This window comes from Flavobacterium sp. KACC 22761, from assembly GCF_034058155.1.
In the GTDB taxonomy this organism is placed as follows: Bacteria; Bacteroidota; Bacteroidia; order Flavobacteriales; family Flavobacteriaceae; genus Flavobacterium.
In genome coordinates, this window is sequence record NZ_CP139148.1 from 1,268,773 (window position 1) to 1,384,115 (window position 115,343).

General features: G+C 34.8%; 84 protein-coding genes (1 of these 84 running past the window's edge). 34 read left to right on the forward strand and 50 right to left on the reverse strand.

What is annotated here, in order from left to right:
* The 3 genes from SCB73_RS05655 to SCB73_RS05665 form a co-directional block, all read left to right on the forward strand.
* Window positions 1-22 carry the 3' portion of a TonB-dependent receptor gene (locus tag SCB73_RS05655; protein ID WP_320569119.1) on the forward strand. The gene continues 2,741 nt to the left of window position 1, outside the view, so the window shows 22 of its 2,763 coding nt (coding positions 2,742-2,763); the start codon falls outside the window, past its left edge; its stop codon occupies window positions 20-22.
* A gap of 105 nt (window positions 23-127) precedes the next feature.
* The gene (locus tag SCB73_RS05660; RefSeq protein ID WP_320569120.1) at window positions 128-550 is read left to right on the forward strand and encodes a hypothetical protein; all 423 of its coding nucleotides are present in this window, start codon (window positions 128-130) and stop codon (window positions 548-550) included.
* An 84-nt stretch (window positions 551-634) separates the two neighbouring features.
* Window positions 635-1,117 carry a septal ring lytic transglycosylase RlpA family protein gene (locus SCB73_RS05665; RefSeq protein ID WP_320569121.1) on the forward strand — a complete coding sequence of 161 codons (483 nt, stop codon included), beginning with the start codon at window positions 635-637 and terminating at the stop codon, window positions 1,115-1,117.
* Between the two features lie 28 nt (window positions 1,118-1,145).
* On the opposite strand, the gene SCB73_RS05670 is transcribed toward SCB73_RS05665, so the two are convergent.
* A complete protein-coding gene (locus SCB73_RS05670) occupies window positions 1,146-1,601 on the reverse strand; it encodes a DinB family protein (protein WP_320569122.1) in 456 nt (151 codons plus the stop codon).
* Window positions 1,602-1,682: 81 nt separating this feature from the next.
* On the opposite strand from SCB73_RS05670, the gene SCB73_RS05675 reads away from it, so the two are divergent.
* The 5 genes from SCB73_RS05675 (at window position 1,683) to nadD (ending at window position 4,844) form a co-directional block, all read left to right on the forward strand.
* Entirely contained in the window at window positions 1,683-2,030 is a 348-nt protein-coding gene (locus tag SCB73_RS05675) for an arsenate reductase family protein (protein WP_320569123.1), read from the forward strand.
* A gap of 293 nt (window positions 2,031-2,323) precedes the next feature.
* Entirely contained in the window at window positions 2,324-3,184 is an 861-nt protein-coding gene (locus SCB73_RS05680; protein WP_320569124.1) for a YicC/YloC family endoribonuclease, read from the forward strand.
* A 72-nt stretch (window positions 3,185-3,256) separates the two neighbouring features.
* Window positions 3,257-3,829: a guanylate kinase gene (gmk, locus tag SCB73_RS05685; protein WP_320569125.1), complete on the forward strand. Its 573-nt coding sequence runs from the start codon at window positions 3,257-3,259 to the stop codon at window positions 3,827-3,829.
* A 35-nt stretch (window positions 3,830-3,864) separates the two neighbouring features.
* The gene (locus SCB73_RS05690; protein WP_320569126.1) at window positions 3,865-4,230 is read left to right on the forward strand and encodes a four helix bundle protein; all 366 of its coding nucleotides are present in this window, start codon (window positions 3,865-3,867) and stop codon (window positions 4,228-4,230) included.
* A gap of 32 nt (window positions 4,231-4,262) precedes the next feature.
* On the forward strand, window positions 4,263-4,844 hold the full coding sequence (gene nadD / locus SCB73_RS05695) for a nicotinate (nicotinamide) nucleotide adenylyltransferase (RefSeq protein ID WP_320569127.1): 582 nt from the start codon (window positions 4,263-4,265) through the stop codon (window positions 4,842-4,844).
* 257 nt (window positions 4,845-5,101) lie between these two features.
* Here nadD and tnpA read toward each other — a convergent pair whose 3' ends face one another.
* The 3 genes from tnpA to SCB73_RS05710 form a co-directional block, all read right to left on the reverse strand.
* The gene (gene tnpA, locus SCB73_RS05700) at window positions 5,102-5,539 is read right to left on the reverse strand and encodes an IS200/IS605 family transposase (protein ID WP_320566631.1); all 438 of its coding nucleotides are present in this window, start codon (window positions 5,537-5,539) and stop codon (window positions 5,102-5,104) included.
* 120 nt (window positions 5,540-5,659) lie between these two features.
* The gene (locus SCB73_RS05705; RefSeq protein WP_320569128.1) at window positions 5,660-5,986 is read right to left on the reverse strand and encodes a PKD domain-containing protein; all 327 of its coding nucleotides are present in this window, start codon (window positions 5,984-5,986) and stop codon (window positions 5,660-5,662) included.
* Between the two features lie 144 nt (window positions 5,987-6,130).
* Window positions 6,131-7,036: a LysR family transcriptional regulator gene (locus SCB73_RS05710; protein ID WP_320569129.1), complete on the reverse strand. Its 906-nt coding sequence runs from the start codon at window positions 7,034-7,036 to the stop codon at window positions 6,131-6,133.
* Between the two features lie 85 nt (window positions 7,037-7,121).
* On the opposite strand from SCB73_RS05710, the gene SCB73_RS05715 reads away from it, so the two are divergent.
* From SCB73_RS05715 to SCB73_RS05725, 3 genes are all read left to right on the forward strand, one after another.
* The gene (locus SCB73_RS05715) at window positions 7,122-7,883 is read left to right on the forward strand and encodes a type 1 glutamine amidotransferase domain-containing protein (protein ID WP_320569130.1); all 762 of its coding nucleotides are present in this window, start codon (window positions 7,122-7,124) and stop codon (window positions 7,881-7,883) included.
* Between the two features lie 165 nt (window positions 7,884-8,048).
* Window positions 8,049-9,206 carry an iron-containing alcohol dehydrogenase gene (locus SCB73_RS05720; RefSeq protein ID WP_320569131.1) on the forward strand — a complete coding sequence of 386 codons (1,158 nt, stop codon included), beginning with the start codon at window positions 8,049-8,051 and terminating at the stop codon, window positions 9,204-9,206.
* A 353-nt stretch (window positions 9,207-9,559) separates the two neighbouring features.
* A complete protein-coding gene (locus SCB73_RS05725; RefSeq protein WP_320569132.1) occupies window positions 9,560-10,555 on the forward strand; it encodes an NAD(P)H-dependent glycerol-3-phosphate dehydrogenase in 996 nt (331 codons plus the stop codon).
* Window positions 10,556-10,747: 192 nt separating this feature from the next.
* Here the strand turns inward: SCB73_RS05725 and SCB73_RS05730 are convergent, their stop codons facing one another.
* The 3 genes from SCB73_RS05730 to SCB73_RS05740 form a co-directional block, all read right to left on the reverse strand.
* Complete coding sequence (locus tag SCB73_RS05730) at window positions 10,748-11,155, reverse strand: hypothetical protein (RefSeq protein ID WP_111287353.1); 408 nt, start codon at window positions 11,153-11,155, stop codon at window positions 10,748-10,750.
* A gap of 80 nt (window positions 11,156-11,235) precedes the next feature.
* The gene (gene pheS, locus SCB73_RS05735) at window positions 11,236-12,255 is read right to left on the reverse strand and encodes a phenylalanine--tRNA ligase subunit alpha (protein ID WP_320569133.1); all 1,020 of its coding nucleotides are present in this window, start codon (window positions 12,253-12,255) and stop codon (window positions 11,236-11,238) included.
* A gap of 121 nt (window positions 12,256-12,376) precedes the next feature.
* Window positions 12,377-12,733 carry a hypothetical protein gene (locus tag SCB73_RS05740; RefSeq protein WP_320569134.1) on the reverse strand — a complete coding sequence of 119 codons (357 nt, stop codon included), beginning with the start codon at window positions 12,731-12,733 and terminating at the stop codon, window positions 12,377-12,379.
* 204 nt (window positions 12,734-12,937) lie between these two features.
* On the opposite strand from SCB73_RS05740, the gene SCB73_RS05745 reads away from it, so the two are divergent.
* Window positions 12,938-13,480, forward strand: a complete 543-nt coding sequence (locus tag SCB73_RS05745) for a CvpA family protein (protein ID WP_320569135.1) — start codon at window positions 12,938-12,940, stop codon at window positions 13,478-13,480.
* A gap of 97 nt (window positions 13,481-13,577) precedes the next feature.
* On the opposite strand, the gene SCB73_RS05750 is transcribed toward SCB73_RS05745, so the two are convergent.
* From SCB73_RS05750 to SCB73_RS05770, 5 genes are all read right to left on the reverse strand, one after another.
* On the reverse strand, window positions 13,578-15,986 hold the full coding sequence (locus tag SCB73_RS05750) for a glycoside hydrolase family 95 protein (protein ID WP_320569136.1): 2,409 nt from the start codon (window positions 15,984-15,986) through the stop codon (window positions 13,578-13,580).
* Between the two features lie 204 nt (window positions 15,987-16,190).
* A complete protein-coding gene (locus SCB73_RS05755; protein WP_320569137.1) occupies window positions 16,191-18,137 on the reverse strand; it encodes a sialate O-acetylesterase in 1,947 nt (648 codons plus the stop codon).
* A gap of 113 nt (window positions 18,138-18,250) precedes the next feature.
* Window positions 18,251-20,488 carry a glycoside hydrolase family 3 C-terminal domain-containing protein gene (locus SCB73_RS05760; protein WP_320569138.1) on the reverse strand — a complete coding sequence of 746 codons (2,238 nt, stop codon included), beginning with the start codon at window positions 20,486-20,488 and terminating at the stop codon, window positions 18,251-18,253.
* Window positions 20,489-20,604: 116 nt separating this feature from the next.
* Entirely contained in the window at window positions 20,605-22,611 is a 2,007-nt protein-coding gene (locus SCB73_RS05765) for a glycoside hydrolase family 97 protein (protein ID WP_320569139.1), read from the reverse strand.
* Between the two features lie 98 nt (window positions 22,612-22,709).
* Window positions 22,710-25,157, reverse strand: coding sequence for a glycoside hydrolase family 2 TIM barrel-domain containing protein (locus SCB73_RS05770; RefSeq protein WP_413927828.1), 2,448 nt, complete (start codon window positions 25,155-25,157; stop codon window positions 22,710-22,712).
* A gap of 638 nt (window positions 25,158-25,795) precedes the next feature.
* Here SCB73_RS05770 and SCB73_RS05775 point away from each other — a divergent pair.
* The 4 genes from SCB73_RS05775 to SCB73_RS05790 all read left to right on the forward strand — a co-directional run bounded on the left by SCB73_RS05775 (window position 25,796) and on the right by SCB73_RS05790 (window position 30,385).
* On the forward strand, window positions 25,796-26,479 hold the full coding sequence (locus SCB73_RS05775) for an NUDIX hydrolase (protein WP_320569141.1): 684 nt from the start codon (window positions 25,796-25,798) through the stop codon (window positions 26,477-26,479).
* A gap of 163 nt (window positions 26,480-26,642) precedes the next feature.
* A complete protein-coding gene (lepA, locus tag SCB73_RS05780) occupies window positions 26,643-28,439 on the forward strand; it encodes a translation elongation factor 4 (protein ID WP_026728216.1) in 1,797 nt (598 codons plus the stop codon).
* Window positions 28,440-28,700: 261 nt separating this feature from the next.
* A complete protein-coding gene (locus tag SCB73_RS05785; protein ID WP_320569142.1) occupies window positions 28,701-29,318 on the forward strand; it encodes an outer membrane beta-barrel protein in 618 nt (205 codons plus the stop codon).
* A gap of 107 nt (window positions 29,319-29,425) precedes the next feature.
* Window positions 29,426-30,385: a helix-turn-helix transcriptional regulator gene (locus SCB73_RS05790; protein WP_320569143.1), complete on the forward strand. Its 960-nt coding sequence runs from the start codon at window positions 29,426-29,428 to the stop codon at window positions 30,383-30,385.
* A 48-nt stretch (window positions 30,386-30,433) separates the two neighbouring features.
* Here SCB73_RS05790 and SCB73_RS05795 read toward each other — a convergent pair whose 3' ends face one another.
* Both SCB73_RS05795 and SCB73_RS05800 read right to left on the reverse strand, forming a co-directional pair.
* Window positions 30,434-30,934: a DinB family protein gene (locus tag SCB73_RS05795; RefSeq protein WP_320569144.1), complete on the reverse strand. Its 501-nt coding sequence runs from the start codon at window positions 30,932-30,934 to the stop codon at window positions 30,434-30,436.
* Window positions 30,935-30,979: 45 nt separating this feature from the next.
* Window positions 30,980-31,462 (reverse strand): DinB family protein, encoded by a 483-nt coding sequence (locus SCB73_RS05800; protein WP_320569145.1) that lies wholly within the window; start codon window positions 31,460-31,462, stop codon window positions 30,980-30,982.
* 401 nt (window positions 31,463-31,863) lie between these two features.
* On the opposite strand from SCB73_RS05800, the gene thiL reads away from it, so the two are divergent.
* Window positions 31,864-32,910 (forward strand): thiamine-phosphate kinase, encoded by a 1,047-nt coding sequence (gene thiL, locus SCB73_RS05805; protein ID WP_320569146.1) that lies wholly within the window; start codon window positions 31,864-31,866, stop codon window positions 32,908-32,910.
* Between the two features lie 89 nt (window positions 32,911-32,999).
* Here thiL and SCB73_RS05810 read toward each other — a convergent pair whose 3' ends face one another.
* The 5 genes from SCB73_RS05810 to SCB73_RS05830 all read right to left on the reverse strand — a co-directional run bounded on the left by SCB73_RS05810 (window position 33,000) and on the right by SCB73_RS05830 (window position 38,957).
* Window positions 33,000-33,698: a response regulator gene (locus tag SCB73_RS05810; RefSeq protein ID WP_320569147.1), complete on the reverse strand. Its 699-nt coding sequence runs from the start codon at window positions 33,696-33,698 to the stop codon at window positions 33,000-33,002.
* Complete coding sequence (locus SCB73_RS05815; RefSeq protein WP_320569148.1) at window positions 33,688-35,745, reverse strand: tetratricopeptide repeat-containing sensor histidine kinase; 2,058 nt, start codon at window positions 35,743-35,745, stop codon at window positions 33,688-33,690. Before SCB73_RS05815 ends, SCB73_RS05810 begins: the two co-directional genes overlap by 11 nt.
* 99 nt (window positions 35,746-35,844) lie before the next feature.
* Entirely contained in the window at window positions 35,845-36,078 is a 234-nt protein-coding gene (locus SCB73_RS05820) for a hypothetical protein (protein ID WP_320569149.1), read from the reverse strand.
* A 177-nt stretch (window positions 36,079-36,255) separates the two neighbouring features.
* Window positions 36,256-37,152: a LytR/AlgR family response regulator transcription factor gene (locus SCB73_RS05825; RefSeq protein WP_320569150.1), complete on the reverse strand. Its 897-nt coding sequence runs from the start codon at window positions 37,150-37,152 to the stop codon at window positions 36,256-36,258.
* A gap of 263 nt (window positions 37,153-37,415) precedes the next feature.
* On the reverse strand, window positions 37,416-38,957 hold the full coding sequence (locus tag SCB73_RS05830) for a glycine--tRNA ligase (RefSeq protein WP_320569151.1): 1,542 nt from the start codon (window positions 38,955-38,957) through the stop codon (window positions 37,416-37,418).
* 203 nt (window positions 38,958-39,160) lie between these two features.
* Here SCB73_RS05830 and SCB73_RS05835 point away from each other — a divergent pair, with 203 nt between their 5' ends.
* Entirely contained in the window at window positions 39,161-39,739 is a 579-nt protein-coding gene (locus SCB73_RS05835) for a ComF family protein (protein WP_320569152.1), read from the forward strand.
* A gap of 193 nt (window positions 39,740-39,932) precedes the next feature.
* Here SCB73_RS05835 and SCB73_RS05840 read toward each other — a convergent pair whose 3' ends face one another.
* Window positions 39,933-42,608, reverse strand: a complete 2,676-nt coding sequence (locus SCB73_RS05840; RefSeq protein WP_320569154.1) for a zinc-dependent metalloprotease — start codon at window positions 42,606-42,608, stop codon at window positions 39,933-39,935.
* Window positions 42,609-42,803: 195 nt separating this feature from the next.
* On the opposite strand from SCB73_RS05840, the gene SCB73_RS05845 reads away from it, so the two are divergent.
* The 4 genes from SCB73_RS05845 to SCB73_RS05860 all read left to right on the forward strand — a co-directional run bounded on the left by SCB73_RS05845 (window position 42,804) and on the right by SCB73_RS05860 (window position 46,891).
* Window positions 42,804-43,742: a bifunctional riboflavin kinase/FAD synthetase gene (locus SCB73_RS05845; RefSeq protein WP_320569155.1), complete on the forward strand. Its 939-nt coding sequence runs from the start codon at window positions 42,804-42,806 to the stop codon at window positions 43,740-43,742.
* A gap of 500 nt (window positions 43,743-44,242) precedes the next feature.
* Entirely contained in the window at window positions 44,243-44,680 is a 438-nt protein-coding gene (locus SCB73_RS05850; RefSeq protein ID WP_320569156.1) for a hypothetical protein, read from the forward strand.
* A gap of 174 nt (window positions 44,681-44,854) precedes the next feature.
* On the forward strand, window positions 44,855-45,943 hold the full coding sequence (gene bioB / locus SCB73_RS05855; protein WP_320569157.1) for a biotin synthase BioB: 1,089 nt from the start codon (window positions 44,855-44,857) through the stop codon (window positions 45,941-45,943).
* 81 nt (window positions 45,944-46,024) lie between these two features.
* Window positions 46,025-46,891, forward strand: coding sequence for a cupin-like domain-containing protein (locus SCB73_RS05860; protein ID WP_320569158.1), 867 nt, complete (start codon window positions 46,025-46,027; stop codon window positions 46,889-46,891).
* Between the two features lie 70 nt (window positions 46,892-46,961).
* Here the strand turns inward: SCB73_RS05860 and SCB73_RS05865 are convergent, their stop codons facing one another.
* The 3 genes from SCB73_RS05865 to SCB73_RS05875 all read right to left on the reverse strand — a co-directional run bounded on the left by SCB73_RS05865 (window position 46,962) and on the right by SCB73_RS05875 (window position 61,467).
* On the reverse strand, window positions 46,962-50,711 hold the full coding sequence (locus SCB73_RS05865) for a T9SS sorting signal type C domain-containing protein (protein WP_320569159.1): 3,750 nt from the start codon (window positions 50,709-50,711) through the stop codon (window positions 46,962-46,964).
* A 509-nt stretch (window positions 50,712-51,220) separates the two neighbouring features.
* Complete coding sequence (locus SCB73_RS05870; protein WP_320569160.1) at window positions 51,221-55,069, reverse strand: T9SS sorting signal type C domain-containing protein; 3,849 nt, start codon at window positions 55,067-55,069, stop codon at window positions 51,221-51,223.
* Window positions 55,070-55,227: 158 nt separating this feature from the next.
* Window positions 55,228-61,467, reverse strand: coding sequence for a T9SS sorting signal type C domain-containing protein (locus tag SCB73_RS05875; RefSeq protein ID WP_320569161.1), 6,240 nt, complete (start codon window positions 61,465-61,467; stop codon window positions 55,228-55,230).
* A gap of 287 nt (window positions 61,468-61,754) precedes the next feature.
* Between SCB73_RS05875 and SCB73_RS05880 the strand changes: the two genes are divergently transcribed.
* Together SCB73_RS05880 and SCB73_RS05885 are read left to right on the forward strand one after the other, a co-directional pair.
* Entirely contained in the window at window positions 61,755-62,225 is a 471-nt protein-coding gene (locus SCB73_RS05880) for a regulatory protein RecX (protein WP_320569162.1), read from the forward strand.
* Between the two features lie 473 nt (window positions 62,226-62,698).
* Window positions 62,699-67,084 carry a T9SS sorting signal type C domain-containing protein gene (locus tag SCB73_RS05885; protein WP_320569163.1) on the forward strand — a complete coding sequence of 1,462 codons (4,386 nt, stop codon included), beginning with the start codon at window positions 62,699-62,701 and terminating at the stop codon, window positions 67,082-67,084.
* Window positions 67,085-67,152: 68 nt separating this feature from the next.
* Here the strand turns inward: SCB73_RS05885 and SCB73_RS05890 are convergent, their stop codons facing one another.
* From SCB73_RS05890 to SCB73_RS05995, 22 genes are all read right to left on the reverse strand, one after another.
* Window positions 67,153-68,322, reverse strand: coding sequence for a beta-ketoacyl synthase N-terminal-like domain-containing protein (locus tag SCB73_RS05890; protein WP_320569164.1), 1,170 nt, complete (start codon window positions 68,320-68,322; stop codon window positions 67,153-67,155).
* A gap of 168 nt (window positions 68,323-68,490) precedes the next feature.
* Complete coding sequence (gene bioA, locus SCB73_RS05895; RefSeq protein WP_320569165.1) at window positions 68,491-69,762, reverse strand: adenosylmethionine--8-amino-7-oxononanoate transaminase; 1,272 nt, start codon at window positions 69,760-69,762, stop codon at window positions 68,491-68,493.
* Window positions 69,763-69,862: 100 nt separating this feature from the next.
* Complete coding sequence (gene bioD / locus SCB73_RS05900) at window positions 69,863-70,480, reverse strand: dethiobiotin synthase (RefSeq protein ID WP_320569166.1); 618 nt, start codon at window positions 70,478-70,480, stop codon at window positions 69,863-69,865.
* A gap of 174 nt (window positions 70,481-70,654) precedes the next feature.
* Window positions 70,655-71,272: a hypothetical protein gene (locus SCB73_RS05905; protein ID WP_320569167.1), complete on the reverse strand. Its 618-nt coding sequence runs from the start codon at window positions 71,270-71,272 to the stop codon at window positions 70,655-70,657.
* Window positions 71,262-71,765 (reverse strand): RNA polymerase sigma factor, encoded by a 504-nt coding sequence (locus SCB73_RS05910; protein ID WP_026727493.1) that lies wholly within the window; start codon window positions 71,763-71,765, stop codon window positions 71,262-71,264. The genes SCB73_RS05905 and SCB73_RS05910 overlap by 11 nt, the downstream gene beginning before the upstream one ends.
* Window positions 71,766-71,772: 7 nt before the next feature.
* Window positions 71,773-72,636, reverse strand: a complete 864-nt coding sequence (locus tag SCB73_RS05915) for a TraB/GumN family protein (RefSeq protein WP_320569168.1) — start codon at window positions 72,634-72,636, stop codon at window positions 71,773-71,775.
* 91 nt (window positions 72,637-72,727) lie between these two features.
* Window positions 72,728-72,922: a hypothetical protein gene (locus SCB73_RS05920; RefSeq protein WP_320569169.1), complete on the reverse strand. Its 195-nt coding sequence runs from the start codon at window positions 72,920-72,922 to the stop codon at window positions 72,728-72,730.
* A 70-nt stretch (window positions 72,923-72,992) separates the two neighbouring features.
* Window positions 72,993-73,190, reverse strand: coding sequence for a hypothetical protein (locus SCB73_RS05925; protein ID WP_320569170.1), 198 nt, complete (start codon window positions 73,188-73,190; stop codon window positions 72,993-72,995).
* 211 nt (window positions 73,191-73,401) lie between these two features.
* Window positions 73,402-74,556 carry an aminotransferase class I/II-fold pyridoxal phosphate-dependent enzyme gene (locus tag SCB73_RS05930; RefSeq protein WP_320569171.1) on the reverse strand — a complete coding sequence of 385 codons (1,155 nt, stop codon included), beginning with the start codon at window positions 74,554-74,556 and terminating at the stop codon, window positions 73,402-73,404.
* Between the two features lie 73 nt (window positions 74,557-74,629).
* On the reverse strand, window positions 74,630-75,271 hold the full coding sequence (locus tag SCB73_RS05935) for an NAD(P)-dependent oxidoreductase (RefSeq protein WP_320569172.1): 642 nt from the start codon (window positions 75,269-75,271) through the stop codon (window positions 74,630-74,632).
* 168 nt (window positions 75,272-75,439) lie between these two features.
* Window positions 75,440-75,958, reverse strand: a complete 519-nt coding sequence (locus tag SCB73_RS05940; protein WP_320569173.1) for a hypothetical protein — start codon at window positions 75,956-75,958, stop codon at window positions 75,440-75,442.
* A gap of 64 nt (window positions 75,959-76,022) precedes the next feature.
* A complete protein-coding gene (locus tag SCB73_RS05945; RefSeq protein WP_026727487.1) occupies window positions 76,023-76,304 on the reverse strand; it encodes a F0F1 ATP synthase subunit delta/epsilon in 282 nt (93 codons plus the stop codon).
* Window positions 76,305-76,396: 92 nt separating this feature from the next.
* Window positions 76,397-77,908 carry a F0F1 ATP synthase subunit beta gene (gene atpD / locus SCB73_RS05950; protein ID WP_320569174.1) on the reverse strand — a complete coding sequence of 504 codons (1,512 nt, stop codon included), beginning with the start codon at window positions 77,906-77,908 and terminating at the stop codon, window positions 76,397-76,399.
* 234 nt (window positions 77,909-78,142) lie between these two features.
* Window positions 78,143-79,612: an SGNH/GDSL hydrolase family protein gene (locus SCB73_RS05955; protein WP_320569175.1), complete on the reverse strand. Its 1,470-nt coding sequence runs from the start codon at window positions 79,610-79,612 to the stop codon at window positions 78,143-78,145.
* Between the two features lie 89 nt (window positions 79,613-79,701).
* On the reverse strand, window positions 79,702-82,491 hold the full coding sequence (locus tag SCB73_RS05960; protein WP_320569176.1) for a TonB-dependent receptor domain-containing protein: 2,790 nt from the start codon (window positions 82,489-82,491) through the stop codon (window positions 79,702-79,704).
* A 471-nt stretch (window positions 82,492-82,962) separates the two neighbouring features.
* A complete protein-coding gene (locus SCB73_RS05965) occupies window positions 82,963-83,571 on the reverse strand; it encodes a hypothetical protein (RefSeq protein WP_320569177.1) in 609 nt (202 codons plus the stop codon).
* A gap of 15 nt (window positions 83,572-83,586) precedes the next feature.
* Window positions 83,587-84,087, reverse strand: coding sequence for a hypothetical protein (locus SCB73_RS05970; RefSeq protein WP_320569178.1), 501 nt, complete (start codon window positions 84,085-84,087; stop codon window positions 83,587-83,589).
* Window positions 84,081-91,388, reverse strand: coding sequence for a polymorphic toxin type 23 domain-containing protein (locus tag SCB73_RS05975; protein WP_320569179.1), 7,308 nt, complete (start codon window positions 91,386-91,388; stop codon window positions 84,081-84,083). Before SCB73_RS05975 ends, SCB73_RS05970 begins: the two co-directional genes overlap by 7 nt.
* Window positions 91,389-91,394: 6 nt before the next feature.
* Window positions 91,395-91,718, reverse strand: a complete 324-nt coding sequence (locus SCB73_RS05980) for a T9SS type A sorting domain-containing protein (RefSeq protein WP_320569180.1) — start codon at window positions 91,716-91,718, stop codon at window positions 91,395-91,397.
* Window positions 91,719-91,980: 262 nt separating this feature from the next.
* The gene (gene glmS, locus SCB73_RS05985) at window positions 91,981-93,831 is read right to left on the reverse strand and encodes a glutamine--fructose-6-phosphate transaminase (isomerizing) (protein ID WP_320569181.1); all 1,851 of its coding nucleotides are present in this window, start codon (window positions 93,829-93,831) and stop codon (window positions 91,981-91,983) included.
* A 9-nt stretch (window positions 93,832-93,840) separates the two neighbouring features.
* Window positions 93,841-95,538, reverse strand: coding sequence for a DUF4270 domain-containing protein (locus SCB73_RS05990; RefSeq protein WP_320569182.1), 1,698 nt, complete (start codon window positions 95,536-95,538; stop codon window positions 93,841-93,843).
* Window positions 95,539-95,556: 18 nt separating this feature from the next.
* A complete protein-coding gene (locus SCB73_RS05995) occupies window positions 95,557-96,363 on the reverse strand; it encodes a glycogen/starch synthase (protein WP_132987792.1) in 807 nt (268 codons plus the stop codon).
* A 78-nt stretch (window positions 96,364-96,441) separates the two neighbouring features.
* On the opposite strand from SCB73_RS05995, the gene panC reads away from it, so the two are divergent.
* The 5 genes from panC (at window position 96,442) to SCB73_RS06020 (ending at window position 102,382) form a co-directional block, all read left to right on the forward strand.
* On the forward strand, window positions 96,442-97,320 hold the full coding sequence (panC, locus tag SCB73_RS06000; protein ID WP_320569183.1) for a pantoate--beta-alanine ligase: 879 nt from the start codon (window positions 96,442-96,444) through the stop codon (window positions 97,318-97,320).
* 14 nt (window positions 97,321-97,334) lie between these two features.
* Window positions 97,335-97,685 carry an aspartate 1-decarboxylase gene (gene panD, locus SCB73_RS06005; protein ID WP_008465481.1) on the forward strand — a complete coding sequence of 117 codons (351 nt, stop codon included), beginning with the start codon at window positions 97,335-97,337 and terminating at the stop codon, window positions 97,683-97,685.
* Window positions 97,686-97,881: 196 nt separating this feature from the next.
* The gene (locus tag SCB73_RS06010) at window positions 97,882-99,036 is read left to right on the forward strand and encodes an alpha/beta hydrolase (protein WP_320569184.1); all 1,155 of its coding nucleotides are present in this window, start codon (window positions 97,882-97,884) and stop codon (window positions 99,034-99,036) included.
* A complete protein-coding gene (gene radA / locus SCB73_RS06015) occupies window positions 99,036-100,397 on the forward strand; it encodes a DNA repair protein RadA (protein WP_132987795.1) in 1,362 nt (453 codons plus the stop codon). The genes SCB73_RS06010 and radA overlap by 1 nt, the downstream gene beginning before the upstream one ends.
* A 20-nt stretch (window positions 100,398-100,417) precedes the next feature.
* The gene (locus SCB73_RS06020) at window positions 100,418-102,382 is read left to right on the forward strand and encodes a transglycosylase domain-containing protein (protein WP_320569185.1); all 1,965 of its coding nucleotides are present in this window, start codon (window positions 100,418-100,420) and stop codon (window positions 102,380-102,382) included.
* Window positions 102,383-102,685: 303 nt separating this feature from the next.
* Here SCB73_RS06020 and SCB73_RS06025 read toward each other — a convergent pair whose 3' ends face one another.
* The gene (locus tag SCB73_RS06025; RefSeq protein ID WP_320569186.1) at window positions 102,686-103,432 is read right to left on the reverse strand and encodes a LytR/AlgR family response regulator transcription factor; all 747 of its coding nucleotides are present in this window, start codon (window positions 103,430-103,432) and stop codon (window positions 102,686-102,688) included.
* Entirely contained in the window at window positions 103,429-105,159 is a 1,731-nt protein-coding gene (locus SCB73_RS06030) for a tetratricopeptide repeat-containing sensor histidine kinase (protein ID WP_320569187.1), read from the reverse strand. The genes SCB73_RS06025 and SCB73_RS06030 overlap by 4 nt, the downstream gene beginning before the upstream one ends.
* A gap of 238 nt (window positions 105,160-105,397) precedes the next feature.
* Here SCB73_RS06030 and SCB73_RS06035 point away from each other — a divergent pair, with 238 nt between their 5' ends.
* The 4 genes from SCB73_RS06035 (at window position 105,398) to SCB73_RS06050 (ending at window position 110,093) form a co-directional block, all read left to right on the forward strand.
* Window positions 105,398-106,360 (forward strand): SIMPL domain-containing protein, encoded by a 963-nt coding sequence (locus SCB73_RS06035; RefSeq protein WP_320569188.1) that lies wholly within the window; start codon window positions 105,398-105,400, stop codon window positions 106,358-106,360.
* Between the two features lie 243 nt (window positions 106,361-106,603).
* Complete coding sequence (locus tag SCB73_RS06040) at window positions 106,604-107,758, forward strand: vWA domain-containing protein (protein ID WP_320569189.1); 1,155 nt, start codon at window positions 106,604-106,606, stop codon at window positions 107,756-107,758.
* An 8-nt stretch (window positions 107,759-107,766) separates the two neighbouring features.
* Complete coding sequence (locus SCB73_RS06045) at window positions 107,767-108,390, forward strand: murein L,D-transpeptidase catalytic domain-containing protein (protein WP_320569190.1); 624 nt, start codon at window positions 107,767-107,769, stop codon at window positions 108,388-108,390.
* 65 nt (window positions 108,391-108,455) lie between these two features.
* Window positions 108,456-110,093, forward strand: a complete 1,638-nt coding sequence (locus tag SCB73_RS06050; RefSeq protein WP_320569191.1) for a DUF4139 domain-containing protein — start codon at window positions 108,456-108,458, stop codon at window positions 110,091-110,093.
* A 228-nt stretch (window positions 110,094-110,321) separates the two neighbouring features.
* Here SCB73_RS06050 and SCB73_RS06055 read toward each other — a convergent pair whose 3' ends face one another.
* From SCB73_RS06055 to SCB73_RS06065, 3 genes are all read right to left on the reverse strand, one after another.
* Complete coding sequence (locus SCB73_RS06055) at window positions 110,322-111,359, reverse strand: aldo/keto reductase (protein WP_320569192.1); 1,038 nt, start codon at window positions 111,357-111,359, stop codon at window positions 110,322-110,324.
* 218 nt (window positions 111,360-111,577) lie between these two features.
* A complete protein-coding gene (locus tag SCB73_RS06060; RefSeq protein ID WP_320569193.1) occupies window positions 111,578-112,522 on the reverse strand; it encodes an OmpA family protein in 945 nt (314 codons plus the stop codon).
* Window positions 112,523-112,643: 121 nt separating this feature from the next.
* Window positions 112,644-113,405 (reverse strand): exodeoxyribonuclease III, encoded by a 762-nt coding sequence (locus tag SCB73_RS06065; protein WP_320569194.1) that lies wholly within the window; start codon window positions 113,403-113,405, stop codon window positions 112,644-112,646.
* 120 nt (window positions 113,406-113,525) lie between these two features.
* Here SCB73_RS06065 and SCB73_RS06070 point away from each other — a divergent pair, with 120 nt between their 5' ends.
* A complete protein-coding gene (locus SCB73_RS06070; RefSeq protein WP_132987802.1) occupies window positions 113,526-115,328 on the forward strand; it encodes a GNAT family N-acyltransferase in 1,803 nt (600 codons plus the stop codon).
* The last annotated feature ends 15 nt before the right edge of the window (window positions 115,329-115,343 follow it).

Below are 115,343 nucleotides of genomic sequence, written 5' to 3' on the forward strand. Positions count from 1 at the left end.
TACTTTCCGTTATGAATTCTAAAATTTAGAATCTTAATAAATAATAAAAACGGCATTGACTTTTAGTTTAATGCCGTTTTTTTATACCCTTTTTTGTTATATTTGTTTTAAACAAAAAACACAATTTATGTATCATTTTCTACAAAAATTTCATTCTGGCTGGGCTTATTTGGCTTTATTGCTTCTGTTAGTTGCAGTTATAAATGCTTTGATAGGATTAAACGCTAAAAAAGAATTTACAGCCAAAGACCGCAAAATTTCATTATTTGCTCTTATTGGAACCCACACGCAATTATTAGTTGGCCTTATTCTTTATTTTGTCTCTCCGCTTGGGAAAGCTGCTTTTGGAGAAATGACTAACGCTGAGTTGAGACTTACCTCTCTTGAGCATCCACTAATCAACATCATTGCAATCACTTTAATCACTATTGGTTGGTCTAAACATAAAAAATTAGTAAACAACGAAGCAAAATTTAAAACCTTTGCTATTTTTTACGGTTTAGGATTATTGCTTATTTTAAGCAGAATTCCTTGGAACTTATGGTTCTAAAACAAAAAAGTCCTAATTTTGTAGGACTTTTTTTATAATGGCATATTATTTGTACAAACTCCCCAAGTCTGAAAAAAATAACCCATGAGAAACAAAAAAAACTTTATACTCACAATGCTTACGGCAATGTTTATATGTTGCTTTACCTACGTTATAAGCCAAACAAAGCCCGTTATTGAGCCAAAAACTCAAGACACTATAACAAAAACTGCAATAATCCCTTTACCAACAGACTCCGTCTTTACTGATAAAGGATTAAAATTAAAAGTTTACAAAAAAAACGCTCACGCCTCCTACTACGCTGATCGTTTTAATGGAAAAAAAACTGCCGACGGAAGTCGTTTCAGCAATAGCAAATATACCGCTGCTCACAAAAAACTTCCTTTTGGAACACGTGTCAAAGTAACCAATGAAGCTAACGGAAAATTTGTAATTGTAAAAATCACCGACCGTGGTCCATTTGTAAAAACTCGCGAAATAGATCTTTCTAAAAGAGCTTTTATGGAAATTACCAAAAGCAAAGGCGCCGGCGCCATGAAAGTGACAATCGAGACTATCATAGAATAAAAAAATCCCGCTTGAAGCGGGATTTTGTTTAAACAAACTTTCTAATGCTCATCACAATTCCGGTATGAATTCCTTCGTGGTAATTATTGAAATCCAAAGCGCCTTGTATATTTTTCAAGGTAAAACCTAAACTGGTTGTGTACTCATTGTAATTGACGAAAATATTTGCTTCAAAATCTTTCTCAACTTGCAATAATGTCGATGAAAGCAAACTTCTGATTTCATCAACTTCGGCTTGCGAGACGTCTCCTTCAGGCTTTGTTCCTTTTCTATATTTTGCAATAAACTCTTCTGAAACCAATGTTGGCAAGCCCGATAATTTGTAAATCAAAACTTGTTGTGACGACACACAATGCGCGATATTCCAAATCAAATTATTGCTAAATCCTTCTGGAATTTTATTCAATTGTTCTAATGAATGATTGTCTAAAACCTTCAAAAGAATCTCCCTAATGGTTTTTTGTACTTCAAAAACTGAATTCATATTTCTATTTTTTTTTCTAAAATTAGGCAATTTTAAGGTTCAAATGAATTTTCTTTGTATTCTAAACAAAATAGACAAAAAATGAACAAAATATATTATTTAGCTTCTTGTGACACTTGCCGCAAAATCATTAAAAGTTTGCCTGAAAACAATTTGGTTTTTCAAGATATTAGACAAAATCCGATAACGGAAGCAGAACTTGAAGAAATGCACCAACTTTCTGGAAGCTACGAAGCGCTATTCAGCAAAAAAGCACAATTGTACAAGTCAATGGATTTAAAAAACAAAAATCTGACAGAAGCTGAATTTAAAAAATACATCTTGGAACATTATACCTTCTTGAGTCGTCCGGTTTTTATTATTGACGGCAAAATTTACATTGGCAACAGTCAAAAAAATGTAGCGGAAGTAATAAAGGTTTTGAGCTAATTACGAAATTTTCTTAATACGACTGCTCGCGTGAGGGATAGAAGGAATCCGCCGCGGCGGAGCGGATAGCCCGGTCCCGATAAGATAAGTGGGCTAATCTTCTTTGCATATATGTACCCACTTATCTTATCGGGATCACGCCCAAATTATCTTTTACAACCAAGCAACTTCTTTTATAATTGAGAAATTCGCCAAAAAAAAGCATTAAAGAGCTTTTAAACATCACAGAATAGTATTTTACGTCATAAACAGAGCAAACTTTTAATTATCTTTGCGCCTTTATACTCAATTATATGATACATTCTATGACAGGGTTTGGCAAAGCTTCTTTGCAATTGCCTACAAAAAAAATTACGGTTGAAGTAAAATCTCTAAACAGCAAAGGCCTTGACTTGAATGTGCGAATGCCTTCTGTTTATCGCGAAATGGAATTAGGCTTAAGGACTTTGATTTCGACGAAACTTGAAAGAGGGAAAATTGATTTCGGCATTTATATTGAAAGTACTGCTGAACAGACTTCGACTAAAGTAAATGTTCCTGTCGTAAAAAACTATATCGCGCAATTAAGAGAAGTCTATGCCGACGCTGACGAAACTGAATTAATGAAAATGGCTGTTCGTATGCCAGATACCTTAAAAACAGAACGCGAGGAAATTGATGAAAATGACTGGGATCAAATTCAGATTACGATTGACGAAGCCTTGCAAAACATCTTAAGTTTTAGAAAAGATGAAGGCGAAGCTCTTGAAAAAGAATTCAATCTTCGAATTGCAAACATTCGCCAATACATGAACGATACTTTGGCATTGGATTCAGAACGTATTCAAGCAATAAAAGACCGTTTGCAAACGGCTATTTCAGAATTGCAGGTAAATGTTGATGAAAATCGTTTCGAGCAAGAATTAATCTATTATTTAGAGAAATTAGATATTACCGAAGAAAAAGTGCGTTTAACGAATCATTTGGACTATTTCCTGGAAACTTTAAACGGAACTGAAGCTAATGGACGTAAACTTGGTTTCATTACTCAGGAAATGGGCCGTGAAATCAATACAATGGGTTCAAAATCAAATCATGCTCAAATGCAGAAATTGGTTGTGATGATGAAGGATGAATTGGAGAAGATTAAGGAGCAGGTATTGAATGTTCTTTAAAAAGCTTTAAGCAAGAAAAACATAAAATCAGAGAGCTTAAAGCGTAATGCTTAAAGCCTAAAGCATACCACAATGAACAAAGGAAAATTAATTGTTTTTTCGGCACCTTCGGGATCAGGAAAAACAACTATCGTAAAACATTTATTAGGGAAAGAAGATTTAAACTTAGAATTTTCAATCTCTGCAGCTTCTCGTGCCCCACGCGGAGAAGAAGTCCACGGAAAAGATTACTATTTTATTTCGCTGGAACAATTCAAAAAACATATTAAAGCCGAAGAATTTTTAGAATGGGAAGAAGTGTATCGCGATAACTTCTACGGAACTTTAAAAACAGAAATTGAACGAATTTGGGCAATGGGGAAAAATGTCATTTTTGACATTGATGTTGCCGGCGGTCTTCGTATTAAACATAAATTTCCAGAACAAACTTTAGCGGTTTTTGTAAAACCACCAAGTGTTGACGAATTGAAACGCCGCCTAAAACAGCGTTCTACAGAAAGTGACGATAAAATTAATATGCGTATTGCAAAAGCTTCGGTTGAATTGGCAACTGCTCCTCAGTTTGATACTATTATTAAAAACTACGATTTAGACACTGCTAAAGAAGAGGCGTATCAATTAGTTAAAGAATTTGTTTCTAAATAGTGATTAGTCAAGAGTAATTAGTAAATAGCGCAAAAATGAGTGAAATAAGATCTTATAAAGATTTATTGATTTGGCAAAAAGGAATTAAAATTGTCTCTCTAATTTATCAATTAGTAAAATCATTCCCTCAAGAAGAATTATTTGCTTTAACTAGCCAGTTAAAAAGAGCTTCTGTTTCTATTCCTTCAAATATTGCAGAGGGCTATGGTAGAAATACGGATAAGTCTTTTAGCCATTTTTTAAACATTTCAAGAGGCTCATTATTCGAAATAGAAACTCAATTACTAATTGCAAATGATCTTGGTTTTATAACCAGTCAAACTCTTTACAAAGAAATTTTAAATCAAATTGAAGAAGAATCGAAAATGATTAATGCTTTTTCTAAAACGCTAAAAGACTAATCACTTTTTACTAATTACTAGTTACTTCAATTATGAAAATAGGTCTTTACTTCGGAACATATAACCCTATACACGTTGGTCATTTGATCATTGCCAATCACATGGCCGAGTTTGCAGATTTAGATCAGATTTGGATGGTCGTTACGCCTCATAATCCGTTGAAAAAGAAGGCAACTTTATTAGACGATCAACAGCGCCTTCAAATGGTTTTTCTGGCAACAGAAGATTATCCGAAAATAAAACCGTCGGATATTGAGTTTAAATTGCCTCAACCGAGTTATACCGTTATTACACTCGCACATTTACAAGAGAAATATCCAAATCATGAGTTTTCTTTAATTATGGGCGAAGACAATCTGAAAACGTTTCATAAATGGAGAAATTATGAAGTGATTCTCGAAAATCATGATATTTATGTTTATCCTAGAATTTCTGATGAACCGGAAAATGTCGAATTAAAATCGCATCCAAAAATTCATGTAATCGATGCGCCTATTGTGGAGATTTCTTCAACTTTTATTCGAAAAAGCATTAAGGAAGGAAAAAATATTCAGCCTTTGTTGCCACCGAAAGTTTGGGAATATATTGATCACAATAATTTTTATAAGAAATAAGATTATCAAATTTGAATTGCCTCCAGTTTTAACTGGAGGTTTTTTGTTTTTAAACCAAAATGGCTTTAGCCAAACATCGAATTTTGGCTAAAGCCGATTAAGACTTTCCTTTTCTCACCTCCAGTTAAAACTGGAGGCAATTCATTTCAAAAAAAAACCTTTGTGAAAGTTTTAGGACGAGACAAATTCACTAAACCACTCTGCACTGAAAGTGCAGAGGTTTGTTTGACGAGGGACTGAAAGTCCCTTTTTCTATTTCATTCAAGAATGAAATTTGAATCATCATCATTATCTTTCCTTCTATGATGCTCCAGATATTCATTTACCATTTCATCAGTTATATTTCCTGTACTCCAAACTCCATAACCACTTGCCCAAAAATGTTGTCCCCAGTAACGTGCGTGAAGTTCTGGAAACTCCATTTGCAATTTCCTTGAAGTACGACCTTTGAAACTTTTTAAAATTGAACTTACATTTTGCTTTGGCGCATACTCAATATGCATGTGAACGTGATCTGCGCTCACAACTCCTTTCAAAATTTCTATCCCTTCCGCTTCGCATATTTGTATCAAAAGTTCACGACAGCGCTTTTGGATATCACCTTTCAAAACCTTAAACCTATATTTCGTAACCCAAACAACATGACATGTTAATCTGCTTACTGTGTGCGAACCTTTTCTTAATTCTGTAGCCATAAATTAAAGATAAAGATTTTTTCGCATTACTAAAGTACTGCAATAAATTGCAGGGTTTTTAACCCAAATCTGAGACCAATAAAAAAGCCTGAATTAAAAATTCAGGCTTTATATTTTATGCTAATTCACAGTGACACTTTTCTTAGGACTTACAGTACAACTTCCTCCTCCTTTTGAAAGTGTTACATCGGCTTTTACTTCAAAAGTTCCTGCAGCAGTATAAGTATGTGATACCGCTCCGTTTGCGCTGGTTACAGTTTGAACTGGAGTTCCGTCACCAAAAGTCCATTTTACAGAAGTTACGGTATTGCTTCCGCTATATTGTATCGAGTAATTAATTATCTTAGAATTAGTTCCATCTGCTGAATGTTTTAGTTCAGTTAAAATCGAATCACCAAAACAATTTACTATTGCCTCATCTTCACTCTTACTACACGAATTGATCATAAAAAACATTATAGCAAACATCAAAACAGCTGTGATCTTTTTCGTAATTGGAAATTTTAGCGGTTTATACTATCAAAAATATTCATTTAAGAAACATAGTCAAAACAAAAGACAAGAATTTTCAGACTTTTTAATTCATTTGCTCTACAATCTATTCCCGAAAAACAATTTCAACTCTTTCTCAATTATATCAAAAATCGACTTTACACTATTGTTTTTTGGCGCTAATAAATACACAAATTCTTCAGGCACATGAAAGCTGTTCCAAACCAATTGTAGTTTATCTTCTTTAATCAATTTTCGCGCGTTACAATTCCATGTTGCAGCTATTCCTTCGTGTTTCGATAAAAGTCGAAGCATTTCAGACTCTGAAGGAATAATATAATTCGGAATCATCGATGGCCTCTTTTTATTAAAAGCATGAAGCCAAAATAATTTTATATGCGGAATACGAGCATCATGACTGTACCATTTCTGAGCATTCAGCCATTGTTCGATTTCGGCAAAATTGTCTGTTTTTAATCGGTGACGGAATTCTGTGATATCCAAACTTGTCGGTGCAACCAATATCAGTTTTATTTTACCAACAATTTCGTAAACGGTATCAAATGTGTCAAACCTTTTTGTTGTAATGGCAAAATCAAGTTTTTTAGCATCTACTAATGCAAAAAGCTCGTCGTTTTCGGCAAATGTAAAATCAATTAGATCAAATTTCGAAATCAAAAGATCGCCAACACAATCAAAAAGATGCTTTGAAATTCCAACTGATATTAATCTATTGGCATCTTCAGCTTTTGTCCGGAAGCTAGTTTCCACATTTTCAAGACGTTCAAGAGCGTCTATAATCAAATTATTCAGTAACTTAGCATATTCTGTTGGTTCAACGCCTTTTGACTTCCTGATAAACAATTTATTTCCAACATGAGCTTCAAGCATAGAAATTTGCTGACTAACGGCAGGCTGGCTCATAAATAACTCTTTAGCGGCGACTGAAAAATTTCCGTTTTTATAAACCGCTTTAAATGTTCTGTACCATTCTAAATTGACCATGACATAAATTTATTTATAACAAACATAGTTTATTTTATTTTTACTGATATCATCTAAGCCGTAAATTTGTCAAAAATTTAATCTTATGAAGAAAATAGCATTACTCGCAATAATTGCATTTATAGCTGTAAGCACATCGGCTTTCGCTCAAAAATCAAATAAAAAAAGTATGAAAAAAGTATTATTTGTTGTGACCAGCAATGATAAACTGGGCAACACAGGAGAAAAAACAGGATTCTGGTCTGAAGAATTTGCCGCACCATATTACGAATTATTAGATCAAGGCGTTGAAATTACAATCGCATCTCCGCTTGGAGGACAGCCGCCAATTGATCCAAAAAGTGCTGATCCATCATCAGCAACAGAAGACACTAAACGTTTTGACGCCGACAAAGTATTACAAGAAAAATTAAAACACACGTTGAAGCTTTCGACCGTTAATCAAAAAGATTACGATGCAGTATTTTATCCTGGCGGACACGGCCCACTTTGGGATTTAGTTCAGGATCAAAATTCAATCGCATTGATTGAATCATTTTACACGCATAACAAACCTGTAGCTTTTGTTTGTCATGCTCCTGCAGTTTTGAAAAACGTAAAAGTAAACGGTCAATATTTAGTGAAAGGCAAAAAAATCACAGGTTTTACTAATGAAGAAGAAGAAGCTGTTGGCTTGACAAAAGTAGTTCCGTTTTTATTGGAAGATGCTTTAGCTTCAAACGGAGGAATTTTTTCTAAAGGACCAAATTGGCAACCTTATGCCGTTGAAGACGGACTTTTGATTACAGGACAAAATCCAGCATCTTCTAAATTAGTGGCTGGAAAATTATTACAGAAATTGAATTAAAAGATGCTAAGTTGCTAAGATTCTAAGGGACTAAGCCTTTCTTTTAGCAACTTAAATTTTATCAAATAATTGAAAAAATAAAATTAACTCGATGCTGGGATCCTGAGAATGCAAAGCAAAAAACTTAGCCCCTTAGAATCTTAGCATCTTAGAACCTTAAAAAAAATGCTAAACTTTGAATTATACAATCCGACGAATTTAATCTTCGGAAAAGGACAAATTGAAAAACTTTCGACTTTAGTGCCAAAAGATGCTAAAATTCTATTGGCTTACGGAGGTGGAAGTATTTTTAAAAACGGAATTTACGATCAAGTTATCCAAAATTTAAAAGGTTTTGAAATCGTAGAATTTGGTGGAATTGAGCCAAATCCAAGATTTGAAACTTTGATGAAAGCCGTTGATGTGATCAAAGCAGAAAAAATTGACTTTATTCTTGCTGTTGGCGGAGGTTCTGTTATTGACGGAGTGAAATTTATTTCAGCAGCAGTAAATTTTGAAGGAAACCCAATTGATATTCTTCAAAAAAGAATTTTAATTAAAGAAAATGCAATGCCATTTGGAACTGTTTTAACTTTACCAGCAACGGGAAGCGAAATGAATTCTGGATACGTTGTAACGATTGAAGCAACTCAAGAAAAATTAGCTTCTGGCGGAAGTGCTTTATTTCCAAAATTCTCTATTTGCGATCCAACTGTAATTGCTTCTTTACCAAAAAGACAAATTCAAAATGGTGTTGTAGATGCATACACCCATGTAATGGAGCAATATTTGACTTATCCGCACGAAGGTTTTCTTCAAGATAGAATTGCCGAAGGTATTTTACAAACACTAATTCAAGTTGGTCCAGGCGTTGTAGAAAACCCAACCGATTATACTTTGGCTTCTAATTTTATGTGGAGCTGTACTATGGCCTTAAACGGATTAATCCAAAAAGGTGTTCCTAGCGACTGGGCAACGCACATGATTGGCCACGAATTGACAGCGCTTTATGAAATTGACCACGCAAGAACTCTTGCTATTATTGGCCCAAGCTTATACAAAGTTATGTTTGAAACCAAAAAAGGAAAACTAGCGCAATACGGAAGAAGAATCTTCAACTTAACCGGTTCAGATGACGAAGTGGCGAAAGAAGCCATCAACAAAACAGTTGAATTTTTCCACACAATGGGAATGGATACCAAACTTTCGCAATACACAAACGACTATTCAAACACAGCAGATTTCATTGTAAATCGTTTTGAAGAAAGAGGCTGGAAAGGTCTAGGCGAAAATCAATTGGTAACTCTAGACAAAGTAAAATCAATTGTTGAACTGAGTTATTAATATATAAATTCCAAAACAAAAAAATCCAAATTCCAATGGGCTCAAGACTGGAATTTGGATTTTTTTATTGGAATTTTATAAAAAAGGCGTTCTTAAAATCTTAGGAACGCCTTTTCACAATACTAAAACAAAACTAACTAACTCAATTTTTATTAAATTCATTAAAATTCTAATTTATAATCACTTACAACGTAAGGCTTGTTATTTTATTGTGTGCAATGCAAAATATTTTTTTATTTCTTTTTCTAACTTCCTGAAAACCGCTGTTTTTAAGGGAGTTTTGCAAATTTCTTAAATGAGGTTTTGCTTTATTAGCACATTATTAAGTACTTTTGTTTTAAATTATTAAAATAATGAGCGAAAATTTGAAATTTGCAGTAATTGGAGGAGGAAGCTGGGCAACGGCAATTGCAAAAATGTTGTGCGTTAATCAATCTGAAATTGCGTGGTATATGCGTAATGACGCTGCAATAGAGCACATTCAGAAATACAAACACAACCCAAACTATTTAAGTTCAGTCGAATTTGACACCAAAAAACTTAAATTGACCAACAATATCAACGAAGCAATTGAATATGCCGATTATTTGATCTTCGCTATCCCGTCTGCTTTTTTAGATGCCGAAATGAAAAACATGACCGTTTCTTTGTCAGACAAAATTATTTTCTCGGCAATCAAAGGAATCGTTCCCGAAACTAGCTTAATTGTTGGAGAGCATTTCCACATTCAATACGATATTCCTTATTACAATATTGGCGTAATTACAGGACCTTGTCATGCTGAAGAAGTAGCAATGGAAAGGCTTTCTTACTTAACAATTGCTTGTGGCGATCCAGAAAAAGCTTGCAATGTTGCCAAATCTCTTTCTGGAAACTACATCAAAGCAAAAATCTCAGACGATATTATCGGAACTGAATATGCGGCAATGCTGAAAAACATTTACTCTATTGCTGCCGGAATTGCTCATGGTTTAGGTTATGGAGACAACTTCCAGTCGGTTTTAATGAGTAATGCGATTCGTGAAATGAAGAAATTCATCAGAAAAGTGCATAAAATGAAACGTAACATCAATGATTCGGCTTATTTGGGCGATTTATTAGTTACTGGATATTCCGTTTTCTCAAGAAACAGAATGTTCGGAAATATGATTGGAAAAGGATATACAGTAAAAAGCGCCATGATGGAAATGAGCATGGTTGCCGAAGGATATTACGCAACAAAAAGTGCTTACAAACTAAATCAGGGTTACGGTGCAAAAACGCCAATTATCGATGCTGTTTATGCTGTTTTGTACGAAGGCAAAGACGCGAAAACGGTTTTCAAGAAATTGACGGAGTCTTTGGATTAGATCAAGTAAGTATTAAGAACGAAGTATTAAGAACGAAGTATTAAGAACGAAGTATTAAGTATTAAGAACGCACTTTATATAAATAAAAAGAGTCAAGACAATTAATATTCTTGACTCTTTTTTTTCGCGACAAACTCAAGTCTTAATACTTAATTCTTTTGTCTTAATTCTTTTGTCTTAATTCTATTTTCTTTACTTCACCATAATCCCTTCAACAAACAAAATCGGCACTTCTTCCGTTTTGTTTTCGTCAAGCGAATTGGCTTTAAAAATAAACTTCTTATCATACAAAGTATTTCCGATGAAGAAAGTCACCATAAACTCATTATTAAGCGCCAAAAGGCTTTTTTCAACCAATTCTATCTTTACAACAGAAACCGAAGGAACTTCAACAAAAGCATGACGCAGGATTGAAGTTTTTTTCATTTCGCCATCAATCGTTCCAAACGCTTTTGAAACCACCATTACGCTGTCTAAGTTAAAATCGCTGTCATTAACTAAATAAGCGTACCACACTTTTTCCATAAAATCGTCACTCCATTCCTGCACAGCCGCAAGAAATACGTTTTCAACTTCTGGAATTATTATATCTTTTTTCATAATCTTAGTGATTAGTAAAAAGTAAATAGTGATTAGAAAGAAAGCTCTTTACTAATCACTATTTACTATGTAACTTTTTTTTAAATATTTGATTTAAACTGCTCTAAGAAACGAACATCGTTTTCATAAAACATTCTGATATCGCCAATTTGGTATAAAAGCATTGCAATACGCTCTACTCCCATTCCGAAAGCGAATCCGTTGTATTCATCTGGATTGATATCGCAATTTTTAAGAACATTAGGATCTACCATGCCGCAACCTCCAATTTCCAGCCAGCCAGTTCCTTTTGTAATTCTATAATCCGTTTCTGTTTTTAATCCCCAATAAATATCAATCTCAGCACTTGGTTCTGTAAATGGGAAATAAGATGGACGAAGACGAATCTTAGATTTTCCGAACATTTCTTTTGTAAAATAAAGCAATGTTTGTTTTAAATCGGCGAAGGAAACATCTTTGTCAATGTATAATCCTTCCACTTGATGGAAAATACAGTGCGAACGAGAAGAAATCGCTTCATTACGGAAAACACGTCCCGGAGAAATCGTACGAATTGGCGGTTTGTGATTTTCCATATAACGCACCTGAACTGATGATGTATGCGTACGCAACAACACGTCAGGATTCGTTTGAATGAAAAATGTATCCTGCATATCACGCGCCGGATGATATTCTGGCAAATTCAATGCAGTAAAGTTATGCCAATCGTCTTCAATTTCTGGACCTTCAGAAACATTGAATCCGATATTAGCAAAAATATCTATAATCTGATTTTTAACAATCGAAATTGGGTGACGAGATCCCACAATTACTGGCTCTGCAGCGCGAGTCAAATCACCAAAAGCACCTTTAACCTCTTCTTTGCTTTCAAGCTCTTCCTGAATAACTCTAACTTTTTCTTCAGCAACAGCTTTTAAAGTATTGATTACTTGCCCAAAATCCTTTTTCTGGTCGTTTGGAATATTTTTAAATTCAGTAAAAAGTTCTTTTAATAACCCCTTACTTCCTAAATATTTAATTCGGAATTGTTCTAAAGATTCTTTGTTTTTGTCATTAAAGGCTTTGGCTTCCTCTATGTGTTGTTTTATCTTATCTATCATTTTCCTTCAATAATTGAGAATACAAATTTAGCATTTTTAGTTTAAAGTGTGCAGTCACGCTAGTAGTTTTCGATTTTCTGCTAAATAATTCCATAAACTGCAATTAAAACTTCAAATAATGCTATTCAATCAGCTTTCTTTCTAAAAAATAACTTACAATTGCTTCTTTCATCAACACAGATTGCTCTCCCGCTTTTAACGGTGGTAGTTGTTCTTTTACTTTGTAATGAGGCCATCCTTCTTCGTCAAAATATTCGAATTCGTAAAATCCGTATGGCTCTAACAATCGGCAGATTGCAATATGCATTAAGTTCAGTTTTTCGTCTTTTTTGTATTGTCGGTGCACTTTTCCATATTCCTGAACTCCAATAAGGTAAATTATGGCATCTAAATCCAAATCTTCGCCTTGCGAAAATTGATTTGAAAGTATATCTACGAGCTTTTCCCATCGCTCTTTTAGTTGTGTATCTCTGGACATTTTAATTTATGATTTTAGATTTTAGATTTTAGATTGCTGATTTAAAAATCTAAAATTAGAGTTGCAAAGATACGTACTTCAAAATCAATGCGCTTAAAAAATGAGTTCTCAAAACATAAAAAACCTTTGAGCCTTTGCAACTATGTCACTTTGAACCTTGAAAAAAGATATATCTTTGCGCCTCATTTAACACAAAACCAAAACATGAGTTTTTTTGATATTATTGTTGGCGCGCTTTTAGGATATAGTTTGTATAAAGGAATTAAAAACGGACTTTTTGTAGAAGTTGCTTCTTTTGTTTCTTTGTTATTGGGAATTTATCTGGCGATTAAATTTTCGTCGTTTATGACGGGAATGATATCAAAACATGTTTCTTGGAATCCCACAAATATTCAGATTACGGCTTTTATTCTGACTTTTATTCTAGTTGTAATTGGTGTTTATTTTTTAGCTAAAATCTTGACCGGAATCGCTGATTTTGCGATGTTGGGTTGGATGAATAAACTTGGTGGCGGTTTTTTCAGAGTTTTAAAAACCATTTTGATCTTGAGCATTTTTATTGCTTTGTTCGAAAAAATAAACTTCAACAATACTTTCGCAAAACAAGAAACTTTAGACAAATCGATTTTCTACAATCCAGTAAAAAAAGTTGCGGCTTTTGTATATCCGTCGATTGAAAAATGGTACGATTCTTTCAAAAAAGATCAAGCAAAAAAGCCTGAAAATTCAGAAACTGAAAAAGAATAATATCGTTGTCAGGCTGAGCGAAGTTGAAGCCTCTTAACATAGATAGAGCCTTCGACTACGCTCAGGATGACAATCGTTTTCAAAACAACATTTTTAATTACCAGTTTATTTGTTTGCTTTCACCCTTTTTCAAAACAATTTCTTGTTTTTTATCTCCAAAAATCAAAGTTGTTTTTCCTCCAATTTTAGAAGAAACTATTAGTTTTTGAATGATTTTATTGCTCCAAGTCATTTCGATTTCAAATCCTCCTCTTGCGCAAATTCCTTTTACAGAGCCTTCTTCCCAAGCATCTGGCAAAGCAGGAAGCAAACGAATTTCATTTTCATCAGATTGAACTAACATTTCGGCAACTGCAGCTGTACCACCAAAATTTCCGTCAATTTGAAATGGCGGATGCGCATCGAATAAATTAGGATATGTTCCTCCTCCTCTTCTTGGTTTCTCATTTTTCTTTTTGTCTGGATCAACGTAGCGCAATAATTCGCGATACATTTTATACGCACGATTTCCGTCCCAAAGTCTTGCCCAAAGATTGATTCTCCAGCCTTTTGACCAACCTGTTGTTTCGTCACCTTTTATTTCCAGTGTTTTTCTTGAAGCTTCGGCTAAATCTGGTGTTTTTAATGGCGTAATATGATTTCCTGGAAAAAGTCCGAATAAATGCGATTGATGACGGTGTTTTGGTTCGTTGTCATCCCAATCAAAATACCATTCTTGAAGATTTCCTTTTTTCCCAATTTGATAGGGATGAAATTTCTCAAGCGCTTTTTCTAATTTTTCTCTAAAAGCAGCATCTGTATTCAACACTTTTGAAGCTTTTATGGTTTTGTCAAAACATTCACGAATCATGGCCAAATCGGCAGTTCCTCCATATAAAGTAGCACCGACAAAACCATCTGCCAATTTATATTGATTTTCGGGCGAAGTGGATGGCGATGTTATTAAATTTCCGTTTTTATCGGTTACCAGCCAGCCCAAGCAAAATTCTGCCGCGCCTTTCATCAAAGGATAGCCTTCTTTTTTTAAATAATCTTTGTCTTGCGTAAATGTATAATGCTCCCAAATATGCGTACTCAGCCAAGCGCCCGCAATTGGCCAGCATGCCCACATTGGTTCTTCTTTTCCAAATTGCCCAACCGGATTGGTCATTGCCCAAATATCTGAGTTATGAGCAGCCGCCCAGCCTTGATTTATTCCATAAAAAGTCTTTGCCGTCACTTTTCCGGTTACCGAAAGATTTTTTATAAAACTTAAAAGAGGCAAATGCATTTCTGAAAGATTGGTGTTTTCGGCCAACCAATAGTTTTCCTCCAAATTGATATTCATCGTATAATTACTACTCCAAGGCGGATTCAGATACGGATTCCAAAGTCCTTGAAGATTTGCCGGAACGCCAATTGTTCGAGAAGAACTGATCAATAAATAACGCCCAAAATTGAAATACAGAATTTCTAGATTTTTATCTTCTTTCCCATCAGCGTAGCGCAATAAACGTTCGTCTGTTGGCAAATCTGGCGCTGTTGTTTTTCCAAGATCTAAATCGACACGATTGAAGAATTTTTGATAATCGCCAATATGAGATTCCTTTAATTTGTCGAATGATTTTGCATACGCTTTATTCAAATTTTGCAATGCATTTGTAATATCGTCTAAACCTTCGGTTGCCGGATTTTTGTCAAAACCATTAAAACTAGTTGCAACAGAAACAAAAATAATAGCTTCTGTAGCATCTTTTAAAGTCAAAGCTTCTCTGGAACTTGTAATTTTTCCGTCTGTTTTTTTGATTTGGACCAAAGTCGTAAATTTTGTTCCTCTTTCTTTTATGTTTAGATATTTTGGCAAAACAGTATATCCCTTATTTTCGTGAATTGGCGCAGCACCTGTCATTACCAAAATATTGCCTTTCGCTTCAACATTTGATTGCAAAAGGCTTTTTAAATTAACATCAAAATTCAAAGCGCCTTTTTGATCGGCCGTTAATTTGATGATCATAATTTGGTCTGGCGATGAGACAAAATATTCACGTGTATATTTTATGCCGGCCATTTCGTAGCTAACTTTTGAAATTGCATTAGAAAGATCGAGTTCACGATGGTAATTTACTGCTTTTCCTTTTTCTGAATTATTGATTTCTAAAGTTCCTAAAGGCGCATACGATTCAGAGTTTTTACCTTGAACTTTTTTATTTAATTCTTCTGCGAGTTTATAGTTTTCATTTTTTAAAGCTTCGCGAATTGCCGGTATGTTTTTATAAGCTTCTGGACTCATATTGGCATTTACAGGTTCGCCTGACCAAAGTGTAATGTCATTCAAATCAATTTTATCTGAATTTGCGCCACCATAAATTGTCGCACCCATTTTTCCGTTTCCTAAAACCAAACTTTCTTCAAAAAATTCGGCGGGTTGATTATACCATAAAACATGTTTCGATTGTGCCGAAATATTTATCCCGTAAAACATGAGAAGTAAAATGAAAACTATTTTTTTTATGAAGTCTGAATTCATGATTCGCATTTTGGTTTTAAGTGTAGTTTATACAATATTAATCATTCCTGAGGAATTATCATTTGTATTTATAGACATTTTATGCGCGTGAGGGATAGGTGCTGTCCGCCGCGGCGGAGCGGATAGCCCGACGCTATTTACGAAAGGCGCGCAATAAGCGGTTTGTTAAATAGCGCCTTTTGTAAATAGGGTCACGCCCAAATATTATTTACTCACTTTATATATTTCGTTTGCCGAAATCAGTTCCCAATTATCAGTTCTAAATGGTGATGCTGGGAATTTTTCTTTATTGAAAAGATTGATCTGTGAGTCGTCGTCGGCCCAGCCGTAATGAACTGCAACTGGATTTTGAACTTGATCGCTTGAAACCATTATTTTATTGTCTTTGATAGTCGCTTTTGCGGAATGAAAAACCTTATCAGCGCCGGCAATTTCGAAACCTTTTAATTCATCGTTATTTGGCGTTGATAATCCGCTACCGATGTTATCAAAAGTCAAGATGATTTGGTTGCCTTTTATTTCCTTAGATTTATAAGTTGGTCCGCTAAAAACTTGTTTTTTGCCATAAACATTATTCAATGCTATTGCTGCCAAACGCAAACCAACATCTTGTTTATTTGTTGGGTGAATGTCTTTTGCATTTCCGATATCTGTAGTTACAGCCATTCCTGTATTTTTCAGTTTTAAGGTTTCAGATTGTGCTTCGCGAAGTTCTGCCCAACGACTTCCTTTTTTGCTGTTTCCTCCATATTCATCAAAAGTTGATAATTGAACGAAATAAAAAGGAAAATCGCCTTGTTTGAATTTTGCTCGCCAATCAGTAATCATTAATGGAAATGCTTTTTTGTATTGCTTTGCTCGCCAAACATTGGTTTCTCCTTGATACCATAAAACTCCTTCGATCGCATAAGGAACCAGCGGATTTACCATTGCGTTGTACAATAATGATGGATAGCTATTTGGAGATAAAGCCGTTTTTACTGCGATAACTCTAAATTTCCATTTTCCGTCAAGCGGAATAACTTTGCTACCAATAATCAATTTTAAATCTTCAGATTCTCCGTAGATGCCTCCGCCTCCTCCGTTATCGACAATTCTCACGGCAATAACATTTTTTCCTTCTTTTAAAACATTTTCGGGTATTTGATAAATACGTCTAGCATCATATTGGAAATTTTTTCCAACTTCAATTCCGTTTACATAAGTAACATCTTCGTCGTCGATTTTTGCCAAACTTAATGTTGCTTTATTTTTAATATCTTCTGCCGAAAGTGTGATTGTTTTTCGCATCCAAACGATGCCGTCTAAATCGCCGAGATGCTGACTTTCCCAGATACTTGGCGTGTTTAATCCGCCCCAAGAACTATCATCAAAAGAAAGTTCTTTAAAAGTATTTTCATTTGCTGCACTTACTGGTTTTCCTTGAATTTTTTCGATTCTTTCGTTCATTCGCTTGGCATACAATTTTGAAATAGAATCTACATTCATTACCGGAACATCGGAAATCATGTTTTTAAATTCATCGCTTTTCTCAAATGCTTCACGGCTTGTCCAGGTTTCGATATTGGTTCCGCCCCAAGATGTATTTATGATTCCGATTGGGATTTTTAATTCGGCATATAATTTTCTAGCGAAATAAAATCCGACAGCGGTAAAATTACCAACTGTTTCTTTACTTGAAACTTCCCATTTTCCTGCTTTTAAATCGTCTTTTGGTTTTCCGCTAAAATCGCGCTCGACACCAAAATGGCGAATCATCGGATAATTGGCATTGTTCATTTCGTTTTCAGCATTGATGGTTTTTGCAACCTGAAATTCCATATTTGATTGTCCACTACAAATCCAAACTTCGCCAATCAAAACATTTTTAATTGTGATTTTATTTTTTCCAATTATTTCTAATTCAAAAGGTCCGCCGGCTTTTTCAGCATCTAAATTGACAGTCCATCTTCCATTTTTATCGGCTTGTGTTTTCTTGATTTGTTTGTTGAAATGAATTTCTACTTTTTCATTGGCGTCGGCAAAACCCCAAACTGGAATTGCTTTATTGCGTTGCAATACCATTCCGTCTGAAAACAAAAGAGGCATTTTGACATTGGCATTTGCAATCATGCCACAAATAAGTAAAAGAAAGACTGTGATTTTTTTCATTTTTTCTATTATAAAATTAAAACCATATAAGGAATATGAATGATTTTAAGCTAGCAATGAGGCTGAACTTAATTCACTCATATTCCTTATATGGTAAATTTACTGTTTTCTTCTTACTGAATTGTTATAGCAATCTCAGTTTTGATATCTCTAGATGAATTTCCGATTTTCAGCGTATATTTTCCTGGTTCAACTGTCCATTTTTTTGCTGAAACATCATAATAAGCTAATTCTTTTACCGGAATTTGAATTGTCACAGTTTCTGAGCCTCCAGATTTCACTAATACTTTTTTGAAACCTTTTAATTCTTTTGAAGCTCGAGCTACTTTTGAATCTGCTTTAGAAGAATATACTTGAACAACTTCTTTTCCGTCAACTTTTCCTGTGTTTTTTACTTCAGCAGAAACAGAAATGATGTCGTTTTCAGCATAAGAATTTTTATCTGTTTTAGCATTTTCGATAGCAAAACTGGTATAAGACAATCCGTAACCAAAAGGAAACAATGGCGCAATATTTTTGGTATCAAACCAACGGTATCCTATCAAAAGTCCTTCGGCATAATTAACCGCTTTTCCTCCAGGGAAACTTTTTGTCGCATGCGCAGGCGAATCCATAATATTTTTTGGCATTGTCCAAGGCAATTTTCCTGACGGATTTACTTTTCCTAAAATGACATCGGCCAAAGCATTTCCTCCTTCAGAACCATTAAACCAACTCCAAACTACCGCAGGTGATTTTTGAGTGATTTCGCCAATATCAAATGGAGCTCCGGCAACAAAAACTACTATTGTTCTCGGATTTACGGCCAAAACTTTTTTGATTAATTCTTCTTGTCCAAAAGGCAAATGCAAATCTCTTCGGTCAGAAGCTTCTGTTTCGTAATCACGGTTTGAACCTGCAAAAATTACCGCAACATCTGATTTTTTTGCTGCTTCAACTGCTTCTTGAACCTTTGCAGGATCTAATTCGTCAATTGTGACAGGACCATTTAATGTAATGTCCCCTAATTTTCCTTTACTCTTTTTGTCGTAACGTTCCAAATAACCTTCAGCGTAATTAATTTTTATAGAAGAAGGCAATCTGTTTTTTAAACCTTCAAGCGGTGTAACTTCTCTTTTTGTTTTAACTCCGGCACCAAAACCGCCAAGAGAATTTTTCTTCATTGCATTATTTCCGATAACTGCAATCGACTTAACGCCGTCTAGTTTTAATGGCAAAGCATTATTTTCGTTTTTCAGTAAAACAATATCTTCCGCTGCAATTTTGTAGGCATCTTGATAATGTGCTTCGGTAGCAATACTTCCCTTTGCACGCTCGCCTCCGCCCATTGCTTTTACTTGGAACAAAACTCTTAAAATACGTTTTACATGCAGATCAATTTCTGTTTCTGAAATTTCTCCTGCTTTTACTGCAGCAATTAATTTATCGGCCAAGAAAAATTCATTGAAGGGTTTTGGCGTTCCCATTTCGATATCCAAACCACTTTTTAGGGATTTTACAGTTGAATGAACCGCCGCCCAATCTGAAACTACAACACCTTTAAATCCCCATTCGTCGCGAAGAATTTTATTCAGCATATAATCGTTTTCACATAAGTATTCGCCTCTGAATTTATTGTAAGCACCCATTATCGCATACGATTTTGCTTCTCTTACCGAGGCTTCAAATGCCGGAAGATAAATTTCTCGCAATGTTCTTTCATCAATTTGAACATCTACAAAATCACGATTCGTTTCCTGATTGTTTGCCGCATAATGTTTTACGCACGCCATTACATCTTTTTCTTGTAAACCAACAATCAAAGGCACAGCGATTTTTTTATTCAAAAATGGGTCTTCAGACATGTATTCGTATGTTCTTCCTCCAAGCGGTGTTCTCACCATATTAATCGCTGGCGAAAGCAACATGTCTTTATCTCTAGCGCGTAGTTCTTCTCCCAAACTATTTCCGAAAGTATGCGCCATATCGGCATTCCAAGTTGCTGCTAAACCTCCGCCCGCAGGGTAATAAGTTGCAAAATCATTTGTCAATCCGGCTGGCGCCCAGCTGTCACGCGAGATTTCTTCGCGAACTCCAAGCGGGCCATCTGCCATTTTTAATTCCGGAATTCCCAAACGTTCTACAGCGCCTGTACTAAACATGCTGTTCCCGTGAAGCATTCCGATTTTTTCCTCAAGTGTCATTTGAGAAACTAATTTGTCGATTTCTGCATCGTGTTCAGAACCAATTTCTTTTCCTCTATATTCTTCGGTTTGTACATTTTCTGAAGCATTTGTTTTTGCGTCATTTTTGCAAGATGCAAAAAACACAAAAACCAATGCTGCCGACAGGTATATCATTTTGTTTTTCATAGATAGTTAGGTGTTTTTTTAGATTTAAAGATTTTGTTCCTCACACAGCTTCTCTAAATGCTGTTAATATTATGTTTGTGGTTTTTATTTGTATTAATTTACTACGATTACAATAATTAAAGTTTTTTAAATCTTACTGCTCCACCGCCAGCACCGCCAAGTTTCAATTGCAATTTATCTGAAGATTTTACTGTTTTCTTAGTAATCGCAACTGCTTCTGGATTATGTGTCTGATCTGTTCCTTCGGCATCAACATAAATTTGTGCTTCATAAGTCGCATTTGGATCTAAGAATGATAGTGAAACTTCTACATTTCTAGGTTTTTCATTTGTTAAAGTTCCTAAATACCAGTCGGCACTGTTTCTATCTTTTCTTGCGGTTGTGATGTATTCGCCAATTTTTCCTTCTAAGATTTTTGTGTCTTCCCAATCTGTCGGCACATCTTTTAAGAATTGTAATGCTGGTTTTCCTTCATAATTTTCTGGAAGATCGGCCAACATTTGAATTGGAGAATAAATCGTTACATACAATGCCAATTGCTGCCCGACTGTTCCCTGAATTCTTTTTCCCGGATAACCTTGTTTTACCTCAACATCAAAAATTCCAGGCGTGAAATCCATTGGTCCAGAAAGTAATCTTGTAAACGGAATAATCGTTAAATGATTGGGCGGATTTCCTTCGCTCCATGCATTATATTCCTGTCCGCGCGCTGCTTCTCTTGAAACCATGTTTGGATATGTTCTTCGTTCGCCCGTATCTTTTATTGATTCGTGGTATAAAACGGCTAAATCATATTGCGCCGCTTTTTCTAAAATGTATCTGAAATAATTTACTCCAAACTGCCCAAAATGCATTTGTTTCATATTCAATTTAGAACCTACGTGACCAATTTTCACCGTATGAATTCCGAGTTTTTTATATAATTCAAAACCGTCATCAACTTGTTTTAAATAATTAATTAAGTTGGAACCTGTTTCGTGATAACCAATTAATTCAATGTTGTTTTTCTTTCCATATTCTACTACTTTTTCTAAGTCGAAATTGTCAGCCGTTTTAGTGAAACTGAACTTATGCATGCGGTTTTCATACCAGCCCGGCGTCCAGCCTTTGTTCCATCCTTCGATCAATAAATGATGAAAATCTTCTTTGGCAGTAAAATCAATATATTCTTCGGCATGTTTGGTTGTTGCGCCTTGTTTATCGCTTTCCCAAAAAGTATATTTTCCAATGTGCATTCCCCACCAAATTCCTAAATATTTATAGGGTTTGAAATAGCTGTTTGTATTCTTTAATTTGTTTGGTTCGTTTAGGTTTAAAACCAAATAAGAAGTAATCAATTCTCCCGGATTTTCTCCAATTTGAATGGTTCTCCAAGAAGAAGTAAACGAATCTTTTACACGAACTTTTACACCATCAGCCCAAGGCACCAAATCCGATTTTAATTCTGTTCCTTTATTATTTACTAAAGTCATGCTAGCGAAATCAACCAAATTTGCTTCGTGAAAACTCAAAGCTAATCCGCTTTTGCTTTCGATTGTTAGCGGAGTCAAAACGGTATCTAGAGTACTTACGGGCGCATCTTTAAAAAGATATTCGTCGCGGTTTTCTCGGTTTGCCGGAATCCACCACGCTTTTCCGTCTTCTTTTAAGTTGAAAGTTGTTTTTTCATCCATAATAAAAATACTGTCTTTCACATTTTGTTTTGGATAAACATATCTAAAAGCCACTCCATCATCGAAAGCACGAAACTGAATTTGTAGTTTTCTTTTGTTTCCTGTTTTTTGTTGCAAATCGACTACCAATTGATTGTAGTGATTTCTGATGTTTTTCTTTTCTCCCCAAACCTGTTCCCAAGTTTCGTCAAAAGTTGAAGTTTTAGTTCCTTTAATTTCGAAATTTGAACTTAGGTTTTCATTTCCTTTTAAGACAAATCCCATATCTGATGAAGAAATCACTTCGGTCTTCCCATGAGAAACGGCATATTTCGGAGCATTTTGTACCAACTCAAATTTGATTTTATTCAATCCATTTGGTGATGCCAATTCGTAAGCGTCTTTCTTTTTCTGACTGTATCCAATCGAAACTGAAAGCAATAAAGCGGGAAGAATTAGGTGTTTTTTCATGATATTTTTTTGTTTTTTAATAAATCGGACGAATTAGGCTTCCGCCCGATTTAAAACTCAATAAAAACTTATTTTTAATATTCGTTACTTGTCATACTTTATTCGGCAGTAATTACAATTGTTGCAGATTTTAATCCGTTTGCTTTAGCGGTTAATTCCAATCTTCCAGATTTAGTATCTGATTGAACGATCACTAAACATTTTCCGTTAAGAGCAGTATGTTTCGAACCTTTGTACGATTCATGACTTACGGGATCTCCACTGCAAACGCCAACTATTTTTCCGTTTCCTTTTAATAAAAAGTTGATTTCGTTGTTTGCATTTGGAGCCAATGTTCCGTTGGCATCCAAAATATCTACGGTTACAAATGACAAATCATTTCCATCAGCTTTGATGGTACTTCTGTCTGCAGTCAATTTTAGATTTGAAGGATTTCCAGCAGTTTTGATTTCTTTTTCTAAAACCACTTTTCCATCTTTACGAGAAACCGCTTTTAAAGTTCCTGCTTGATAAGGAATTCTCCACATTACGTGCAAGTCATCGCCTTTTTTGCTTCTTTTTCCAACTGATTTTCCGTTTACAAAAAGTTCAACCTCATCGGCTTTATTATAATATGCCCAAACATCAACCGTTTGTCCCGCTTTCCAGTTCCAATGCGGGAAAATATGCAACACCGTTTTTTCTGTCCATTCACTTTGGTACATATAATAAACGTCTTTCGGGAAACCGGCCAAATCCACAATTCCGAAATACGAACTTACCGATGGCCATTCATAAGGAGTTGGTTCTCCGATATAATCGAAACCAGTCCAAATGTACATTCCCGAAAGATAATCGTGTTTTTTAATGACTTTCCAAGTCGCTTCGTGCGTAGAACCCCAAGGCGCCTGAACTTGATCATAAGCCGAAACGGTGTTTCCTGGATTTCCATCTGTAAATTTAAGATCCCAACGAACTGGCCATTTTTTTACAACATCAGAAACATTGTCATAATAACCTCGTGTTTCTAATCCAGAAGTTGTTTCAGTTGCTATAAAAGGTGTTTTTGGAAAATTTTCTTTGTGATGTTCATAGGTTTGATGCGCATAATTGTATCCAATCAAATCCAAAACTCCAGATGCCGCAATTGGGTTAATTTGAACATTCTTTTTTTCGAATTGCAAAGTAACTTCATCGATATTCATATTAACCGGCGGATTCATCGCTGCAGTAAGCGGACGAGTTTTATCATAATCGCGGACGATTCCAGCCAATTCTTTTGCAATTTGTACTCCGGTTTCACTCCATTGATCTGGAATTTCATTTCCAATACTCCAAATAAAAACACTCGCATGATTGCGATCGCGAAGCAATTGGTCGATCAAGTCTTTTTTATGCCATTTCTCCCAGTCGTTTGCGTAGTCATATTTCGTTTTATTTGTTTTCCACATGTCAAAAGCTTCATCCATGACAATGAAACCCATTTTATCGCAAAGATCTAAGAGTTCTGGAGCGGGTGGATTATGAGAAGTTCTAATTCCATTTACACCCATTTCTTTCAGGATTTCCAATTGACGTTCGATTGCGCGAGTATTGATGGCAGAACCTAAAGGCCCCAAATCATGATGCATGCAAACTCCTTTTATTTTGACTTGTTTTCCGTTTAAAAGGAAACCTTTGTTCAAATCGAATTTAAATTCTCTGATTCCGAAAGCGGTTTTATATTGATCAACAACTTTACCATCAACAATAATTTCTGTAACTGCGGTATACAATTCCGGTTTTTCTATTGACCATAAAATTGGCGAATCAACTTGTGCTTTTACATTTAAAATTGTTCCTCTTTTTGAAGTAAGAGTCATATCTATAATATCAGCTGACCCTACCTTTTTATCATCTTTATAAATAGTAGTTTCTAGTGTGAACTTCTTTGATTTTGAATAGTCATTCTGAATTCGAGTTTCAATATTTATTGAAGCATTTTGAGCTGTAACTTTTGGAGTAGTAATATAAGTTCCCCAATTTTCAACATGAAGTTTATCTGTCGTTTCTAGCCAGACATTTCTAAAAATTCCTGAACCCGAATACCAGCGTGAATTAGGTTGTTTTGAATTGTCAACCTTTACAATAATTTCGTTTTCTTTTTCGCCATAATTTAAATACTGAGAAATTTGATATTGAAAACTAATATAGCCATTCGGGCGTTTTCCTAAATAATGTCCGTTTATCCAAACTTCGCTGTTTTTGTAAACGCCATCAAAAATGATAGAAGTTATTTTTGTACTGTCTGCAGCAGCAACTTTAAATGTTTTTTTGTACCAACCTAAACCACCGTTCAAAGAACCTCCGCCATATCCGGCCGGACTTTTTTCATCAAATTTCCCTTCGATGCTCCAATCGTGAGGAACATTTAAAGTTCTCCATTTTGTTGTGGTTCCAATGGTATCTTTATCAACAATGCTGTCATTGAGATGAAAACTCCAATCAGAATTAAAAGAAACTTTTCGGTTGCTGAAAGCCTCGTCGTTTTTCTTGCATGAACTGAATAATGTAATTACTGCCAACATTAATAATGTCAGGCTACTGCTTAGATATTTTCTTTCATTCTTCATTTTGATATGATTTAGATTTTTGAAAAACAAATATAAACATACCAATAAGTCACTGTAACAATCACCTACCGGTTAGTTTCATATTCAAGCAATAGGGCTTTGGTTTCTAGCGAAAAAACAATTAGACAAGCCCTCAACCTGCATGTTTTTATATCTCACAAAAGCCAAAGGCAATGATGTAGAAGTAATTTTCAGCAACTCCTCATTGATGACCTGAATTTTATGCACTTTTTACCAATCAATTTCCATAAAAACAAAGCACTTTTGAAATTCAAAATCAAAATCAATTTATCTTATGGTAAATTTGACTACAAGTGTAAAACTTTTTTATACATTAGCAAAATATTAAGCCTATTTTTTTACATTTCTCATTTATATTAATACGATACTAACAATTTAACAATCAATTAATTTAAAAACGAAATATTAAACAACAAAACCCTAAAGTATGAAATTAATGGTAGTGAAAAACAACATTAGGTTTCGCATTGAGCTGCAAAATTGTATAAATTTGACCTTGAGATTTATAATAGACTCACTTGAAAAGAATTTAATTTCGAATTTTAACTTGTTAATGCAAAAAAATTACGCAAATGGATAACGGCACTGCTGTAGATGGCATTACAATTGACTGTGTAATTTTCGGATTTAATAAAGCAAATCTGGAAATTCTTTTAGTGCAGCATGCCGAAGGAGAAAGCGTTGGAAAATGGGGTTTGCTGGGCGGTTATCTTAAAAAAGAGGAAAGTGCAGATGAAGCTGCACAGCGAATTGTTTATGAACTCACAACCCTAGACAACATTTACTTAGAACAACTGAAGGCTTTTACAGATCCGAAACGTGTCAGCGAAAGACGCGTTGTTACTATTGGTTATTATACTTTAGTAAATCGCGAAGACTATAATATCAAAGCAAGTCAAAAGGTTATTGAAGCAAAATGGTATAAAATCAATGAAATTCCAGATTTGATTTTTGATCATAATGAGATTCTGAATTTTAGTTTGATGCAGTTGCGAAACCGTGTACGTCAGGCGCCTATTGGTTTTAATCTTTTGCCTGAAAAATTCACTTTGCTGCAATTAATGCATCTTTATGAAGAAATTCTTGGAATTGAATTGGACAAATCAAATTTCAGAAGAAAAATTCTGCACATGAAACTCCTTGTAGCTCTTGATGAGAAACAACAGGATGTTTCGCATCGCGCCGCAAAACTCTATAAATTTGACGCTGCTATTTACAAAAAACTGACCGAAAAAGGATTTAATTTTGAATTTTAAGGTTTCTTTTGAATTTGAGTAGTCAACTATCGCACAACTCCATTTCAGAATCCAAAACTTTGCGCTATCTTTGCGCCTTAATAACATACACTAAAGCAATTGTTGCAGTGTAATTTATATCCAAAAAAAGACTTAAACTCGATTAGAGAACTGATATATACAAATGAAGAAGATACGTAATTTTTGCATTATTGCACACATTGACCATGGTAAAAGTACATTAGCAGACCGTTTACTAAGTGCTACACAAACCGTTACAGCCCGTGAAGAAAAAGCGCAATTGCTTGACAACATGGACTTGGAGCGCGAGCGTGGAATTACCATTAAGAGTCATGCCATTCAGATGGAATACAAATACAAAGGTGAAGAATATATCTTGAACTTAATTGACACTCCGGGTCACGTTGACTTTTCATATGAAGTTTCACGATCTATTGCTGCCTGTGAAGGTGCGCTTTTGATTGTAGATGCTGCGCAAAGTATCCAGGCACAAACGATTTCAAACTTATATTTAGCTCTTGAAAACGATTTGGAAATTATTCCGGTTTTGAACAAAGTCGATTTGCCAAGTGCTAATCCAGAAGAAGTTAGCGATGATATTATCGATTTATTGGGATGTAAATTAGAAGATATTATTCATGCTTCTGGAAAAACGGGTTTTGGTGTTGAAAATATTTTGGCTGCCATTATCGAAAAAATTCCTGCTCCAAAAGGAGATCCAGAAGAACCATTGCAAGCTTTAATTTTTGACTCTGTTTACAACCCGTTTCGCGGAATTGAAGTAATCTTTAGAGTTGTAAATGGTGAAATCAAAAAAGGCCAGAAAATTAAATTCATGGCTACAGACAACGAATATTTTGCTGACGAAATTGGAACTTTAAAACTTAATCAGGTTCCTAAAAATGTAGTTTCGGCAGGAGATGTTGGATATTTGATTTCTGGAATTAAAGAAGCTCGCGAAGTAAAAGTTGGTGATACGATTACAGATGCAAAAGTTCCGACAACGAATATGGTTGCTGGTTTTGAGGATGTAAAACCAATGGTATTTGCCGGAATTTATCCTGTGGATACTGAAGATTACGAAGATTTACGTTCTTCAATGGAAAAATTACAATTGAATGACGCTTCATTAGTTTTTACTCCTGAAAGTTCTGCGGCATTAGGATTTGGTTTCCGTTGTGGATTCTTAGGAATGCTTCACATGGAAATCATCCAGGAGCGTTTAGAGCGCGAGTTCGACATGACTGTAATTACAACAGTTCCTAACGTTTCGTACTTGGCTTACACCAAAAAACATCCAGAAACGCCAATCGTTGTAAACAACCCATCAGATTTACCAGAGCCTTCAAAATTAGACCGAGTTGAAGAGCCTTTTATTAAAGCTACAATTATTACAAAAGCTGATTTCGTTGGAAACGTTATGAGTTTATGTATCGAAAAACGTGGTCTAATTACTAATCAAACTTATTTAACAACAGAAAGAGTTGAATTGAATTTTGATATGCCTTTGGCGGAAATTGTATTCGATTTCTACGATCGTTTAAAAACGGTTTCTAAAGGTTATGCTTCTTTCGACTATTCTCCAATCGGAATGAGAACTTCAAAATTAGTTAAACTTGACGTTCTTTTGAATGCTCAAACTGTTGATGCCCTTTCTGCCTTGATCCACGAAGATAACGCGTACAACATTGGTAAAAAAATGACCGAAAAATTGCGTGAATTGATTCCAAGACAGCAATTTGACATTCCGATTCAAGCGGCAATTGGAGCAAAAATTATCGCTCGTGAAACCATCAAAGCACTTCGTAAAGACGTTACCGCAAAATGTTACGGTGGAGATATTTCGCGTAAGCGTAAATTGCTGGAAAAACAGAAAAAAGGTAAAAAACGTATGCGTCAGGTAGGAAACGTTGAGATTCCGCAAGAAGCATTTATGGCTGTTTTGAAATTGAATGACTAAAGATTAGTATTAAGAATTAAGTACTAAGAATTAAGAATTAAGATATGACCCAATGACGAAAGTTGTTGGGTTTTTTGTTTATTTCCAAAACAATATTGATTATCAAACAGTTAAAATTATACATTTTTTAAGTAAGATTTATCTTATTTATTGAATAAAAAAAGACTAAATGTCTGATTTTTAACGCAGTTCATCGAACTTAAAGTTAATTTTATAGTAAAAATTGTATTTTTAATCCTACAACTTTAAAACTATAAGATTATGAAAACCAAATTTTCAATTGTTTTAGCCTTATTTACTTTTTACTTTGCAAACGCGCAGCAAGAAGATCAAGTTAATTCTGAAATGAATTCTGCAAAAGGTATCACCTTTGCTCATGGTGATATGTTTATTGAAGGTGCTTTACAAATTGCCACTGGCGGCGATCGTGATTATTATGCTTTTAATCCTAAATTTGGATATTTCCTTAATGATAAATTTGCCGTAGGCGGACAAGTTAGTTTTTCAAGTGACAAATATGAATCTACTAACACTAAAACCAATATTTTTGGAATTGGTGGATTTGCGAGATATTATGTTTTGGAACTCGATAAAAAACGTTTCAAAGCTTATGGCGAAGCAGGATTAGGTTATGGCCGAAACAAAATAGAAGACAACACTGGCTCTGATGACAGCAACAGTCTAACTGCCAACATCAATGTTGGTTTAAACTATTTTGTAACCAAAAATATCGCTGTAACTTTTGTATTGGCAAACTTACTATCATACAACAGCGTTTCTCCAGAAAATGGTCCATCTTCAAATACATTCGAATTAAACATCAACTTGTTCAATAATATTTTTGATCAGCCAAAATTTGGACTTTTGTATAGATTCTAAGTCCCAAATTAAAATATTGAAAAGCTGTCTCAATTTGGGACAGCTTTTTTATTCCTTTAAATATTTAACCTTTGTAACTTTGAGCCTCTGAACCTAAAAAAGAAAAAATGCTCGACGAAACTCCAAAACGATTTGACCGAATTGTTGCCATTCTTATTCAATTGCAATCTAAAAAAATTGTAAAAGCACAAGAATTGGCCGACCGTTTTGACTGCAGTTTGCGAACCATTTACAGAGATATTCGAACTCTTGAAGCTTCTGGAGTTCCTATTTACAGTGAAGCTGGAGTGGGTTATGCTTTGATGGACGGCTACAGATTGCCTCCTGTGATGTTCACGCGTGAAGAAGTCAGCAGTTTTATTGCTGCAGAAAAATTAATGCAAAAGTTTACTGATCCGTCTCTTGGAAGTCATCACGCTTCGGCGATGTATAAATTAAAATCGGTTTTGAGAAGTACGGATAAAGATTATCTTTCGAATATTGAATCGAGGGTTGTGATGCAAACTGCTGAACCAATGTTTAATAATAATTCTCCAAATACTTTAGCTGTTCTTTTTGAAGGTATAGCTGAGAAAAAACAAATTCTCCTTACGTATAAAACCTTTGAAAAAGACGAAACTACGCAACGAAATTTAGAACCCGTTGGTGTATTTCATGATAATAATAATTGGTATTTTCTCGGGTATTGTCATTTACGACAAGATTACCGCCAATTCAGAACCGATCGTATTCAGGAAATTAAAAAGACAGAACTTGACTTTACGATAGAGCACGATGCTTTGGAAACTTATTTGACCAAAACAGAAAATTGTCCAACAACAAAAGTGAGAATATTAGTCGATAAAAAAATTGCAAGATATTTGGCAACAGAACGCAAATATCATGGCTTCGTTTCAGAAAAAGAAATAGGCAATCAAATCGAAATGACCTTTATGTCTCGAAGTGTCGAAGAAGGTTTTCCTCGCTGGTTTTTGATGTTTGGCGATTATGCCACAATCCTAGAGCCTGAAAGGCTAAAAACTAGAACTTTAGAATTGTTAGAAGTCAACAGGCAAAGGCTTTTATAGAAAAAAAAACTCCTAAAGAAACCAAGTTGCATTAGGAGTTTTTTATTTTTATTTCTGATTTTTTACAACATTGTAAAAATTGTAATCGGTGTTTGAAGCATCTGTAATGCCTATATTTCTGCCCATCGTTACAATTTGTCCGCGATGATACGTTCCGTGATTGATGACCTGAAGCAAATAATCTGCAATTGGCAATTCACATTCAAACCACGGATTACTGATTTTAATTTCTTTACCCAAATCTTCTTCTGACAATGAATGGATAAAATGCTTCAATTTTGCAGATGAATTCAATAAACCTGAAAAGATTTCGTCTTTAGACAATTCATTTTCCGTCTTTTTCTGATGCATATCAGTTTCAGAAATTACAGAAAACCAATATTCTTCTGTTGACCAAATATGATCAAGTGTTTTTACAATAGTCGAAAAACTCGAAGGTACTTCTGCATATAGCAATTCATCAGATTTCGGCGAAAGCCAGTTCACAAATTGCTGATTTACCCATAAATTATAGTCTGCATAATTTGACATTATTTTTTTCAAACTCATAGCCGTTAATTTTAGATTTTGAATAAAGTTACAACGAATTGCTAATTATCTTTCCCAAAAAAATGGTGGTTCAATATTTAAAGCTCTCAAATACACATAAGCTTGACCGCGGTGATGCACTTCATTATCAATAAAATACAAAATATTTTGAATAATCGGAAATTCATATTGCCCAAAAAGATTAAAGTTTTCGCTAAAATCTTCAATTGATAATTGTTCCCAATATTTGTTGATTTCTTCAGTTGCTTCATCCCATTTTTCAAGATATTGTGCTTTAAAAATCAATTTTTCTCCCCCTTCTTCATTATAAGGCTCACTTGTTCTGTTTACGATTCCTTTTAGTGCCGGAACTGCGATTGCCAAAAGTTCATCGACTAATTTTGAAAAAGGGCGCATACCACCAATCGAAAACTCAAAGAAATCTTTCTCTGGAAAAAGTTCAATCAAACGACGCGTTAAGGCGCGGTGCCCTTGCCAGTGTTTCAACAAATCTTCTGAAGTAATTACTTGTGCTTCTAATGTTTTCATGATTTTAAAGTTTTAAATTTTTAATACTTCAAAAGTAAAATGGGCTGGTGACAACAGTTTGTCAGCAGGAAAAAATAATTTTAAAATATTTTTTGCTGTAGTAAAAACGCACCACCATAGAGATACTGTGCTAATTTATTTTTTTTGAATTGCCTCCAGCTTTAGCTGGGGGAAAATGATTATCAAAAAAGGCTTTAACCAGAATTTTAATGTTCGGCTAAAGCCTTTTTACATTCACATTAAGATGACCTCCAGCTAAAGCAGGAGGCAATTGATTTTTAAGACATACAGTATAATTCTGCTAGAAAAAAACTTAGTCCCGAAGCCTCGGGATAGTATCTTAGAATCTTTAAAAAAAACCTTTGTATCTTTGCACCTAAATAACTTTGGAACTTTAAAAAATGATTGAAGATAAAAATCCGCAACGTACCAGTATAGCGCAATTAGGCGAGTTTGGACTAATTGACCATTTAACGCGAAATTTTGATATTACTCAAGAATCGACTTTAAAAAGTATTGGTGACGATGCAGCAGTTTTAGATTTTAAGGACAAAAAAACAGTTGTTTCTACAGATTTATTGATCGAAGGCGTTCATTTTGATTTGGCTTATATGCCTTTAAAACATTTGGGCTACAAATCGGTGGTTGTAAATCTTTCTGATATTTGCGCAATGAATGCGAAGCCAACACAAATTACGGTTTCTGTTGCTGTTTCAAATCGTTTTCCGTTAGAAGCCTTAGAAGAATTATTCGACGGAATAACGCGCGCTGCGAAAGAATATAAAGTAGATGTTATAGGCGGCGACACTACCTCATCTCAAAAAGGATTAATTATCAGCATTACCGCAATTGGTGAAGCCGATGAAAACGAAATTGCTTATAGAAACGGAGCCAAACAAACCGATTTATTAGTTGTAACCGGAGATATTGGTGCGGCCTATATGGGATTGCAGGTTTTGGAACGTGAAAAACAGGTTTTCCAGGTAAATCCAAACAGCCAACCTGATTTAGATCCTTATACCTATTTGGTCGAAAGACAATTGAAGCCAGAAGCCAGAACAGATGTTCGTACACTTTTGCACGCGTTGGAAATCAAACCAACTTCGATGATTGATATTTCTGACGGATTATCATCTGAAATTATTCATATCTGCAAACAATCAAAAGTGGGCTGTAATTTATACGAAGACAAACTGCCTTTGGATCCTCAGTTTATTTCGACTTGTGAAGAATTCAATATTGACAGCACAACAGTGGCTATCAATGGTGGAGAAGATTATGAACTTTTGTTTACAATTGACATTAATGACTTTGACAAAATAAAAGGAAATCCGAATTTTTCAATTATCGGCCATATGACAGAAGAAAACGAAGGCATACACCTTGTAACGCGTGCAAACAGAAAAATTGCTTTAAAAGCACGCGGATGGGATGCTTTAAGCGAATAATTTTTAAAAATCTCAAATAAAAAATTCCAAATTCCAACTGTTAGCTCAGTTATTGGAATTTGGAATTTATATTTATTGGAATTTATATTTTAAAATAGCCCTTTGCTTTTAGCTTCTCTCACAAGTTCTTCATCAGAGCCGCTTCTGATTTTAAGCAATTCTTTTAAATTAAGTTTTCGTTTTTCAATTGCTGCAAAAGAAATTGGTATATAATGCGACATTTCTTCTGTTCGTGTTCCTTTTGATAAATGAAACAAAATCTGCTTATCAAATTCATCAATTTCAATTGAGTTATGAGGCGACTGATTCAGCATCTTAACTACTGACTGGCTATAATATTTTTCGTTTTTCATTACTTTATCAAAAGCAAAAAGAAGCTCATCAAAAGTCAAATCGTTTTTGATAATAAGTCCGTTTGGGTTTATGGTCCTAATGATTGTCTTGATTTTCAAAAGCTCGGTGTACATGGTGAGCAAAATTATTTTGCAATGTGGCATCTTTTTTAAAATCAATATTGCCAAATCTTCACCAGAATAAAGCTCTTTCTCCTCATAGGCCGGCATACTAATATCTAAAAAAGCGATATCAAAGTTTGGAGTTACATCACGTTCGAGCAAATCATAGGCTGATTTACAGTCATAAGCCTGAGCAATATGAAAATCATATTCTTTCGGGTTATAACGCGTGATCGCATTTTTATATCCCTCAATAATAAAGGGATGATCGTCGACAATTAAAATGTTTCGCGTGATTAAGTGCGAAATTGGAGCGGTTAAATCAAATGTCATTATTATGCAGGTTAATTTTTTGATCGATTGGGACTTTCACAACGAGAAGTGTTCCTTCTCCTTTGGCAGATTTTACAGTAACGATACCCTTACATTCTGCGGCTCTATATTGAATATTATGCAATCCAATTCCATTTTTGGTTCTTTTTGTATTAAAACCTTTTCCATCATCTGCAATAGAGAGCACTAAATGATTTATTTCACTTTTAAATTCAACAACAATCTTGTCAGCATCTGCATATTTATTACAATTTTGAAGTGCCTCTTGTATAATTCTGTACAAATTAATTTTTACGGCATTACTAACAAGATCCCATTTTATATGAGAATCAAATGTCGTGATTAATTTTGAATCATACGTGTTTCTTTGATTTTCAAATAGTTTCATCAAGATTGCAACAAAATTATTAATTAATTCCGATTTTTCTCTATTTAAGTCATGCGAAATTTCACGTATGTCTTCTTCAATATGTTTTAGTTCTGTCAAATATTTTTTTCTTTTCGCCGCTGCATGCGCTTCATCGACTTTATCAAGGCTGTCCAAACTAATTCTCACTCCAAACATTCGGCCCAAAACGCCATCGTGCAATTCTTGAGCAACCTTTTTCTTTTCCTTAATTCGGGTTGATTCAATTTCATTTTGCTGCGAAATCATCAAGTTGTAAATATCTTCATTTGCAATTTGCTGTTGCTGTTTAAAAAGCAATTCTCTGTTTTTTGCCTGTTGTGTCTTATAAACATAAAAAAACAAACCAACCAAAGTACAAATACTAAAAACATAAATCAGCGTTCTGTTTTTTTCCTGAAGATTCGAGTTTTGATCTTTTATTTCATTGGTTTCATATTCAATACGAGAAAATTTTTCTCCCATTTTTCGCTCCGATTTGAGCATCTTTTCATTCAAATTAAAATATTCTTTAGAATAAACAGATGCCTTTTTGGGATCGACAATAGCAATTTGCTTGAGCGCTTCCAAAGTATTTTTTCCAATGCCTAAACTACGCGCTAAAACCAATGCTTGCTTTGAATACTGAATAGCTTTAAAAGTATCTTTTTCAAAAGCATAAAACTCTGATAAGTGAATTCTGCTTGACACTGCCGCTGATTTTAAGCCTAAACTGTCTCTAATTGCCAAAGCTCTTTCAAATTGGTCTGGAAGCCCCGTAAAATCTCTTAATTTAAATTTAGAATAGGCAAGATTATCCAATAACATTGCATACAAAACGTTTTTTTCCTGAAATAAATTTTTCTGATTTAGGCCTTTCTGAAAATATTCTTTTGCTTGCTCATAATCATTCAAATTAATGTAAACAAAACCAATATTATTCAATGACGTTGCTTCTAATTGCAATTCTGAGGGAATTGTTTTATCCTTTAAAACAGCTATAGCTTTTTTATGAAATTCCAGAGACTTGTCATATTCTTCCCTATCGTTATATAATATCCCTAAAAGATTGTAACAATCGTAAAGAAGATCATTTACGTTTTTTTGTTTTTTTAAAAGACTCAAGGCTTTAAAAACTGCAATTTCGCTTTCAAAAAAATCTCCTTCATTGTACTGAAGGCTAGCCTTACTTAAATAAGTCTGCGCTAGATTGTATTGATCATTAATCCTGATATAAATTTTTTGAGCTTTAAAAAAATTCAGGAATGCACTATCAGAAATACTTTGCGTACCATAAAAATCTCCCAAATAAGTATAAGCTTTTCCAATACTCACCGAGTCTTTTGCACTAATTGAACGTTCTAAAATCAATTTCGATATATCACGATATGATTTTAGATCTTTCATATTGTAATATCGATTGGCAACCTTAAACAAGTTGGCTCTATTTAAAGAATCGTTATTCTTATCGATTATTATAGAAAAGGCTTTTTTTGCATATTTCTGTTTCAATTCATAAGACAAATTGATATCATTTGCTAAAGACAAATAACTTTTCAAACTGTCTTCTGTCGAAACAATTGTTCTATCTAGGCTCGTTTTCTTGTTGCATCCTAATAAAATGAGAAATAAAAACAATACTATTTGTGAAGTTTTTTTCAATGTCTGTTTTTGAATTTTACCAAAAATAATAAAACTACAGACACAAAAAAAGGCTGTCCTCATTTGGCAGCCTTTTTTTGCATAAAGAAACTTGTTTATTTAGTCAAGTTTTATAGTGTTTCCTAGAGATTGTCTGTCCTGACGAAATCCTTCAGATTGGTTGTTTTTTAAATCATTAGTTGTAGTATGAAAGTCAACTTTTCTATCACGTCCTGTAGACTGTCCACCACCGATAATTGTATCTTGTTCTGTTATAGAAGTTATTGGAGCTGCGAAAGAAGTTGCAACTACTACTAAAGAAAATAATCCGAATGTTAAGGCTGTTTTTTTCATGACCTGAGGTTTTAAATGTTTTTGATTTTTTTGTCTTTGGGGCTGACCGCTCTCTGCGAATCGATGGTGTAAAATTATACCCAAGCACAAAAAAAATTGGCATGAAAAAGGGAGTTTATGGTAAATCATACCCAAATGATAGTCATTGGGCGTCAAATTAGTGTAAATATCTAATATTTAGACTTCTATATAATTTCCTGCAGTGAAATTAGCGATAATTAGATCGACATTTCCTTTGTAAGTTTTAGAAAAAGGAATCTTTTTAGGGGAGTTTTTGATGTAACAAACTGAGTTTCCGTTGTGAATGCGCGAAATGTAGTTTTGATTAATGATATAACTATTATGAATTCGCACGAATGGATGTACTAAAATACTTTCAAAATGCTTTAAGGTCTTGAATGCAGTAACCATTTCGCCTGAACTCAAATAAATATCTGTAGAATTATTATCGGCTTGAAAATAGCAAATGTCAGCTGCATTCATATAGCGATAGTCGCCATACGATTTTACACAAAGTATCAATGGCTTTTCGATAATTTTTGGCACTTCTACTTCGTTACTATTAATTTTAGCTTCGTCTGCACTAACAATTGAAATTTCTTCTTCTAAAGGCAATTTTTTAGCTTCTAAGACATTTTCTTCTAAAACAGCATTATTTGATTCAATAACCTCAGTTTTTTGTTCTTTTGGCTCAAAAAGCACTTTTTCAAGCTTCAAAAGTGTTTTTACAACATCAACATGTGTCAGAGGCTTTAAGATATAATCAAAAACGCCATACTGAATAGCATCAAAAGCCAAATCTTTTGTCGGTGTAGTAATAATAATTTTGGGAATGACGGATAAAAACCGATACAATTCGCCGATAAAAGCAAGCGACAAATTGCTTGAGCTGTTTTCTGAATCAATTTCAAGAAAAACGAAGTACGGTCTGTGTTCTAAAACCAAATTTAATCCCTGCTGATAATTCGTCGCGGAAGCTATAAAAGTCAATTCCGAAAAACCTTCTGCAACAATTCTGGTTTTCAAAACACTTTCAGCGTCATTGTCAATTATAATGTAAGAATATTTTTTCAATTTGGTTTTTGGATAATTTTAAATGAACCTCAAATTTTTGAAGTTGGATTCATTTTCTAATTTTACTGTACTATGGGCAATTAAATTTACGCAATTATTTTACGCAAATAATTCATTGTTAACACATTACACGAAAATGTTAATACATAAAGACGAAATGCAAAAAAGTTCGACGAAATGCATTTTCAAAATTAAAAAAATCCCAAATTCTACCTGAAAGTTTCCGGTGAATTTGGGATTTATATAATGTTAATTAACAAAAATTACATTTTCATCAACCAGTTTTTCATTGAAACTTCGTTTTCGATAATACCTCTTAATTCAGAAATTTTAACGCGATCTTGTTTCATTGTATCTCTATGGCGAATTGTTACCGTTTCGTCTTCCAAAGTTTGGTGATCCACTGTGATACAGAAAGGCGTTCCAAGAGCATCTTGTCTTCTGTAACGACGACCAACCGCATCTTTCTCATCATAAGCAACATTGAAATCCCATTTCAAATCTTCGATGATTTTTCTTGAAATTTCTGGCAATCCATCTTTTTTAACTAATGGAAGAACCGCTGCTTTAGTTGGCGCTAAAACTGCTGGCAATTTCAGTACCGTTCTAGTCGAACCATCTTCTAAAGCTTCTTCTTGCAATGATGTTGCAAAAACCGCCAAGAACATACGATCAAGACCTACAGACGTTTCAACTACGTATGGCACGTAGTTTTCATTTAATTCAGGATCAAAATATTGAAGTTTTCTTCCTGAGTATTCTTCGTGTGCTTTTAAGTCAAAATCGGTACGAGAGTGAATTCCTTCCAATTCTTTGAAACCAAAAGGGAAATTAAATTCAATATCAGCAGCAGCATTTGCATAGTGCGCTAATTTTTCGTGATCGTGGAAACGGTAGTTTTCTTTTCCTAATCCTAAAGACAAGTGCCAGTTTAAACGAGTTTGTTTCCAGTGTTCGTACCATTTCATTTCTTCTCCAGGACGAACAAAGAATTGCATTTCCATTTGTTCGAATTCACGCATACGGAAAATGAATTGTCTTGCTACAATTTCGTTTCTAAACGCTTTACCCGTTTGAGCAATTCCAAAAGGAACTTTCATACGACCCGATTTCTGAACATTAAGGAAGTTTACAAAAATACCTTGAGCTGTTTCTGGACGCAAATAAAGATCCATTGCATTTTCTGCAGATGCACCTAATTTTGTTCCAAACATCAAGTTGAATTGTTTTACCTCTGTCCAGTTTTTAGAACCTGTTTCAGGATCAGCGATTTCAAGCTCTTCGATCAAAGCTTTAACATCAGCCAAATCACCAGCGCCCAAAGAACGCCCTAAACGCTCTCTGATTTCTTTTTCTTTAGCCAAATATTCAATTACACGAGCATTTGTTGTCACAAATTCCTCTTCGTTGAATGCATCGCCAAAACGAGCTTTTGCTTTTTCGATTTCTTTTTTAGCTTTCAGATTGATTTTTTCAGCATAATCTTCCACTAAAACGTCAGCTCTATATCTTTTTTTAGAATCTTTATTGTCAATCAAAGGGTCATTAAAAGCATCAACGTGGCCCGAAGCTTTCCAGGTCGTTGGGTGCATCAATATTGCCGCGTCTAAACCGACAATATTTTCATTCATCTGAACCATTGATTTCCACCAATATTCACGGATATTCTTTTTTAATTCGACACCATTTTGTGCATAATCATACACTGCACTCAATCCATCGTATACTTCGCTCGACGGAAAAATAAATCCGTACTCTTTTGCGTGCGAAACCACATTCTTAAATAAATCGTCTTGTTTTGCCATAGTGATGCAAAAATATAAAAATCAGTTTTAAAAAAAAGAAAAATAATAAAGATTGACAGGCTAATTTTGTTATTTTTGTAACCAAATTCTTTCTATTTGTGTTTAATTTCATAATAAATCTGTTTTTCCCGAAAGTTTGCACTGGATGCCGTCAAATTTTGCAGACCAATGAGATTGTTTTATGCTCCAAATGCCGTCATGAAATGCCTCTGACTCAATTTCATTTGGATAAAGAAAATGAAGCTGCCAAAAAATTTTATGGAAAAGTAGAAATTGAACATGCATCGGCTTTGCTTTATTTTATAAAAAAAGGAATTGTTCAAGAACTGATTCATAATTTAAAATACAAAGGCCATGAAGAAATCGGAACAGTTTTGGGCTTTTGGTACGCCGAAGATTTAAAAGAATTAAAACCAAACCATCCATTTGAAATTGTAATTCCTGTTCCACTTCATCCAAAAAAATTCAAGGAACGAGGCTACAATCAAGTTACCACTTTTGCAAAAGCGCTTTCAGACGGACTAAATCTCACTTTTGATGATCGCATTTTGTTCCGAAAAAAATATTCTAAAACGCAATCCAAAAAGAATCTTTTAGGAAGAACAGAAAATATTGAAAACATTTTTGACGTCAAATTTACCGAAGAAAATTATAACAAACATTTTTTAATTGTGGATGATGTTTTAACAACTGGATCAACTCTGGAAGCATGCTCAAAAGCATTATTGAAAATTCCGGGAGCAAAAATCAGCATTGTCTGTATGGCGATGGCGAATTCCTAACGGAGTTAAATTCTAATTTTCAAATTCCAAAATCCAAAATTAACTTCGAAAAAATTCCAAATATTTAAATTCCAAATTCCAAAATTCACAAACTTAACTTCAAAAAAAATCCAAATTCCAATTGAATCGTTTTCAATTGGAATTTGGATTTTAAATATTTGGAATTTATTTTTTTATTGGATTTTTTAAACCTTTAGTTCACAATTATCTTTTTGACTGTTCTTCGGTTTCCGTCAATAACGGTTACCAAATAAAGTCCGGCTGAAGTAGTACTTGGAAGCTGAATGTTTTGATTAAAATTTGATGTCAAATCAAAAGTTTTTGAATAAACAGTTTTGCCTAAAACATCATGTACAAATACTTTAACTCCTGTTTCAGCTTGGCTTTCAAACTGAATTGTAAAGTTTCCTTTATTTGGATTCGGATAAAGAGCAAAATCAATATTCTCAAAATCTGGAGTTGCTAAAGTATAAGTTTGACCACAAATATTTATAGAAGCCGAATTGATTGTTCCAAAATTCCCCACAACTGCATCTCTAACTCTCAAAGTCCATGTTCCCTGAGCATTCTGACCATTAAAAGCACTCAACATATCAACAGGCAAAACAATTTGTTGAGTAGTTGTATTACAATCTAATGCAGTGCCTGAATCATTAAACTGCATGGCTAAAGTAGATTTTGTTGATCCACAATTTTTATTAAAAAGACGAACTATAGTTCCGGCCGGGCTCATGATTTGAAGTTCTACATCAGAAAATTTATCGTGTGTAATATTCACAGAAACATCAACATCTGTAACTGTTGCTTCAGATGCAGGAACTGTAATCGTTCTTGTCACAAAAGTCGTTGTATTTGGAATTGCAAATGAGTTCCCAAAACTATAGGAATCACAACTTGCGACCGAAGTATAACCGACTGCAAACGCCTTGCTGTTTATGGCATAAAAAATATTTCCTGTTGGTTCAATCAAAATTCTGCAATTTTTTGACGACGGAACACTTGTTGGCAATACGATAGTTTCGCTACCATCGTTTGCTGTATTTGACACCAATGTTATCGGAAATGTCAATCCTCCGTCAGTAGATAATTTAATATTTACTGTTGATGAACCAGGAAGTAAATTGGTGTTTTTTACATCCCAAGTTACAGTTTCCGGCAATCCTTGCCACCAACTTACATTGTCATTTGTATGCGAAGTCACTACAAATGGACCAGCAGTTGAAACCACATTCACAACCATATCGTCAGTAAAAGTTTGTGCCGAACCTTGAGCCGCATTGTCACGTCCTGTCAAAGTAAAATGCAACGTCCTTGCAATTGACGAAACAGATTCCCATGTGGTGGTAAGTCTATTTTGAAGAACATAGTCAAGTTTTGGCATATAACGAACTGTACCGTTTGCAGTTGGGACCACTGAACGAAACAATGGACCATCCGGCTTTGTTGGATAAGCAATACTCGTACTTCCAGAAGTTGTAGTCGCATTGTCATTTTCTTCCCAAGTATAAGTAACCGAATCGCCTTCGGGATCTGAACCTGTTCCAGTCAAAATAAAAGCAGTACCAATTGGAATTGTATAATCACTTCCTGCATTAATTGCTGGCGGATTATTTGTTATCGCAGTATTTACGGGACAACTTTTTGAAGTCAATGTGTTTTGAATCTGCCTAATACTTACATAAGCAAAATAATCATCAGAAACATCTTGAATGTCATAATCGCCAGTAACTCCCGCATAGGCCATAATAGTCGAACCACTTCCCGGTTCAACATTTACGCTTGTTCTTTCTTCTGAATCATACGAAAAAGTATGATTTGCACCCAATTGATGCCCGAATTCATGTGCCACAAAATCAATATCAAAAGTATCGCCCTGTGGTTTTGCATCTGAAGGCGATGTGTAAGCACTTCCTTTTCCTAAAGGCACATTTGTTGTTGGATTTGTACATACGCAGCCAATACAACCTGCATTTCCACCACCACCCGAAGCGCCAAATAAATGCCCAATATCATAATTCGCATTGCCAATTACGTTTGTCAAAGTAGTTTGAACTTCTTGATTCCAAGCGCCATCAGCACCTGTTGATGCATTTGAATATGGATCTGTAGTTGCATCCGTGTAAATTACAGCATCATTATTATCAATCAAAATTAATTTTACTGCTAAATCTCTATTGAAAACACCATTTACACGAGTCAATGTAGCATTCATTCCTGCAAGTGCGCCAGCTTTTGTACCACCAAAAAACGTCGTGTATTCGCCCGTACAAGACAAAGCCAAACGAATTGTTTTGAAAATCTTCGCGCTAGATGCTTCTTTTGCCGTTTTCCCAGCATTGCTATTGCTTAAAAGCACATCATCGGTTTTACAGATTAGACTTTTTGAAGTCGAAGACTTTTTTGAGAACAAGACATATTCTGTTTTATCATTTGGATTTGCTTCTATAAACTCGGTTGATTTGTCTGAACGAAAGACCATCGTTTGAAATCCCAAAGGCGAAACAGTAAAATGAATTTTTGCCGATTTATCATCTAAACCGCTTCCTTCATACGATCTGATTTCTGGATATTTGGCTTGAAGTCCTGGCTCAAAATTTGAAGATTCCCAAACTGTGAAACGCTCTAAAATGCCAGAAGAATTTGGAACTGTGATTTCGGCAGTATTGTTTTTTGATCCTTTTCCTGTCGCGGATGCCAATTTTATCTGAAGAAGTTCTGAATTCAATTTATAGTATTTATCAGAATCTGAAGCGTTTATTCTTTTGCTCAACGCAGAATTTGTGCTTATTTTTTGCCACAAATCATTATTTTGGGCAGTTAAAAAAGCGCAGTTAAAAATAAAAAATAAATAGAGTAATTGTTTTTTCATATTTGTGGGCGTTGATCATTCAAAATTAAGTCAATTAAATCAAATTCTTACATATAAACGACATTTAACGTTTTTTAGTCGACGAGTTGGCCTATTTTCACAAAAAGAAACCGAGACAAATCAAAAAAATCAATTGGCCTTGGTATCAAATTCAAAATAGATAGTATAAATTTGCAGCATCTTAAATAATTTGTTTTGAAGCTCTTTCATTCTATAAACGATTTCCATTCGACCAAGAAAACAATTTTAACACTTGGTACCTTTGATGGCGTGCATATTGGTCATAAAAAAATTCTTGAAAGAATTACGCAAAATACCGAAAATGGCAAATATGAAAGTTTAGTACTTACATTTTTTCCGCATCCAAGAATGGTTTTGCAAGAGAAATCAGAAATAAAGCTTTTAAATACAATTGACGAAAAAACAAAACTTCTAGAAGCAACCGGAATTGAAAATCTGGTCATTCATCCTTTTAATGAAAGCTTTTCAAGATTAACTGCCGAGGAGTTTGTCAAATCAATTTTGGTAGATCAATTTCAGATTCAAAAAATAATTATTGGGCACGATCATCGTTTTGGAAGAAACAGAACTGCAAATATTGACAATTTAATTGCCTTTGGTTTGGAATATGGTTTTGAAGTTGAGCAAATTTCGGCTCAAGAAATTCAAGATGTTTCTGTAAGTTCAACAAAAATCAGAAAAGCGCTAGATGAAGGAAATATGGCTTTGGCCAATGATTACCTTGGTTATGACTATTTTTTAACGGGAGAAGTTGTCAAAGGAAAACAATTAGGAAGAACGATTGGTTTTCCGACTGCAAATATTCATATTGAAGAAGATTATAAATTAATTCCGAAAATTGGGGTTTACGCTGTAAAAGCAATTGTGAACGAAAACGAAGTTTTTGGAATGATGAATATTGGATTCAATCCAACGGTAAATGGACAAAAACAAACCATTGAAGTAAATCTTTTTGATTTTGACGAAGACATTTATGGGCAAAAAATTGAGGTTTCTTTACTTCATTATCTTCGTGAAGAACAAAAATTTGGATCAGTCGATTTATTGAAAGAACAATTAAATCAAGACAAATTAAATGCTTTAGATTTTGTAAGCAAACTTAAACTCAGCTGAAATATATAGTCCCCTACGGGACAAAATAGAATACCTTGAAATAATATGCTACCGATATAAAATCTCTACGAGATATTTCCAAACAATCGCAAACATACTATATTTTGATTTTACCGACACAAGTCTCTCAAATTTTACTCCGTTAGGATTTAAATAATGGTATAAAAAATAAGGCTTAATTCTACCACAAATTGCACAAATTTTCACAAATTAATTTGCCTGAATTTGTGCAATTTGCGGTTAAAACCTTACCGAATACATGTTCTATCAATTTAAACCTCTGCAATCAACTATACTCCGCTAGGAGTTAAATGTTGGTAGAAAGTATTGGTAGAAAAAATAGAGCGCCTGCCTAGATGTCCTGTCAAGGACTTCATATCATTCTTCGCCATACACAACATTTTGCCAATTTTAAATCATCGTAGTTATTTTTTTAGTAAATTTGACATAGAACTCTGTTTTCCAAATATTTACTATTAACTTCTTTAAAAATAACCACTATGAAATTACCTAAAGAAATTACCAACGGGTTTTTGATTTTCATCGGAATAGGCATTTATTTTTTATTGATGAATCTATTGGGTCTAGCAGATTTGTTTTATTTACGTACCCTAAATGTCTTTTTTATCTTTTATGGCGTAAACAGAACAATGCAAATGAACCTGCATGAAGGAGAAACCAATTTTGTGTCGAATGCCGTTTCTGCCATGGCAACTTCAGTAGTTGGCGTGTCAATGAGCGTTTTCGGATTACTTGTTTATAGCTATGCACGAGGCGGAGATGCTTATGTAAGAACCTTATCTGAGACTTTTATGTTTGGCGGAAATCCTTCTGTTCCAACTTATTGCATTTGTTTGCTTTTTGAAGGAATTGCCTCTTCGGTCATTGTCACTTTAATGATGATGCTCTATTGGAACAATAAATATGCTGCCGATTAACATTTTTCAAAATAAATCTTAACATTTAGCACTCTAAAATCATAGAATGATTCATTTTTATGATTTTAGAGTGTTTCTTTTTTGAAAATAGCTGTCAAATATTCATTTACAATGCACTTCATTGGTTGATTAGAACAATTTAACTACTTTTGAGACTTCAAAAACAATGTATCAATGAGCATTACAAAACACAATTGGACTAAAGACGAAATAATCGCCATATATAATAAGCCCATAATGGATCTTCTGTACGAAGCGGCAACCATTCACAGGCAAAAACACGATCCGAACGTTGTTCAGGTATCTACATTATTATCAATCAAAACCGGAGGTTGTCCTGAAGACTGTGGTTACTGCCCGCAAGCAGCACGTTACAACACAGGAGTTGAAGGAAATGATTTAATGAGTGTTAGTCAGGTTAAAGCTCAGGCTTTGCGTGCAAAATCAAATGGATCTTCTCGTGTTTGTATGGGAGCTGCCTGGAGAAACGTAAAAGACGGCGAAGAATTTGATCAGGTTTTAGAAATGGTGCGTACTATTAACAAACTTGATATGGAAGTTTGCTGTACACTTGGAATGATTACTGAAAACCAGGCACAACGTTTAGCAGAAGCTGGTTTATATGCTTACAATCATAATTTAGATACTTCTGAAGATTATTATAAAGATGTAATTTCGACACGTGCATTTGAAGATCGTTTAGAAACCATCGAAAATGTTCGTAAAACTAATGTAACGGTTTGCAGTGGAGGAATTATCGGAATGGGAGAAAGTATTGAAGACCGAGCAGGAATGCTTGTGGCGCTTTCTACTTTAAATCCACAACCAGAATCAGTGCCAATTAATGCTTTAGTAGCCGTTGAAGGAACGCCGATGGAAGACGAAAAACCGGTTGAAATCTGGGAAATGATTCGTATGGTTGCTACAACCAGAATCGTAATGCCAGAAACTCAGGTTCGTTTATCTGCAGGAAGAACAAATATGAGTCGCGAAGGACAAGCAATGTGCTTTTTTGCTGGGGCAAATTCAATTTTTGCCGGAGACAAATTGCTTACAACACCAAATCCTGATGTTCATGAAGACATGAAAATGTTTGAACTTTTAGGTTTGAATCCTCAAAAACCATTTACAAAAGTTTCGCAGCCAAAAACAGTTGAAGCAGAAGATTCTCAATTTGCTCCACTTGGAGAAAAACCAAAATGGTCTAGACCAGGACACACAATTGAAAGAAACGTTGAACATTCGATTAAATCAAAAATTTAATTTTTAGAGTTCAATTATCTGAATAAATATTTTTAAATTGCTTATGACTCTGAGTTATAAGCAATTTTTTTATTTAGAAAGATGAAGTTAAAACAAATTGAAAGGGTTAAAAAAATCTCCAAAACTGATTTTGTTTCCCATTATGTTAAAAAACAGATCCCTGTTGTTGTTGAGCAACTCACCGAAGATTGGCCTGCTTATGAAAAATGGAAATTATCCTATATTAATGAAATTGCAGGGAACATTACAGTACCATTGTATGATAACAGACCAGTCAATCATGAAGATGGTTTTAATGAAGCGCACACCAAAATGAAAATGAGTGATTATATCGCTCTTTTAGAATCAAAACCGACCAATTACCGAATCTTCCTTTATAATTTCATGAAAGAAGTTCCTGCGTTAAATAATGACTTTAAATGGCCTGAAATCGGCTTAAGATTAGTCAAGCAAATGCCAATGTTATTTTTTGGCGGAGAAAACTCGAAAGTCTTTATGCATTTTGATATTGATTATTCGAATATTTTGCATTTTCATTTTCACGGGGAAAAACAATGCATGATTTTTCCACCCAATCAATCAAAATTCATGTATAAAGTTCCTCATGCCTTGATTTCTAGAGAAGACATCGATTTTGACAATCCCGATTATGAAAAATTTCCAGCTTTAAAGAATGTAGAAGGCTACATCACCAATCTCAAACATGGTGAAATGCTTTATATGCCTGAAGGATATTGGCATTATATGAAATATCTCACTCCAGGATTTTCGATGAGTTTGCGTGCATTTCCTCAAAACATTGCTAATTTGTCAAAAGCGGCATACAATGTTTTTATCATGCGCCATTTTGATATTTTGATGCGAAAATTAAAAGGCCAGAAATGGATTGATTACAAGAATGAAAAAGCGCTCACCAATACAAATGAAAATCTTCGTAAGAGTGCCTAAACGAGATTTAAAAATAAAAAAAGCAGTTAAAGAGAAAATCCTTAACTGCTTTTTTTATTTTCTAATGTTTTTAAAATGCTACCTTTTTAGTAGTAGTATTTCCATTTTCCAAAGTCACTTTTACCAGTAAAACCTGGTTCGCTGAACGGAAATTCAATATTTGCAATTCTGTTGCATTAATATTTTTCTTCTCAAAAAGGAGTCTTCCCGAAAGATCAAAAACAGCGACTTGACTTATTGATTCTTTGGTGGATATTACTTTCATGTCATTTGATTTTATTATAACCTTTATGTTATTTTCATCACTGACCACTTCCTCAACACCTAAGGATTTATCAGTGTATCGAAGTACGAATCGATCTGAAAAAGTTCCGATTTCTGTACTAAAAGTATAATTGCCTTTGCGTAAATCATGAATTTTACCCATTTTTTTATCCTCTAAATAAATAGGCTGAACGGTTAATTTGCCATCAACCTGATATATCGAAATTGTAAAATCCCCTGCAAGTGTAGTTCGATATCCTAACGGAACCATATCGCTACTTTTAAAAGGCAAAGCGCGTCCTTGGATCACCAATTTATGTTCTTCATTGATACTATAAAAATCCAAATATTTGTTTGCGTCAAAACTAGTTCCGTCATATTTTTTGTCATATTCATTTGTCGCTCCTTCGACATAACCAACCATTAATTGTTTAAAAGCACCCTCGGTATTGGTCATATTTAACCAAACTCTATTTTTTTCGATTGTTTCTTTAGACTCCCCATCAATTTTAAAAAATTGAGAATTTTTATTACCGCCTCTTCGCATCGAATTATTAAAAACAATCGTTCCTGCTGCAATTGTTTCAGCAAAAAAAGACTGTCCAGCCGCAATATAGCCCAGTGGAGGATAGCCATTATTGCCCGGTTTAGTGCCAGAAGGAGCGGCACTTCCAGTTCCTACACCTCCTGTCAAATTATAAGTTGCATAATCATCGGTAGAATATTGATAAGCGCCTACTAAAACAACAGGTGTATTGTGTGTCCAGAAATACAAAGTTCCATCAAGTAATGTTTTGTTTGCTTCTATAAAATCATCTGCATGAAGTGCCGAAGGATAAGGGTTTCCTATTAAATAAAATTTGTTTGCGGTCACAGTCTCTCCCGCTATATCTCCATTATTTGGCGTTCCTTTGAAAACTGTCGGAAACAGATATCTCGCGGTATTCGAAAAAGTTTCTGGTCCCCGAATTATATATCCTTTTCCAACGGTCATTACGTTATTTCTTGATTCTCCAATCCATTTTGTACCATCATAACTGAAGTATTTATCAGGAGCTGTTTCAGACGAAACATCTATCAATTTTTGATTTTTCACTGGCGAAGACCAATAAACATAATCAGCTTGTCGAATGGGCTGGCTATTTCGCTTATAATAAATAATACCTGTATTCAAATTAGTATCAGGATTTGACTGCAATATGCTTGCACCGTCAGCAAAAGTTAAGGTTCCATTAAGTACATGAATGCCATTGACAACATTCAAGGTTTTACCATTCTGAATGGTTACAGCCGCTTCGTTGCTTATTGTACACGAACACGCATTAATATCGTTGCCAAGATTGTAGTCTTCTTGAAAATCTACGATATTATCTACTGTTGGAGGAGTGCCATAAGACCAGGTTGTCCCATTCCAAGTATTAGCTTGTATTGTAATTTCTGTGGAATAAGTGATCAAGCAATTATTATCAACTGCAAATTTGTATTTTCCGGGAATTAAGCCTGAAATTGTTATTGAATTTCCCGAATAAGGACGATTGGTAATTACGGTACCATCAGATTGTAAAATATTTCCTGAACCAGATAATCCGTTTAAAACAATACTTCCAGTAGGCACATTACATGTTGGTTGTGTAAAACTTAATATATTTGGCGCCGCAGGAATAGGATCTACATCAATTCTGGTTTCGATTGAAGCCTCTTCAGCACAAATTCCATTTTTCACAATAGCTCGATAACTCGTGCTTGTGGTCAAGATTCCCGGCTGATATGTGATTCCTGTATGCGCAATAGGTTGCCAGACATACGGTATTGCTTCGGCATATTCCCATCTCACAATTGTTCCAACGTAACTGTTCAATGTCAATAACGGACTTGGGTTTCCTTGACAAACATGCAAACCTCCATTAACAACACCACGTTCGGTTTTTGTAGCAGTTGTTGTATTACTTGCACTTGTAACCGCAACACAGCCATTCGATGAATATTTAACCGAAACCGTTTTATTTCCACTAGTCAGCCACTGCAGTGTCACTGTGCTATTGATGGATGAAATTCCACCCGAAATAATCGAATAATCTGTTCCTGCAATTCCAGGAATTGTCCAAACATAATTTGTTTGCCCACCTTGTGTAGTATAAGTAACATCCGTATTAACACAAACCGAAGATGCCGGTTGAACAGAAAAAGTAGGCACTGGAATTGGATTCACTGTGACAGTTGTTGCTATCGAGTTTGCCGAAGCACAACCTCCATTTTGTACAACTGCTCTAAATTGAGTTGTTTGAGTAAGTGGTCCCGAAGTATAAGTTGTTGCTGTATTTGTGATTGGTGTCCAAACAGAAAATGGACTAACTGAATATTCCCAATTTAAAACAGCACCTGTATTTCCTGTCAAAGTTAAGACACCACTTGTTAATCCGCTACAGATTGTAGTTCCACCTCCAACAGTTCCGCCAACAGATGGTGAAGAAATTACTATTGAAGCTGTGTTACCTACTGTTACATTTGAAAAACAATCACCAGATGTCAATTTAGTGATTGTAATATCTCTGGTGCTAGCAGTAGTAAAACCTGATAACAAAAAACTTCCTGAGCCAGCTGTTGTCACAGTCATCGAAACGGTCAACCCAGTGTTTGTCGGATTGCTAAGATTATAAGTTACAGTATAAGTTCCAACAGGCAATAAAGCAGATGTAGAAGTCAATAGTATAGTTGTATTTCCTGATGAAGAACATACGGGAGATGCTGACACTCCTGTGATATTATAAGTTGGGCATGTATAACTTATAATCATTTGACCAGCGCCACCAGCTCCACCAACTTGTGCACTTCCTAAAAGTGAATTCATTGCGCCTCCGCCTCCGCCTCCGGGAGGAGCCCCTGCATTTCCTGGGGCATTTCCTAAAACCAAACTTGTTATCCCTAAACCTCCCGCACCACCTCCGGTATCTCCGCCTTTTCCACCGGCACCAGAACCTAGTAACAATCCTATAACACCTGTATTTCCTGATCCACCATCGACACCTGAGGTTTTTTTTATAGAACCAAATGAATCTGTATCTAATCCTCCCTTACCACCGGCGGGAGTTCCTGCTGAATTATTTGATGTACCACCTTTTCCGCCGGCCGCTAAAAGAATACCTTCATATCCCACAATAGTAGAATTCCCACCTGAAGCTCCATTGGCAGTAGCGCCAGCCACCTTAATACTTAAACTAGCACTTGGTATCGTGGTAATTTTTCCTTTTACATAAGCACCCCCACCGCCGCCTCCACCGCTGCGTCCGTCTACCGTAGCTCCGCTGGCACCACCACCAGAGCCACCTGCGCCCCATGCCTCAACATCCATTGAAGTGACTCCAGCGGGAACATATAAAGTTCCATCTGATGAATAAGTGTGTGGTGGCTGTGCCCATAAAGAGTTGCACAAAAAAAGCAACAGCAAACATAATTGCATTTTTTTTATGCAAGCAAATATTTTTTGTTGCTTTGAATTAACTAAAATTGAAATCGAAAATTGAAAAGAAAATAATGATGTAAGTAGATTTTTTTTCATAATGTGGCATTTTAAAAAATTAAAAAAAGAATCTAGCGGATACAGAATCATCTTTAATAATGAATACCTCAAAACATTAACAAAATACAGGGCGTACTTTGATACAAACGTAAATTCAGAAACAAAATACTACTGTTTCTAAAGTAAAGTATTAAAATTAAAAATAGAATTTAAGGCAAATAAATAGACTTATTATTTTCTGCAGAAGTCAATAAAATGTAATACAACGGGCTTTTATGTTGTTTGTCGAATCAAAACAACAACAAGGTACGATTTTATTTACAATAATTAAAAAAAATAACTTATAAATCAAGACTTTAACATTATTGCTTACAATTAACTCAAATGATGAGAAAAGAAAAAAGATATTAAAGTGCCAATTATGCTTTTTTACTTCCGTTAGGAAACAAAAAAAATCCACCCCAAAAAGGAATGGATTTTTATAATTTAATCCAAAAAAAAACGCCAGCCAAGAGTCAATTTCGAAAAATAAAATGCAAAAATTTGATTTAAAAAATGATCTTTTTTGTCTCTACAAAACCATTTTGCAAAGTCACTTTTACAAATAAAACTTGGTTTGTAGAATTAAGATTCTGGATGTGAAAACTAGAGGCATCAATTTTAGTTTTTTTATAGAGTACTTTTCCTGTAAGGTCAAAAATTGAAGCTTCATTAATAGTCTCTTGTGATGCATAAATATTAATTTGCCGATCTTTAACCGAAACAAAAACCAAATTTGCAACTTCTTCAAAATCATCAACCTCTAATTTTTTATCAAGGTATTTTAATTCAAATCTAGCATCAAAGGTTCCTTGCTTTGTTTTAAATGTATATGGCGAATCTTTCAAATTATGGATTACATTTAACTCTTTATCCTCAACATAAATATTTACGTCAGAAAACTTATTATCAATACAATCAATGCTTAAACTCAAATTACCTTCAATGGTACACATATAACCAAGCCGTACTGAATCCGTTTGTTCAAAAGGGAAAGCTCTACCTTGAATGACTAATTCCTTATCTTGTGATATACTGTAAAAGTCAATAAACTTATTGCCGTTGAAAGATTCTGCATCATAACTAATATCATAATCATTTGTTGCTCCGTTAATGTAGCCTATTAAAATTTGCTTGAAAACACCTTCCTCATTTTTTAAATCAAGCCAAATTCTTTGCCTTTCAATATCATTCTTTTGAATTTTATCCCTTTTTGTCGGTTTGTAAAATGATTTATTTTTTTCCTTCATTCGCATTCCGTCATTAAATTCAATTGTACCTGAATTTTGACTTGCAACAAAAAAAGCTTGGCCCGCTCCAACTGTATTATCTGGAATTGTTTCATTAATGCCACTTGACAAGGCACCACGAGTTCCAACTCCTCCCAATAAGTTATAAACTGCATAATCATCAGAAGTATATTTATTGTTGGTTATTGGGGTGTTGTGCGTCCACAAGTAAATTGTTCCTTTAATTTTTGAGGCATTTTCCTTTAAAAATAAGTCAGCATTGAGTGTTGAGGGATATGGATTACCAATCAAATTAAAACTATCTGCTGGTCCCATCTTAACTTGTATCTTTCCATTGTTTGGCACTCCCTTAAATGTTGCAGTATAAATTCTAGGAGTGCTTTCAGAAAAATCCTTTGGCCCTTGGATAATATAACCTGTACCAGATAGCATATTGTTTGACCCACTTTCAGACTTCCAATTTTTTGCATTCGGATCATAGGTTAAAAATCGATCTGATGCTGTATTTGGTGAAAGATCAATTAATTTTTGATTTCCAACCGGAGATGACCAATAGGTAAAATCTGATTTTAAAATAGGTGATGAATTACGTTTTAAATGAATAATACCTGTATTTTTTATATCATCATCATACTGATATAAATTTGCTGAATCTTCTAAAATCAAAGTTCCTAAGCCCGAATAAGCAAATTCGAGACTCAAAGTATTACCGCTCAACAAAGTAACCTTTTTGCCTTCATCGATCGTACAACTACAGACATTCGCAATTATCAAATCTGGATAATCATCTTTGAAAAACAGTTCTTTTCCGCCTGACGGAAAACCATTTGACCACGAATTTCCGTTCCATGTTGTTGATTCTAAACAAAGTTTTAATCTCGCAATTCTGTGTTTTGAAATTCCAGAAACCGAATTAAAGTCACCTCCAACCAAGAGTTTATAATCAGAAGAAAAGCTCATTGCAAATGCTTTATTATTTAAACGAGCATCAAAAGAAGCATCAACAGCACCCGATTTTAATAATCGTATTAACCGTAATGATGTTGAACCGTTGTATGTTCCTGAAAAAGTTCCACCAACTAAAATACGATCGTCAGGTTGCACCAAAATAGTTCGAACATCTCCCTTGCTAAAACCCGAACCTGACTGAAATGTAGTATCTAAACTTCCATTTGAGTTGAGTCTTAGAATTCTTCTTTGCGTGACTTTGTTAAAAGTCAAAAAGTTGCCTCCTAAAACTATTTTTTGATCAGACTGTATTGCTAAAGCATATACATTATTATTGAATCCATCACCTATGTTGAAGCTAGTATCAATGCTTCCGTCGGGATTTAAACGAATTAAATGTGAATATTGGACTCCGTTAAAAGTACTAAATCGACCTCCTAATAAAATTTTGCCATCAGGCTGAATTAAAATGGCTTCTATAATGCCATCAGCACCTGATCCTGTATTGAAACTACTATCTCTAGATCCATCTGGCATAAGCCGAATAATTTTGCCAGCACTTACATCATTGTATTTTGCAAAGTTGCCCGCCACAATGATTTTCCCATCTGACTGAATCTCCATTGCATACACCTGACTATTAAACCCAGATGTTACATTGAATGAAGCATCGACAGTCCCATCGGGCAAAACTCGAACAATTCTATTAATCAATGTTTCATTATATTTTGTAAAGTTTCCACCTAGAATAATTTTCCCGTCTGATTGCAAAACCGCGGTTTTAATTAAATTATTCGCTCCTAGTTGTCCCGAATTAAATTCAGGATCAGAAGAACCGTCTTCTAAAAGTTTCGCAATTCTCAAAGCAATATTACCATTGAACTTTTTAAAATTGCCCACTACTACACTTTCTCCATTTTCTAAAGAAAGAATTTTAAATACCGAATTGTCAAAACCAATTCCTGATGCTAAATATCCAGTATCGTACTCTCCTTCTGAATCAATTTTTGCCAATTTTCCTTGATTCAAACCATCAAAAACAGAAAACGAACCTCCAATATACCAAGCTCCTTCGGCATCAGTTTCTAAAGCATAAACCGATGCTGATGCAGGACCTGAACCAAAATCTATATCATTTTTCAAAAAACCTGAACTGTCTAGATAACAAACTCGATTAACACTAGTTCCATTATAATTTCCTGAAAAAGATCCTCCGACCATAATATTCCCAAAAGGATCAATCTTACAAGTGTAAACGATTCCGGAACTAAATCCTGTTCCTGTATAGAAAGTCGTATCAATCGCGCCATCTTGCATAAGCCTTATAATTCCATTTGCAGCAGTACCATTAAAAGTGGTGAATTTTCCACCGAGAATAATCTTTCCGTCTGGCTGCACTTCCATAGCGTGGACTTCGGCATCAAAACCTTCTCCAATATTAAAACTCGGATCAAGTTGTCCATCATTATTTAAACGAACAATTCGATTGGTTGCCACATTATTAAAAACAGTAAAGTTTCCTGAAATCAGAATCTTTCCATCTGTCAAAACCTTCACATTTGTTACTGTAGATTTAAAGCTTGATGAAAAAGAAGTGTCCAGAGCACCATTGGTGAGAATTCTTGCAACGTAACTTTTTGCCACACCATTATATTTTGTAAAACTGCCTGTTATGACTATTTTTCCGTCTACCTGTAATGCGATACCATAAATAATTCCCGTTTCGGCACCAATTAAAGTATTAAATGATGCATCATAGCTTCCGTCAATATTTAATCGAATAAGTCTTCCCGCATTTATGCCATTGTAGGAAGTAAAACCGCCTCCAACAATTATTTTGCCGTCAGGCTGAATGCATGTTGCATACACTTTTCCGTTGAAACCTGTTCCGGTATCAAAACTTTCGTCAATAGTACCGTCTGGTTTTAATCGCGTCAAATAAGGTGACGAACTTCCGTTTATATTTAGATATTCACCACCAACTATTAAATTTTGATCCGATTGTAAAGACAAAGTCTGAACTGGAGCATCAAAACCGTCACCAATTAGACCGTCATCAATAGTGTTAAAAGTAATGTCAACTTTTCCCTGTTGTGCGTAAATAAAAGTATTTCCCAGAAACACAATTAAGAGTATTGTATAAAGTAATTTTCTAATCAAAATCTAATCAATAAAAAATTTTTACGAATTTTCTTAAAATTAAAAATTGATTTATAAATAGACAATACCCACTTTTGGTGATTTTTCAAATAAAAAAAGAACCACTTCCTATAGTAAGAAGTGGTTCTTTTTTTTATGTGAAAATTATTTTTTTTAAATTATTGAAAAATTAATTTTCTGGTTGTTTTGTATCCGTTTTCAAGAGTGATATCAATTAATAAAACTTGATTGCTCGATTGTAAGTTTGAAATTTGTAATTCATTTGAACCTACTTTCTTTTTATCATAAAGCAGTTTTCCTGCTGTATCGAAAATGACAACCTCTTTGATTGTTTCATTTGAAGACAATACCTTAATCGCTTTATCTTTAACAGAAACTGTAATGCCTTTTTCAGTATTTTCAAAATCACCAGCTCCTAAAGATTTATTGGTGTATTTAAGGACAAGTCGATCTCCAAAAGTTCCAATTTCGGTATTGAAAGTAAAGTTACTCTTGGTCAAATCATGGATTGTTCCAGTCTTTTTATCTTCAATAAAAATGGCTTGAGAAGTCATGCTTCCATCAACTTGAGCAATTGAAATTGTAAAATCTCCAGCAATTGTTGTACGATAGCCTAATGGCACTTCATCAATATCAGTAAATGGCAAGCCACGTCCTTGAATAACTAATTTCTGATTATCATTAATACTGTAAAAATCTAAATATTGATTTCCATCAAACGTTCTTCCATCATATAGTCTATCATAACTATTAGTTGCGCCTTCAACATAAGCCACTAATAATTGTTTGAAAGCTCCTCCTTCGTTAGTCATATTCAACCAAACACGATTTTTTTCAGTTGTTGCCGTTTTTGAAGTTTTTCCTGGTTTAAAGAACTGACCATTTAAACCACCCGCTAATCGCATTGAATTATCATACGTTACATTTCCAGAAGCAAAAGTTCCTACGAAGAAAGCTTGGCCCGCACCAATATAACCGCTTGGCGGATCAACATTAGGCGTGTCAAGTGAACCATTAGAAGCTGATGGTGCCGCTGTTGATGTACCACCACTCAAATTATAAACTGCATAATCATCTGTTTTATATTGATAAGCACCGCTCAAAACTACTGGAGTATTATGTGTCCAAAAATACAATGTCCCATCTAATATTGTTTTGTTTGTATTAATAAACTTATCAGCATTCAACGCTGAAGGGTAAGGATTTCCTAATAAGTAAAATTGTCCTCCAACCATTGCTTCACCAGTAAAAGTACCATTTTGTGGCGTGCCGATAAACTCACCTGTAAAATCAGTTTTGGTTGTATTTGAGTACGTATCAGGTCCACGAATAATGTATCCTTTACCAGCAACCATAACGGTAGTCCTTGGTGTAAATACCCATTTAGTTCCATCATATGCAAATAATTTCGATCCACTTGAAAATGGAGAAACTCCTGCTAAAGTCCAATTTTTAACCGGCGTTGACCAATACACGTAATCAGCTTGACGGATTTTACCTGCGTAACGTTCATACTTAATACTTCCTGTGTTTAAATTATTGTCTGTGTTAATCTGCATTAAATTTGAGCTATCCTTAAACGTTAAAGTACTTCCCGAAGTCACATGCACGCCACGCTCGACAGTCAATGTTTTTTTAGTATCTACAATTACTTTTGCAGTATTACTTACTGTCACTGAACAATACGTTACATCTGCCGTTACTGTATAATCGCTCGCAAAATCTACATAATCATCAGATGTTGGAGCTCCATATGTCCATGAAGTGCCTCCAGTGAATGTATTAGCAAGTATTACTACTGGTGCTGAATAGGTTGCTGTACAACCATTATCTAAAGCAAATTTATATGTTCCTGGCTGTAATTGACCTATCGTTGGTGTACTCGAAGTAAAAGTTCTACTAACAACTGTACTACCATTATCTATAAATAAATTTCCTGATGCTGGCAAACCGCCTAGTGTTACACTTCCTCCATTTGTTGAACATAGTGGCCGTGTAATTGTGCCAACGGTTGGCGCAGGATAATTTGGCTTAATTGTTAAAGTAGTAGTTGCTGTATTTGAACAGCCTCCGCTTGTAACCGTATACACAACCGTTACATCTCCTGCATTACCAGCTGTAACAACTCCCGATCCATTGATCGTTGCTGTTCCTGTACCGTTAACAATTGACCATGACCCTCCACTTGTGGCATTTGTAAAGGCTGGCGTTGTTAATGTTGTACATACTGTTGATGCTCCCCCTGTGATTGGGGATACTGTTGGAGTTGGGGTCACGGTAATCGCGCTAGTTACCAATGCTGACGGGCCGTTGCAGCCGTTTGCCACAACGCTCACCGTAGCAGTTCCTGAAAAACCGGATGCCCAAGTGACAGTTCCTGCTGTTCCAGTACCCGAAATCGTGTTCCCGGTTCCGCTGACGCTCCAAGTGTATGAAGTTGCGTTAGTCGCTAACGTCGTATAAGCCGTCGGAGAGCTTCCCTGACAGATAGTCGAAGAACCTGACGGTGCGCTCGGCAATCCAACTGTCGGAGTAACCGTAACTATTGTTGATGCCGATGCTGACGGACCGTTGCAGCCGTTTGCCACAACGCTCACCGTAGCAGTTCCTGAAAAACCGGATGCCCAAGTGACAGTTCCTATTGTTCCAGTACCCGAAATCGTGTTCCCGGTTCCGCTGACGCTCCAAGTGTATGAAGTTGCGTTAGTCGCTAACGTCGTATAAGCCGTCGGAGAGCTTCCCTGGCAGACCGTCGAAGAACCTGACGGTGCGCTCGGCAATCCAACTGTCGGAGTAACCGTAACTATTGTTGATGCCGATGCTGACGGGCCGTTGCAGCCGTTTGCCACAACGCTCACTGTAGCAGTTCCTGAAAAACCGGATGCCCAAGTGACAGTTCCTGCTGTTCCAGTACCCGAAATCGTGTTCCCGGTTCCGCTGACGCTCCAGGTATATGAAGTTGCGTTAGTCGCTAATGTCGTATAAGCCGTCGGAGAGCTTCCCTGGCAGACCGTCGAAGAACCTGACGGTGTGCTCGGCAATCCAACTGTCGGAGTAACCGTAACTATTGTTGATGCCGATGCTGACGGGCCGTTGCAGCCGTTTGCCACAACGCTCACCGTAGCAGTTCCTGAAAAACCGGATGCCCAAGTGACAGTTCCTATTGTTCCAGTACCCGAAATCGTGTTCCCGGTTCCGCTGACGCTCCAAGTGTATGAAGTTGCGTTAGTCGCTAATGTCGTATAAGCCGTCGGAGAGCTTCCCTGGCAGATAGTCGTTGAACCCGATGGAGCGCTTGGCGTACCAACTGTCGGGGTAACCGTCCAATTCAATGTATTTCCTGTGGCTGTTGTACAGCCGGTTCCTGTCGATGTTCTTCTTGATTCTATTGTGTTGATTCCGGCTACTGCTGCAAAACTTGGGACTGCAGTACTCCAAGAACCAAAACCTGATCCAGTATCATAACGGTACTCATCCTGGGATGTTCCCGCACCTCCAGTCCCGGCAGTAGTAAGGGTCATTGTCAGGGTTGTGCCAGCACAGACTGTAGCCACATTTGGACTCTTCGCAATTACTGGCCCTACTGGTACCGCAGTCACTGAAAGCGAAACTGCCTGTGTTGCTGTACATCCATTTCCATTTGTAATTGTCATTGTTCCTGAATATGTTCCAATAGCGGTACCCGCAGGAATTGCAATATTAGTTATATTACCGCCTCCTGCTGCAAATATAAATGCTGTTGTATTTTGATCAGGAATCGTAGCCCAATCAATACTATAGCTTGTAGGGTTGTTAGTTGTATTTGAATAAGCCATAGTTCCAATTTGAGCACTTGAACTCAAACAAGCTGCCACAGCTCCTGCTGTTGTTATTGTTGGAGCCGGATTTGTTGATGTTACAGCCCATGACCCTGTATTGGTACAACCTTTTAATGAAGTTACCAAATTATAAGTTCTAGCTGTTAAGCCAGTTATATTTTTAGTTGTTGCAGTAAAACCTGCCGGAGTAGAAGTCCAAGAATAAGAGTACGGATCGGTCCAAACCGGAGAGTTGACAAGAGCTCCTGAAGGCGCTGAACTTCCTACAGAAGCAACTGTTGCTCCTGTACCTTCATTAAAACTATAACCTGCTAATAATCCTGTTTGAGATCCATTGTAAACTACAAAACCTGATGATAGATTAGCAACCTCTGTTGTGGAAAGCGCCCTATTCCAAAATCCTAATTTAAAAACTTCACCTGTATACCCCCCACCAGTAGCATCTAGTGTTCCCCAACCGAATTTTGTACTATAAGTACTTGACCCATAATTTGAAACGGCACTTCCACCTGAAACCTTCATGGAACCATCGACATACATTTTTATTCCGCCAGCTGTTCCGTCGGCCGTTACTGCAATATGATGCCAGCCATTATCGTTTGGATAATAGGTACTTAATGACATATCAACCTGACCTGCAGTAGCTGACCAACACATTAAGTTTCCATTTATAAAACCCATCTCTACAGCATCATTTTGTCCAAAAAGGGACATTCTGTTTGCTGCTATAGCAGTTGCGCGATCAAATTTAACCCAACCTTCAATTGTAAAGGCTGCTCTATTTGAAAGTAATTGCGTTCCCAAATCAACAGATTGATCACTGGCACTTGTAAAAGCTAATGACGCCGGTGATACTGCATTTGTAATTGTTATGGTTCCATCAGCAGATGTTGGACATGTTGTATTTACCACTGTCGCTGTAGGTGTAGGCGGTGTACTATAATTATAAATAGAAATTGGCCCAAAAGTAAGCTTACAAAAAGTCGATGGCTTTGTTGCTACAACAGTGTAATCTCCAGTAGTATTAAATGTACCGAAACTCAACGCACCTCCTGTTCCTGAAATAGCCGAACCTACAGTGGTTGTACCTCTATATAATTGATAATTAACGCCTACCTCTGAACCAGTTAATCCAAGCGGAGTTCCTGCAACTGTACTACAATAGCCTCCGCTAGTACCTGTCATTGTAAATGTCGCTAATGCACAATTTGTAGCACTTACATTTATTATTCCAGTTACTGCGGCGAAAAAAGTATTATTTTGATTAGTTGCCGATGAAGTTGTACTTCCCCATGATCCTGTCACAGTATCTCCTCCTCCCAAAGTAAGCTTATTAGCACTATGAGTTAATCCTATTCCTAAATTAGCCACAACCCCCGTAGCAATAGATAAAGTACTGCTTACTGTAGTCGTTGCTGAAAATGTTTTTGTGCCTGAATTAGACAAAATCAGATTACTATAAGTTGTTGCTTTTACTGTTTGATTTGTACCATTATAATTAACTGTATTCCCAGCTGTTGTTGCTGTAAGAGTTGTAATAGCAGGTGAGGCTGCAGTAATTTGCAGTACACTGGTCGCAGTAGCATTATTAAAAGTTCCTATAGTACCCGAATTAGCTAAATTAACAGTACCACCAGCATTATTAGTAATTCCTGTTATAGCACCAGATCCATTAAGATTAAGTGTTCCTGTATTTATAAAATTTGCAGTTGCAGTTGAAATTGCCCCTGATCCACTTACGCTCGCAGTTCCTGCATTATTAAAATTTGTTATCGAAACAGTTCCTCCGATGTTAAGTGTTTTTCCAGAAAAATTTGTCAGAGTTCCAGTTCCAGAAAGCGCCGTCGAAATGGTTAAAGTTCCAATATTATTAGTATATGAACCTGTAACGGCAACATTTTGAAATGTAGTTGAAGTCGAGCCATTTAGCGACTTATTAGCACCAGTAAAAGTATGCGACCCTGGACCTGAGATAAGGGTAGTTCCATTATTGGTAAAATTATCTCCAAAAGAATATGCATTATTATCACCATTATTCCCAGTAGTTGCTTCAGACCATACAGCACCAACATTAAGCGTTACCGTGCCAGTAAAAGTCATAGCCCTACCAGTCCCACTTGTTGATCCAAGGTTTATTGTTCCGGAAATATCCGTAATTCCTGTTACAGTAAATGGGCGATTAATTGTTGCACTTCCTCCCGAATCAATTGTAAAATTACCCACACTCACTGAGTTATTCGTAATCGAAAGAGAACCTCCATTCCTAATTATAACAGTACCACCTACAGTCCAGCCAGCAGTACTGGTCATTGCATGTGTATTTTGGATAATAAAAATATCTCCTGTATTTGCAAAAGTAGAAGGATGTGCTCCTGTGCCGTTTGTATTTACCCACCAATTATTAAGGTTATCTGCTGCATTACTAGCATTACTATAATAAGTAGTTGCATTCGCAAATGAAACAATAAAAAACATCCCCAAACAAAGCATCCTCAAACTCAGGTTCAAAGATCTTTCTTTAGAAGAATTAGAAAAATTAAAAAATAAAGAACGAACAAACAATAGTAGTTTTCGAGGCATAGGCGTGGTATTAGATTTGTTTTGGCTTTAAAAGAAAACTTAATGGTATAGCATTTTTCGGGGCAATACTGTAATTTTGGCTTTTAAAATTTAATTTTTTTTAAGTTAAAACACTGTTTTTCAAACTAGTTTAAACTTGCGATATTATCGTACAAAAATATTATAATTCCGCACACACACAACATTTTAGATTATTTTATTTTTGAGAAAAAGAAAAAATTTATCATAAAATTTAACATCAAAATGATTATTTTTAGCGCTTTGCGTTAAAAAGAAAGAAAAAACTCATGAATTCAATTTATACACCAAAAGAAGCTTTACAAAAATTAGAACATTTTTGCGCTTATCAGGAACGCTGTCATGATGAAGTTGTTTCAAAATTATACAGCTTAAAAATGACAGCAGATGAAATTGATTCAATTGTAGTTCAACTTATTGAAGGGAATTTTTTGAATGAAACCCGATTTGCCTGTTCTTTTGCAAGAGGCAAACATCGCATGAAATCTTGGGGAAAAATCAGAATTACAAATGAGCTCAAACTTCGCAACATTTCTTCAACAAATATCAACTTGGCACTAAAAGAAATTTCAGATGAAGAATACGAAATTACTTTTAATGAACTTTCAGAAAAATGCTGGAACAGTCTCCAAGAAAAAAATATGCTAAAGAAAAGAAAAAAGTTCTGCGACTATCTTCTGCGTCGTGGTTACGAAAGCAATTTTGTTTATGAAAAAGTAAAAAAAATGGAACTAAAATAAGTTCCATTTTTTTTTGAAATTTCAGTCAAAAACCACCTAAAAACATGCATAAACCATAAAAAATACTTCTAGGAGGAAATCTTAATTTTTTGCGAATTTTAGAACATCCCTCGCGTTTTTAGCGAAATTTTATTATTCAAAGGAAAATTTTATGTTAATTTTTACGATTTTTCTTATATTTAAAAATCGGTATTTATAAGAATTTCCATAAGAACTCCATTTTCTTCGTGCATTTCAACGAGTAGTTTTAACATTTCATCGAAAACTTGGCTATTCTAAAAACCATCCCTTCTACCAAAGCGTATATGTCTATATCTTTGTTAGGTTAAATCCTATGCCAGCATAACATCCTGATTGAAGCCACTTAACATGACTACTTGGTTTCGTTTTTGGATGTGATTTTTATTAAAAAAAAGGTAGGAAAACTTTAAACAAAACAACATTTTTTTAAAAATTTAAATGCCACGATTTATATGATTAGAAAATTACTCTTAAGTTTTTTATTTTTCCTATTATCTTTTTTCACTTTTGGGAAAAATACATCAGATCTCAACATCACCACAATTAGAGCCAATTACATCTCGTATAAAACTTTCGTTGTCGCAGGTACGATAACTAGTACAAGTACGGGAGGAAGTTGGAGCAGTCCTAGTTCGTGGGTTGGTGGCGTAGTTCCATCAGCAACTGATGATGTTGTAATAGCTAGTGGTGCAACAATAACTATTTCCGGAAGCACTAGCAACGCTAAAACACTTACAATCAATGGAAATCTTCTTGTATCTAACACCGTTACACTTAACTCAGTAACTCAAGTAACAATTAACGGTTTACTTAGCTTTGAAGACCAAAATAGTAATATACACCTGCCAGCTAACACGGGCATAAAAATTAATTCTCCGGGAAAGGTTGATGACTCTAAATGTTCAAACAATGTTGCTATTTATATCGGAAGTACAAAATTCGCTGCTTGTACAGGGAATGGCGGTCAACCCATATACAAAAGTTTTACTGACCTCAACAATAGTGGAGGAACAATAAATGCGATCGCCAGTTCAAATTCGCCAGTTTGTCTAAATGGAACTATCAATCTAAGCGGTTCTTACTCAGGAACAGTAGGAAACACAACTTCGACAGGTTCAACATCAGGCGTAAATTACTCTTGGAGCGTACAAGCACCCAATGGAACTACAACCACAAGCAATTTACAAAATTACAATTTGCCCGCAAGCCAGACAGGCAACTACACGGCAACCTTAACTTGTACAACATACTACGGAAGCGATTTATATACAAGTACAAGCACTATTACTGTAGTAGTAAATGCAAACATGGGAGTTTCGGCTGCTTCTTCAAGCCAGACACTTTGTGTTGGCACACCAATGACAAACATTACCCACACAACAACTGGTGGTGTAACAGGAATTGGGACACCAAGTCCTGCTTTGCCGGCTGGAGTTACAGCTTCTTGGGCATCAAACACGATAACAATCAGCGGAACACCAAGTGCTTCTGGAACTTTTAATTACAGCATTCCTGTTCTTGGATGTGGCACAACTGTAAACGCTACTGGAACAATTACTGTAAATGCAAACGTGGGAGTTTCTGCTGCTTCTTCAAGCCAAACGCTTTGTGTTGGCACACCAATGACAAACATTACCCACACAACAACTGGTGGTGTAACAGGAATTGGGACACCAAATCCTGCTTTGCCGGCTGGAGTTACAGCTTCTTGGGCATCAAACACGATAACAATCAGCGGAACACCAAGTGCTTCCGGAACTTTTAATTACAGCATTCCTGTTCTTGGATGTGGCACCACTGTAAACGCTACTGGGACAATTACTGTAAATGCAAACAACACCATAACTCTAACCTCTGCATCGGGAACAAATGCACAAAGCATTTGTAAAGACAGCGCAATAACAAACATAACGTATACTACCACAGGAGCAACTGGTGCAAATTTTACTGGACTACCAGCAGGTGTAACAGGAGGATGGGCTTCAAATACAGTAACTATATCTGGAACCCCAACAACTACTGTTGATGGCACATTTAATTATACTGTAACATTATTAAACGGATGTGGAAACGTAACAGCAACAGGAACAATCACTGTAGCAGTTCCTAACAGAGGACAGGTACATGGCGGAAAACACATTTGCCTTGGAGATGATAGTCCACAATTATATATGAGCACGTTTAGCGGTACTATTGTGAAATGGCAATATAGTGATGATCCAGCGGAATCTAGTGGAAGCTGGATTGACATTCCAAATACAGCAAATTTAACTACCTATCAACCTGCAAAATTAACAGCACTTAGAACCTTCAGAACGGTTGTTCAAAACGGAGCTTGCCCTCCAGAAACAGCGATTCAAACAAGAATCGATGTCGATACAACTCCGACATTTACAGTATCACCTTCGGCAACAAGTTGTCCAAATACGGATGTAACCTATACTACACAATCTGGTCAAGGTAATTATATATGGACTGTTTCTGGTACTTTAGGGACTGACTATAGTATAACTTCAGGAGGAGTTGGAACATCTAGTAACTCTGTTACTTTAAAATGGTTAACAGCAGGTTCAAAAACGGTTACTGTGACCTATTCAAATGCGTGTTCAAACAATCCTGTGGCTAGTTCTACTACTACCGTAGATGATTTTAGCATTTCTCCAGCTCAAAGTACTTCTTTTTGTATTAATACTCAGATAACTCCAATTACATATATCGCAAAAGGTTTTGATGGTATTGGATCAGGTTCATTTAGTTTACCTTCTGGTTTGACAGTAAATTATGATAATACTACAAAAACATTAACTATAAGTGGCATACCTACCACTCAAGGAACTTTCAATTATACAATTCCTTTGACTGCCAGTGGGTGTACAATCTCTGGCGAAGCAAAAGGAACAATTATTATCAATGCAACACCAACAGCTCCAAGTGCAAGTGTAAGCACACAGCCAACTTGTTCAGGAACAAAAGGAACTATAACAATTACCGCAACCGCGGGATATACTTACAGCATTAATGGAACTGATTATTACAATCAAACTGTTTTCAGTTCTCTTGACCCTGGATCTTACACTGTAACGGCTAAAAATACCTCTGGCTGTATTTCGGCTGGAACACCACTACAAGTAAACGCTCCGACAGCAAAAACATGGACAGGAGCAAATAGTGCCGACTGGAGTCTTGATTCAAACTGGAGTCCGACCGGAGTTCCAACTGCTTCAGATTGTGTTATTATTCCAACGGGAGTTGCACACAATCCAATTATTTCGGGAACAGATGGAAATTTCTATGCTTACACATTAACGGTAAATGATCAAGGAAACTTAACCGTTAAAAGTAGTAATACACTTCAAGTTACAAGTTCTGTTAATGTATTATCATCGGGTGCATCATCTGGTACATTGTTATTCGAAGACAGTTCAAGTTTAATTCAGACAAGCACAAGCAATACGATCAATACAGGAAACATTACCTATAATCGCATTGCAAAACAAATTCGACAAGCAGATTACGTTTATTGGTCAACTCCAGTCAAAAATCAGACTTTGGCTGCTCTTTCACCTTTAACTAGTGCTTCCAAATTATATGCGTATGATGGCACCAAATGGGTATTCACTCCAAGAACCACCGTTATGACTGCAGGAAAAGGCTATATTGTTCGCGGACCTGAAACCTATTCAAATACGGTAAAACAAGATTTCCCAGCAAGTTTTATAGGTATTCCTCAAAATGGTACTTTTCAGGGAGAATCAATGGTAGGAGGTCAATTTTATCTACTAGGAAATCCATATCCATCTGCTTTAAATGCCGATGCTTTTATCACTGAGACAAACAACAAAACAATATTAGAAGGAACTCTTTATTTCTGGACACACAATACTCCAGTAGTTTTAAGTGGAGCATATGAGTATTCAACTGATGATTATGCAACATATAATTTGAGTGGTGGTACTGGAACAGGACCAGCTCCTTCGGCATTTGATCCAAATCTTGATTCACCTAGAACTGATTTCCCAAGCGGTAAAATAGGAGCAGGACAAGCATTTTTTGTGGGCACTGTTGCATCTGGAAAAGCTGTTTTCAACAATTCAATGCGAGTTTCAGGTAATAATACACAATTCTTTAAGCCTGGAAAAACATCAAAAACAGCAGAAATAGAGAAACATCGCGTATGGTTGAATATGACAAATGCTGGTGGTGCTTTCAAACAATTATTAGTCGGATATATCGAAGGTGCAACAAATAATTATGAGAGATTATATGACGGAACATCTTTTGATGGAAACAAATATCTTGATTTTTACAGTATCAATGATGGCAACAATTTGGCAATTCAAGGTCGCGCTCTTCCTTTTACAGATACAGATATGGTTCCGTTAGGTTACCGCTCAACAATCGCAGGAGATTTTACCATTTCGATTGATTATGCTGATGGAAACATGAAGACTCAAAAGATCTATTTAGAAGATAAAACAACAGGCGAAATTCATGATTTAACCCAAAGCAACTATACCTTTACGACCAAAACAGGAACTTTTACCGATCGTTTTGTACTTCGTTATACGAACAAAACTTTAGGAACTGGAGATTTTGAAAACATCGAAAATGGAGTTTTGATTTCGGTAAAAGACAAAACGGTGAAAGTGATTTCGTCTATAGAAAACTTGAAAGAAATCAATATTTATGATATTTCAGGAAAACTGCTTTATAACAAAACAAAAGTAAATTCTACCGAATTGCAAATTCCAAACTTACAATCAAGCGATCAAGTCTTAATTGTAAAAGTTACTTTGGAGAACAATTTTACTGTTTCAAAAAAGATTATTTTTCAATAAATCAAAATAACAATTCACAAAAAAATCCAGCCTAAACAGACTGGATTTTTTTTATTTTAAAAGTGTCATTACCTTTTTTCAATCAATACGCTAACGGCATTCCCACCAAAACCAACTGCATTTATCAATACTTTTTTGATTGGTTTGCTTTGAATTTGTTTTTCTCCAAATGGAACTCCAATAAAAGTATCATGTTCCATCATCAAAAGAGCCAATTCTAAACTCAAAATTCCAGAAGCGCCAAATGTATGTCCGATTTTCCATTTATTAGTTGTCAATAATGGCAAATTAGAGCCAAAAACTTTCTCGATTGCACGAAGTTCTGTCAAATCGCCTTTTATCGTTCCTGGCGCATGCATTACGATCGCATCAATGTTTTCAAGATCTTCATTTTTCAAAGCCATTTTCATTGATTTTTGAAAACAAGTAGCTTCCGCCGAAATCGAGATGTTATGTTCCAAAACTTCAGTTGCATAACCAACTCCTGTTACATATGCAATTGCATTCTCTTTTTCTCCAGCTTCTAAACAACAAACAGCTGCACCTTCGCCCAAAATCATGGTATTTTGTGTTTTCTCAAAATCAAATGCCAGATTTGGCCAAGCTTCTAGATTCTGATCAATTCGGGAATAGATTTTCAATGCTCTCATTTGCGCAATTGTAAAATCGGTCAAAGGAGCTTCACTTCCGCCAACTAAAAATTTATCAGCCATTCCTGATTTCAACCATGCAACACCATTCAGTAAAGCATGAAGTGCCGTAGAACAAGTTATTGAGTGTGAAATTTCCGGACCGGTACTTTGCAAATCATGAGCAATCCAAGATGAAATATTTCCCAAAGTTGTGGTTGGAGAAGCTAAAGTCTGTGCTTTTCCGGTATCAATATATTCTTTGTAGTGCTTTTCAAATAAATCTGTCGCTCCTCTTGAGGATCCGATATTTATTCCGAAAACATCTTCTGAATTCCAGCCGGCTTGCGCTACGGCTTTGCGCGAAGCTACCAAAGCAAATAATACAGAATCATCCAAAAACTTATATTTAGGATCTGATTCTCTTATCTCAACAACAATTCGTTTTGATTCCTCGCTAAGTGGAGCTGTCGAAGTTTCCTGCTGATCCAAAAATTGTTTTGAAAAACAATGATTTTCATTCAGATAATTTGCCCATACTTCTTCTGTAGTATTTCCTAATGGAGAAATAGATGAAAAAGCTGTTATGGAGATTTTTTGTGTATTCAAAATATTGATTTTATGCCTATTGCATTTTCTAACCGCAAAGATCGCAAAGATTTACGCAAAGGTCGCAAAAGAATTAAAAAAAGTGGCACACAGATGACACGGATTAAACGAATTTAAAAAGATTAATCTGTGAAAATCCGTTTAATCTGTATTCATTCATGGGCAGAATTACACCATTTCAATCGCTTCTTCAATTGTTTTATAAACTTTCTGAAGCTGTTCGCCTGTCATTATATAAGGTGGTAATATGTAAACAATATTTCCGACCGGTCTTAAAACCACTCCACTTTCAATGAAAAAATTATACAATTTGGTACGCATGGAACCATAATAACTTTCTTCTGAATCTGATTTTATTTCCACCGCAAAAATAACTCCGAGCGTTCTAGCTGTTGCTACTTTTGGGTGATTTTCAATTTTCTGCTGAAACTCTAAATGACTTTTATTTATTCTTTGAATATTAGCTTGCATTTCATCTGTTTGCAATAACTCCATACTTGCTAAAGCCGCCGCACAACCTGTTGGGTTTGCCGTAAAAGTATGTCCGTGAAACAGCGCTTTATTGATATCATCATCATAAAAAGCATCAAAAACTTCTTGAGTAAAAGTTGTAATCGCCATTGGAATTGTTCCTCCGGTTAAAGCTTTTGACAAACAAATCATATCTGGATTTGCATTTACATAATCCATAGCAAAGGTTTTTCCCGTTTTCCCAAAACCTGTCATAACTTCGTCGGCAATGGTCAAAACGTGGTTTTCTTTGCAAATTTCAATCAGTTTTTCCAATGCTTCCGGTTCATACATGACCATTCCTGCAGCACCTTGCACCAAAGGTTCGAAAATAAATCCGGCGCAATTATGTTTCTGAATTACATCTTTTAAAGCTTCAAAACTTGCCTCTTCTTCTCCTTTTATCGGAACCGGAATTCGGACAACATCAATAAACATTCCTTGAAAAGCCTGCGTATAAAATGAAATACCACTCGCGGCCATTGCGGCAAAAGTATCGCCGTGAAAAGCGTTTTCAAAAGCAATTATTGTAGTGCGTTTTTCATTTTTATTAAAAAAATACTGCAACGCTACTTTTATTGCTACTTCAACCGCTGTTGAACCATTATCAGAAAAGAAGATTTTTTGCTGATTCTTTGGCAGAATTTCCATTAATTTTTCGGCCACTTTGATTGCCGGTTCGTGAGTGAATCCGCCAAACAAAACGTGTTCTAAAGTGGTCAGCTGTTTGTAAATCGCGTCAGCAATAAATTTATTGCTATGTCCAAATGGATTTACCCACCAAGACGCGATTGCATCTATATATTCTTTATTGTTTTCGTCCCAAAGCAACGCGCCTTCTCCTCTAGATATTGCAATTGGCGTTTGAGAAGTTTTGTGTTGTGTATAAGGATGCCAAAGATATTGGCTGTCTTTTTCTTGTAAAGTCATTTTTTTTAGAAGATAGAAAATAGAACATAGAAAAAAGACTATGCTCTACAGTTTCCGCAAAGATAAGAAAGTCTATTTTCTTTATTCTATATTCTTTGTTCTATAACTTCAATAGATTATCCCGAAACAAATCGGCGTATTCTTTAATTACATTTTGGTCGAAATACGGTTCTTCATCAATTCTTCCAATGCATTTTATTCCAGTTTTATTCAGAATCAAACTTTCAGTCGATTTGTTTTCGTTGCCACTAAAGATAATTCCGTCAACTTGAAAACCTTTATTTTGAATCGCTTCAATTGTCAATAAAGTATGATTGATGCTTCCTAGATAATGTCTTGAAACTACAATTATTTTATAATCGTCTCGAATTAAATCTGCAATAGTATCTTTTTCGTTTAACGGAACAAAAATGCCACCTGCACCTTCAATAACCAAATGATTTTCTGTTTTTGGTTCCTGAATGTTTTTTAAATCAATTTGAATTCCGTCAATTTCTGCCGCTAAATGCGGACTTGCAGGTGTATTTAACTCATACGCATTTGGAAAAAATTGCGATTTTGAATTCGAAATTTTAGCTTTTACTTTATGTGTATCACTTAAATCTAAATCTCCGGCCTGAACTGGTTTCCAATAATCTGCTTCTAAAGCCTCAACCACAATTGTCGAAGCTACCGTTTTTCCGACATCCGTAGAAATTCCTGTAATAAATATTTTCATAATTAATAGACCGCAGATGACACAGATTAAACCGATTATCGCGGATTTTTTTATTTTTCAATCAATCAGCTACAGGACAATCCGTGTAAATCCGTTGTATCCGTTTTATCTGTGGGCTGTCCTGCAAAAATACCAATAAAAACAACAAACCCATCAATTACGATGGGTTCTGTTTTATTCTTCTTTTAATTCGTCGATTACTTTTCTGATTTCCTTGGCATATTTTCCATAAAATAATTTTGTATGTCCTTCAGTCATAAACCAAATTAAAATCATGAATACAAATACGATCAAGATAAATATTACTGCTACATATTCCTGATTTGAATTTAAAACAAGATTCAATAGTTTACCTGATTTTTTACCTAAAGGCAATAAAAACATATAAAACAGTCCAAAAGGAAAAAAAGTATAAGTAGCAGATTTATAGGTCTCAATAAACAACCTTATATTATAGTATATTTCGTATAAATTATCTTTAGTTGTTGCTGCCACATTTGCAAAATTCTTATAATACATATATAATCTTACTGCAAATACCATTGAAATTACAATTGAAAGTGCGTACAGCAAATAATACGCGAGTAGAAAACTATATTTTAATTCGATAACTAGCGGAATTATCCCGATTAAAATCATTGAAACTATTTGAACGATGAATTCTTTTTTTAAATTTTTTCTAATTTTTTCCAAAGGCGTATTCACCGATTGAATTTTTTCTAAATTATTTGGAAGAACAACATTTTCCGTTTTTTCGTTGTTCCATGCGTTTTGTATATCGTTAAAATCCATATCCTTGATTTTTAATTATTTCTTTTAATTTTTCTTTTGCTCTGTTTAATTTCACTCGGGCATTTCCTTCAGAAATCCCAAGATTTTCGCCAATTTCTTTGTGAGAAAAACCTTCTAACTGATAAAAAATAATCGCTTTATCAATCTTTTCGAGTTTTTGAACTGCTTTGTAAAAATGATCCAGCTGACTTTCCTTTATATGTGAATCGCCTTCATCATCTTTTATATTTTCCGAGGCAATTTCATATTTGTCGACTTTCCGTTTTTCTTTTCTAAGGAAAACAATCGCAGTATTTACTGCTACTCGATACATCCAGGTCGAAAATTGGCTTTCGTTCCTAAATGTCTCATACGATTTCCAAAGCTGGCAGACAATTTCTTGAAATAAATCCTGCTGATCATCATAATTGTCCATGTACATTTTTGAGACTTTGTACAAAATTCCTTTATGACTTTCTATCCGATTTAAAAACTCTTGTTCTTTCTCTTTCAAAATAGTTCTAATTCATTATTGGTTTTACAATATATCCTGCTTTTCTCAATAAATAAAGTACTCCTTGCTCACCTACTAAATGTGCTGAACCAACCGCCACAAATAAACTTTCCTTTTTCATCATTCCAGACATTTTTTGCACCCAATCTTTGTTTCTATCATCCAGCATCCATTTTTTGGTATTGCTGCTCATTTCTTTTTCACTTGCGGTATCATCATAAAGATTAAGCAAATTTTCATCTTTATAATCTTGAACCATTTTTTTTGTTTCTTCCTTGTTTATATCTTCCATAGTAGCTATTAATTCATCGTCGCTGTATGCATTAGACAATGTATTTAACTGCCCTTTTACCGTTTCGAAACCTGCAATCTCTTTATTCTTACTTTTAGCCAAAGTCATAAATTCCATTTCGTAAGATTTTAAAGTTTCACAGTCAAATGCCTTCATCGAAATTAAACTCATTATGGTTGCTAAACTATAATTATCGAGCAGTTGCAATTTTAATCCGGCAGTTTTCTGTACAACTAAATCTAACTTAGAAAATTGCTCTGGTGTTAATTTCTTGCTTAACGGCTCTGAAGATAATGCTAATTTTTGCACATCGGCCATTTCATTTGGATCAAAAAAGTTGATTTCGACAATTAATTTCTCTGATTTCTCAAATGCATTTTTTGTTTTTTCCGATAAAAAATAATCGGTTGGGCAAATAGAATGAATTGTTCCGTAAACATAAGAAGGTTTTGATAATCCGTTTCCAGATACTTCCCACAAAAGAGAATTTTCAAGTTTTGGAGATTTTGTCTGTGCTTGCGCAGATGAACTAAAAACAAGTGTGATTAACGCTATTACTGATGTGATTAAATTTTTCATGATTTTGATTGATTAAAATTGATTGATGATTGATTTGATTAATTATTTGATTGACTGATAATGATTTGATTGATGATTGTAAAACTTCTTATTATTTGCTGTATTTTTTTCTTTGCCAACAAGCCAAAGAAGCAAAAAACAAACAAAGCATAGTTAGAAGAAGATTTTTATTTGGTTTGTCTAAAATAAATTGGTTTACAAGAGAATAAGCTAGTCCTGCAGAAGCTAATTGAACAAACAAAAAATTGAAGATTTTTTCGCCGATTGAAGTTGATGTTGTTTTCATAATTGATTTGATTTAATGATTGATGATTGAATAAAATTCGATTGATTGATTTGATGATTGAAAACCGCTGTTATTTCTTCATGAATTTTTTTCGTTGCCAGGAAGCGATTGAAATCACAAATAAACAAATCATTACAATGAGTGTTTCTGTTCTTGGTTTATCGAAAATAAAATGGTTTACTAAAGCGTACCCTAATCCGAGCGAAGTACAAAATATAAATGCTAAGCCTGAAGTTCTCTCTTTTTTTGAAGTTGATTGTGTTTTCATAATTATTTTGGTTTATTTGATTACGGCTCGTAAGTAATCGAATAAACAAAACGTTACAAAAAATTTTAAACTTTTTTTAAAAAGTGAGGAAATACAGTGCTTTAGAGAAGAAAAAAAAAGCCCACAGATCGAACTGTCACCCTGAGCGGAGTCGAAGGGCTTGCTAATAAGAACGGGCTTCGACTACGCTCAGCCTGACAAAACCGAAGTCTTAAAAAACAAAATCTCTTAATAATTCTAAAATTTGGCTAATTTCTTCTTCAGTATTAAAATTATGAATGCAAAAACGAAGTCGTTCCTGGCCTTCCGGAACAGTTGGCGATAAAATGGCTTTTACATCAAAACCTTTATCCTGCAGTTGCTGGGCAATATGTTTCACATTCTCATTTCCCGGAATAATGGCAGATTGAATAGCCGATTTACTGCGAACGAACATTGGCTTTAGGCCTAATAAATTTTTCTGCTGATTGAAGAATACAATGTTTTGACGGAGTTTGTCAATCGCCTCTTTTTCGATTTCCAATTGCTGGTAACCAACAAAAATTGTCGCAACAGAATGCGGTGACAATCCTGTTGTATATATAAAACTTCGCGCGAAGTTTACTAAATATTCTTTAAGTTCCGGACTTCCGAGCACCACTGCACCGTGGCAACCCAAACCTTTTCCAAAAGTCATAATTCGGGCGAAAATTCTATTATGCAATTTAAGATGTTGCGTCAAGCCCTCGCCTTTTTCTCCAAAAACACCAAGCGTGTGTGCTTCATCAACTACCAAATAACAATTGTATTTTTCAGCCAATTGTACCAATTCTTCCAAATTCGGACTATCGCCATCCATTGAAAAAACAGTTTCAGTAACAATATAAATGTTTAATGGAATTTGAGATTCAGCTGATTGAAATTTAATAATTAGGCGTTCTAAATCTTCAAAATCGTTATGATTGAATTTGTATGATTTAGCGTTCGACATCACAATTCCATCACGAATTGAAGCATGACTTAACTCATCATACAAAATAACGTCATTTCGTTGCGGTACAGCGCTAAAAAACCCGACATTGGCATCATAACCTGAATTAAAAATTAAAGCTGTTTCTGCGTCGTGAAATTCAGCAATAAAAGTTTCAGCAGTTTGGTATAAAGTATGATTACCCGAAATCAATCGAGAACCTGTCGCGCCATTCTGAATAATTTCATTTTCAATCAAATAATGGTGTGACTGTTTAAAAATAGATTCTGATTTTGAAAATCCAATATAATCATTTGAAGAAAAATCGACAAGATTATTAAAACTTGGCAACTTTCTTAATGCGTTATTTTGCTTTCTAACTTCAAGCTTTTGAATAAGATTTTCAGGTAATTTCATAAAAGCAAAGTTATGAAATTGAAGTTAGAATAAACGGCAGGCACAAAACGACCTGCCGTTTTTGCTTCTGTTTTTATAAAACGGCGCTTATAAATGGCGCTTTTCTTAGGAATTTATTCTGAACCATTTCTTCGATCATAAAGTCCGCAATATTTCTCGCACTGATTTTATCTCCTGTGCAATCTTGCGTATCGACACTAATTTCAGCTTTTTCATCTGTGAATTCAATAAACGGAACACGAACCAAAGTCCAATCGACAACGCTGTCAACCAAAAGATCATAAGTTAATTGTCTATCTTTTTGAATTTCCGGAAAATTGGTTTTCATCCAATTTGTGGCCATAAGTGTTTTTTCACTTTTATGATCAAATGGTGTATCGATATTCAAGCCTGCCAATAAAACATATCTTTGAATATTAAATTCTTTCATTACTTTCAAGACATTTATAGTCGCTTGACTCGCCACCATAGGTTCGCCCGGCCGTTGACCAATCGTACTGACTACCGCTTGGCAATCTTTCAATAATGTTCTAATGACTTTTTCATCAATCGCATTACCGTTAATAATTTCCAAATCTGGATGTTGAATCGTAAAATTTTCAGGATTTCGTAGCAATGCTTTTACCTTAAATCCTTTTTCTAATAACTGGTTTATAAGAAATTTTCCAGTTCTTCCTCCGCCACCTAAAACGGCAACTTTTATTATATTTTTCATAAGTATTCTTTATAAAATTTGACATAAATAATTTGCGCTTTTACCAATCAGACAAAGCGAAAACGCAAAAGCTTACTGAGCTTTCACAACAAGATCAATATTTTATAAAGAGATTTTAATACCTCAAAAGTAAAAAATAAAAAAAGCCAAACAAAAACTGTTTAACTTTCAATTTATTTTATTTTTCTTTTCTATCCATTTAAAGTTTCCTTTCTCGGTAGCATCAAGCAAATCAACTTGCAAACCATTAGCAATTTTTAGTGCATAACTTAATGCCGAATTTAGATCTAAATGAACTGAAATGGATTTTTTCTTTGTTTCTGATAACCACAAATAGATTTCAAAATCTCTATCTGCATAATTTTTATAAACGGAAATATATTGAACATTTTCAAAAACAGAATTTTTACATAATGGAATTTTAAACAACGTGAAATTAAAACTGACTGTTTTCTTTTCAGCATCTGCATAAACTCTTTTTGTAAAAGTCAATCCACCCGCACATACAAACATAAAAAAGGTTGCCAAAACAAACTTTAAAGCGTCCATTATTTTTCCCAAATAAAAAAGATCTAAAGTTTTAAAAAGCATTGAAATTGCAAAGTAATACAATGGTAAAGCAATCAAAAAATGCCAAAAAGGTCTTTTTGAAACATAAACCAACTGATCAAATTTTTGTTTTTCCATTGGGCTAAAAATAAAAAAAAGCCAAACAAAACTGTTTGGCTTTTTAACTTATTTTGAAATTGTCTTAGTCAACTAAAACAATCACTTTATTATCTTTCATTTCGATTGTACCTGACGTAATTTCTAATGTATAGGTTTGGTCATTAACTCTCGTAAATTTATCTGCTACCTCTTTAGAAAAATTAAAGCTAGGCGCTGCAATTTTTACAGTTCCTTTTTCTAGAATAGAAACAATAGGAGCGTGATTATTCAAAATTTGAAAGCTTCCATCAACTCCAGGCACTGTAACTGAAGTTACTTCTCCTGAAAATAATTTTGCCTCTGGTGATACTATATCTAAAATCATATCTTCTTTTTAAATTCCAAATTATAAAATTCCAAATCCCAATTTTGGAATTTGGAATTTTTATTTTTTGAGGTTTGTCAAGCTTTGCTTGATTATGCTTCAGCTAACATTTTTTCTCCAGCTTCGATTGCATCTTGAATAGAACCTTTCAAGTTGAAAGCCGCTTCTGGAAGGTGATCTAACTCACCATCGATAATCATGTTGAAACCTTTGATAGTATCTTTAATATCAACTAATACACCTGGAATACCTGTAAATTGCTCTGCTACGTGGAATGGCTGAGACAAGAAACGTTGTACACGACGTGCTCTAGATACTGCAAGTTTATCTTCTTCAGATAACTCTTCCATACCTAAGATAGCGATGATATCTTGTAATTGTTTGTATTTTTGAAGGATTTCTTTAACTCTTTGTGCACAGTTGTAGTGCTCATCTCCTAAGATATGTGGAGTCAAAATTCTTGAAGTAGAATCTAACGGGTCAACCGCAGGATAAATACCTAACTCAGCAATTTTACGAGACAATACAGTTGTAGCATCTAAGTGCGCGAAAGTTGTAGCTGGCGCAGGGTCAGTTAAGTCATCTGCAGGAACGTAAACCGCTTGTACAGATGTAATAGATCCTTTGTTTGTAGAAGTAATACGCTCTTGCATAGCACCCATCTCAGTTGCCAATGTTGGTTGGTAACCTACCGCAGATGGCATACGTCCTAAAAGTGCTGATACCTCAGAACCTGCTTGTGTAAAACGGAAGATGTTATCAACGAAGAATAATACGTCTTTTCCTTGGTCAGATCCAGCTCCATCACGGAAATACTCAGCGATAGATAATCCTGAAAGTGCCACACGTGCACGAGCTCCAGGTGGCTCATTCATTTGTCCGAAAACGAAAGTAGCTTTAGACTCTCTCATTCCTGGCATATCTACTTTAGATAAATCCCATCCTCCATTTTCCATAGAGTGCATGAAATCATCACCGTATTTAATAATTCCTGACTCTAACATCTCACGAAGCAAGTCATTTCCTTCACGTGTTCTTTCACCTACTCCAGCGAATACTGAAAGTCCACCGTGACCTTTTGCGATATTGTTGATCAACTCCTGAATCAATACTGTTTTACCAACACCAGCACCACCGAACAATCCAATTTTACCTCCTTTTGCGTAAGGCTCGATCAAATCGATTACTTTGATACCTGTGAATAAAACTTCAGATGAAGTTGATAAATCTTCGAATTTTGGAGCTTGTCTGTGGATTGGCAAACCGTTTTCTCCAGTTTTTGGCAATTCACCTAAACCATCAATTGCATCTCCAACAACATTAAATAAACGTCCATATACATCTGGACCGATTGGCATTTGGATTGGGCTTCCAGTTCCAACTACCTCATATCCTCTAGACAAACCGTCTGTAGAGTCCATAGAGATTGTACGTACAGTGTTTTCTCCAATGTGAGATTGTACTTCTAGAACTAATAAAGTTCCATCTTTTTTTGTGATTTCTAATGAATCATAAATTTTTGGAAGTTCAACATCTTTACCGTTGAAAACTACGTCAACTACTGGTCCAATGATTTGAGCAACTTTTCCTATTACTTTTGACATTACTTATGTATTTATTAAATAGCTATTTAGGTTTATCGAAAATACCTCTTTTTTCAGAGCGCAAAGATAATTTTTTAAAATATAAAATCAATTTTTTTTTCATAAAAAATAGCATGATTTTGTTTGATTCCTAAAAGTTGGGCTTCAAATAACTAAAACAGTAAATTTTAACCCCATAAAAAAAAGCCACTGCATCTTAAAAATGAGTGACTTTCTTACTAAAAAAAATTGGCTTTATTGAATTGTTTGCGGATACTGAATTGGATACGTAGCCAAATCAACGTGACGCAATGTAGAACCATATTTCGCATTAATTGCATCTACAAAAATATTAGCAATCAAAGCATAACCTCTTGCACTTGGATGCACTCCGTCTAAAGAGAAAGCACCTCCCGTAACATATGTAGATGACATCACATAATTCCCAAAACGGATTCCTCCATTTGACAATTGTGTCAACGTAACTTTTGTATCCACAAATGCCAAACCTTTTTCTGCAGCAACTGCCTGGATTGCCACATTGTAGGCATCAGTAGCTTTTTTAACCTCTGCAACTTCATCTTTTGTCAAAACCCAGTTGTCTGCCAATGGCACTGAAAGTCCGTTAACTTTTGTTGCATCACCTCCAACAGTAGTCCCAATAAATGTTCTTGCCGACAAAACAACTAAATCCTCCTTAGTAGCTTGTCTATAAGAAGGCAAACCATAAGCAGAAAGGTTAGTCAAATAACTATCCACTAAGACAACCGCATTACTTCCAGCTTTGAAATTGATTGTTCTTCTAGCAGCTTCATCAGCAGTCAATAATTTATTAGCAACCATTTGTTGCAAGCCACCATTATAAACTGCATAACCAGCATTTAACTGAGTTGCTAAAGCCGCCGTAAGCGTAGCTGGATTATACGGTACAGTTGTAAAATATGGCAAACTTGTAATATAAGGCAAATTAGCCACAACACCTTTTGCTCCTTTTGAAGTTAAAGCCGTTGCTAAATTTGTAAAAATAGTTTTAAAAACTGTTGGGTCTGTAATGTCATTTCCTCCATAAGTAGAAGGATCCATATTCCCAGTCTGATCTTTCCCAGTTCCACCTGAAGTCGCGTAAGCCAAAACATCATTTCCTCCAATGAACAAAGAAAAGAAAGTTGGATTCTGAGCCATTGCATCAGCTAAAACCGTGGTAGTTGGCGTACTTGAAAATCTTGCGAAATAAGGATTGGCTAAACCCGAAGCAACTCCTGCAGTATTTCCATAACCGGCCGCAATTAAATGATAACTTTTTGCTCCCGGAACTCCCATGTTATTAAATGTGCCTGAAAGATGTGACGTTACTTCGGTTGTAGGCTTGCCTGTAACATTAACCGGAGCTTGACCATTAAAATACAAGCGCGTTCCAGCAATTACATTTCCACCTAAAAGCAAACCTCCGATGTTATCATTTGTCAAAGGAGTTTTAAATTCTCCTCCTCCTGCCGCAACAAATTGCTGTGCTAAAATATTCGTATACGCATTACTCTGCCCTTTAATAAACAAAGCATTATCACTATAACCAGCAGCAAACGAATCTCCAAGTGCTACATATTTTGTAAAAACTGCCGATCCAGGAACTACCGGAACTTCTGCTGGTGCATCACTGTCATCGCTATTACATGCTGCCATAAAGGTTAAAGAAACCAATAAAAGCCATTTTATATTTTTTTTCATGTCATTTAAAATTTAAAAATTATTACTTCTTTCCATTCATTTTCATCAGAAGAAAAGAAAACCCACTTCATCAAATTAACTTCTTTTAATTATGGATTGATTGTCCAAGAAGCAAACCACATCTGACCAATTGCTCCGGCACCAATTACTTGAATATAATCTTTTCCGAAAAGGTTAGTTGCCCCAACTTTAATAACTGATTTAAGTTTTGGCAAAGCATAATTCACTTGCGCATCAAGAACAGTATTTTCTGGAATCATTCCGTCTCCGAAAGAAGATTGCCATAAATACTCTGTGTTCCATCTCACATTTACATTAAATCCTAAATTCTTAGCCACTTTTGCATTTCCAAGAGAAGCTTTAATTCTGTGTTTTGGAGTGTTAAATCCAGCCACGAAACCTGGATCTTCTGATTGATCAAAGTCAAATTGAGCGTAGTTGTAGTTTACACCAACTTCGAAATCTTTATAAACTTTTTTAGACAAACCAACTCCAAAACCAAATGATGAAATTTGTGCGGTTGTGTTTGTATAAACTTGATACACTCTTCTATCTCCAAAAGCTAATGCAGCGTAAGTCATTTGAACATTTGGATCTGCAGGATTTGTTCCTACCGTACCGTAGTAAGGAGAAATTACTCTTGCCGTATTCATAAAGTCATTATAGATATTGTAATAAGCATTCAAATCGATTGATAAATCATTTTGAACCACAGAACGGTATCCAACCTCAAAAGCTTGAACTTGCTCCGGTTTTACTAAACCAATATTAGCCACTTGAAGATCCGCAGGATTTGCCGAAGCAGCAAAAGCCTGAACCGAAGCTAATGTATATGCATTGTGATATGCATTTTGACCTGATAAATTAACTGTTGCAGGAACTCCCAATGCTTGACCTGCTAAACTTACCGGCATAGTTTCTTGGAATCTATCTAAGTTTTCTGGTGCAGAACCAATTAAAGCGAATGGCCCTAAATCTAAACCAATATACTGATCTTGTGTTGTTGGGTTACGGAAACCTGTTTGATAAGATGCTCTGAAATTATGTCTTTTTGATTCTCCAGCAGCATAGGTAAACGACACTCTTGGCGAAATATTTCCATCAAAATTCTGGCTTTTGTCATAACGCAAAGATCCTGTAAATTTCAATCTGTCGTCTAACCATTTTTTTTGCAATTGAGCATAAGCTCCGTATTCTTTGTAATTGATTGGACCGTTATAATCAGTAAAAATTGTTCCTTCAGAATCCATGATGTATTTTCTCCAAGAACCACCTACTTGAATTTCCGCCCATTTAACTAAATCCCTGAAATTATAATTCACATCTGAGTGATATAATTTAGAATGATCGATAAACTTAGCTCCTTGTGTTAAATCTGGATTTTGAATCACAGTAGCAAGCGCATTGTTAAATTGCGCAGAACCTGGCTCAAATCTAGGAGAACCTGTCGGCTTTGGAAGGAAAGAAAGCGCAGGAGGAAGAATATTGTAGTCAGCAAAATTTCTCGCAATAGCCGCAGACTCATTTGCATTTGTTCCCATTACCGCTCCAGAATATTGATAAGCTGTAGCATAATTAGTAAACCATTCTTGATCTGATTTTGCCGCTCTGTTTACGTTCCAAGCTGCGAATCTCATATCATAAGAATCTCCAGCATCTTCACTTGTAAAATAAACTCTACCAAAGAAATTTTTACCTTTTACCTCAAATTTCCCTTGTTGCATTAAGAAATCTTTTAAAGCATATCTGTTCGCTCCTTGATAAATCGTGCTTCCCGTACCAATTTTATATTGCAAAATAAATTCAGTATCATCTTTCCATGGCTTGAAATGCGCACTGAAATCGGCTTTCATACTTCTAACTTTGTTGTCGGTCAAATCTTGCTCACGATATCCAGTTCTACTTACTTGTCCAACATTCGGAATAAAAGTAGTCACCTCGTCACCGTAGATATTCAATCCATCATAATTCTGATTTACCGCATGACTGTCACCTCCAGCCGTCATACTTCTTTTGTCTGCAGCAATCCATTCGGTCGCTTCCATATAAGTAAAATTAGCTTTCATAGCAAAAGTTTCTGTAAATGCTTTTGCAGCTCTAATTCCGAAATCATTATAATCATTAGTTCCGGCAGCATCCTGAGATGTTTGTCCGTATTTATAGTAAACGCTAATTCCTTCATTTGTAAAAGGGCTTTTACTGCTCATAAACATAATACCATTAAATGCATTTGCTCCGTAAAGCGCCGAAGATGCTCCAGGCAAAAGCTCAACACTTGCAACATCAATATCTGATACACCAATTAAATTCCCCAAAACAAAATTTAATGCTGGCGATGAGTTATCCATTCCATCAACTAACTGCATGAAACGAGTATTTGCAACCGTAGCAAAACCACGCGTATTGACTGATTTAAATGAGATACTGCTGGTATTAAAATGCACCTCTTTCAAATTCTCCAAACCATCGTAAAAAGTCGCGGCCGTAGTATTTTTAATTTCCTGAATCCCCATTCTTTCAACTGTTACAGGCGATTCGATGATTCTTTCAGGAGTTCTGGAAGCCGAAACTACAATTTCATCCAATTTATTCTCTTCATCCTTTAGTACGACATCAATTTTTTGACTTAAAGACGTAACACTAATTGTTTTTGTTTCAAAACCAACCGCAGAAACCTTAATAGTAAAAGGTGGTTTTGAAGTGGTATTCAACTTAAACGTACCATCAAAGTCAGTTGAAGTTCCCGTTGAACTTCCTACAACATTAATGTTGGCACCAGGAATAGATTGTTTGTTACTATCGGTAACAGAACCAGTAATTGTATTCTGCGCAAAAGAAACTCCACAGAAAAACAACATAATCAGCAAATAGATTCTCATTTGGGTTAGGTTTTTGGTTAGTTTATCTAGCCAAAATACAAATATTTTTGAGATTAATAAAAAAACGTTAAAAAAAATTAATATAACGCATAAATATTGTTAGTATTTTAACTTTTTCTCATTATGTTTTATTCAATTAACAGCAAGAACAAGGCTTTTCAAATCTTAAATAGTATGCATACATATAAAATTTGACTAAAAAATTGAGGATTTAATAAAAATACAGGGGGCAGAAAAAAAATCTGATAATAAAAAAAAGCGAGACCTAAATCTCGCTTTTTTAACATACTTACAATTACCTTTCTCTAAACAGCCTTTTTTCGGTTAGAATCAATAATCAAAAATAATAGCTATAAAATACACTTTACAATTGGTTTTCCGAATCTGTTATAGATAAAATACTTGTTGAAAATATTCTGACAAATGATTGCAATAACAATAAAATCTAAATTAACAACAACATTTTTAACTTTATAATCTTTTTAATTGCATTACTTTTTCTAATAAAGGAGCCAAGCCACTTTCTGTAATTGTATCATTATTCCAAAAACTCATGCAACAGCTTACATAATTGTCCCGAACTTTACATGCAACGTAAAAAATAGTGAGCTCCTTTCCTCCTGACATAGATGCAAGCAACGATTTTGTACCTGTAAAACTATATTTTATCTTTTTTGCCTTTGTTTCAGTTCCTTCAAAAATTACTGGAATTTCTTCTTCAGAAATAATTTTCCCACCTTTTCTAATTCTTGTTGTCTCTAACTGATTCGTAATTGCTTCTTTTGCACTTTGATAAGTACTATGAACAGACCAATTCATTTCGCCATAATAAGGACACTGCACAGTATTTACATTTGTCCAATAACAATTGCTTCCTAACTTTATTTTCCTTCCCGCAAAATCAACACTATCAATTGTCATTGATTCAAAGACGTGATCAGGAATTTCATTATTTAAAATTCTGTTTATATAGCTCCTTTCAAATTCTTTATCTGCTGTTCTATACCTATCCATTCCATCACCATAAATACCTCCAAAAAACTTTCTCTTTTGAAACGGTGAACCATCATTTTCATACATAACTGAGAATTGGTTCTAATTTGTTTGTTCGATAATATTTGTTTTTATGTAAACGTGCGATCTTTTTCCATTATTGATACTTGTTAGGGTATCTCCTTCTTTACTCAATTTATATTTAATAATTATATATTGTCCTCCTTCTGCAATCACAAAAGTTTCATAGCTCATCAAATTTGTATTAAAATTGTAATAATAATAATCCGTCGGTATCCTCTTTAAATCTCCTTTTTTTAACTCTTTAGTACCAAAACTAAAAGCATGTCCATTTTTGCAAAATTTTTTATAAATATGCCAGTTTTCAAAATTAGAATCTTTAATCAAGGCATCATTTTCATAATATCCATAATATGCATACATTTTTGTCGTATCTAACATTTGAGGAAACACAAAATTCTTTTTATCTTTTAATGAATATCGTGGGTGTTTTGGTAGAAAAACACCCTCTTCATTTTTATAATATGCAATACAAGAATTTGCTGTCAATATTATTAATATTAAAATAAAAGCTCTTACCATGTTGTAAAAATATTAGATGTTTTATATTGAGAATATCCATTCCAATCACCACTCTGCATTTCAAACATTCGCTGATTTGCAATAAAAGTTCCATGAATTAAAACATTTTGTATTGCATGTCTTATCCATTCACTATTTGCTCCAAGTCGGTATGACTTGTAACCAAAATAGGCTGCTCCCATTCTATAGGGTGTTCCTCTCTCATTAACAAATCCATTCTTATAGTACTCTCCATATCTTCCCCTCGAACTATATCCTAATTCACCACCAGGCAAACCTTTCTCAACTTCGTAATCATCTTTTGTTCTAGCACCTGTAAACAAATTAAATCCAGTTGAAAAATTACCTACACTTAATGACAAAGCTGCTGTTCGATATTGATCATTTCCATCTCCTGAAAATCCTGAGAAAGGTTTTCCATCATTTTCATAAAAAGCTCTAAAATCTCCAAAATGCAGCCCAAGCGCCCCTGTCTGTTGTTTAAAATCTCCACTCCAAAAATTACTACCTAAACTTACTCCGGTTTTACCATCATCATAAGCTGCTAAAATAGATTTTCGAACTTCTAATCCATTCTTTCCAAAGCCATTGTAATTACTGTTACTCATTATACCAACCCCTCCAGAAAAACTAAAATCTCCTGCATTATAAGTTGCTGATACACTTGCTCCAATACCCATTGTATTTCCAAAAGCGATTGAAGGAGAAATATTAAAACTCCAGTCACCAACTTTAACTCCGTATGCTGGTGCCATAGCAGACACAAATCCCGTTGCTACAGCATTACCCACCGAAGAACCAATAAGACTGGCAGGATTTAAACCACCTGTAATTCCTCCTATAACAGCTCCTCCTAATATTGACGTTCCAAACTTACCCCAACTCCAATCTCCAGTTTGTATTGCTTGCACTACATAACTTGTGCCTCCAATTATCGCCCCTATTAGTGCGCCAACAGCAATTGGCGCCCAAGCAAACTCACCACTTGGATCTGTATATTTTAAAGGATTATTTAAAACATAACCATAACGATTATAGTTCTGTGTATTAAATGGATCCTGCACAAAATTATCAGGCTGTAAAAAACGATGCAGTTTTGGGTCGTATATACGCCCATTCATATTTATGAGCCCTACACTCTGTAAATGCTCATGGCCTGTATAACCGCGATCAAGAATAGCGAGTCCGGCATAGTAATTACCAGCCCCATCTTTGACTTCAATAAGCAAGCCCCAAGCATCAAAAAGTCTTTTTTCAAGTACTTCCCCTTTATCATCTGTTATACAAACAATACTCCCTTGATAATCTCTTTGCAAATACAAATAGTTTTGTGTAGTACCATCACTTTTTACGACAATTGGGGCGCTATAGCCATCTCCGCCTAGATAGGTTAGAAACTCCAATACCCCTGTAACAATATTTTCTTTGATCTCCATTGTGCCATCAGCAGAATAATATTTGCGCAATGGTCTTTCTAATTTTTCATCTTGAAGACCACCATAAAACATGGCAGTACGGCTATTGAAATCATTGTAATTAAAACTTATTTTATCTACTCCAGCTTCTTCAATGCTAACTGGACTTTTAAAAGTATTATAAGCAATATTTAATGATTTCTCTGCAGCATTTGGCACATCGGTTTTTATTATTTGTAAATCATCAAACCATACATTTCCTTTTCCTGTACTGCAAACTCTAAGACGCACACTTTTAATAGTTGGAGGAAGGTAAACTGTTTGGGTTAAAAAAATCCATTTATTTATATCAGGCGTATTAACTTTATAAGAAATTTGATAGTTATATCCTGTATTAGTGCCGGTATACGCAAACAAATTTATTTCTGCTACCGGTCCATCACTATATACCCAGCCAGAAAAGGTATACAAAACACTTATGCTATTATTAATTTCCAAAGCTGTATCACAAATAACATGACTGGTGATTTCGTTACCTATGCTTATTTTAAGCGAATTATTACCCGTGAATGCTTTAGTGTTATCAAAAGAAATACATTGAGGAGACTGCGGAAGTGTTGTCCAACCTGCTCTGCTTTCCATATCATCACTGAAAAAATCATTTTTTTGCACCTGCGCTTTTCTTAAAGGAGTATCAGTTCTCGATATCTGAATATCATCAAACCATACATTTCCTTTTGCTGTACTGCTTATTTTTATCCTAAGCCTTTTAATTTTAGCATCTACAGATATTGTTTGGGTAATATACACCCATTTATTTTTTTCTGTCGTTACAATGTTACCCAAGATTTTACTATTGTCAGGATCTGTATATCCAATCAGATGCAAACCTGGTGTTGGCGCATCACTATATACCCAGCCTGAAAAAGTATATTGTGTGCTTATTGTATTATTTATACTAAGTGAACTATCACAAAGTACACTGCTCAATGTAACATCTACAGTGTTTATTTTTATAGAAGAACTGCCTGAATGTGATTTTGCATTATCAAATGATATGCATTGCGGAGCCACAGCCTGCATTGCCCAGCCTGTACGTGATTCCATATCATCAATAAAAAAATCTTTTTTATTTACTGATCCTCTATTGTAATAGTACTCTAACCCTTTATCTGTAAGATCAACAGAGGTATTTTGATAAGGCTTTTGAGCATTATCGTATTTATAAACACCTAAATTATTTTGTATAATTCTGCCTTGATCATCATAATAATGGTAATCCTTTTGATTAGGAACCCTCTCGTTTCCTACTTCAATCAATCTATCTTGAGCATCATACCTAAATGTATCTAATGGTTGAAAAGAAGTATTACTTCTTTTTGTCAGATTACCTCGTTTTGAATCAAAAGTTGTATTTAAAGCTACAATATTTGTTGCCTCTTTTGTTTTGTCATATTGATATCTCTCTGGGAATCCATATAGATCATATTTTTTAGTAATTGTTGTTGGCCCACTTTGAGCATTTAGCAATTGTCCTCTTTCGTTTACCTTATCAACCTGCCATAAAACCGTATTGTCTGCATTGTCTAATATTTGCCAATGAGAACCGTTTTTATAAACATTTTTTATCGTTTTATTGCTCGATTTCCCTCCTGTCGAAGCAGTTGAAGCTTCTGTTTCTACTCTTCCAAAAGCATCATAAGTTATTGCCTTAGTAAAAACAGCAAATGAGGTATTTTCTACTGTTTTAGTAATTCGTTTATAATTATCATAATTATATTCGTTTATAATTGCATTGGTTCCATTGCTTAAATCTTCAAACTTAGAGTTTAAGAGCAATTTTGACGAAGAATCATATGTATATATAGTTTTAGATTTTGTATTTGTACCCGAAATTCCTTTTTGAATTATCTTGCCTACTCCATCAAGAACATAAGTCGTTTCCCCATTTGGTGTAGTCTCTTTTAAAGTCTCTCCAAAGTTATTGTATTCATAAGTATATGTTCCAGCAGATGGATCAATCAATTTTGTTTTTCTTCCCCAACCATCTTGAAAGATGGTTGTTTTACTGCCGTTGTATTCTGATTCTTTTAAATTGCCATTGGCAAAATAAGTATACTTAATAATCCCTCCTGGAGTATCTGTCATTGAAACCACATTACCAATAGCATTTTTGATACTAGTTTTTGTTTTTAAACCATCACTTACTGTTGTGGTAAGCCCCGAATAAACTATACTGGTAGTTTTACCTGTAAAAGATATGCTTTGACTATTTCTGCCATATTCATCAAATTTTATTTCATTCCATTGCATAGGGGATGAGCTAAAATAGGGTTCACTTACTTTATAATTTCGATCATAGATGTCATACAAATAGTCAACAAATGAAAATGAACCATTAATATCCTTAACTCCAGATTTTATTTTTCTGCCTAACTCATCAAAAGTTTCTTGACTAGAACTGCCATCATCTGCGGTTGTTGTAACTACTGTCTGATCAACACTACGTGTATAAATGTAATTTTGAGTTTTTCCTAAATAATCAGTTGTTTTTATTTTTTTAAACCAAGAATCATAATCGTATGTGGTTTTTAATCCAAACGGATTTGTCTCGGATTTTACCAATCCATTATTAAAATTGTAATCATAAATTGTAGACAATCCTTCTATATCTGTACTTTTGATCAAGAATCGACCAGAAGGATCATATGCATAAGTCGTAACTCTCGGCTCCGCTCCCGGTGTTGAAACAGTTTTTTTTATAACATTCCCATAGGCATCATATATGTTATCTTCTGTTATATAATCAGTATTTGTTCCTTTCTTTTTAACCTGAGTTAATAAATTGTTCGAAAATGAATACAACTCTTCGGTTGTCATTATGTCTCCTGAAACTATAATACTTTGATTTTTACTAGCTGGTCTTCCCACTACATAAGGGGCTGATGAAGGAGCAACATAACTCAAATCTGAAACTGTAGTTTGTATAGTTGCTCCATCTTCCTTTAATAAAGTAATAGACTTTAAAGGATTATTATAATTATCGTACTCTGTTTTGGTTTCGCTGCCTGTATTTTCTAAACCATTAAATTGTTTTTGTTCTAGAACTTTAAGCTTAAAGACTTTATTACTTTGTAGTGCATCCGAATATAAATTATACAAGTTAGTAGATTTTGTAATGTAGCTCTTCGGTATGTCAGGAGAATAGACCAGTCCTAAAACAGTGTAATTTTCTGTATTTGCACCTCTTAAACTAATATCACTTTTCGAAATTGCAGAAATGATTTGAGAATAATCTTTGTACCAATTGGTTTTTGAAATAGTGCGAAAGCCAAGAAAACCAAGTCCCTCATTATTTGAAACTGCACCTGAGTAAAAATAAAGCTGTTTTTTATCAACATTTTTACTCTGCTTTGCTAACATTGAAACGATCTTGAAGCTTGATGCAGCTATAATATCTATATTTGGGAAAGTTTCTACTAATGAAGTTGGCGTATAAATAGGCTCATAAGGATCTTGTTTTAATGGTTTATAGGTTATTGCTTCCTTTACTCCATTACCATTTGTAATTCCCTTTAATAAAACATCCTCTCTATTGTCTTTTGGACTCTTAAAAGATTTAATCATGTTATCATAAATCACACTGTACTCCAAATTTTGATTTACTTGATTATGATTCGTAAAAATTGGAATGGAATTTCTTCCTACTCCTGCAAACTCCTCTTGAGCCTCAATACCAGAAAACTTGACTTCATTATCAGTCACTTTTATATTTTCATATAAAATCAATTTCGTTATTATTGGAGATCCCGTTTTCCCAAAAAAACCATCTTGGGCAGCTGTTAAATTTTGTTGGTACAAAATATCCGTTTTTCCATCGCCATTATAATCATTCGCAATATATGTACTCTCTTTTAAGCTATATGGATATCTCATAACACCATCATCTCCTTTAACTTCATAATAGCCTACATTTCCATATTCATAACGTACCCCAATAGAATAATTGATTTTTTTAAACGCTGTTCCCGTAGCAAGATAAAAATTCCAACTATCTTTATTTAATTCATTTGGTATTACAAAATCTATTTTGCCATCACCGTTATAATCGCCTAACAATATTGGCCTATCCAGAACAATAGCTGTATCTGCTACTGTATTCTCATATAAAAGAACAAGCTTATTCTCTTTATTTAAAGAATATACTTTTATAAAATTATTTTCTAAAACATAAATATCTGATCTACCATCACCATTAAAATCAGCAACATATATTTTATGATTTGATGCTAATTCGTTTTTTAATGTTCCTGTATTCGTTAAAAAATTAGTTCCATTGTCTCCTTTTAAATCTATTAAATACACATTCCTTGATCTAATGGTTGTAGATTGTGTTAAACAACGTTTATTTCCATCATCTCCACAATAGCTTAGTGTAGTGTTACCTTTGTCGATAGCTATTACATCCGTTAATCCATCTCCATTAAAATCGCCTGAATAAAATTCTTTAGGAAACATAGTACTAGAACTATTAACAATTTTACAGCTCGAATTACAAAATTCATCGACAACATCTAAAGGAAAATCGACAACTTTTTCATAATACTTAAAAGTAGGTGATGTTGATCCTATACCGTGGAAAGAAAAAGTACATTTATTATTGTTTTTCTTTAAAATCATCCATCCTTGGGGCAACATTTTGTTATCTTCACTTAAAAAATTAGCAGGAAAAATATTTTCAAAAGCCCCAACAACATCTTGTTTGCCAGGAGTAAATCCTCCCGAAATGATATTTGAAAATAATACATACTTATCTTTTAGTCCAGCTATCTTTGAATATAATAAAAAATCCGTCTTCCCATCATCATTAAAATCACCTGATATATAGTCACTATTCAAATTATCTAATCCTGACCATCCCAATGTTGCTGCCATACTTGCTTTTAAAGGGCTATTAGCAACCGAATCATCATAACTAAACGTCGTTGGATTATAGCTCTTTAAATTATCACCACTTTTTTCTGTAATAGATTTCAAACGATCATAATTTAGGGATGTTGCTTCGTGTGCTAAAACATAATTTCTAAAGCCTAATCCATTCCCAATAATGTTAATTTCTTTGAGAATTGTATTTCTAATAATGCTGAGACCTCCTAGGTAAGACTGTTCAGTACGTTTCCTCGCATCATATTTAAACTTAATTTCATTTACAGGTGTTGCAGTTGCAATACTACCATATTTTATAGATATTATATTTAATACATTATTAAATGTATTGTCAGATGCAGAATAATCATAGCTTATTCTCACCCCTTGAGCATTTTCCCAATAAGTAATTGCCCAATCTGTTACAGATCGAGAATCTGATGAATTCCCATAATATGCCTTTGAGCCATCAGGATATTCAACCAAAAAATAAGCTGGACCATACTTTGCTCCCAACGAATTAATACCAAAAGAGGTTATTTTTAAATTGGAAAAACTTTCTGTTTCGTAAACTGTTCCATTAGCTCCATAAACTCCACCTGTTCCATTTTTGACTAGTAGGCGTTGCCCATCCAATGCAAATCGATCGTTCACATCTATATTAATACCTCCAACTATATTATCATGAAATTTAGTTGCTGGGATTCTAGAAATAGTAGAGATTCCAGAAATGCTCCAGCCATAGCCTGCAACACCATTCCCACTTTGACTATTATATACTAAGCTAATTTGTGGAACAACTCCATTTATCCCTGGAGGAACTGCAATAGGAATTGTATAATTTGCTGCACCAGTAAGCGATACAGACAACTCTCCTTCTGTAATTCCAACCTCTGTTGACTGCCCAAAACCAAACAAACCAACTAACAAAAACAATAGACTAATATAAAACTTTCTCATACCCAATTATTGTTTAATGATTTTAATAGACTTTTCTCCGCCATCTTTATAAGAAAGCAGTACTAGATAAACCCCTGTAGGATATTGCTGAAAAGGAATGTTTAAATTATGTGCACTAGAATTAATCTGGAAAGTGTGCAACACTTGTCCTGTTGTGGAATAAACATGTACCAAAGCCACATAATTATCTCCTGTCAGTTGCCATTGCAAATACAATTCTTCTTTTACTGGATTGGGGTAATAAGAAATTACGTCATCGAGTGAGAATTTTTCTAAATCATTTTCAGTTAGAGCATCGGCTTGTACAATTTTTTTTGCAGATTTATCCATACAATTAATACATAGTATTCTGGTAATCTGATTTCCCGCCTGATCGTAGCTGAAGTTGAGCTTAGTTTGAGCTATGGAGAAAAAACAACAATGAAGAAAAATAAGGAGTAGATATTTTTGCATGGCTTATAAAATTTAATACATTTCTTACAAACATATAAAATAATTATATTCCTACAAATTTTATCTTAATTTTAACAAACGACCACAAAAAAAGCGAGACCTAGATCTCGCTTTTTTAACATTTATATGTCGTAAAATATTATTCTACTGTAACTGATTTTGCTAAGTTACGCGGTTGATCTACGTTACAACCTCTCATAACTGCAATATAATACGAAAGCAATTGCAATGGAATTGTCGTAATAAGTGGTGATAATGCATCTGAAGTTGCTGGAATTTCAATAACATAATCAGCCAATTCACGAACTTGAGTATCACCTTTTGTAACAACGGCAATAATTTTACCACTTCGAGATTTAATCTCCTGGATGTTACTTACAATTTTATCATAATGACCTTGACTAGGAGCAATTACAATAACCGGCATATGCTCATCAATCAAAGCAATCGGGCCGTGTTTCATTTCGGCTGCAGGATAACCTTCAGCATGTATGTATGAAATCTCTTTTAACTTAAGAGCACCTTCAAGTGCAACTGGGAAGTTATATCCACGACCTAAATAAAGACAGTTTGGCGAATCTTTAAAAGCCGCAGCAATTTCTTTTGCTTTATCATTTGTTTCTAAAGCCTCAGCTACCTTTTCAGGAATTATTTCTAACTCTTGCAAGTAAGCATGGAAATCGCTGTTTGTCAAAGTTCCTTTTGCTTTTCCTAATTTCAACGCAATCATAGTTAAAACTGTGATTTGAGTAGTAAAAGCTTTAGTTGAAGCCACTCCAATTTCTGGCCCAGCATGTGTATAGGCACCTGCATGGCTTTCTCTTGAAATAGAAGAACCTACAACATTACAAACTCCAAAAACAAAAGCTCCATTTTCTTTTGCTAATTTGATCGCCGCCATTGTATCTGCCGTTTCTCCTGATTGAGAAATTGCAATCACAACGTCATCTTTGTTTATAATTGGATTTCTATATCTAAATTCAGAAGCATATTCCACTTCAACTGGAATACGGGTAAACTCTTCAAAAATGTATTCTGCTACTAAACCTGCGTGCCATGAAGTTCCGCATGCTACAATCAGAATTCTTTTTGCGTTTAAGAATTTCTCAAGATTATCTTCAACACCCGCCATTTGAACAATTCCTTCATTTGCATGGAGTCTTCCTCGGTAAGTATCTTTAATTACGCTGGGCTGTTCGTAGATTTCTTTCAGCATGAAATGATCATAACCACCTTTTTCAATCTGCTCCAAGTTCATTTGAAGTTCTTGAATATAAGGATCAACTAATGAGTCATCTTTTATTTTTCTAACTTTAAGAGGCTTGTGCAATCTAATATTTGCCATTTCACCATCTTCAAGATAAATTGCATTTGAAGTATATTCAATAAAAGGTGAAGCATCAGAAGCAACAAAATATTCGCCATCACCAACACCAATTGCCAATGGGCTTCCTAGTCTTGCTGCAACAATTTCATCAGGATTTTTTTTATCAAAAACCGCAATTGCATAAGCTCCTACAACTTGATTCAAAGCAATCTGAACTGCTTTTCCTAATTTAATATTTTCTTTTTTCTGAACTTCTTCAATTAAGTTTACTAAAACCTCCGTGTCTGTATCCGATTTAAAAGTATAACCTCTCTTGATTAATTCCTCTTTAAGCGGTGCATAATTCTCAATAATTCCGTTGTGAATAATAACTAATTCCCCAGAATTAGAAAGATGCGGATGCGAATTCACATCATTTGGCACTCCGTGGGTTGCCCAGCGTGTATGCCCAATACCAATCGTTCCGTTTGTTTTCAAGTTTTCTTGTGCCTTAGCTTCAAGATCCGAAACCTTACCTTTTGTTTTACAAAGTTTTACTCCAGATTCGCTGTCAAATAACATAACACCGGCACTGTCATAGCCTCTGTATTCGAGTCGTTTTAATCCTTTGATAACAATAGGATACGCCTCTCTATGGCCAATATATCCAACAATTCCACACATATATATTTATTAATTTGGTTTCGTGTAGTAAACTTCAAGTTTCAGTCTTTTATCTTCCGGAACATTTGAATTTCCGCCAAATAATATAGTCCCTAACGGACCCATAACTGAACCTCTAGGCGCATCTGTAAAATATTCAACTGGGTTAGTTCCTGGTATTGCTATTTTATTTTTCAATTTGTTAGAAGTGATTACACCAATATCTTCTGTTACAGCCAATCCTAATTTTACATTAACTGCCGTGGTATCTTTTATAAGATTTCGAACATGATTTGTAATTCTCACCTTATAGTAATTTCCTCTTTTAGTATTGGCATCAATATTAAGAATACCTCCAAAAATATATTTTGTAGCTTTCGGATTGTTTGCTAACGCACCAGTAGTTCCATCAGAATAATCTATTAGAGGAACATTATTTGTCATATCATAAAGATAAACCCTTTTCGGTTCTTCTGCCTGAAGCCCGTTTGCATCTTTAACTGCCATTTTATCCGCATCGATATTAAAGACTAAATTCACCTCATTGATCCTCCAGTTTTTAAACCTAAAATCATGCCTCATTTCATCCAAAACATCCGGAACACCATTAGGCTTATTGACTAAAACACCACTTTTATTATAACCTATCGCATCTGTTTTACCAAAAAGTTCGATTATAGTAGTAGATCCCTGGCCTCCTTTAATGTAAAGGCTTTGATCTCCCTGTGTCCTGTTTATGTTTGATTCACTTATTGCGCTAGCATAACTAGCACTTTTTGCGTCTTGTTGAAGACTTGCTGTCGCACCGGTCAAATTAATAGTGATGCTCTTGTCTTCTGTCGCATCTCCATCAGTAGTAATAGCTGTTTTTGCTTTGTATTTAATGACAATTTTACCTGATTTTGCAAAATCTATTAAAGCCAGATTCGCTGGACTACTTCCTGATCTTTCTACTTTAAAATACAATCCTCTAAACCAATCTTGAAATACAGTTGGATTTGCCAACTTTTCAGCAGGAGCTTTCAAAATCTTATTCAAAAAGAAATCGCTATTCAGCATCAATCGCATTTCTGGAGTCACTTTGGTTAAAGTAACTTTTCCGTTTGCATCAACAGTCTTATCTGTTATTTCAGCATTATCAAAGAAAAACTCGGAATTTTGTTTTTTACTGCTAGCATCATTTAATCTTGAACCCATTTTATAGGTGTCAAAAGTTGTATTTTGATCTGTATAATACAATTGTGGCAATTGTGTGCCGTTATCATAAAAATTGCTACGCATTGCAACGCCTGACTCGTAAATGCTTAAATTTAATTTTCCATTTGCAGGTCCGAAAACAGAATCTAATTCAAATGTACGCTTTCCAGCAGCATCAGTAGACACAACATGATAAAAATAAGGAACACTCAAATAAACACTATCAATTTTTGGTTCTTCACCAATTGTAGGAGCATATTCCGCCAAACTTACCTGAGTTGCATAATTTCCAGTTGTTGTCCCTAAAACTGGATTATCATAAATACCCAAGGCATTTGTAGCCAAACCGTTTGACTGAACCGGTGTTACTTCTTGATTATAAGCTAAAACATCATATTTCTCTGGTGTCAAATCGAAGTGATTATCTCCAATTATATCATCACCAATCGCATTAAAATCTCTATCGCAGGAATATAAAAAAACAACCGTAGCTGCCACTAGAATTTTCTTAATAAAAGAAGTATTATACATGTTTAAATTTAAAGTTAATTAAAGACCCATTTTTCTATAGAAATTTGTATACGCCTCAGCGAACGCATCTTTCGGGGTGAAAGGTAAAAAAGGTTTTCCTGAAGATTCTATAAATTTTGTTAAACTTGGGGAAACATTTTCAGATGCAATAATAACAGCATCTGAATGCAATATACTTGCTTTTAAAACATTCTCATAATTTGGAACTTCCAAATCAGCAACAGATTCATGAGGCACACCATCAAATTTAACTTTGTTGATCATTTCCATATCTAAATTCTCATCGAAAGACTGTCCGTAAACCGATGTTACAATTTTAGTTTCGGAAAATAGAGCTTCATTTTTATAATAATGCTTCATATAAATAGGAAGCATTGCTGCCAACCATCCATGAACGTGAATAATATCTGGGACCCAATTCAATTTTTTAACAGTTTCAACAACTCCTTTGGCAAAAAAGATCGCACGCTCATCATTGTCAGGATACAACGCACCTTCTTCGTCAGCAAAAGTTGCCTTACGCTTAAAATACTCATCATTATCAATAAAATAAACCTGAATTCTTTCTTTTGGAATTGAAGCAACTTTAATAATCAATGGCATATCTAAGTCATTCACTACCAAATTCATTCCAGAAAGCCTGATCACTTCGTGTAATTGATGTCTTCTCTCGTTGATATTTCCATATCTTGGCATGAAAATTCTTATCTGACCTCCTTGATCATTAATCATTTTCGGAACGTCATAAGACATTAAAGAAACCTCATTTTCAGCCAAATAAGGCACGACTTCAGATGATACATATAATATCCTCTTATCTTTCATAATAGTATTTTACTTAATTTTTGGTAATAAAAACGTCGCAAAATTACAAAATTTTATGCAGTTTATAACTAATATATTATGTTTGCACTAAATTTTAATAATACTGCCATGCATATTTTTTACGGTAAAGTAGCTTTGATAGCTTATTTAAAAACTATCAAAACCGCAAATTCAACCATCGGATTTGTACCAACCATGGGAGCTTTACACCAAGGGCATCTGGCTTTAATGCAGCGATCACTTAAAGAAAACGACGACACCGTTGTAAGTATTTTCGTAAATCCAACTCAGTTCAACAATCCAGAAGATTTAGAAAAATATCCTCGAACTCTTGAAGAAGACGTAAAAAAAATGAGAGGATTAAGTGATAAAATAATTTTATACGCTCCTTCGGTCGAAGATATTTATGAAGGAAACACCATTTCGCAAACATTTGATTTCGACGGTTTAGAAAATCAGATGGAAGGAAAATTCAGACCCGGACATTTTAACGGCGTCGGAACCATCGTAAAACGTCTTTTTGAAATCGTAAATCCAACCAATGCTTATTTTGGAGAAAAAGATTTTCAGCAGTTGCAAATCGTCAAAAAATTGGTCGAAAAAAACAATCTGCCCGTAAATATTGTCGGCTGTCCAATTTTTAGAGAAGACAATCTTTTGGCAATGAGTTCGCGCAACGAACGCTTAACGGCAGAAGAAAGAAAAGAAGCTTCAATCATTTACAAAACTTTAACCGAAGCTAAAGAAATTTTTCAAAAAGGTACTCCCGAAGAAACCATCAAATTTGTAGAAGATGCCTTCAAAGACAACGAAAGATTTGATCTTGAATATTTCGTGATTGCTGACGAATCTACATTATTACCAATTGATCATAAAATTAATGACAAAAAATATCGTGCGTTTATAGCGGTATTTGTTAATTCTATAAGGTTAATTGACACCATTTCATTAAATTAAATTACCTTTGCAACATGCAAATTCAAGTTATAAAATCAAAAATTCATCGAGTAAAAGTTACTGGTGCCGATTTAAATTATATTGGCAGCATTACTATTGATGAAACACTTCTGGAAGCTTCAAATATTATTGAAGGCGAAAAAGTATCTATCGTTAACATCAACAATGGCGAACGTTTTGAAACGTACGCTATAAAAGGCGAAAAAAATTCAGGCGAAATCACCCTAAACGGTCCTGCTGCAAGAAAGGTTCAAAAAGATGACATCATCATCATCATTTCTTATGCAACTTTGGATTTTGAAGAAGCCAAAACCTTCAAGCCGTGGATTATTTTCCCTAACGAAAACGATAATTCGTTAACATAAAACTAGTTTCAAACTTATTTTTACTTTCTATTTGTCAAAACCTTTTTGCACAAACAGATTTTCTTTTGCCTTAAATTAAAAATTTAACGTAAGAAATCATTGCTTTTTTTTTGCCTCAAAATAACAAAAAGCAAATAAAGTATTATATTGCCATACAATTTCCAATACTTTTTTATTCACTGAAATGCCACAAATCATGAAAAAAGTTTACCTGCTGCTTGTATTCATCTCTGTTTCTGTTTTTTCTCAGAAAAAATTCGATAATATTAAATCTGAAAAACTAGGTGAAGAACGAAGAATAACAATTGGACTTCCTGCTTCTTATGATGAAAAATCAGATCGAAAATATCCAGTTTTATATCTTTTTGATGGAGATTATTTATTTGACCCGTTTTTGGGAGCTGTAAATTACGGATCGTATTGGGATGACATTCCTGAAATGATTATTATTGGAATTCATCAAAATAAAAATGATGAGCGTGAAGACGATTCAACAATCGATCAAAATGAAGGTCTTCCATTTGAAAAAGGTGCGAAGTTTTTTGAATTCGTAGGTGCAGAATTAATTCCATATATTGAAAAAAAATACCATACAGCGCCTTTCAGAATCATTGCAGGTCATGACATAACAGCAAGTTTTGCTAATTTTTATTTATATAAAGAAGAACCAATTTTTAACGCCTATATTTGTTTAAGTCCAGAACTTGCTCCAAAAATGGAAGTTCGAATTGCAGAAAAATTTGCAAAAATCCAAAAACCAATTTTCTATTATCTTTCTGCTGGAGAAGGTGATAATAAAAGAATTAAAGAACCGATTGAAAAATTAAACAGCAATATTAAAATCGCAAATAATCCGTTAGTGAATTATAAATACGACGTATTCAAAGGCGCTACACATTATACCGAGGTTTTGCATTCAATTCCGAATGCATTGTATCAAATTTTTGAATCGTACAGGCCAATTAATTCTGCTGAATACAATGAAAAAATTGCAGTTCTCGAAACAGGCTATGCTGATTATCTAGAAAAAAAATACGCAACGATGTCTGAAATTTTAGGCTATCAGGTTCCTGTCAGAATGAATGATTTTAAGGTAATTGAAAACATTATCCTTAAGAAAAATGCTTATGATGAATTAGGAAAAATGGCTGAAATAGGAAACGTAAATTATCCAAAAGCCATGTTGGGAGAATATGAATTAGGCTTGATGTACGAAAAAATGGGCGATCCAAAACATGCTTCAAAAAAATATCAAAATGCTTCTCAAATGGAGCCAATTGGAGATTTGAACAAAGATTTGATGTATGAGAAAATTGACGAAATGAATACGCTTGCCAAAAAAACTAAATAATGTCAAAAGTTAAAACTTCCTTTTTTTGCCAAAATTGCGGTACTCAATATGCCAAATGGCAGGGACAATGCAACGCTTGCAAAGAATGGAATACTATTGCTGAAGAAATTATTCAGAAGCAGGAAAAAGTGGCTTGGAAAAGCGAACCAACTCCAACAAACAGAGCGCCACGACCTTTAAAAATAACCGAAATCGATTCGGCACAGGAAATCCGAATGGATACTACTGATGGCGAATTGAATCGTGTTCTTGGAGGCGGAATTGTTCCGGGATCGTTAACGCTTTTGGGTGGTGAACCAGGAATTGGAAAAAGCACACTTTTACTTCAAATCTCATTAAAATTACCATATAAAACATTGTATGTTTCTGGCGAGGAAAGTCAGAAACAAATAAAAATGCGCGCCGAAAGAATTACACCAAACAGTGATAACTGCTACATTCTGACGGAAACAAAAACGCAAAATATCTTCAAGCAAATTGAGGCAATTCAACCAGAAATTGTCATTATCGATTCGATTCAAACGTTACATACCGATTATATCGAATCGACAGCAGGAAGTATTTCTCAAATTAGAGAAACTACTGCCGAATTGATCAAATTTGCGAAAGAAACTAATATTCCCGTCATTTTAATCGGACATATTACCAAAGACGGAAATATCGCCGGACCAAAAATATTGGAACACATGGTCGACACGGTTCTTCAATTTGAAGGCGATAGAAATCATATTTACCGAATTCTTCGTTCCTTAAAAAACCGTTTTGGTTCAACCTCTGAACTCGGCATTTATGAAATGCTTGGAAGCGGTTTGCGAGAAGTGAGCAATCCGTCAGAAATATTGATTTCACACAAAGACGAAGAATTATCTGGAACCGCAATTGCCACAACACTTGAAGGCATGCGCCCGCTGATGATCGAAATTCAGTCTTTGGTCAGCACAGCTGTTTACGGAACACCACAAAGAAGCACAACTGGATATAACGCCAAAAGATTAAACATGATTTTGGCCGTTTTAGAAAAAAGAGCCGGATTCCGATTGGGTGCAAAAGACGTTTTCCTAAATGTCACGGGCGGAATTTCTGTTGATGATCCCGCAATTGATTTGGCCGTTGTTGCTGCGATTTTGTCTTCGAACGAAGATATTCCGGTTGGAAAAGGATTCTGCTTTGCAGGCGAAGTTGGACTTTCTGGCGAAATTCGTCCGGTAAACCGAGTGGATCAGCGTATTCAGGAAGCTGAAAAATTAGGTTTCGACACGATCTTTGTTTCAAAATACAATAAAATTGCTTTAAAAAATACAGGAATCAAAATTGAGCTTGTAGCAAAAATCGAAGATGTTGCAAGTATTCTTTTTGGCTGATTTCTGCTAAAAATACCACTATGAATTTTCCAAAACAAAAACTATTTAAAGCCCTAAAAATACTCGGAGTACTATTGGTTTTGCTTTGCATTGCCCTTTATTATTTTCGCGATTCCCTTTTAAAACAAGCTATTGCAAAAGTTACCCATAAAATGGCGGTGAGTTATAATAGCGATTTCTCTGTAAAAGAGGCTTCCTTTGATGGCTTATCTACTATCAAATTAAAAGACATTGTTTTAGTTCCAAAAAATGCTGATACTTTACTTAAAATCCAAAATATTGAAACTAGTGTCAGTTTAAGCAATTTACTAATTGGCGATGTGCAAGTTGGAACTTTAAAAATGAACAATGGTTACATTCAATTGGTCAAAAAAGGAAAAATCAGAAACTTTGATGCTTTCTTAAAAAGAAACAGTGACGATTCTGAAAAAAGCGAAAAACGTAAATATGGTGCTTTTGCTTACCGAATCATTTCAAAACTCTTGAATTTGGTTCCGACTGATATGAATCTGGAAAACTTCCAATTCAAAATTGATGACAACGGCAAAAAAACGAATATCGCAATCAATAAGCTGGTTTTAGACAACAAACAACTCGAAACCAACATTCATGTGGTAAGCAAAGATTTTGATCAAAAATGGAACTTAAAAGGCTTTGCTGATCCTAGAAATCAAAAGGCCGATATTCGATTTTTCAATTTAGACACAGGAGCGATCAAAGTGCCGTATCTTGATGAACGCTACAACTTAAAAGCCAGTTTTGATTCGATTCGATTAAATGTCGAAAAAATTGACAAAAGCGGTGGCGAACTTCACATTGATGGTTTTACTTCGATTACCAATTTAAAAATCAATCATCCAAAAATTGCCAGCAAGGATGTAGTGATCAAAAATGCGCGTTTCGACTATCGATTTTTATTGGGTGACGATTTTATTTCGATTGACAGTACTTCGACAATGCAGTTGAACAAAATAAAAGTGAAACCGTACATTTCGTATAACACCGAAAAAGATACCGTTTACACATTGAAAGTCGATATTCCGAAAATGAAAGCGCAAGATTTTATTGTTTCCTTACCAGATGGATTGTTTACGCATTTCCAAGGAATGGAAGCAACCGGAAATTTTGATTATAAATTGGATTTCAAATTCAATAAAAACAAACCCAATACGCTTGTTTTTGACAGTAAACTCAACAAAGAAGATTTACGAATCACCAAATATGGCGAAGCCGATTTAAACAAACTAAACGGAGAATTTGTTTATCGCGCAATTATTCAGAATGTATTGCAACGACCAGTTTTGGTTGGAACAGGAAATCCAAATTACACACCTTTAGACCAAATTTCTCCTTATTTGAGAAAATGTGTTTTAACAACTGAAGATCCTTCTTTCTTCTCGCATCGCGGTTTTATCAATGAAGCTTTCAAGCAATCCATTCTGAAGAATATTAGAACCAAGAAATTTTCTCGAGGCGCTAGTACGATCAGCATGCAGTTGATTAAAAATGTCTTTTTAACGCGTGAAAAAACGCTTTCGCGAAAGCTTGAAGAAATCCTATTAGTTTACATTTTAGAAAACAACCGAATTGTTAGCAAAGAAAGAATGTTGGAAGTATATTTCAACATCATCGAATGGGGACCAAATGTTTACGGAATTGGCGAAGCAAGTCATTTCTATTTCCAAAAAAGCCCAGCCGATTTAAATGTTGATGAATGTTTATACTTGGCAACCATTATTCCGAAGCCACGAAAATTCATGTATCAATTTAACGATCAAGGAAATCTGAAAGATTACGCAATAAAAAATCAGAAGTTTTTAAAGAACTTGATGTTCCGCAGAGGTTTATTAGTTCCTGAAGATACAATTGGGCAATTGCCGGTTTATATTTCTGGAAATGCGCGTTCGCTTATAAAAATCAAAGCTCCGGATTCTACAGCAGTTAAATTGGACTCACTAGCAACAGATGACGAATTTGATTTGTAAGAGAGTTTTGCCACGAAGGCGCTAAGACACAAAGGTTTTTTCTAAGTTTGGTGTTATAATCTCGCAGAGTCGTAAAGTTTTAAGTTCAATAGCGTCCAGCTTTAGCTGGATGAAAATATAAACGCAACGAAAAGGGCTTTAGCCAAACTTTAAGGTTTGGCTAAAGCCCTTTTGATATCAATTTCAATTCCCCTAGCTAAAGCTAGGGGCTATTAAAAAACTTTGCGACTCTGCGACTTTGCGAGCAAATTCAACAAGCTTTAAAAAAAACTTCGTGCCTTAGCGTCTTCCTGGCAAAAAACATTATTTAAAGTTCTTCAAAAACTCTTCTTTATAAGTTGACGAAACTTCAATTTCAGCACCATCATTAAGCGTCACGATTCCGCCTTTGTTATACGATTTCACGCAATTGATATTGATGATATGCGATTTATGAACCCGAATAAAAGGCAACGGCAGAATCTCTGAAAAATGTTTCAGGAAACGGCAGACCATTTTTTTGCTTCCGTCGTTGAGATGTAAATCCGTAAAATTTCCATTACCGCGAAGGCGTACGATTTCTTCCATTTTTACAACTTCAAAACCTTCGAGGGTTGGCAGGATGACTTGTTGTTTTTCGGGTTTCTGTTCATGAAAATTTTCAACGATGATTTTATTTCTGTTGAAGATTTCATGATTCATAATTTGATGCTGAACTTTATTAACCGCGACAATCAGTTCTTCAATACTAATTGGTTTTAAAAGATAATACGCAGCGCTTTGATTCAAAGCTCGAAGCGAATATTCAGAAAATGCAGTAACAAAAATAGTTTCAAAATGCAAATCTTTACAAGCTTCCAAAACATCAAAAGCATTTCCGAAAGGCATTTCGACATCCAGAAAAACCAATTGTGGTTTCAATTCATGAAGCAACGGAACAGCTTCTTTGATGTTCTGCGCTTCACCAATAACCTCAACCTGCGGACAATACTTACTCAAATAATTTTTGAGCACTTCTCGCGCAGCAAGTTCGTCTTCTACAATTACACTTTTTATCTTTTGGAGCGTCATCCTATTTTATCAATTAATGGAAAAACAATCTGAACCATTGTTCCTGATTCCAATCCTTCTTTTTCTACAATTCTAAATGTAATTTCTTTTTTATACAATTCGTTCAAAAGCGCAATTCGTTCTTTGGTATTGTTCAAACCTCGGGATTCGTATATTTTTTGGTTTTTTGTTTTGAGTTCACCGCTTTTGGTTAAGCCAATTCCATTGTCTTCAATCGTTACAATGATTTTTTCGTTTTTGACATCGAATCGTAAAGACAAAAATCCTTTTTTATCCAGATAACGTAATCCATGCCAAATGGCATTTTCGAGATGAGGCTGTAAAATCATATTCGGAACAAAAACCCTTTCCGGATCTAGCGAATCATCAACTGTAATTTCGAAATCAAATTTATCTTCAAAACGCAGATGTTCTAAATCCAGATATTTCTTCAACTGTTCCACTTCTTTATCCAAAGAAATAAAATCTTTATTCGAGTTTTCCATCATGTTCCGCATCAGATTCGAATAAGACGTCAAATACTTATTCGCCTCCAATTCTTTGTTTTCCGAAATAAACTGATTGACGCTATTCAAACTATTAAAAATAAAATGCGGATTCATCTCACGACGCAAAGACTGCAATGCGATTTCTTTATTCTTAATTTTAATGGAATACAACGCTTTTACAATAAACATAAACAAAAGCAGTAACAAACCAACCGAACCAATCAGAAAATAATTGAAAGTGTTTTTCTTTGAAATCAGCTCATCTTTCAAAGTTTTCTCTTTTTCCAGCTGACGGATTTTCTCTTCCGTAATTTGAAAAGTTTTCGCATCAATTAAAGTTGTATCAGAATGAATGAGTTTATCGAAATTTTCAAAAAACTGTTCGTATAAAGCCATACTTTCTTTATCCTGACCTTTTGTTTTGTAGTATTTAACCAAAGATGATAAACTCTTTTTGGCTTCCGCCGAATTTCCTTTTTGAAAAGATAAATCATAGGCTTCTTTTAATGATGAAATCGCCTTCTCAGGTTCTTTCTTTTCAAAATAAATAGAAGAAAGCGATTGAAGCTGTTTTATTTCGGTCGTATAATCTTTATTTTTTCTGGCTTCTGCCAATATTTTTTCACTTATCAAAAGCGCTTTATCAAACTGATTGTCTTCGACATAAACTTTGGCAATTTCGTTTTTGATTTTTATAGCTTCTTCAGGTTTGTTTTTGGTGTAGTCTAAGGCTTTGTTGTAACTCTCAATCGCTACTTTTTTATCATTTAACTGAAGTGAATTCTTCGCTTTCTGAACGTAAGCTTCTTTGACTTCGCCTTTTTTGTTTTCCTTTTTCAGCAAATCAATATTCGAATCCACATAATCTGTCTGACTTGCCGGATTAGACTGGTTTTTTAAACGGTTGGCATCGTTTAAATTGATTTTTTCTTCAACTGCGTCTTTTGTCAACGAGCCCGCTTTTTCATAGTTTTTAATCGCCGAGCCGAAATTTCTTTGGTTTTCCTGTGCCTTTGCCAAACTTCTGGTAACACGGGTTTTGTCTTCTGTCAGTTTTAATTTGGTATAACTGTTTAGCGCTCTTTTATAGTATTCTTCTGCTTTAGCATTATCTCCTTTATTCAAAAATTCATTAGCCAGCCTTTCATAATTCTGAGCAATTTTCGACTCATCATTTTCATCTAATGATTTGGATAATTCATCAGCTGTTTTACTGATTTTGGAACTGCTTTTCTCCATTTTTTTGCTAGGAATAGCCTGTGCTGTTATTCGCTGTGGAACTAACAACACTACAAAAAACAGACTAAAAACAATTAACACATTATGCTTCACAACAAGTAATTTAGAAAATGTAAAGTAACCTAATTTCAGATTCCTATCCTATATCTTTCACCAAGTCAAACGCCCTGTTGACCCATTCTGCCAAAAATACGTTTTTTCCTGCAATACATTTGTTTCCGAATCAAAAATCAAAATCATGAAAAAACTATTCTTACCCTTTTTTACCATTCTATTTTCTCAGTTCATCAACGCACAGGCATCTGGAAATGTGAATTACCAAAATCAATATAATGCCCAAAACACGATTAACATCAATTTTCCTTCTAACGATGGAATTGTCGCAAGCGTAAAAGGACTTGCCAATGTTAAAGCAGATTCTTATACCGCTATTTTCAGCACCACTCAAACCGGCAAAACAACCAAAGAAGTCAACGAATTACTTGACCAAAGAATTACACAGGCGCTGAACGAAATCAAACTTAAAAAAGGCGTTGAAACTTTTGTCGATATGATTTCGTTTGTTCCGGTTTATGAATACGAAACCGAGAAAAAAGTCTTCAGCCGAAAAACCTATAATGAAGTTCCGGTTGGATTTGAATTAAAGAAAAACATACACATCAAATTCTCCGATCCCAATCAGCTGAATGAGTTTATTTCTATTTTATCCAATAATGAAATTTACGATTTGGTACGAGTGGATTACTTTTCAAATGCTTTGGAAACAATAAAAAAAGAAATGATGGCCAAAGCCAGACTGCTGATTCAGGAAAAAATAAAAAACTATGAAGTTCTTCTTGGCGAAACCTTTACAAACACTGAAAAAAGAATAGCCGATGATTTTGTTGTAAACTTACCAGTAGAAATGTACCGATCTTATGAAGCTTACAACAGTTCTTCGTTAAACTTAAAAAGAAATTCAAATATTAACCAAGCTACCAAATTGACTACACTTTATTATCAGCCTGTTTTCGGTAAAGAGTTTGATTTTATCCTTAATCCTACTGTTTTAGAACCTGTTATTCAGGTACAATATGAAGTAAAAATTGTCATTAACAGAGAAAAGAAACAAACAACAGCAAAAGCAGACAAAGAGTTTATTCTGATTACACCAAATGGCGATTTAAAAACTTTAAATATCAATATGACAAAACAAAACTAAGCTGTTGGACGTAATTTGCATTTTTGTTAATGGCCCACGGATGATACGGATAAAAACGGATTTTTTATAGTATTATCAGTGAAAACCTGTTTAATCCGCATCATCCGTGGGCTATATTAAGTTACAAAATCTATGTTGCTGAGATCATTTCACCAAGTCAAAAGCCCGTTTTACCCTTTGTCCGAAAAATAGGTCTTTTTTGTTTCTAAGTTTGATCTGTAATCATCAGTAAAACTAAAAATCATGAAATCAAATCTTTTTATTTCCGCACTATTTGTAATTGCATTTTCTATTACAGGCTGTCATTCTTCTAATGCAAATCCGAAACCGAAAAATGGAATCGAAAAACCAGCTTCCAACACCAAAATACAAGTTGCCCTTTTGCTGGATACTTCGAGCAGTATGGACGGTTTAATTGATCAGGCAAAATCCAGATTATGGAATATCGTGAACACTTTGACCACTTTAAAATACGAAGGGAAAACACCTGATATCGAAATTGCTTTATATGAATATGGCAACGACGGACTTTCTGCAAAATCAAACTTCATCAGACAAATAACACCACTTTCAACCGATTTGGATTTAATTTCCGAAAAACTATTTGCTTTGAGAACCAACGGAGGAAGTGAATACTGCGGAGCTGTTATACAAGATGCAACCAAAGATTTGAAATGGGCATCGGAAAACAGTAGTATGAAACTGATCTATATTGCAGGAAACGAAGAATTCAATCAGGGAAAAATCAGTTACAAGGAATCCATCAGCAATGCTTTGAAAAATGGGATTTATGTGAATACTATTTTCTGTGGCAACAAAACCGAAGGCATCAACATTCTTTGGAAAGACGGTGCAGACCGAGGAAAAGGGAAATATTTCAATATTGATTCAGACAGAGCTGTTGAATATATTGCCACTCCTTATGATGATGAAATTGCCAAATGCGATGAAAAAATGAACAAAACCTATATCAATTATGGTGCAAAAGGAGCCGAGAAAAAAATGAATCAGGTGATGCAGGATCAAAACGCTAAAAAGGTTTCTAATGCCAATTATACAGACCGTGCCGTAAGCAAATCAAAAGCGGTTTATAAAAACGACAGCTGGGATTTGGTCGACAAAGCAAAAGACGATGCCAGCGCTATTTCTAAAGTTAAAAAAGAAGAATTACCAGCTGAACTGCAAAACAAATCGACTGCAGAATTGCAGAAAATAGTAACCGAAAAAACGAAAGAAAGAGAAACCATTCAGAAAGAAATCAGTGTTTTGGCCAAAAAACGTCAGGAATATATTGATACTGAATCTAAGAAAACTAAAAAGCAAGATGATTTAGGCAATACTATCAATTCATCTATAATAGCTTTTGCAAAAGTAAAAGGGTATACTGTTGAGAAATAAATTGTTGTATGAAAAGTAAAATTTTCTTTCTCTTCTCGCTCTTGATTTTCTGCACCGCATTTGCCTGCAGAAACAAAGACGAAAAACCAACAGTCCACAAAAACTCAAAACCGATTTATTCCTACGAAGAGAAACTAAAAAGTGAAGTCAACGAAATCAAGAGATTCTTGGGGAAATCTCCGAAATACAATTCAGACGTTGCTTTCTTTTTAGATATGAAGGTAGAATCAGGAAGAAATCGGTTTTTTGTTTACGATTTAAAAGAGAATAAAGTGCTGGACAAAGGCTTGGTCGGACATGGTTCGGGTTCTGAAACCGGAATTTATGGCAATTTGAAATTTAGCAATGTAAAAAACTCCAATTGCACTTCATTGGGTAAATATGCTATTGGCGGTTCTTATTCCGGAAGATTTGGAAAAGCGTATAAATTGTACGGTTTAGACAAAAGCAACAGCAATGCTTTTGACCGAAATATTGTCTTGCATAAATATGAAGATGTTCCGTTTGAAGAACAGCCATATCCAATCTGCAACAGTTTAGGCTGTCCGATGGTAAATGAAAAATTCTTCAATGTTTTAGAAAAACAGATTGATCATTCTAAAAAGAAAATTATTTTAACCATTTATTATTAATTAAACCAACCTAATGACCTTTTTTGTTATCTATACCTTTATAAAACATTTTAAATTATACTCCAATGATTAAAAAACAAGCAACGGCTTTCTTATTATTTTTAGGCATTTTTGCCTTTGCGCAAAAACCAATTTTTACAACTGCAAAAGTAAAGGCGGCAACAGTATACTTTAATGCGGCCGAAATATTGGAAACTGCAAATGTTGTTCTGCCGGCAGGAACCTCTGAAATAGTGATTAAAAATGTAGCGGTAAACTTAAATGAAAGCTCTATTCAAATTGGTGCACCTACAAATGTAACCGTACTTTCGGTTCAGTTTACCAACAATTATATTTCAGAATACGAAACCGATTCACAATCGCCATTATTAAAAAGAGTAAGAGATAGTATCATTTTGGTTCAGAAGGAAATACAAAAAGTAAACAATACTATTAATTCTGAAACAAAAACAATACAGCTGTTGGATAAAAATCAGCAGATTTCTGGAGCTAATTCAGGTTTAAATGTTACTGAGTTAATGAAAATGGTGGATTATTATAAAAACAAACAACTTGAAATTTCCAATAACATCAACAACCTTACGGAGAAAAAACAAAAACTAGATCAAACACTCCAAAAATTAAACAACAAACTTGAGATAAATACCGATAAAGAAGAACAGACTTCTTCAGGAAAATTGATTGTTCAGGTAATGAATAATCAGACAGGAAATATTCCGTTGGAAATATCTTATTTGACTAATAATGCTTCCTGGTCGCCTTTTTATGATTTGAGAACCGAAAGTGTAAATGCACCAATCAATATGATGTACAAAGCACAAGTTGTTCAAAATACAGGAATTGACTGGAAAAAAGTAAAACTTACTTTATCCAGCGGTCAACCAAATCAAAACAATCAGGCACCAATACTAAGTTCCTGGTTCTTAACAAATGTTGCTTATAATAATGACGTTGTAGTTACTGGTTACGGTATGAGTAAAAGAAATCAGATACAAGGAAGTCTTTATAAAGAGAAAAAAATAAACAATGAAATGGAAATGGCAGCTCCAGCAATGACAGAATCATCTGTTTCAAATTATACAACAGTGGCAGAAAACCAGCTTAATATTTCTTTTGACATTGATATTCCGTATGATATTTTATCGAATGGAAAAATTCATAGTGTCTCCCTAAAGGAAATAAAATTACCGGCAACTTACAAGTATTATGCTGTTCCAAAAGCCGAAAATGATGCTTTTTTACTAGCAGAAATTGCAGATTACAACAAATACAATTTGTTACGAGGTGAAGCTAATATCATTTTTGAAGGCATGTATGTAGGTAAAACTTTTATTGAGCCAAACCAAACGAGCGACACTTTGAATCTAAGTATGGGACGCGACAAAAAAGTATCTATCAAAAGAGAAAAAGTTGCCGATAAATCAGGCACAAAATTTTTATCTGCTAGAAAAGAACAGACATTTACATTTGACCTTACTATAAGAAACAACAAAAAAGAAGCTGTCGAATTAATTTTAAAAGACCAATATCCCCTCAGCACAAACAAGGAAATTGAAGTAGAACTTCTGCAAAGTGATGGTGCTAAAGTCAATTCTGAAACAGGAATTCTTACTTGGCAGCTACAGTTAAAGCCAAACGAAACCAAAAAATTCAGAATTAGCTACAGAGTGAAATATCCAAAAGATCAGGTTTTAAATCTATAAAACCTTTCAAAACAAAAATCCCAATAATCAAGATTATTGGGATTTTGTATTTATTCAGAAACCTAACCCGTTTTAAAAATGGGTTAGGTTTGATTTTGAATATTTTTCAATGCAAGAAGATCTTTTGTTTTTAATCTCGCAATCCCGATAGCTATCGGGATTGCGAGATTAAAAAACCTTAGTGTCTTAGCGCCTTCGTGGCAAAAAATCGCCTTCGTGGCAAAAAAATTAAGGAGCGGGATCAGGAATAATTCCCTGAACTGCATCAATCTCGTGTAAAATTTGCTTCGACAATACAACATCAATTGTATCGATATTTTCTTTTAATTGTTCCAATGTCGTCGCGCCAATAATTGAACTCGTCAAGAACGGCTGTTGCAAAACAAATCCCATTGCCAATTGCGTCAACGTTAAACCATGTTTTTTAGCGATTTCCTGATATAATTTTGTCGCCTGGGTACATTGATCACTATTGTAGCGTTTGTATTGCGGAAAAAGATTAATTCTCGCTTTCGGATGACTTTCTCCTGTCAGGAATTTTCCAGTCAAAACTCCAAAGGCTAAAGGAGAATATCCTAACAAACCAACATTTTCATATTTTGAAACTTCGGCAGAATTCACTTCAAACAAACGATTCAATAAAGAATACGGATTTTGAACGGTTTTTATTCTTGGCAAATTGTTGTATTTGCTTTCTTCGAGCAAACGCATCATTCCCCAAGCATTTTCGTTTGAAACTCCAATGTGTTTGATTTTGCCTTCTTTGATTAATCCGTCGAAAGTCTCCAGAATTTCTCTGAAGTTATCTTCCCAAACATCATCATGTCCATGAAAAGCACGTTGTCCGAAATTGTTTGTTTTTCTTTCCGGCCAGTGCATTTGGTACAAATCAATATAATCGGTCTGCAATCTTTTTAAACTGTTTTCGACTGCATATTTGATACTTGCCGGCGAAAAATCCAGTTTTTCACGCATGTATCCAAAATTCGGATTCGGGCCTGCGATTTTTGATGCCAAAACCACTTTGTCTCTGTTTCCAGATTTCTTAAACCAAGTCCCAATAATTTTTTCTGTACTTCCGTAAGTCGCTTCACTTGCCGGAACCGAATACATTTCGGCCGTATCGAAGAAGTTCACTCCTCTTTCAAGAGCATAATCCATTTGAGCATGCCCTTCTGATTCTGTATTCTGTTGCCCGTAAGTCATCGTTCCAAGGCAAATTTTACTAACTTTTATATTGGTGTTGGGTAATGTAGTGTATTTCATTTTTTTAAGTTGCTAAGATTCTAAGATACTAAGACCCTAAGTTTTTTCTCTTTTATAATATTTAAGATTCCAAAGATACGCAGGGATTCTTCAATTCTAAATTTGACAAAGGTTAAAATAATGATAAGATAAAATCCAATTTTTAAATTCCAAATTCCAAAAAAAAGGGTTCAAAGTAAAACTTTGAACCCTTTTTAAAATCTTAGCATCTTAGAACCTTAATTTATGCTATTCAACATCTCCGCAATCTCATCTAATCTTGGAGTCAAGATGATTTCGATTCTTCGGTTTTTAGCTTTTCCTTCTGGAGTTGCATTGCTTGCAAGAGGAGAAAACTCGCTTCGTCCTGCTGCAGTAAGTTTTTGCTTGTTGATTTTTGTATTTTCACTTAAAATTGCCACAATTGCTGTTGCTCTTTTAGTTGACAAATCCCAGTTGTTTGCAATTGGTCCAGAACCTGCGTATGGATCATCGTCAGTATGACCTTCAATTAAAACCGAAAGATCTGGATTTTCACCTAAAACTTTTCCAAGTTCCACAACAGCTTTTCTACCTTCAGTTCCAACAGCCCAGCTACCTGAATTGAAAAGCAATTTGTTTTCCATAGAAACATAAACTTTTCCATTTTTCTGCTCAACTGTCAAACCTTTTCCTTCAAAACCATTTAAAGCTTTAGACAAAGTTTCTTTTAATTTTCGCATTGATTCTTCTTTCGCTGCGATCATATCTTCAAGCTCTTTCAAACGGCTTGCTGTTTTATCTAAACGTGCTTGTTCGTCTGCAAGTTTTTTAGATTTTGCTTCTAACTGTGCCAATAACTCACGGTTTTTAGCCATATTGCTTTCTAATGCATCATTGCTGTTTTTCTCTAATGCATTATAAGAATCCTGCAATACCTTATATTTTTTTTGTTCTGCAGCAAGATCTGCCTTTTGTTTTGCAAGATCATCTTTAGTAGTGGCTAAATCTTTCGTCAGCTTATCTTTGTCTAATTCTAACTGATTTTTTGCTGTTTTTAAATTTGCATTTTCATCAGCAATCGAACGATTCTCTTTTTTTAAATCTGAATATTTTGTTTCAAGATCATTGTAAATCTTTTTGGATACGCATGAAGTTGCAGACAAAGCTAAAACTACCAATCCAATAGAGGCTTTTTTAATCATTTTACTTTTTGGTTTTTATTTGGGGCTTAATTAATAAATATCAAAATTCAACGGCAATTTCAAAATTCAATTCTTTAAACTTTAAAACTTTCCATTTCTTCAACAAGAACAATACCAAACTTTACTCAATTTCGACTAAAACTGGACAATGGTCTGAGTGAACGGCATCAGGAAGAATAACGGCACGCTTCAATCGATGTTCCATCGAATTACTCACCAAGTTGTAATCGATACGCCAACCCTTATTGTTTCCGCGAGCTCCAGCGCGGTAACTCCACCACGAATAATGATGCGGATCTTTATTGAAATGACGGAAACTGTCGATAAAACCAGACTTCATAAAGCCATCAAGCCAAGCACGTTCAGCCGGCAAAAATCCAGAAACGGTTTTATTGCGCACCGGATCGTGAATATCAATGGCTTCGTGGCAAATATTATAATCGCCACAAATAATCAAATTCGGAATAGTTAATTTCAGTTCATTGATATATGTTTGAAAATCATCCATAAACATAAATTTATGATCCAATCTTTCAATATTTGTTCCCGATGGAAGGTATAAACTCATTACTGAAACATCTTCAAAATCAGCACGAAGATTACGCCCCTCAAAATCCATATGATGAATTCCTGTTCCATAAACCACTTCTTTCGGCTCAATTTTAGATAAAATTGCAACACCACTATAGCCTTTTTTAGTTGCAGGATAATAGTATTGATAAGGATAGCCAGCGGCGGTAATCGCTTCAACAGGAATTTGATCATGTGTCGCCTTAATTTCCTGAAGACAGATAACATCTGGACTCGCTGCTTGCAACCATTCGATAAAACCTTTGGTAATTGCCGCGCGAATTCCGTTTACATTATAAGAAATAATTTTCATCTAGGTATTTTTTTTAGGATTCCAAATGTAATAAAAAAGTGGAAAGTTTAGGATTGAATAAAGGAAAAGTAGAGTTTTTTGTTATCTTTGTTCGCTACTCTAATAATTTAAAAATAGTACATGGGTTTAGTTACCGCGAAAGAAGTTGCAAAGGCAATAAATGTTGATAAGTACGGCGTATTTGGTACTTTTTCAGGCTGGATTCTTATGAAGGTTCTTAAGATCTCGACCCTTAACAAAATTTACGATCGCAATAAACATTTGGAAGACCTTGCGTTTTTGAACGGAATTTTGGACGAGATGGAAATCAAATTTGAAATTCCTGAAGAAGATTTAAAACGTCTGCCAAAAGATGGTGCTTACATTACTATTTCAAATCATCCGCTTGGAGGAATTGATGGAATTTTGCTTTTGAAATTAATGCTTGAAAGAGAACCTAACTTCAAGATCATTGCAAATTTCTTATTGCACAGAATTGTTCCGATGAAAAAATACATTATGCCGGTTAATCCTTTTGAAAATCATAAGGATGCAAAATCGAGCGTAATTGGCATTAAAGAAACTTTGCGTCACTTGAGTGATGGAAAACCTTTAGGGATTTTTCCAGCTGGAGAAGTTTCAACTTATAAAGATGGAAAATTAGTCGTGGACAAACCATGGGAAGAAGGCGCTCTGAAATTAATCAGAAAAGCAAAAGTTCCTGTTGTTCCGATTTATTTTCATGCTAAAAACAGCAAATTATTCTATTGGCTTTCAAAAATAGACGACACTTTGCGTACGGCAAAACTTCCGTCTGAATTGCTTACGCAGAAAGACCGCGTGATCAAAGTTCGTATTGGAAAACCGATTTCTGTAAGTGAACAAAACGAAATTGAATCTTTTGAAGAATATTCAGAATTCTTAAGAAAGAAAACCTATATGCTTGCCAATCCTTTTGAAAAGGATACCAAACTTATTGATACAGCAAGTTTAAAAATACCAAAAGCGCCTAAAAAAATTGTTACGCCAGCAAACGAATCAAAATTAATTGATGAAGTTCAAGCGTTGAGAGATAGTGATGCTAGGTTTTTGCAAAGCAAAAATTATGAAGTATTCTTTGCAAGTGCAAAACAAATTCCAAACATTTTGCATGAAATTGGGCGTTTGCGCGAGATCACTTTCCGTGAAGTTGGTGAAGGAACAAATGAATCTATTGACTTAGACGAATACGACAAATATTACCACCACATGTTTTTATGGGATGATGAAACCAAAAAAATTGCGGGAGCATATCGTATGGGATTAGGTTCTGAAATATATCCAAAATACGGAATCGAAGGTTTTTATCTGACGGACCTTTTCAGATTTGAGCAGGAGCTTCACGATATGATGCACAAATCGATCGAAATGGGACGTGCATTTATTGTAAAAGAATATCAGCAAAAACCAATGCCTTTGTTTTTATTGTGGAAAGGTATTATTCATACAACTTTGCGTCATCCAGAGCACAAATATTTAGTTGGTGGTGTAAGTATCAGCAATCAATTTTCTGATTTCTCAAAATCATTGATGATTGAGTTCATGAAATCAAATTATTACGATCCATATATCGCACAATATATTCATCCGAAGAAAGCGTATAAAGTAAAATTAAAAGATGCTGATAAAGATTTCATTTTCGATGAAGCAGAATCTGACTTAAACAAGTTTGACAAAATCATTGACGAATTGGAACCAGGAAACCTGCGCTTGCCTGTTTTAATCAAGAAATACATCAAACAAAATGCAAGAGTGGTTGCTTTTAACGTTGATCCATTATTCAACAACGCAATTGACGGTTTAATGTACATTAGAATCGCAGATATTCCAGAAAGCACCATGAAACCCGTTATTGAAGAGTTTCAGATTGAATTGGAGAAAAAGCTATCTGAGAAAGAAGATTAATTAAATTCTATCAAA

Coding starts and splice junctions, on each gene's coding strand:
- SCB73_RS05905 (WP_320569167.1), bottom strand. CDS start 71,272: ATGGATTTTAACGATATACAAAACGCATGGAACAACGAAAAAACGGAA.
- SCB73_RS05770 (WP_413927828.1), bottom strand. CDS start 25,157: ATGTTGGCAGTAATTACATTATTCAGTTCATGCAAGAAAAACGACGAG.
- SCB73_RS05915 (WP_320569168.1), bottom strand. CDS start 72,636: ATGAAAAATTTAATCACATCAGTAATAGCGTTAATCACACTTGTTTTT.
- SCB73_RS05965 (WP_320569177.1), bottom strand. CDS start 83,571: ATGTATGAAAATGATGGTTCACCGTTTCAAAAGAGAAAGTTTTTTGGA.
- SCB73_RS05880 (WP_320569162.1), top strand. CDS start 61,755: ATGAATTCAATTTATACACCAAAAGAAGCTTTACAAAAATTAGAACAT.
- SCB73_RS05730 (WP_111287353.1), bottom strand. CDS start 11,155: ATGAAAAAAGATATAATAATTCCAGAAGTTGAAAACGTATTTCTTGCG.
- SCB73_RS05800 (WP_320569145.1), bottom strand. CDS start 31,462: ATGAAAACATTAGAAGCACAAGTAATTACTTCAGAAGATTTGTTGAAA.
- SCB73_RS05960 (WP_320569176.1), bottom strand. CDS start 82,491: ATGAGAATCTATTTGCTGATTATGTTGTTTTTCTGTGGAGTTTCTTTT.
- SCB73_RS05725 (WP_320569132.1), top strand. CDS start 9,560: ATGAGCGAAAATTTGAAATTTGCAGTAATTGGAGGAGGAAGCTGGGCA.
- SCB73_RS05710 (WP_320569129.1), bottom strand. CDS start 7,036: ATGGTCAATTTAGAATGGTACAGAACATTTAAAGCGGTTTATAAAAAC.
- SCB73_RS05945 (WP_026727487.1), bottom strand. CDS start 76,304: ATGATTTTAGATATAGTATCACCAGAGGCAAAATTATTTTCAGGAGAA.
- nadD (WP_320569127.1), top strand. CDS start 4,263: ATGAAAATAGGTCTTTACTTCGGAACATATAACCCTATACACGTTGGT.
- SCB73_RS05790 (WP_320569143.1), top strand. CDS start 29,426: ATGCTCGACGAAACTCCAAAACGATTTGACCGAATTGTTGCCATTCTT.
- radA (WP_132987795.1), top strand. CDS start 99,036: ATGTCAAAAGTTAAAACTTCCTTTTTTTGCCAAAATTGCGGTACTCAA.
- SCB73_RS05980 (WP_320569180.1), bottom strand. CDS start 91,718: ATGGATAAATCTGCAAAAAAAATTGTACAAGCCGATGCTCTAACTGAA.
- glmS (WP_320569181.1), bottom strand. CDS start 93,831: ATGTGTGGAATTGTTGGATATATTGGCCATAGAGAGGCGTATCCTATT.
- SCB73_RS05930 (WP_320569171.1), bottom strand. CDS start 74,556: ATGAAATTACCTGAAAATCTTATTCAAAAGCTTGAAGTTAGAAAGCAA.
- bioB (WP_320569157.1), top strand. CDS start 44,855: ATGAGCATTACAAAACACAATTGGACTAAAGACGAAATAATCGCCATA.
- SCB73_RS05920 (WP_320569169.1), bottom strand. CDS start 72,922: ATGAAAACAACATCAACTTCAATCGGCGAAAAAATCTTCAATTTTTTG.
- SCB73_RS06045 (WP_320569190.1), top strand. CDS start 107,767: ATGAAAAGTAAAATTTTCTTTCTCTTCTCGCTCTTGATTTTCTGCACC.
- SCB73_RS05795 (WP_320569144.1), bottom strand. CDS start 30,934: ATGAGTTTGAAAAAAATAATGTCAAATTATGCAGACTATAATTTATGG.
- SCB73_RS05775 (WP_320569141.1), top strand. CDS start 25,796: ATGGATAACGGCACTGCTGTAGATGGCATTACAATTGACTGTGTAATT.
- SCB73_RS05755 (WP_320569137.1), bottom strand. CDS start 18,137: ATGAAAAAAATCACAGTCTTTCTTTTACTTATTTGTGGCATGATTGCA.
- SCB73_RS05990 (WP_320569182.1), bottom strand. CDS start 95,538: ATGTATAATACTTCTTTTATTAAGAAAATTCTAGTGGCAGCTACGGTT.
- SCB73_RS05995 (WP_132987792.1), bottom strand. CDS start 96,363: ATGAAAGATAAGAGGATATTATATGTATCATCTGAAGTCGTGCCTTAT.
- SCB73_RS05765 (WP_320569139.1), bottom strand. CDS start 22,611: ATGAAAAAACACCTAATTCTTCCCGCTTTATTGCTTTCAGTTTCGATT.
- SCB73_RS05875 (WP_320569161.1), bottom strand. CDS start 61,467: ATGCCTCGAAAACTACTATTGTTTGTTCGTTCTTTATTTTTTAATTTT.
- SCB73_RS05745 (WP_320569135.1), top strand. CDS start 12,938: ATGAGTTTTTTTGATATTATTGTTGGCGCGCTTTTAGGATATAGTTTG.
- atpD (WP_320569174.1), bottom strand. CDS start 77,908: ATGTCAAAAGTAATAGGAAAAGTTGCTCAAATCATTGGACCAGTAGTT.
- SCB73_RS05760 (WP_320569138.1), bottom strand. CDS start 20,488: ATGAAAAACAAAATGATATACCTGTCGGCAGCATTGGTTTTTGTGTTT.
- SCB73_RS05785 (WP_320569142.1), top strand. CDS start 28,701: ATGAAAACCAAATTTTCAATTGTTTTAGCCTTATTTACTTTTTACTTT.
- lepA (WP_026728216.1), top strand. CDS start 26,643: ATGAAGAAGATACGTAATTTTTGCATTATTGCACACATTGACCATGGT.
- SCB73_RS05830 (WP_320569151.1), bottom strand. CDS start 38,957: ATGGCAAAACAAGACGATTTATTTAAGAATGTGGTTTCGCACGCAAAA.
- thiL (WP_320569146.1), top strand. CDS start 31,864: ATGATTGAAGATAAAAATCCGCAACGTACCAGTATAGCGCAATTAGGC.
- tnpA (WP_320566631.1), bottom strand. CDS start 5,539: ATGGCTACAGAATTAAGAAAAGGTTCGCACACAGTAAGCAGATTAACA.
- SCB73_RS06050 (WP_320569191.1), top strand. CDS start 108,456: ATGATTAAAAAACAAGCAACGGCTTTCTTATTATTTTTAGGCATTTTT.
- SCB73_RS05935 (WP_320569172.1), bottom strand. CDS start 75,271: ATGAAAAATATAATAAAAGTTGCCGTTTTAGGTGGCGGAGGAAGAACT.
- SCB73_RS05850 (WP_320569156.1), top strand. CDS start 44,243: ATGAAATTACCTAAAGAAATTACCAACGGGTTTTTGATTTTCATCGGA.
- SCB73_RS05820 (WP_320569149.1), bottom strand. CDS start 36,078: ATGAAAAAAACAGCCTTAACATTCGGATTATTTTCTTTAGTAGTAGTT.
- SCB73_RS06010 (WP_320569184.1), top strand. CDS start 97,882: ATGAAAAAAGTTTACCTGCTGCTTGTATTCATCTCTGTTTCTGTTTTT.
- SCB73_RS05865 (WP_320569159.1), bottom strand. CDS start 50,711: ATGAAAAAAAATCTACTTACATCATTATTTTCTTTTCAATTTTCGATT.
- SCB73_RS05690 (WP_320569126.1), top strand. CDS start 3,865: ATGAGTGAAATAAGATCTTATAAAGATTTATTGATTTGGCAAAAAGGA.
- SCB73_RS05860 (WP_320569158.1), top strand. CDS start 46,025: ATGAAGTTAAAACAAATTGAAAGGGTTAAAAAAATCTCCAAAACTGAT.
- SCB73_RS06025 (WP_320569186.1), bottom strand. CDS start 103,432: ATGACGCTCCAAAAGATAAAAAGTGTAATTGTAGAAGACGAACTTGCT.
- SCB73_RS06065 (WP_320569194.1), bottom strand. CDS start 113,405: ATGAAAATTATTTCTTATAATGTAAACGGAATTCGCGCGGCAATTACC.
- SCB73_RS06035 (WP_320569188.1), top strand. CDS start 105,398: ATGAAAAAACTATTCTTACCCTTTTTTACCATTCTATTTTCTCAGTTC.
- SCB73_RS05705 (WP_320569128.1), bottom strand. CDS start 5,986: ATGATCAATTCGTGTAGTAAGAGTGAAGATGAGGCAATAGTAAATTGT.
- bioA (WP_320569165.1), bottom strand. CDS start 69,762: ATGACTTTACAAGAAAAAGACAGCCAATATCTTTGGCATCCTTATACA.
- SCB73_RS05675 (WP_320569123.1), top strand. CDS start 1,683: ATGAACAAAATATATTATTTAGCTTCTTGTGACACTTGCCGCAAAATC.
- panC (WP_320569183.1), top strand. CDS start 96,442: ATGTTTGCACTAAATTTTAATAATACTGCCATGCATATTTTTTACGGT.
- SCB73_RS06070 (WP_132987802.1), top strand. CDS start 113,526: ATGGGTTTAGTTACCGCGAAAGAAGTTGCAAAGGCAATAAATGTTGAT.
- SCB73_RS06060 (WP_320569193.1), bottom strand. CDS start 112,522: ATGATTAAAAAAGCCTCTATTGGATTGGTAGTTTTAGCTTTGTCTGCA.
- SCB73_RS05680 (WP_320569124.1), top strand. CDS start 2,324: ATGATACATTCTATGACAGGGTTTGGCAAAGCTTCTTTGCAATTGCCT.
- SCB73_RS05835 (WP_320569152.1), top strand. CDS start 39,161: ATGCCTCTGACTCAATTTCATTTGGATAAAGAAAATGAAGCTGCCAAA.
- SCB73_RS05925 (WP_320569170.1), bottom strand. CDS start 73,190: ATGAAAACACAATCAACTTCAAAAAAAGAGAGAACTTCAGGCTTAGCA.
- SCB73_RS05840 (WP_320569154.1), bottom strand. CDS start 42,608: ATGAAAAAACAATTACTCTATTTATTTTTTATTTTTAACTGCGCTTTT.
- SCB73_RS05660 (WP_320569120.1), top strand. CDS start 128: ATGTATCATTTTCTACAAAAATTTCATTCTGGCTGGGCTTATTTGGCT.
- SCB73_RS05970 (WP_320569178.1), bottom strand. CDS start 84,087: ATGGTAAGAGCTTTTATTTTAATATTAATAATATTGACAGCAAATTCT.
- SCB73_RS05670 (WP_320569122.1), bottom strand. CDS start 1,601: ATGAATTCAGTTTTTGAAGTACAAAAAACCATTAGGGAGATTCTTTTG.
- SCB73_RS05810 (WP_320569147.1), bottom strand. CDS start 33,698: ATGACATTTGATTTAACCGCTCCAATTTCGCACTTAATCACGCGAAAC.
- SCB73_RS05885 (WP_320569163.1), top strand. CDS start 62,699: ATGATTAGAAAATTACTCTTAAGTTTTTTATTTTTCCTATTATCTTTT.
- bioD (WP_320569166.1), bottom strand. CDS start 70,480: ATGAAAATATTTATTACAGGAATTTCTACGGATGTCGGAAAAACGGTA.
- SCB73_RS05715 (WP_320569130.1), top strand. CDS start 7,122: ATGAAGAAAATAGCATTACTCGCAATAATTGCATTTATAGCTGTAAGC.
- SCB73_RS05975 (WP_320569179.1), bottom strand. CDS start 91,388: ATGAGAAAGTTTTATATTAGTCTATTGTTTTTGTTAGTTGGTTTGTTT.
- SCB73_RS06030 (WP_320569187.1), bottom strand. CDS start 105,159: ATGGAGAAAAGCAGTTCCAAAATCAGTAAAACAGCTGATGAATTATCC.
- pheS (WP_320569133.1), bottom strand. CDS start 12,255: ATGATAGATAAGATAAAACAACACATAGAGGAAGCCAAAGCCTTTAAT.
- SCB73_RS05955 (WP_320569175.1), bottom strand. CDS start 79,612: ATGAAAAAAAATATAAAATGGCTTTTATTGGTTTCTTTAACCTTTATG.
- SCB73_RS05720 (WP_320569131.1), top strand. CDS start 8,049: ATGCTAAACTTTGAATTATACAATCCGACGAATTTAATCTTCGGAAAA.
- gmk (WP_320569125.1), top strand. CDS start 3,257: ATGAACAAAGGAAAATTAATTGTTTTTTCGGCACCTTCGGGATCAGGA.
- panD (WP_008465481.1), top strand. CDS start 97,335: ATGCAAATTCAAGTTATAAAATCAAAAATTCATCGAGTAAAAGTTACT.
- SCB73_RS05665 (WP_320569121.1), top strand. CDS start 635: ATGAGAAACAAAAAAAACTTTATACTCACAATGCTTACGGCAATGTTT.
- SCB73_RS06055 (WP_320569192.1), bottom strand. CDS start 111,359: ATGAAATACACTACATTACCCAACACCAATATAAAAGTTAGTAAAATT.
- SCB73_RS06020 (WP_320569185.1), top strand. CDS start 100,418: ATGAATTTTCCAAAACAAAAACTATTTAAAGCCCTAAAAATACTCGGA.
- SCB73_RS05740 (WP_320569134.1), bottom strand. CDS start 12,733: ATGTCCAGAGATACACAACTAAAAGAGCGATGGGAAAAGCTCGTAGAT.
- SCB73_RS05750 (WP_320569136.1), bottom strand. CDS start 15,986: ATGAATTCAGACTTCATAAAAAAAATAGTTTTCATTTTACTTCTCATG.
- SCB73_RS06040 (WP_320569189.1), top strand. CDS start 106,604: ATGAAATCAAATCTTTTTATTTCCGCACTATTTGTAATTGCATTTTCT.
- SCB73_RS05940 (WP_320569173.1), bottom strand. CDS start 75,958: ATGGAAAAACAAAAATTTGATCAGTTGGTTTATGTTTCAAAAAGACCT.